Below are 115,343 nucleotides of genomic sequence, written 5' to 3'. Positions count from 1 at the left end.
CATGAAGTTAATGTTTTAATAGCTGATGAAGTTAAAGATTTTGTTGAAGCTGTTTTAAAAGTTTATAATAATCATCAATTGTGGTCTTTACTGTCTCAGAATTCTTTCAAGGTAATTAATGAATATAGTCCACAAGCAATGAAATTAATTTTAAGACAATTACTTGAATCTATTGACAGTGTTCGTTAATAACAAATATACCATAACATAGTAACTAATGAATAGTTCATTAAGTCAATTTCAGATTTATCCTTTAACTCAACCTAAAAATAGTTGGGTTGATAAATTTGCTCTAACAAACACCTTTACTTTCGGTTATTGTCCAGTATGCGGTCAATTAACTATATTCTTAAAATTTAATGAGAATCTAAGGGAATCTGGAACATGTAAAGTTTGTCATTCTACAAATCGAAATCGACAAATGGCAGTGCTACTTTTGGGTGTAATTCAAGAAGCTAAAGGACTTAAGTTTAAAAGCGTCAAGGAGTTGATTAAAAAAGCCAATATCCTAGAAGAATTAGCTGATTTTAAAATTTACAATACAGAGACAACGGGTTGTTTACATAATCTTTTAAAAGAATTACCTAATTATACCGCAAGTGAGTATTTAGGTACGGAATACACAAGCGGGGAAGTAATTAATGGTATCCTGCATCAAGATTTAACTAAAACTGCTTTTGCTGATTATTCATTTGATCTAGTGCTGAGTAGTGATGTATTTGAACATATTCCCGACCCCTATGAAGGTTTTCAGGAAATTTACCGTATCCTCAAATCAGGAGGTAGGCATATTTTCACCGTACCTTTTTATAGCGATCGGTATCGAGACGAAGTTAGAGCTAAATTACAAGAAGATGGTTCTATAAATCATATCCTACCGCCTGTTTATCATGGTGATCCTATACGAGCGGAAGGTATTTTGGTTTATGTAATTTTTTCCCTAGAGATGCTGATTAAATTAAGTGATTTGGGATACAATTCCCGGATGTATAATGTTAGAAATTCTTGGCAAGGAATTTTGGGGTATAATGCCATCGTTTTTGATACCGTCAAAACATAATTTAATTAAAATTTTAGGATAAATTATGAACTTTCTGAGTATTTGAATCATTATCAAGGGTAATAAGTTATTTTCTATTCAAACAAGCCATTTCCATTACGAGCATAGTAAGGTTGAGTTTAATTATAAGGACAGTTATATAACGTTAAGCAATTGAGGTACACCTAAGTCTTTTCTAGCAAAAGTAAAATAAGCAGCTTTAAAAATGAAAATTTTTGCTATTAGTCAAAAACTTAATAAACTCAATTACCTTTGGCGCAGACAAGGAACGCAAAGGCTCTTAATATATTTATATAAACGTATTAAATCTAGATTTAAAGAAAAAATATATTATCAAAAATGGATACGAAAAAATAAAATAACAGAGCAAAATATTAACATTGCTCAAAAACAAATTAACCAATGGGATTTACACCCAAAGTTTTCTGTAATTATGCCTGTCTATAACGTAGAGGCAGAATTGCTAGAAAAAGCAATTGAATCGGTGAGAAATCAAATTTATCCAGAATGGGAACTTTGTATTGCTGATGATGCATCTCCAAAAAGCCACATTCGCTCTATTCTGACTTACTATAGTCAACTTGATCCAAGAATCAAAGTTGTATTTAGAACAGAAAATGGTCATATTTCTGCTGCTAGTAATTCTGCTTTAGAATTAGCAGCAGGAGATTATATTGCACTTTTAGATCATGATGATGAGTTAGCGATTGATGCTTTATTTGAAAATGCCAAACTAATTAATTCTCATGCAGATGCAGATTTTATTTATAGTGATGAAGATAAAATAGATACTAAAGGCAACCGTTTCGCTCCATGTTTCAAACCAGACTGGTCGCCAGAATATTTTTATGCAACTATGTACACCTGTCATTTAGGTGTTTATCGAACTAGCATTATTAGGGAAATTGGCGGTTTCCGCAGCGAGTATGATGGCTCTCAAGATTATGACCTGGGATTGCGAGTTGTAGAAAAAACCAAAAATATTTATCATATTCCTAAAATTCTCTATCACTGGCGGACAATTCCAACTTCAGCTGCCTCTGGTTCTCAAGCCAAGCCTTGGGCTTATATTGCAGGTCAAAAAGCTTTGCAAGCTATGTTAGAACGTAGCTCATATCCAGGATGTGTAGAAGAAACAGCAAATCCAGGTATTTATAGAGTTAGGCGGGATATTATTGGGCAGCCTTTAATTAGTATCATTATTCCTAGTGCTGGCACAACTATAAATACTCGTAAAGGTTCTTTGTGTCTTTTAGAAAATTGCATACATAGTATCCAGCAGTTAAGTACCTACTGTAACTATGAAATTATAGTAGTTGATGGTTATGATATTCCCGAAGCAACTTTGCAGGCAATTTCAGCGCCTAATTTGCATCTAGTTCGCTGTGCAGAGCCGTTTAACTTTAGTGCGCGAATCAATAAAGGGGCAGCTAAAGCCAAAGGAGAATTTTTGCTGTTACTTAATGATGATACAGAAGTAATTACCCCAGACTGGCTGAAATCAATGTTAGAACTCGCACAACAGAAAGAAATTGGTGCAGTCGGTGCTAAACTTTTCTTTCCTAATGGGACAATACAACATGTAGGGGTAATAATTCTTGATGGCAACCCAATTCATGCATTCTATGGTTTTGAGGGCGAACACCCTGGTTATTTTTGTTCAAATATTGTCAACAGAAATTATTTGGCGGTAACTGGTGCTTGTCTAATGATGCGACAAGAACTGTTTCAGCAGTTAGGAGGGCTTGATGAAAATTTTCCCCTTAATTACAATGATGTAGATTTATGCTTAAAAGCTCATCATGCGGGATATCGTAATGTAGTAACACCATTAACCCAACTCATTCACTATGAATCTGCTAGTCGGCAGAAAGGGCTAAAACCAGGAGAATTGGAACAATTAAATCATAAGTGGAAAGAATATTTTCAAAAGTTGGGCAAAGATCCTTATTACAACTTTAATCTATCTTATTCAGCGGCGAATTTTGAATTGTGTTCCTAAATCGCATCGCTAGTTGGCTCAGTACGGTGTAGATAAGTTAACTGCAACAGTTCCACAGCAATTACACTCAAAAAACAATACTATTGCTTTCATACCATTACCGATTATGCAACGCCTAATCTAAACAAAACGTTTTACGCGGCTTACATTATCAAATCATACAACCACAAGGTAAATTAGTGCGTACAGTTGTTGGCAGTATCTTTGATGTTGCCGTAGATATCTGCAAAAGTTCCCCCACCTTTGGTCAATGGGTTGGTTACGAACTCAACGCTGAAAATAAACGCCAACTTTGGATATTACCAGGCTTTGCTCACGGCTTTGTTTTGCTTTCGGAAGTTGCGAAAGTTCTTTACAAAACTACAGATTACTATAATTCCCAAGGCGAACTGACAAACTCAGGTAAAATTTGAAGAGCAAAAGTTGCCGTTAAGAAGTCATCCGAATTTTCGAGATAAGTGCTTTCTGTCTTTACAAGTGCAAATTCCTGAAATAATTATGGAGGGGTTATATTTGCTAGCTGCTGATTTCGCTGTAGAATTAGCCCCGAACCAACAAGAGTAAACTACTGTGAATATCATCCCCACTGAAATCCCCGACATCCTCTTGATAGAACCTCAAATATTCCAAGACGATCGCGGTTTCTTTTTTGAATCCTACAATCACCAAAAATTTACCGAAAAAACAGGTATAAACTTAAACTTTGTCCAAGACAATCACTCCTTGTCTAAACAAAACGTTTTACGCGGCTTACATTATCAAATCATACAACCGCAAGGTAAATTAGTGCGTACAGTTGTTGGCAGTATCTTTGATGTTGCCGTTGATATCCGCAAAAGTTCCCTCACTTTTGGTCTATGGGTTGGTTACGAACTTAGCGCTGAAAATAAACGTCAACTTTGGATACCACCAGGCTTTGCTCATGGCTTTGTTGTGCTTTGCGAAGTTGCGGAAGTTCTCTACAAAACTACAGATTACTATAATTTTCAAGGCGATCGCTGTATTCTTTGGAACGATCCAGATTTAGCCATAGATTGGCATCTTGTTGCACCACCAATTTTATCAACTAAAGACCAAGCTGGGAAAGCGTTCAAAGATGCCGATTTGTTCCCATAAAAAGTGAGATGGTATGAATGAAATTTCTATTGTTTCATCTGGGCAACTTGCGTTGAATTAACCGCTTCGGAAGATAGATAAACGCCGATGGACGCAGATAAATTTGTACTTCATTAGACTGGGAAACGGTATAAAATACGGATAATAGCAAATAAGGCGATCGCTATGATTGATTGTGAGAAACAAGATCCCCGACTTCTCTTGTCAAGTCGGGGATCTGAGCCTTTGAATTATTACGTAGAAATTACACCGAAATCTTGTGTCCAGTAGTATCTGTGATTAATGTTACCCGTGTCGTTTGCCAGGTAATAGTAACCAATGCCGATTTCGCGATAGCTGGGATTAAGAATATTAGCGCGATGTCCAGGACTGTTGAGCCATCCTTGAACAACATCTTCAGGTGTAGCGTAGCCTGCTGCAATATTTTCCCCAAGTCGAGAAAATTGATAACCCGATGCAAGAGCGCGATCGCCGATTGAAGAACCGTTTGAACCTTTATGGTTAAAAAAGTCATGAAGTGCCATATCTTCACTATGGGCTTGAGCAGCGTTATTCAACTTACTATTCAAGGTTAAGGGAACCGCACCAGCTTGCAAACGTTGAGCATTCGTCAACTCCAAAACGCGATTTATAAAAGAATTGCCAGATGATGGCAAGTTGGAAGACTGAGGAGTGGCAGATGTAGATGTAATTGCAGCTGTAGCAGACAGGCTCAAATTGTAATTAGTGTCGCTTGAGTCCGCACCTTGGTAAACCCGGATGTAGTAATTACCAGCCTGTAAATTGCTGACATTCAACAATTCACTGGCATTACCAACATTACTTCCACGAGCTATTGCTTCCCCATTGCTATTGAGTAGCTCTATATCTGCATTATTTACCAGACCATTCACTGCTATTTTGAAGTTGCTGGTTTGACTAAAGTTGACGCGATAAAAGTCATTCTTGTCAGCATTGCCAACAGAGTCTCTAAAGGTAACTTGCTGAGAGTCTATAGCTATCTTGTGAGCGTCATTTATCGTATTACCGGCGCGATCGCTCTTGATATAGTCGCTGGCATTACGACCCTCCTGCAAGCCATTAGAAACAAAGTGTTGCAATGCTTGATAGTAGCTAAAATTTGCTAAATCTGAATTATTAGATTGATAAAAGTTTGCATTGAAAGTCTCTGCTGATGCACGTCCCTCATTTTTTCCATAAAGTGCAAAATGATTGAAAAGCTCCTGATTATTTAGATTTCTCGCCGCTAAATCGGAGTTAGCATTTCGATAGTAATTGATGTCAAATGTAAGTGAAAACTTGCGTCCTTCATTCAGTCCATAAGTTTCAAGGTGACTTAATGCACCCTCTCTGCTTCCTCCATAAGCTTGAGCTACATCAGGGTTATCAGCAACATAAAAATTTAGGTCTAACAACGGTGAAAATTTGCGTCCTTCAGCCACACCGTATTTTTGTAAATGTTCAAATGCTTGTTTGTTGCTGAAGCTAGCCAAATCACTATTGCTTGCACGATAAAAGTTTAGATCTACGAATGCAGAAAACGAACGGTTCTCATTCAGACCAAATTGTTGAAAATGTGATAATGCTTGGGCATCATTTAATCCACGCAAATCAGAATTTGCGGCGCGATAAAAATTCGCGTCGAACAAGTTTTGGGGCATAGGTAAGTTTGACTTATTAATGTCTACTTTTTCTTAGAGTTAGTATTCCCTATGCCATAGGACTTCTAACCCTAAAATGAAAAACTTTTAGGGTTATAAGCACAATTAAATTTTCTGGGAACACACGTAGGCATTGTATCAGAGTGACTACCCCAAAACTTGTATCTGTCATTAGAGAGAAATTCGCTTCTCCTGATATTAATGATTGCGCGATCGCCCAAAATCAGCGAAAAGTCTAAAATTTACCAAAAATTAGACTGAGTAAGCGATCGCTAAAAAAATTCACCAGTAGCAAATACTGATTTAATATGCACTTTATCATAAGTATAAATTATCACAATAATTTCTCTGGCAGTATAAAAATATAAGTCTTCAAAGCTCTCGAACTCTAAAAAACTTGTGCAATGGTATGGTTAGGATTAAGCTTTTAATGGGGTTTTGACCCAACCGCCAGATTTATAGCTAATAAAATGAGTCAATCAATTTTGCTGATCGGCAATAATGGTCAACTGGGCAAAGAACTAGAAACAATTCTCGCCCCTGGTGGTAATATAATTTCAGTTGCACGCCCCACCGTAGACCTTACCCAAGCGGATGTCCTCCGCAGCGTCATTGCTGTAAACCAACCAAAAATCATCATCAACGCTGCTGCTTACACCGCTGTTGATAAAGCCGAAAGCGAACCAGAACTAGCAAAAATTATCAATTCAACAGCACCTCTGATTATCGCTGAAGAAAGCCAAAAAGTAGGAGCTTTTTTAATTCATATTTCCACCGATTACGTCTTTGATGGGTCATCTTGCAGCCCTTACCAAGAAAGTAGCGCAACTAATCCTTTGAGTGTCTACGGTAAAACTAAACTTGCAGGAGAAGAAGCAATTCGCCATACTTGCAACGATTACCTGATTCTTCGCACTGCTTGGGTTTATGGAACATATGGCAAAAGTAACTTTGTCAAAACTATGCTACGATTGGGTGCCCAAAAAGAAGAAATCCGCGTTGTTGCCGATCAAATTGGTAGTCCCACTTGGGCAAAAGATATAGCGGGTGCGATCGCTTCTCTAATTGAAAATAGAATTACCACCAAAATTGCCGGCATTTATCACTACACAAACAGCGGTGTTGCTAGCTGGTATGACTTCGCCGTTGCTATCTTTGAAGAAGCTCAACAACTAGGCTTTCCCCTGAAAATCCAACGAGTTGTCCCCATCACCACTCCCGAATATCCCACACCAGCTTGTCGCCCTGCCTATTCCGTCCTTGCTTGTGAGAAAATATCCGCAGTTCTCGGAACTTATCCCCCCCATTGGCGACAAAGACTTCGGAAAATGTTAAAGGAGTTAGTTGATAGTTGATAGTTGATAGTTGTTCGTTGATAGTTGATATTTGTTCGTTGATAGTTGAACAAAAACTACTAATATCCACTATCCACTATCCACTATCCACTAATATCCACTATCCAATATCTACTATCCACTAACCACTAACTCCTAACCACTAACTCCTAACCCTTATGAAAGCACTAATTCTCTCTGGTGGTAAAGGTACACGCTTGCGTCCCCTTACTTACACCGGTGCAAAACAACTCGTACCAATTGCCAATAAACCAATTTTATGGTATGGCATCGAAGAAATGGTAACTGCTGGTATTACTGATATCGGCATCATCATCAGCCCAGAAACAGGGGCAGAAGTTCAGGCAAAAACAGGAAATGGAGAACGTTTCGGGGCTGATATCACGTACATCTTACAAAATAAGCCAGCAGGACTTGCTCATGCAGTGCAAGTCGCTCGTCCCTTCTTAGGAGATTCCCCGTTTGTCATGTACTTGGGGGATAATGTGATTCAACAAGGGGACTTGAGTTACTTTTTGAAGAAATTTATCCAACACCCCCAAGATGCCTTGATTCTGCTGCGTCCAGTTGCCAATCCTAGCGCTTTTGGGGTTGCAAAGGTAGATGAAACAGGGCGGGTGTTACAGTTGATTGAGAAACCGAAAATTCCCCCTTCTAATTTGGCATTAGTTGGAGTTTATTTCTTTTCTCATACGATTCATGAGGCGATCGCTAATATCCAACCTTCTACCAGAGGTGAACTAGAAATCACCGATGCTATTCAGTGCTTAATTGACCGGAACAAGCAAGTTATGGCTTGTCAACTTGAAGGCTGGTGGTTAGACACTGGGAAAAAAGATGACTTACTAGAAGCTAATCGAATCATTCTTGACACCTATCTGACAAAATCAATTTTAGGTATCGTGGATTCTGAAAGTCAGATTATTGGACGAGTGCAAATCGGTGAAAGGTCTAAAATAATTAATTGTACAATTCGCGGTCCAGTAGTGATTGGTAGCGATTGTTATTTAGAAAACTGCTTTATCGGTCCTTATAGTAGCATCGCCGATAATGTGACATTAATCGAGACTGATTTAGAACATAGTGTTCTTTTAGAAAATGCAAAAATAGTCGGTATTCATCAACGTATTATTGATAGTGTAATTGGGCAACGCGCACAGTTAACAATTGCACCGCGTCGTCCCAAAGCTTTGCGGTTTATGATAGGAGATGACTGTCACATCGAACTGACGTGATTTATTTTTTAACAGTTAATTATTACTCTACGAATCTTGTTGCTCAATTAATCAATTCTCTGTCTTGCACAAATACTCACTACCAAACAGTTATCATTAATAATTCACCTGAAGATGCTTCTATTCATAATCTTCAGAATGAATCTGTTCTGATTATTGATGCTGGAAGCAATATTGGTTTTGCGAATGGTTGCAACTTAGGGATTAAATGGATTTACACTCAGGATACTCAGGCGATTATTTGGATAATTAATCCAGATGCCTATCTGCCAGAAAAGACTTTAGATATTAACCGATTTTTCAAATTACATCCAGAAATTTCAATTCTCGGCACAATTATTCATACTCCCACAGGTGAAGTCTGGTTTGCAGGGGGTCGCTTTATTCGTGCAACTGGCTCAATTCTCACTCCAGATATGTTAAGAAATACAGATGCCGAGTATGTAGCTTGTGATTGGGTTTCTGGTTGTAGTTTAATCATCAATCTTGCTAACTTTCGCGAATGTCCCTTATTTGACCCTGCTTACTTTCTCTATTATGAAGATTTTGAATTTTGCAGCCGTTATGCCAATGAAGGTTATTTGATTGCAATAACAAACCAGTTTGGTGTATTGCATCAGCCTTCCTCAATTACTAATAGAAATGCTTTTCTGAAAACAAAACATAGTACATACAGTTATTTATTGACTTTAGAAAAACATACAAATAAGTTAGTTTATATTTTGAGATTAATTCGGTTAGTTTGTTATGCCATATTATTAATGTTTGTCAAACCTCAGATAGCATTGGGTAAACTTTACGGAATGTTAAATTATTGGCGGCGATAACATCTTGAAACTTTCTTTTATGAACGAGTTAAGTTTGAATAAATGAGCAATATAATAGTTAACTTATCGATTGTTTTTTCCAAACCCACAGGCATAAGTAACTATGCCACAAATCTTTTTCCCTATTTAAAAGCTCTTAACCCAACTTTATTAACGGCACAAAATTATCCTGAATTTAATTGCTATCCAGTACCAGATAATCTGACTCCGAGTCAAGGCACAAAAGGGCATTTAAATCGCTTAATTTGGACACAATTTGAACTGCCACAAATATATAAAAAGCTAAAATCTCAACTTTTATTTTCTCCTCTGCCGGAAGCACCTTTATTTTCTAACAGTCGATTTGTTGTGATGGTTCACGACTTTATCCCGTTGCGCTTTCCCAAACGCTTTTCACCTCTTTTACCATACCATCGCTACTATATTCCCCAAGTCGTTGCCCAAGCACAACACGTTATCTGCAATTCTCAGGCTACAGCAAACGACATTATTAAGTTTTGTCAAATTCCTGCGAGCAAAATTACGCCAATTCCCCTAGCACATGATGGTAATCATTTTCCTAGTTTTGACCTAACCCCCCTTCCCTACAAGGGAAGGGGGGAATTCTCTCCTCTCCTTGTAGGAGAGGGGATGGGGGAGAGGTCAAAAGATCGCTTCTACTATCTTTATATTGGGAGACACGACCCTTACAAGAACCTGCATAGACTAATTGCTGCTTTTGCTGCAATACCTAACTGCAAAGACTACGAACTATGGTTAGCAGGATCAACCGATGCGCGTTACACCCCAGCTTTACGATCGCAAGCAGAAGAATTAAACATAAGCGATCGCGTAAAATTCCTTGATTATGTATCTTACAGCGAATTGCCGAAAATAATTAATAGTGCGATCGCCCTCGTTTTCCCCAGTCTTTGGGAAGGATTTGGTTTCCCAGTCTTAGAAGCAATGGCTTGCGGTACTCCCGTCATCACCTCGAATCTCTCCTCATTACCAGAAGTCGCCGGTGATGCAGCGATTTTGATTAATCCCTACAACACCAGGGAAATTACAGAGGCAATGCACAAAATTGCTACTGATAGAGAATTGCGCGATCGCCTTTCTGCCCAAAGCATCAGCAGAGCAAAACAATTCAGTTGGGAAAAAACCGGACTTGCCACCGTCGAAGTATTGAAAAGATATCTTTGAACCTTCTTCCGTGCCGCATTCCTAGCCCATGATTACATAGGCGCGAGAGCAATACTGTCAAAAACTATGTCGTATAAGTCTACTATACGGTTCCGTAAGAATGAGATTGAGCAAAAATTTTTTCATTTCTATCTCAGGCATTGCATAAGTTGATTTTGCTTGCATTTAGTTAAAGAAGGAAAGAAAGCAAACAAGTCTGACTTAAACAATCAGATTTTTATCAATCAAAGGAAAAAAAAGATGCCTAATTTCATTAATGACCCTGTACTTGTTAGAGTACCAAACCAGTCTGTTGTGGCAATAAGAATTGAGAATGCAATAAACTTGACTCATATAACAGGAATGTTGCAAACCAACGATGGTTTTTTTCACATAACTAATAGAATAAACAATCCTAATGGGTTTGCCAGATTAGACAGTGGGGGTAGATGGACAATAGTAAGCGATCTAAAAGCAAAAAAAGATGTGGAAACCGCTTCTAATCTTTTAGAAAAGGCACTGTCTTTAAATCCAGTCAACTTCTATTACAAAAACCAGAATTTAGAGCAACTACCTCATAAACTTACAGGATTCATCGCACAGGAAGTTGAGGAAATATTTCCGCAATTCGTTGTAGGTACAGATACCAAGTCTGTAGATTATAACGGTCTAGTTTCAGTTGCAATAGGTGCTATCAAAGAAATGAAGCAGCATTACGATAAAAAGATAGCTAATTTGGAAATGCAATTAGAACAATTGAAAAAGGACATTAGAACTGTTGAGAAATAAAACATAAAATCCATGAAATTCTGTTTCCGCAAAAGTTTCTAGGAATTATACACCACTTTACTTTTTAAGTAAGGTGGTGTTTCTGCATTAGTGGGATAGGTTCTAAGGCGTTCTCACTGCCCCAGAGTAAATTAAACCCCGTTGCATATCCATTGTCAAAATCGCCCCATCGCGAATTACTTGCGTAGCTTTCTTCACACCAACAATCACCGGCACACCCAGACGCAAGCCAATCACCGCAGCGTGACTTGTTAGACCCTCGTCTTCAGTAATAATACCTGCGGCTTTTCTAATTGCTTCAACAAAATCGGCACTTGTGCGTGGGGCAACCAAAATATCTCCGTGATTAAAGTTACTTACATCCAAACCACTATTACCGACTCGTGCGCGACCGCTGACGGAACCTTGTCCGAGTCCAATTCCTTGACCTAGTATTGCCGTTACGACTTCAACTTTAATCAAATCGGTCGATCCAGAAACTCCTTGGAGAGTGCCGGCGGTCATTACCACCAAATCCCCTTCAAACAAAAGCTGATTTTCTTGAGCAACATTGATCGCAGCTTGAAAAGTCTGACCGGCGGAAGGTAATTCTAGTACCAACAGCGGTTTTACTCCCCACACCATCTGTAATTGCCGTGCCACATTGACGTGAGGAGTTACAGCCAAAATCGGTGTTTGCGGACGGAATTTGGAGACATTGCGAGCTGTTGCGCCGGTTTGCGTTAAAGTCATAATTGCTGCCGCTCCGAGTTGCTCGGCAATTTGCCCCACCGCTTGACTGATGGCGTTAGGAATCGATCGCCTGGTATCTTTAGAGAGACGATTACTTGATTCTCGCGCTTCTTCCTGCTCAATCCGCTCGGCAATTCGTGCCATAGTTGCTACAGCTTCCACAGCGTATTCACCCACCGCAGTTTCATTAGAAAGCATCACCGCATCCGTGCCATCTAAAATCGCGTTTGCTACATCCGACACCTCGGCGCGAGTTGGGCGGGGATTGTTCACCATACTGTCTAACATCTGGGTAGCGGTGATGATGGGAATTCCCATGCGATTTGCCGTCGCAATCAGGCGCTTTTGCAGGATAGGGACATCTTCTGCGGGTAATTCTACGCCCAAGTCCCCTCTAGCCACCATCACACCATCACACAAAGCCAGAACTGCTTCCATTTGTTCTATAGCTTCGTGCTTTTCAATTTTGGCAATTACTGGCACTTGCTTACCCATGCTAGAAATTAGCTCTTTAATTTCTATCATGTCCTGGGGATTGCGGACAAAGGAAAGTGCTACCCAGTCTACACCTTGGTCTAGACCGAACATCAGATCCTCGCGGTCTTTGTCAGTCATCGCTTTAATTGAAAGGTAAACTCCGGGAAAGTTTACACCCTTGCTGTTAGAAAGTTTACCAGCCACGGTGATGCGACAATGCAAATCGCCTTTTTCGCGGTTAATTTCCTCCACGACCATTTCCACTCGTCCATCGTCAAGAAGGATTTTTGCGCCAAGGGGGACTTCCTCTGCTAAATAATCGTAGGTGACGCAGCTTATATCTTGCGTGCCAATCACCGGACGATTTGTCAAAGTAAAGCGATCGCCTTTTGCCACAACTATAGATCCATTCTCAAACTTACCCAAACGAATTTTTGGTCCTTGCAAGTCTTGAAGAATACCCACAGGCTGATTTAGTTCAAAGGCAATTTGCCGAATTAAGCGAATACTGCGTTGATGATCGGCATGAGTACCGTGGGAAAAGTTTAGCCGCAGCGTCGTTGCACCAGCTTCAATAATAGCTTTGAGCATTTCTGGACTGCTGGTAGCAGGACCAATCGTAGCGACAATTTTTGTCCGGCGTAGAGAATCTCTTAGTTGCATATAAGCTGAATCTAGCGATCTATCCTGGGAGTCATACTAAGTTAACTTGATCTATATTTCAGTCGCTGCTATATCCAAGCAGTTTGGGAAGATGATAATGGGCATTGGGCAATGGGCAATGGGCAATGGGCATTGGGCAAAATTCCTCTCCCCCATCTCCCTCATCTCCCTCATCTCCCTCATCTCCCCATCTCCTCATCTTCCCCTAAAGGGTTTGTGAGAGAATCATATCCTTATTCAGTTACAGATATCGTAAAATGGGGATAAATCTTGCTACACAAAACTTTATCATTAATGAGTTTGTATCGTAGTAACTACAAAATTTGATTAACAAGGAGTTAAAAATGGTAACGTCGGAGGCACAGAAGCCACTGACAGTCCCACCGAAGGAATTTTTAGCACCTCCGGGTGATTTTAATCCCACGCTGCTAATGTTGCTAACGGCAGTGACAATGTTTGTTTTGTCTAACTTCGGTTACTGGTTGTGGCAATGGCAGCACTGGCTGTGCTTTAGTGTCAATACGATCGCTTTGCATATAGCCGGCACTGTAATTCACGATGCTTGTCATCAATCTGCCCATCGTAACCGGGTAATTAATGCCATTTTGGGACATGTCAGTGCCTTGATGCTCGTTTTTGCCTTTCCTGTGTTTACGCGGGTACATTTGCAGCATCATGCTCATGTGAACGATCCAGAAAACGACCCAGACCATTATGTTTCTACAGGGGGACCGCTGTGGTTGCTACCAGTCCGCTTTTTATACCATGAGGTATTTTTCTTTCAGCGGCAACTGTGGCGCAAAAATGAGCTTTTGGAATGGTTTCTCAGTCGGTTGTTTGTGGTAATAATTTTCTATATCTCAGTTCAATACCACTTTTTGGGTTACGTTCTCAACTTTTGGTTTATACCTTCAGCGGTAGTTGGGTTAGCACTGGGATTATTTTTTGATTATCTACCACATCGCCCTCATCAAGAGCGCGATCGCTGGAAAAATGCCAGAGTTTACCCCAACCGAATTCTCAATCTTTTAATTATGGGACAGAATTACCACCTAATTCATCATTTGTGGCCCTCTATTCCCTGGTATAATTACCAGCCAACATATTATATGATGAAACCCCTTTTGGATGAAAAAGGTTGTTATCAAACTTCCGGACTTTTACAAAAGAAAGACTTTTTCGAGTTCGTCTATGACATCTTTTTAGGTATTCACTTTCATCACAAAAAAGTAGAATAACAGCGTAGAGGCGTTCCGGCGGAACGTCTCTACTAAGATTTTAAGGACTGAAGTTTTGACTATGTTTAGGAGCGTTTGCTTAATAAAAGTTTATAATTAACTAGAGAAGTTAGGTCAAACTCCAGTCTGGACGCAAGTTAGCAGCGTGACGCAAATAGATATGGTGAATTGGCTCGGAGGGTGGCAGGTAAGCGTGAACTAAAAAACGGACGCAACGTTGCAAGCTACCCTCAACGTGCATTTGCTGCACATCTAACATTGCTACATTATCCCAACAAGGACGAGATCGTGCGATCGCCGCCGGAAAAATAACATCCAAATCCTGTGTCACTGAGAAAGTAACACTAATCATGTCTGTTGGATGTAGGTGATTCCGTTTTTCCAGTTCATCTAACAGTTCTATAACCGCTTCACGCATTGCCTCAACGGTATTTTCGGCAACAGTTGTTGCTCCGCGAATTGCCCGCATTCGCCACTCCACGCCAATTTCCTCCTTCATTAATCATTAATCATTAATCAAGAGTCATTAGTCAAGAGTCATTTGACCTTTGACAATTGACCTTTGACCATTTATGGTCGATACAACCACAAAGGCTGACCGCTGGTGGACATTTCAAATTCCATCCAATCAATCCTAGCCTTTAGTACTGACGAAACCTGAGCGCTTCCTGGTAGCAAGCGACTCAATAAGGGTTTAGGTTCTTCTAAGGTGTAAGTGAGTGTTTTTTCAGGGTCAAGACCAACTAGTTCTGCTGTCCAACGTCGCGCATCTTCTTCTGTTCCCAGTCGGTCAACAACACCCAACTCTAAAGCTTGCTGTCCGGTAAAAATTCGACCATCGGCGAAACTTCTTACAGTTTCTTCGGCTAAATTCCGTCCTTCGGCTACTGTTTGCACAAACTGTTGGTAACTTGTGTCAATTAACTCTTGCAGGATGTTTTCTTCTGGTTCAGTCAGTTCCCGGTCGAATGACAAAATATCTTTGTAGGGACCGGACTTGATGACCTTAAAGGAAACACCGATTTTTTCTAGCAAGCGTTCCAAGTTATTGCCGCGCAAAATTACACCGATACTACCCGTAATTGTACCAGGGTTAGCAACGATGTGTTCGGCTCCCACACCGATATAGACACCGCCAGAAGCGGAAATATTACCAAAACTAGCGACAATTTTGATTTTTTCACGCAAACGCTTTAGGGCGCTGTAGATTTCTTGGGAATCTCCTACTGTACCACCAGGACTGTCAATGCGTAGCAGCAATGCGGGAAACTTGCGTTCCTCTACAGTTTTTAGGGCTTCTAAAACACGTTTACGAGTAGCACTGGCGATCGCTCCGGTAATTTCAATCCGAGCAATTTGTTTACGAAACTTGGGCTTAAAGGGCCATACCATGAGCAGTCAAAAACCTCGTTATAAACTTAATATAAAATGCCCAGCGCTCATCTGACCCGATGAATTTATATAAATAACAACGAGCAAGCCGCAGTGCTATCGGCATTTTAATTGAATTTTTGTGATTCTGTGCGTATCTTTACCAAACGAGGGGGAAAGGGTAAAGGGGAAGGGGGAAGGGGGAAAGTCTTACCCATCAAGCTTAGGCAGCCTTGATGACAGCATTTTGGGTAGAGGCGTTACTTTTAAATTAATTTTTAAATAATAATTAAATTTTACCAATCCCTTTCCAGATAAGGACTAGCAGCTTTTTCAAGTTTTGTTTTATATATTTTTTAGAAGTTATACAATTTACCAACAAATAATGATGTTTGTCGCACTTAAGAATCGCTTCGCAAAATTTGATACCTATAGTAAACGTAAGTATCAAATAGCGCACCAACGAAACTACAAGTTAAACAAATTACAAATATTCCGCGTAAGGGAGTGCCACTGCCAAAGGTTGCAAGAAAACGGATAATGGCGAGTGCGATCGCATGACTCACATCTTGTACACCTGGAAAGTTACCAATGAGGGATAGAGAAAACAAACAAATGCCCACCAGAAACAAAGGAGCGACAAAACTAAAAATAATCGTCAGCAGCAGGGAGCGGAGAAAGTTAGTAAAAATAGTCATCTTCGGACAGGCTCCGTAAGTGAATCGGTAAAAGCTATATACCTGCATGTCACTTTCTACAATAAGTGCGATCGCCCTCCCACAGACAATATGTCAAAAATCTTAAGTTTTCATTAAAATAATTATCTACTAGTTTTACTAGATGGTAAGAGCATCGATAATACCTAAGTTTCCTAGAACCCTCGAAAAATAAAGCTTTCCATCAAAAATTGCCGCATTTAATTGCCTCACAAGCAACCTCAGACGCGCTTAATATTCTGAGAGGAGCTTTAAGCTAAGTTAATATTCCGCCCAAGTGGGGGAGATGATCCTTTATGACAACACCAACCACTAACCACCAACCACCAACCACTAACCACTATCCACCAACCACTAACTACAAATAACTGACTTTCGCTATTCTTAAGGCAGTTACTGAGTTAACTTGTAAACTTTGAGCAAGACTACATCCAAATTCAGCTTAGGAGTATGGAGTCAGCGATTGCTGGCGGCAATTCTTTTAGGTGGACAAGTATTAGTTCACCTAATTAGGGGCAAAATCCATCGGCGCAACACCTTAGAGCAAATGGCAGCGGTTGGACCCGATTCGCTCTTCATTGCTTTATTGACGGCTGTTTTTGTAGGTGCGGTGTTTACCATCCAGGTAGCGCGGGAGTTTATCAATTTTGGGGCAGGAAACGTCGTCGGCGGAGTGTTGGCGATCGCCTTAACAAGAGAACTCTCACCAGTGCTGACAGCGGTGATTTTGGCAGGACGAGTCGGTTCGGCATTTGCAGCGGAAATCGGCACTATGCGCGTCACAGAACAAATTGATGCCTTGCTAATGTTAAAAACCGATCCAATTGATTATCTAGTTATTCCCCGCGTAATTGCTTGCGGCTTCATGCTGCCAATTTTAACTATTTTGTCTTTAGTCACAGGTATGTTGGGAGGATTGATAATTGTCACGAATATATACAACCTCTCGGAAACGGCATTTTTAGACTCCGCTCGTAACTTTCTCGGCATTTGGGATATTTGTAGCGCTTTGATTAAAGCAGCTTGCTTTGGAGTTTTAATTGCCGTTATTGGTTGCAGTTGGGGGATGACGACAACCGGAGGAGCCAAAGGAGTGGGACAATCAACTACAACTGCGGTTGTTACCGCTTTGTTGATGATATTTGTGCTCAACTTCTTTCTTTCTTGGTTAATGTTTCAAGGAACCGGCAAGGGATTAGGTTGACACTCCCCCGTTTAGAAAACGGGGGCTTTACGCATCACGACTCGTAAAGGTTCTACGGGAGCATTAAGTAGTACGCGATTGTGTCTCCCCGCCCTAGAATATGAATAATATCTAGTAAATTAAAGCAGGATTTGAGACTGTGACCAGAACCTATGCTCAATACGCAGCATCATCCGTAGAACTTAAGCCTAGTTACAATATACCTGTAGTGTTGGTTATTGCTGCCATTCCTCTGATTTTTGTACAACCGATAGCCGCAGGTGCGATCGCCCTTTTTGGCTTGTTTCTCATGTTTCAAGCAGTAACTCTGCGTTTGCAATTTACCACCACAGACTTAGATGTTTATAGAGGTGAAAAATTAATTCGCCGCTTTCCTTACCAAGAATGGCAAAATTGGCGTATCTTCTGGAATGGGGTTCCTATATTGTTTTACTTTAAAGAAGTCAAAAGTATTCACTTTTTGCCGATTATATTTGACCCCAACACCCTAAAAACTTGTCTAGAAGAACGTTGTCCACGTATTTAGTTCTGATGTAAAGTCAAAAGTCAACAGTCAAAAGTCAAAAGTGCATTAACCATTGACTCTTAAATCATGACTGCGATCGCAAGTGATATCATGTCTGGTAAATTACTTACAATGTAAAGACGTTCCGCCGGAACGTCTCTACCAAGGTTGCGATGTTTTTATTACTGTTAATTAAACCGACATGATATGAATTGTAATATCACTCCTATCTATATATTGCACTATTGTTTATGAACCCTGAGGAATCTCAAACTCCAGAACCTATTAATGAGTCATTAATGGAAAAACAAGAACAAAATCCTGTAGTTGAACATCCAGAAAACTCACCTGTTGAGTTAGAGGGTGAAACACAAACACAAGAAAACTCAAATTTAGATTTGCCTACAAATCCGCAAGCGCAAAATCTGACTGTTGAACCAACAGAAAATTCATCCGCAGCAACCGCATTAGAGTCAGAAATAGAAGCCTCAAAAGATAATTCACTTGTAGAGTCAACAGCGCAACGAGTAGCAGAATTGCAGCGTACTGAACTAGCGCTCAAAGAAGAAATAGCTAACTTGCAAATTTCTTATAAAACTCTTCAAGCGCAAGTGAGTGATACCCAAATAACTATGGGAAAAGTAGTGCAAGAAGCCTTGACGCAATTAGAACAACGCAAACAAGCGCTACAAATTTCTGTAGAACAATTGGAAAGGCGTCAAGAACGCATTCGCAACGAAATGCGAACCACTTTTGCCGGTGCTTCTCAAGATTTGGCAATCCGGGTACAGGGTTTTAAAGATTATCTGACTGGTAGTTTACAAGATTTGGCATCAGCAGCAGAGCAGTTGCAATTAATGCCGACTGTTAGAGAACGAGAAAAAGTAAGTGTAAAAGAGGCTAAATCAGTAGATATTGAGCCAGGAACGCCTCAATTTGCCCAACAACAGTTTCAAGATACCACAAAGCAAATTCGCCGCTTAATTGACCAATACCGCACCAAACCAGATTATTATGGACCGGCTTGGCAACTGCGCCGTACTTTTGAGCCGGTACATGCCGAACGAGTTTCTAACTGGTTTTTCAGCCAAGGGGGACGCGGTGCTTTGCGAACGATGAATAGCCGATTGCAAAATATTCTGATTTCCTCAGCGGTGATTTCGATATTACACAAATTGTATGGCGATCGCCTCCGAACTTTGGTATTAGCAAATACACCAGAACGCTTAGGTGACTGGCGGCGCGGCTTGCAAGACTGTCTAGGAATCGGTCGCCCAGATTTCGGACCAGACAAAGGCATGGTATTATTTGAAACAGCGGAAGCGCTGGCGCAAAAAGCCGATCGCTTGACAAAAGCAAATCAACTACCCTTAATCATAATTGACGATTCTGAAGAGCAAATTAGTTTAGGCTTGTTACAATTTCCTCTTTGGTTAGCGTTTGCTCCTGACCCGAAAATGATGCGAAATTCTGATGATGACTATTAACAGTAGAGACGTTCCGTTGGAACGTCTCTAGGGAAATTAGTGGATAATAGTAATTTTTGACAACTACCAACTAACAAATAACAACTAACAACTAAAAACTAACAACTAACAAATATTGTTTATGGCTATTTGGTTGACTTTGTGCGGAGCGATTGTGATTGTAGCTTATCTGCTGGGTTCGTTTCCCACTGGTTACATCGCAGTCAAGCAGTTGAAAGGTATTGATATTCGCTCAGTTGGTTCTGGTTCAACTGGGGCAACTAATGTGTTAAGAACTTTAGGTAAAGTGCCAGGAGCGATTGTTTTACTGATTGATGCTTTCAAGGGAGTATTAGCGATCGCTCTGGCTTACTCATTATTTAATTATGCGCCTTTACAAAACTTTATCCCCCCAACGGTAGATGCGAATTTATGGCAACCGTGGATAGTAATTTTAGTTGGATTAGCAGGGATATTAGGACACAGTAAATCAATTTTTTTAGGGTTTACTGGTGGGAAGTCAGTTGCGATCAGTTTGGGTATTTTATTAGCGATGAATTGGCAGATTGGTTTGGCTACAGCGGGAGTATTTGCGGTTGTAATTGCGATATCGCGGATTGTGTCTTTGAGTTCGATTGTAGGTGCTGTAGCTGTTCCAATTTTCATGACACTTTTACATCAACCTTTGCCTTACATTTTGTTTAGTGTCGCGGGTGGATTGTATGTGATTTTGCGACACCGCGCTAATATTGAACGTTTGCTTGTTGGTACTGAACCAAAAATCGGGCAGAAGGTGCAAGTAGAAGCGGAAGAAAGTTTGAATTCGGCTGGGACAACTTAAATATTTTAACTTGAGAGGAATCATCTTATGGTTAAGGTAAGCATAGAAAAACAACTTACTTTAGAAGAATTTCTGGCGCTTCCTGAAGGTGATATAAACTATGAGTTTGTTGATGGTTATGCAGTAGCGAAGGTGTCACCAAAGTATTTTCATTCGACTTTGCAAGTAGCTTTAGGATTCCTTATTCGTGCTTGGTGCAAAGGTAAAGGTAGAGTAGTTTCAGAATGGGCTATTTTGTTAAAGCGTCGGGGTAAAGATTGGGCACCTTTACCCGATGTGACGTATATTTCTTATGAACGATTGCCCAAAAGTTGGAGACGTAATGAAGCTTGTCCAGCAATTCCGGAATTGGTAATTTAAATTATCTCTTCAGACCAAACAATGAAGGAATTTGAAGACAAAGCTAAGGATTATTTTGCGGCTGGAGTTTCACGAGTTTGGATTGTAGATCCGGATGCGATAAATATTAAAGTGTTTTTCTCGGCTGATTCAAGTCAAGTTTATACAGATACTATGCCGATTGTTGATGCGCTGCTTCCTGGTTTGGAGTTAACAGTTAGGCAAATATTTGAAGAGGCAGAGTTGATTTAATTTTTGGGTTGTTTCGCGTTGAGTCTACTTGGCTGGGAATGAATTCTGAGGCTAATATCTTAAAGTCGGCTTAAGAAGATTCTTGGATCAATTCCAAAACCGCCTCAGAATGAATTCTGAGGCTAATAGCTAAAGTCGGCTTAAGCCGACTAAAAGATTTTCGTCTTAGTACAATATTGCATAAATTCATGACGAAAATTTATCACAAAAACTCTGCGTCACTCTGCGTTTACCTCCGCGCTCCTCTGCGTTAAAAAACGCGCTCGTACTTATGTGATCGCTGTACTTAGTTTGATTTAGAAAAAATTGTGGGAATACTGAATGAAGGACATTTATAGCAAAAAAACACCTTCATGGCTTTGTGGCGACTTTACTATCATCTCATTTGGGCGACCAAAGAACGTCAGCCGTTAATTACTTGCGATCGCGAAACCCAACTTTATAGTTATATTATTGGCAAATCGGATGAACTGGGTAGCATTATCCATGCAATTGGTGGTGTAGAAAACCACATTCATTTAGTGGCTTCCATTCCTCCTAAACTTTCTATCTCTGATTTTGTCCAAAATATCAAAGGCAGTAGCGCTCATTATCTCAATCGTCTCTCTTCCTCACAAGATGGGTTTGGTTGGCAACGCGGATACGGTGTTTTTTCTTTAGGAAGTAAACAACTTGAGCAAGCTGTGGATTATGTTAAAAATCAGAAGGAACATCATTCAAATGGGACTACAATTTCATCTTTGGAACGGCACAATCATGAAGATGATAGTCCAAAACATACTAAATAAATGATGATATTTGAGCATAGTCAGCTTAAGCTGACTTCAGCTATGAGCCTCAGAATTCATTCTGAGGCGGACTTGTAGGTTTGAGCAATTCTCTCAATGGTCATTTCGCGTCTTCTTGTCTCAAAAGTTCTGTATATTCGTCTAATCCTTCTTCAGCTAGTTGCCTATCTTCTTCAGCAAATTCACTGTAGATAGCAGCTATCTGATTTTTGTCTATTTGCCAACTAGCATTTCGGTTGCGAAATTTAAGGAAAGCAATAAAATCACTAAGTTGTTTGAGTTGTTCTTCGTTTAGGTTTTCTATTTCTTGTCTAACCAACTCTTTTAGAGGCAGCATTTTAGGATATCCAAAGTCATTACTTCTTTCATTTATGATAAGCGATCGCACTCCTGTAACCTGCAATCTAGTAGATGCGATCGCCAAGCTTTGCGATAGTGTAAACGTCCAGTGGTATATTTTACCCAGAGCTTGTCAATAGTCTGGAGGTCAGTACAGGGAAAGTTATTCATGGCTTTTACATTCAGCCAGCCTTCTTGTTCTCTACCAGACGCCTTGAGCATGACAAGATGAGTTTCTTCATCCGCTTTTTTCCAATTCTCCGCTTTTAACAAATCCCGTAGATGTGTGTAGTCTACGTTTTTCTCAGAGGGGAGTTCTTCAGTTTCTTGTTTTGATGTTGTTGAGGTTGTGCAAGTAGATTCCTGTTGTTGTGGAAGTTTTTCTTCTTCTTCTGTTTGGGGTAATGGAGAAACTTGTAAACTTAACTGGTTTTTCCTCAAAAGTTGAGGAGTTAGATGTTCTGAAATACTTGCCATTTGAATAGCATTCCGACCAAATTTATAGGCAATTTCAACACTTTTTCCAGCTAACAAAGCATCGTAAAAACCTATAGCAAATTCAATCGCGGCTTTATCATCGATCGCCTGACTCATGCCAACCACGTAATCTATATGTTGAGCGATCGCTTTGGCTTGATGCTCAGAATAGCAAGCATTCAGCAATACACACTCCACCCGATCCGCGAACAATTCAAATAATCCAGCTAGCGCTTGTGGATCTACTAGTTTCTCTCTTCCTGTATCATCCTCAAAAATTAAACCCTCTTCTAAACCATGTCCAGAAAAATGGATAATATGTGGCTCATAATCCAAGATAGCTCGACGAATATCTCTATAGCGCACTCCTTCCGCAGACTCTATAATAAATCGTTCACGTTCTCTTGCTCGTCGTAACCCATCCTTAATTTCACGTATCTCCTCACCCAGACGCAGTGGTTTTGTACCCTTCGGATTTGCTGACAAAATCAAGATTTTTTTGACGATAATTCCACTGATCATGGGAGATATCTATTTTATATATAAAAATTAAGCCAGAAAATATTTCTTGTATTGTCTCAGTATATACTTATTCCGGAATTGTTATTTGCGGAGTATCATCAGTAGACATCGACCGAATTTAATTATGCGTTGCCCGAAACCCTTGTAGAGAACTAGCACTGCTACGTCTCTTCATTTTCACTCCTATGTCCAGTGACGATCCAGATTGTTTCTTTGTTCAGCATATACGTAAAAATTGCAAAATATTTCCGATGTAACTACATACTCCAAAGTCTGAATTTCGGGAAAAAAGCCATATTAAGCATTAATCACTAATTGACTGAGACGTTTAAGTATTCTGAAAACGTCATATAAATCATTTCCAGGGTTGCGAATTGCAAACAACTTTGATGTCGCATACTGTAGAATTTCGCCTTTAACTAATTTGATGAAAATGAAACTTCCACCTGTAGTAATCATACCAAAACAAGGTTTTTCAGGATGAGGATTTGCTAACATATAAGCGAGAATTTGCGCTAATCCTTCTTCAATCGAGTAAGATGCTCTTTTTGATTCAATCACCATCACCCAAAATTGGTCTTTTAAAATTAAAGTGTCAATTCTTCCTTTGATAATTACACCGTCATCTTCAGTGACAATATCAACAGATTCTTCTGATTTGACATAAAAAGGATTTAAGTAGAAGTCGGCGATAAACAAAATGGGGTCAAGTACCGCCATTCTGACGATATCTTCAAGCATTGGTGGGTAATTCAAAAGATTGATGAAACCTGCCTTTACTTTGTTTAAAAGCTGTTTATCTAAATCAGTTATTTCTGGGAGATTATCTTGCCACTCACGAAAGAATTGGTCATTTTCAACTAGCTGAATCCCAAATGTATCGATTAAGTACCGTAAGTTTATATCTTTTGCTTGGATTGTTTGCGTCATAGTATTAAGTTATTTGGGTGGGACGTTAAAATAAGAACGCGAATGGTTAACTTGGATACTGTAAGCGCTGTGGCTTTTATTGCTGAAGGCTCAGTTGTGCGCTATCTCTTGCGACAATACATAAAAGAGCAACAAATGGTCATGACTCAAACAGCTTTCAACGAGTTCACAGTTATTGTGCAACAAATTGGCGGAGTATTAGAACAGGCAAGAGCCATCAAATTTTTACAAAGAATCACTATTATTTACGATAATCCCTCAGTCAGAGCCTTAAGCCTTCAGCCGACGCGAAAGTTAGGAGTGAACGATATTATTATTTTAGGAACAGGCGATCGCTTGGGCATTATAACTATTACAGCCAATGCTAAAGCTGTCAGAGCAGCAAACGCTCAAGGTGTGGATTTTAATGTTTATATACATCCACCTTGTCCTTTAACAGGTAATTAATTATGCAAGTAAGTATTGCTCCTCATCTACAAAACACCTATCATTTGATTAAATGTGCCTTCCCCAATGGGATAGAATCACAAGTTTATTTGCCGCTTTTGGCACTACTTTATGATGAAATGTCCGATCGCAATTTAGCAGAAGTTGTGGCTTGTTACACTGGTAAAGATTATGGGGTTGTGTTGAATGATGTGTATCGGGTTAAGTCAACTGATATAGCGATCGCTGAAGCAATTACCAAGGTGAAACAGCGTCTCCTAGCTTGTGGTTACGAAGAATGGCTTGAGAAAGGGTGAGGAGGTATAGCGATCGCGTTTTATGTTGAGAATGCGATCGCCTGCTCAAAAATTGTGTTTCCGACCCGATTTTCAGCAATATTTTAAGTACTATTGCTTATTGACAAATGGTATCCGACCTTAACCTATCACCAATGGAGGAGCCACTCCGAGTGCAACTTTGTCGCTAAGTCACAGGCTTTTCATACAAGCGTAGGAGACTACTATTCACCATAGATGCTGCGTCAGAAGCAAGCCAAGCTGTAAATTCGCCAATATCATCAGCACTAATCCAGGTTGGTTGACTGCGCTCTTTGCTGGTGCGAGTTGTCACCCAGCTATGAACAATAACTTCATTAATCCGCACAGCACTACCCTTGTTTTCCTGCATCAACACTTGAGCTAGCATGAGCTGTCCAGCAGCAGGAATGCTCACAGGGCTGACATTGGGAATCGGTACTTCGGCTGCGGCTCCTCCAATCAAGGTGTAACTAGCACCATGATGTTCTTGAAGAACAGGTAGAAAGGTACGGGCGGCGATGAAGTGACTGGTTAAATTACTATCTAAATATTGTTGCCATTCTGTGATTGAGACTTCAGTCAGAGGTTTGTTACCAAACCACCAACCACCAAGGGATGCAACTACAGCATCAAGTTTACCAAATTGCTTGAGCAGTTGGTCGCGAATGCTCTCGGCACTATCAATTTGCCCAATTTCTCCCACAATCGGGATCAAGCGATCGCCATCAGCAAGTTCACCTAAATAAGTGCGTAATTCTTCGAGTTTTTCGGCTTGACGCGACGGTACAGCTACTATGGCACCTGCTTTGAGAAATGCCCTAACAATGCCTTCTCCCACATTGCCTGTACCACCAAGAATTAATGCAACTTTGTTCTCTAGTTTGCTCATAATTGCTCCCTCATTTGTTTTTTTACAAATCAAAAAACTTTGACTCTAGACTCCGTAGGTTATCACGCAGCTAGTACCCCTCCATCGACAGCAAGGGTATGTCCGTTGACAAAATCGGTAGCATCAGAACACAACCAGATTACAGCATTAGCAATGTCATCGGGTTTGCCCAAACGTCCGGCGGGAACAAAATTTTCAAAAGCTTTGGTATTACCGCCAGTTGCCTGACTGAGCATTTCCGTTTCAATTGGACCTGGTGCGATCGCGTTTATCCGAATTTTTTTGGAGGCATATTCTACTGCTGCGGCTTTTGTCAACATCACCACAGCAGTTTTAGAGGCATCGTAAATCGATAAGCCGGGTGCTAAAGGACGAAAACCATTGATGGAAGATGTATTGACAATTGCCCCACCATTGCCTTGAGCCAACATTTGGGTAATTTCGTGCTTCATACAGAGAAAAACTCCCTTGACATTGACTCCAAAAACCCGGTCATAAGTTTGCTCTGTTTGCTCTGCCAGTAAAGCATTTTCACCCAGCATACCCGCATTATTAAATGCGATATCAAGCCTACCAAACTTATTGACAACGGCGGCAATGGTTGATTCTATGTCTGCTTCTTGAGATACATCGGCTTTCACAAATAAACCTTCACTTCCCACCTCATGAATCAAGCTGACGGTTTCACTGCCTTCTTCTTCCCGCCGTCCGACTACAACAACTTTGGCACCAGCATGAGCAAAAGCGATCGCCGTAGTACGCCCAATCCCAGAAGTACCACCAGTGACAAGAGCAACTTTGTTTTCTAACGGTTTCATCCAAATCTCTCCATTTCGAGTAACTAAACCCGGATTTCTCACAAATAAAAAAAGGGATCACAAACTGCTAAAATCTATATCTAGAAAGCATTTGAGCAGTTATAAAGCATGACCCCAGTCATAACAGATCGTATACCAAAATAGTTCACTTTTGAACGAGAAAAATTACCCCCACTAATAGTTAATTTCCAGGGGTATAATGACTAAAAGTTCTGCTAGCTTGTGGTTACGAAGAGTGGCTTGAGGAAGAGTGAGGGAAATTTTGAGACAAATCGCGATCGCTTACTTCCAATAACTAAACTGCACCCGAACTCGCTACAATAGGAATTTGCAGTATTCTGCACTCTATAGATGAAGTTACCTATTGTTGCAATTATCGGACGCCCGAATGTGGGCAAATCCACTCTGGTCAATCGTTTGGCTGGACAACAGTCAGCGATTGTTCACGATGAACCAGGAGTGACACGCGATCGCACTTATCTACCAGCTTACTGGGGCGATCGCGAATATCTCGTAGTCGATACTGGTGGTTTAGTATTTAACGATCAAACGGAATTTTTACCACTGATTCTCCAACAAGCTACTTTGGCACTCTCAGAAGCAAGTGCCGCGATCTTTGTTGTTGATGGTCAAGGTGGATTAACATCAGCTGATGAGGAAATTGCTGAATGGTTACGTCACCAAAGTGTACCCGTTTTGGTTGCTGTAAATAAATGTGAATCCCCAGATCAAGGTTTAGTTCAAGCTTCGGAATTTTGGCAATTGGGATTAGGTGAACCGTTCGCGGTATCTGGTATTCATGGTAACGGTACAGGTGAATTACTCGACGAATTAATTAACCACCTACCAATTGTCGAAAATATACCGCTTAATAATGAAATAAATGTGGCAATTATCGGTCGTCCAAATGTCGGCAAATCAAGCTTATTAAATGCTTTCGTTGGCGAAGAAAGAGCGATTGTCAGTCCCATTTCTGGCACAACCCGCGATGCAATTGATACCGTCGTTGAACGCGATGGACAAACCTACCGCTTAATTGACACTGCGGGAATTAGAAAAAAGAAACACATTGAATACGGTACAGAATTCTTTAGCATCAACCGCGCATTTAAAGCGATTCGCCGCGCCGATGTGGTTCTATTAGTAATAGATGCTGTAGATGGAGTCACCGAGCAAGACCAAAAATTAGCTGGACGAATTATTGAAGAAGGTCGAGCTTGTATTGTTGTCGTTAATAAATGGGATCTTGTTGAAAAAGACTCTTACACCATCTACGATTACGAAAAAGTTCTACAACAAAACCTGCATTTTACCGATTGGGCAGAAACGATTTTTGTCAGTGCCGTTAAAGGACAGCGCGTAGAAAAGATTTTAGAATTGGTGAACACGGCAGCCGAATCGCATAAACGTCGCGTCAGCACATCGGTAATTAACGAAGTCTTGGAAGAAGCAGTTAGCTGGCATTCGCCCCCAGCGACACGCGGCGGACGCCAAGGTAAGATTTATTATGGCACACAAGTCACCAGCCAACCGCCAACAATAGCGCTGTTTGTCAATGAGGCAAAACGCTTTAATGAAAACTATCGGCGTTACATTGAGGGACAATTCCGGAAACAATTAGGATTTAAAGGCACGCCAATTCGTTTATTGTGGCGGAGTAAGAAAGTACGTGACATGGAAAGTGGTAATGTCAATCGGGCAACTCGCGTAAAATGAAGTAGAGACGCGACCGGTCGCGTCTGTTATAAATTGTGGAGTATTTTAAGAAAGCAACTCGAAATTCCTCCGCGATGTTCATCGCGTCTCTAGTCCTAAGTTTATAATGGATTTACTGCGATCGCTTCCACTTGGTCTTTATCTCGAACAACCGATAACTTGGCTGCATAAACTCGATCCGCGTGTCAAGTTTTTCTGGTTGATGAGTTTTTTAACTACCTATATATACTCTAAAAACGAGTGGCGGGTATCACTGGTATTAATTTTAATTGTCGCTACCCTCATAGCCAAAATTCCTGTGCGAGTATGGCAACAGCAAATGGGTTGGCTGTTAACAGTCTGCTTTCTTGTACTTTTAATTGCCGCTATCAGTCCGGATGGATTGGGTGTAAATTATCAACCGCGTCTTCCCACATCTGAAAGTTCACAATTAAACAAAGCGAACTCAGGACAAGTGGAAAGCTCAAAAAAACAAGTTAAGAATCCCAAGGAATATACCTACGTTCGTTTTGAAGCTGGAGCAGTTAAAGTAACTCGTCACTCTTTAGATTTGGCAATCAGCTTGAGTACAATGTTGTTTATTTTAATTTACAGCACCAACTTGTATCTGCTGACAACCGCACCTGAAGAAATTACTGCTGCTATAGAAAACTTAATGCAACCGCTACGACGATTGAAAGTACCTGTGACCGAATTGACTTTAACTTTAACTTTGTCGTTGCGGTTTATTCCCCTAGTTCTTGAAGAAGTGCAAAATTTAATTCGCTCTGTGATGACAAGAGCAATAAATTGGAAAAAGCTAGGATTCAAAGGAAGCGCTAAAGTTTGGCTCTTGGTAGCAGAAAGACTGTTAGAAAATTTGCTATTACGCGCAGAACAAATGGCTAGCGCAATGATGGTGCGCGGCTTTACTAGTCCTAGCGAACATCGCGTACAATGGCACGAATTACGGTTTCAAACTCGTGATTGGGTAGCGATCGCAACTTTAATTTTATTTTGGGGAGTGCGGCTAGCTGTAGGAAGTGAGGTTTCATAAACGGTACGATCAAGCCTTGGTATTGGCGATCGCTCCCTTTAGAAAAGTGAAATTTCAGGTGGATTTTTGGCAAATTTGCACCCGCAAGCGGCAGCAATTATGGCAGCATGGTTATAGGGTAGGGACTGTTATGTGCCTTGAAAAGAATAGCAATTGAGTGTAGCCATAACAATTGTTGTGCCTGAAAGGTACCACAGTGTTGCAAGGCGATCGCTACTTTTATTCTCCAAAAGCTCATAATTGAACTACATCAATCTCTTAATAAACAAGGAATCGACATCAAAAGTTGGTTGTATGCTCGCATTTTGAGCAAATATTGTGTCCAGATAAAGCTATTATCGTCTGGATGTTTGTATTTCATGGCGAGAAGATATATGTACTTGTACCTTCATTATTAAATGAACTCAGAAAACTCAGAAACTTACATAAATCATCCAACTTGGGGTTTGCTCTACAGAATCTGTATGGTTGATGAAAACCAAGAGATGTTTACTACACTGTACGCCCAACGCTTATTTTTTTTGGTGGGAACAGACGCTAAAGGAATCAAATTTCAGTCTATAGGACGTACCGAAGCTCGAATGATGCTCGAAAATCGTTTACGAACCCTACGGCGGGCTGGACACTCTCAGGAGTACGATCAACTTCAGGGTGTTTTTCAACGCACTTTCCAATGAGTAGTTCGATTGACGAACGTATTACCACAATTCGCTCCTCACTTCCTGATTCAGTTCGGTTGATTGCTGTCACCAAGCAAGTTTCTACCGAGGTAATGCGTTCTGCCTATGCCGCAGGTGTACGGGATTTTGCTGAGAGTCGTATTCAAGAAGCTACCAGCAAACAAGTTGAATTACAAGACTTAACAGGTATCACCTGGCACTTTATTGGACATTTGCAAAGCAATAAAGCTAAAAAAGCGGTTTCCCAATTCACCTGGATTCACTCTGTAGATAATTTACAACTGGCGCAGCGCCTAAATCAATTGGCGCAAGAGTTAGGGGTGAGTCCCCAAGTTTGTCTACAGGTGAAAATTCTTCTTGACCCCAACAAATCGGGTTGGAGTGCGCCACAATTATTAGCTGACTTACCAGCGCTCGATCAATGCAAAGATTTGGGAATTCAGGGTTTGATGACAATTCCTCCTGCTGGATTGGATGATTCAGAAATATTATCTGTATTTAATCGTACCCGCGAACTAGCGGAAGAAATACAAAGACAAAACTGGTCAAATATAAAAATGCAGCATCTTTCGATGGGGATGTCTGGCGACTATCACCTGGCAGTGCGGGGTGGTGCAACAATGGTAAGATTGGGAACGATCTTGTTTGGCGATCGCTAATAGTAAAATATTCACATCACCAGGGATTTGGGGCAGCATTACCTCTAAATACAGAATAGTTTTTTAACCAGGTGGTTTGTGTAGGCAACAAAAGATATATTATGAACAAAAGCAAAGAAAAATTAAAATATGGATAATAAAAAGTTTTTTTTGGACACCTATTAGTATATAATTTTGACTCATTATTGCACAAAGGCAAGGTCAACTGAAGGCTCAAGTATGAAGGAAAAAATACCTCATCCATAAACGGATGCGGCTTAAACTAAAAAAAAATTTTACATTGGCGTGCAGCTCGGACAATAATCGTACCAAATGACACATTCGGCACCCATCCTTTATACTAAAAGTCATGACCAGAGCCTGTAATAGATGCTACAAAGAGCGATAATATTGCATATCCGTCAGTTCTTTGTAGCAATGAAAGTTGAGTGAATCAACTTTTCTCACATCACTAAAGATGGTTAATTCTTGGAGCGTAAACAATGAACAATATATTTTCTAAGCTCAGAGACTTCGTTGGTCTGAATGAACAAGTCGAATACGAGTACTACGACGAAGAACCAGATAGACAAAATTACCAAAATACATATCAAGAACAAAACGTCACGACCGCAGCAGCACCAGAAGAGCAAAGCCAACAAAATCGACGTTGGCGCGAACCCATGTCTACAATGGAAGCTGATGTAACAACAGGTTCAAAGCCTATGAGTAATGTTATTGGGATGCCAGGAGCAATAAATGGGATTTCTGAAGTATTGGTGTTAGAACCACGCACCTTTGAGGAAATGCCCCAGGCAATTCAAGCATTGCGGGAACGGAAGTCCATAGTGTTAAATTTGACAATAATGGACCCGGATCAAGCACAACGCGCAGTAGATTTTGTCGCAGGTGGAACTTACGCACTTGATGGACATCAAGAGCGCATCGGTGAAAGTATATTTTTGTTTACGCCAAGCTGTGTACAAGTTAGCACTCATGGTGGCGTACTTCACGAAGTACCCCAACCACCAGTTCGTCCCGCACGTCCTACAGGTGCAACTCCTACTTGGGGAAATCAAGCCAATCGGATGGCACAATAAGATTAGTCCAAAGTCAACAGTCAAAAGTCCAGAGTATATAGTTTTTGACTATTGACTTTTGACTAATGACTCTTGACTATTAACGAATGACTATTAAATTTGGCTTAATTGGTGGTGGGGTAATGGGAGAAGCGCTGTTATCCCGCCTTATTGTTAGAGGTATTTACCAAGCATCAGAAGTCATAGTAAGTGAACCCCAACCTTCACGTCAGAGCTATTTAGAGCAGAAATATGCTGTGACGGTAACACCAGATAATCGCTTGGTTTTCACTTCGGCAACAGAAGTTGTATTTTTAGCAGTGAAACCGCAGGTATTCAGCGCGATCGCTCAAGAATTAGCAGATGTCATCGGTACAAATTCCGAAGTGCTGGTAATTTCTATCTTGGCAGGTGTACCCCTGGTTCAGCTAGAAGCCGGATTTCCCCAGTTACCAGTAATTAGGGCAATGCCAAATACCCCAGCAACTGTCGGAGCCGGAATTACCGCAATATGTTTAGGTGCATATACACGTGTCGAACATTATAAAAAAGCACAAGAACTGTTTGCCGCAGTCGGGGAAGTTGTCGAAGTTCCCGAAAATTTGCTCGATGCAGTAACAGGACTTTCTGGTAGTGGTCCGGGTTATGTAGCTTTGATGGTGGAAGCATTGGCAGATGGTGGAGTAGCCGCAGGTTTACCCAGAGCGATCGCCTATCAGTTAGCTCTCTCTACCGTATTGGGAACCGCAACACTGTTGCATGAAACCAAATTACACCCAGCAGAACTCAAAGACCGCGTTACCAGTCCTGGTGGTACAACAATTGCCGGTATTGCTCAACTAGAAAAAGCTGGTTTTCGTTCAGCTTTAATTGAAGCAGTCAAAGCAGCTACAGCGCGATCGCAAGAATTGGGGAAATGAGGGGACTGGGGACTGGGGACTGGGGACTGGGAACTAGGATTAAGGATTAGGATATTATGGGAGATAAAGATTTTGAGTCTTTAGAATTCTACAAAGATAGCCTCAAGCTACTTAAGGCAGCTTATCGGCTAGCAGATAGTTTGCCAGATTATGAACGCTTTAATCTGAGCGATCAATTGCGACGAGCAGCCTGTAGCATAGTACTTAATATAGCTGAAGGTTATGGACGTTATCACTACTTAGAGCGGTTGCGTTTTTTGTATATTGCTCGTGGTTCCTTGGCTGAAACCAAAAGTGCTTTCATCATTGCTGAGAATCTGGGGTATTGCACCATAGAGCAATTAAACTGGGTGAGTCAAATTAACGAGCATATTGAAAAGGCTCTTAATGGGTACTGTCGTTTCATTCGCTCTCAACAACAAGGTGTAAACGAGTATGGCGATCACTATATTCGGGAGCAAGGAATTAAAGAAAATTCAGTCCCCAATCCCCAGTCCCCAGTCCCTAGTCCCTAGCCTCTTAACAAAGTTGACAAAATAGCCGTTAATATAGTAAACAGACTGGTTGCAAATGTCCCATACGTGAATTATCCTGCGCTGTCTCCAGAACTTGACCCTCGTAAGATATTTCCCTTTGAGTTGGATCAATTTCAGAAGGATGCGATCGCCTCGCTGAACGCTGGAAGCTCCGTTGTTGTCTGTGCGCCCACCGGCAGCGGCAAAACTTTAATCGGGGAATACGCTATTTATCGCGCTTTATCGCGGGGTAAACGTGTATTTTACACGACACCTCTAAAAGCGCTCTCAAATCAAAAGTTACGTGATTTTCGCTCAAAATTCGGTTTTGATCTCGTCGGATTGTTAACTGGCGATATCTCTGTCAACAGAGATGCGCCAATTGTAGTCATGACTACAGAAATTTTCCGAAATATGCTCTATGGCACACCCATTGGGCAAGTCGGCACCTCATTAGTAGACGTTGAGGTGGTGGTGCTGGATGAGTGCCACTATATGAACGACCGTCAACGAGGCACAGTTTGGGAAGAATCGATTATTTATTGCCCCCGTGAAGTTCAACTCGTAGCCCTTTCCGCCACAGTTGCTAATAGTGACCAACTCACCGACTGGCTAAATCAAGTTCACGGTCCAACTGACCTGATTTACTCTGATTTTCGCCCAGTCCCCTTAGAATTTAACTTTGGCAATCCTAAGGGGCTGTTTCCCTTGTTGAACGAAAGCAATACTAAAATTAACCCCCGCTTGGTTAAGAGGGGAAAAAGCAGACCGCAAGACAGAGGTAGAAGTGGTAGACCAGAAGCTCCCAGCATAGATTACACCCTAAGCCAGCTACAGCAAAGGGATATGCTACCAGCAATTTACTTTATCTTCAGCCGTCGGGGATGTGATAAAGCCGTTGCTGAGGTGGGTGATTTGTGGCTGGTGAATAATGACGAGTCCCAAGTGTTGCGGCGGCAAATTGACGATTTTTTAACTCGCAATCCTGAAGCCGGACGTTCTGGACAAATTGCCCCTTTATACAGGGGAATTGCCGCACACCATGCGGGAATTTTACCAGCATGGAAAGCCTTGGTAGAAGAACTTTTTCAGCAAGGACTGATTAAAGTCGTCTTTGCTACCGAGACATTGGCAGCAGGAATTAATATGCCTGCCAGAACCACTGTGATTTCCACCCTTTCTAAGCGTACCGACAGCGGACACCGTTTGTTAAACGCTTCCGAATTTCTGCAAATGGCGGGAAGAGCCGGACGCAGGGGGATGGACAAACAAGGTTACGTGGTGACGTTGCAAACTCCCTTTGAAGGAGCCAAAGAAGCGGCGTATCTGGCAACATCTAAACCTGACCCTTTGGTGAGCCAATTTACACCAAGTTACGGCATGGTACTGAACTTACTGCAAACTCACACCTTAGAACAAGCTAAGGAACTAATTGAGCGCAGTTTTGGGCAGTACATGGCTACGTTACATTTAAGACCAGATTATCAGGAGATTGCGGAACTGCAAGCAGAATTGGCGCAACTTCAAGCGCAAATAGCGGCAGTAGATGAAAAAGAAATTGCTGTTTATGAGAAATTGCGCCAACGGCTAAAAGTAGAACGGCAAATTTTGAAAACCCTGCAAGAACAAGCTCAGTCAGATCGGCAAGAAGAATTGGGCATGATGTTGAGCTTTGCAGTGTCGGGGACGCTTTTAGGTTTGAAGGGGAAGAATATTCCCGTATCAACACCTGTAACAGCGGTGTTAGTGGGGAAAAGCCCAGGCTCTGGTCAAGCGCCTTACTTGGTATGCTTGGGGCAAGATAACCGCTGGTATGTGGCAACGACTGGGGATGTTGTGGATTTGTATGCGGAACTACCGCGAGTTGAAGTTGAGGCTGATTTGTTACCACCCCCGGAAATGCCTTTAAAACCAGGACAATCACGCAGGGGTAATGAAAAAACAGCAGCGATGGCGCACCTCATTCCCGATCCGAGCGAGTTTGTGCAACAACCACAAGAGGTAGCCGAACAACTTAGCCGTGTTAGTGCTGTGCAAGAGCAAATAGAAGTTCATCCTTTGCATCAAGCCGGCAATCTCCCAGCAATTTTTAAACGCAAAGCCCGCTGCGTCGAACTCGAAGCCGAAATTCAACTGATGCAGGAACAAGTTGAACAACAATCCCAACGTCATTGGGAAGAATTTGTCAACTTAATTGAAATTTTGCAGCACTTTAACGCATTGGTTAACTTAGTCCCAACTCAATTAGGGCAAATCGCCGCCGCTATGCGCGGAGAAAATGAATTGTGGTTGGGTTTAGCACTGGCTAGTGGAGAATTGGATAATTTAGATCCGCACCATTTAGCAGCAGCAGCTGCGGCTTTGGTAACAGAAACTCCGCGTCCAGATAGTAAGGTACACTTCGAGTTAAGTAATGAAATAGTAGAAGCACTAGGAAAATTGCGGGGAATTCGCCGCCAAATGTTTCAATTACAACGTCGGTATAGCGTAGCGCTGCCTATGTGGTTGGAATTTGAGTTAATTGCCATAATCGAACAATGGGCGCTGGGTATGCCGTGGACAGAACTGTGCGAACATACCACTTTAGATGAAGGTGATGTAGTCAGGTTGCTGCGCCGCACTTTAGATTTATTATCACAGATACCCCATGTCCCCTATTTGCCGGAATCGTTGCGCCGCAATGCTTCTCGCGCAATGCAGTTGATTGACAGGTTCCCAGTTAATGAGGAGGTTGAATAATTTGGGAATGGGGCAAGGGGCATTGGGCATGGGGCATTGGTAATAATTCTTTTCCTTTCCCCCTTTCCCTTTCCCAATTCGCAATTTAATACACTAAAGGTTGCCCACCTGTGAGAGTACGGAAGACATTCATGCAGTATGGACAGTCGCAACCAAATAAAGCGATCGCTTGATTGCTTTCTGCTTCCGAAAATTCCAACATCGCAACATTTTTATCAGATTGCTGTACTGAACTTACTTTAACTGGGGTTGTTGTCTGTGAAACCCGCGTACAAACAAAGTTTTTGTATCCAGCATGTGGATGACGTATACATGCTTGACCATCTTTCATACGCAGGACTGGTTCTGCGGCATGTGCCGGATTTACTACCCCAATGATGGACATCATAGATGCAAAAATCGTCGGGCTGGAAAGTAAACTAAGTATTAATTTTCGGTTCATAAGTTATCAGGGAACATCTTACTGAACGATTACGTTATCCGATTAACTGTTACAGGTCAAGAGAGTATTTATCGGGAATATTCAATATTTGTAATATTTTCTTAACAAAATAAAGATCCGTTTTGTGTATAAGAGTAAAAATGGATATAGATAACGATAATCATTAGCAAAAAACGTACCTGTGGTATCATGTCTGTTTAATTAACATGAATAAAAATAACGCAACTAGAATTATGAAATAAGTAAGTCGGTGATACCAATTCTTTGTGAAGCTGCATAGAATTCTACCCCACCCCCTAACCCCCTACCCCGCAAGCGGGGAGGGGGAACTAGTAGTCCATGTCATAAGTTTTGAGGGGTTTCAACTTAGCAAAATAATTGATTTTTAAGGCTTTGGAAATTTGATTACCCATCAGAATTAATGACATAGACTACTAGATTCTTATTCCCTCCCCGCTTGCGGGGAGGGTTAGGGTGGGGTTCTTTAATTATGCAACTTCATATTAAATTGGTATGAGAATAAACCTAACTATGTAACAGAATGTAAAATCGGCATAACCGCAAGCGAATTGCTTGTCTGCGACACGCTCCGCGAACATTTCACTTCTCTACGAGACGCTTCTCTGCGAGAGGCTTGTCTGCGACACGCTCCGCGAATGCCAACGCGAACGTTTCATTCGCTTCGGACATAGGGTGATTTATTTAAACTGTTCTACTTAATCTTATTTACACTCATCGTTTCTTTCTTCAATAAGCGCGAGTAGTTCTGATTCGATGGGTGTAGTTGAGAGAATATCGTGTTTCAAGTCGCCCCATTTTTTGCCCGATCGCATTTTATATAAAGCGACAATTTCCGGGATGCGTGAAGATACCAATACTCGCACCGGTTGAAGTTGATTTAAAAGCCTTGCATAGCGATATTGAGGAGATTGTTGCAATGCATCATCTAATTGTTGCGCGAGTTGTTGAGGATTTACATTCGTTTGGTCGAGTAACAAAATGTAATGTTGCGGCTCCTTGACGGGTACTAAACTTTTAAAGGATGTTCCTTGTAAAGGTAAAGAATCGAGAACTTGACGGACAAATTCAGAATGTAGTTTCTCCCCAACTAAATCGCTGATTTCTTGAGTCCGTCCGAGAAATTGTAAACAAGGTGTATTTAAATAGAAATGGGTAACGCGAATGCGATCGCCTATTCGATAACGATATAATCCGCCTTTTTGAGAAAGAATTATTTCATAAACTCCGTTTATTTGCAATTCATGCAAGCCGTAAATTTTGCCGGCTTCATCTTCAAACTCAAAAAATACTTCATTGAGCATTGGTACGCATCCCCGCGCTGGAATTAAAGGGATAGTTAGCGGTGCTTCGGTAGCGAGGAGTCCTTTACCCTGTACTAAAACGTTGGGAAACAATGAACGCAAAAATTCCGCACCATCCGCAGCGTTAGCGCTATCCCAACAAGAGATAAGTTTGAGTTCTCCCCAAAGTTGCGTCCAGGGAATCTCTGTATTGAGAAGCATTTGGTGACGTTGAGGTGAAAGGCGATCGCCTATTTCTAACAAAAGTCGTGTACGATTACTTTGAATATAATCTAGGATAACTTTGAGAAAACTTGGACTCCAAATAGAGATAATTTCTAACTTTTCTTCGACTAAAAGTGTCTGAGAAAGTTTATTTTTAAATTCTTCCGCATCACCAATACGATTTAGTCCGCGAGGTGAAATCAAAAAAGGACTGAGAACCCACCTTAACCATCCATCTAGATATTCTGAATCATTGTTTAATCCGATTTCATCTTGTTTTTCTCCCAACTGTGGGGAAATGCAAAAGTATATTTTACCTGTAGAAAAGTTTGCCCCATGTACAATTAAATCGTATGCCCAAACACAGAACATTTGATTAAAAGAACTCAGCAAAGATTTTGTGTAAGGAATTAGCTTTGCAGCACCGCGACTTCCGGAAGTTTTTTCATAAAAAAGGATTGATTCAGATGTTAGTAAAGGCTTTTTAGTTTCCTTTTGTTGCAAAATTAACTTTTCAATATCGTGATATGCAACTATGGGGATGCGATTCCAATCAGCGAGAGATTTGATATTTAAAGATTTGCCATATTCACTTTGAATAAGACGTTGAAAAATCTCCTTTTGTACTTTTTTCTGGGTTGCTTGGGGATTTTTCAGTGTATGATGAAATCGATTGGCAGCAGGAGTAAGAAGCTTTGCGAATAACTTGATAATGAAATGCATTTTAAGAGTTTTTACCGCAGATGAACGCAGATGGACGCAGATAAGATTAAGATATTATCCGCGTTTATTCGCGTTCATCTGCGGTTGTAATTATTTCCTTGTTTTCAACTAGCTTATTCGGATAAATATGAGTGAAGACAGGAACGTAAGTTCCATCTGCAATTGTAACTCCTGGTGCTATGTGATTCCAAGCTCCTAAAAAGACATTGTTACCAATTTTTACTTTTTTAACATATAGCAATAAATCTTGTTTTTTTGGTTTGATGATGTGAGAATAAATGCCGACACCGTTACCGAATACGACATTATCGCCGATTTCAATTAAAGCGCGATCGCTTATTTCTAACTGCGGTGTCCAATAAACATTTTTACCCACTTTTGCCCCCCACAACCGCAACCACAATGAGAATGCACCGGGGATAAGCCGCAATAGTGTTTCTAATGCGGGAAAGGCAATATATATTACTTGTATTTGGTGACTTCCCCACCAAGGTGAATAATTTTTACCGCCTAAATAGCTGATTCCTTCTTTTAAAGGATAAAAATATTCATGTATTTTATATATCAATAATGGAAATACGTATAAAGAAATCAAAAGCGCCATAATACTTAATATCCCTGGATAAAAGCAAATCCAAAGGATTGATGCTGCTGTCAAAAGTATTACTAAAGCAGGAAAAAAAGAGAAAATGGTGCTAAGGGGAGTCATGGAATTTTGAGAATAGCAGACGGTGAATAGTCCTGTATAGCCGAAACTTTAGTACTTTGTCTGGAACTGGTACACTACTGTTTGAAGAAACTATATAAGTGATACTTAGTGCCGGAGACAAGTTTCAGCTATTGAAACAAAACGCAATGAATGAGATTGCTGCCTCAATGTACACACAAGTCGGAAAAACCTCACCCTCGCTTTTAGCGTAGCTAAAATCTTTCCCTCTCCTTGCCAAGGAGAGGGATGTCCGGAACGGACAGGGTGAGGTTTTTCACTCCTTTTTCGCTAATTCGATGACTTGCGTGTACACCGTAGCCGCCACAGTCCGAGAGGCTTTGATTCTTGCTCCCCTTCCCTTGTAGGAAAGGGGTTGGGGGTTAGGTTTGTGAGAAAGTTGCACACGGCGTAAGATTATTGACTTAGATAAGGAAGTGAATGTCATTTGTTCAGCACATACACCTAAACACGACGCATTGCAAGACCAGTATGAATTGTTGTGCGAAAAGTTAACAAAATTGCGAAGGGATTGTGCGATCGCAGCCGATACCCTGATTCGCTTCCAATTAGACAAGCAAATTGAACAAACTGAAGCCGAAATTGATCACCTTGCAAACCAGCTTGATAACCTGGAAAGAGCTTCGTGCAGCGAACGACTATACAAGGCTCTATTGCAATTAGGATACCGCAAACAGGCGCAAAACTTCCGCAAATTTGCTGAGGCTGAATCAGTGGCAGCCTTCCTGATTCACGGTTGTACCCCAGATTACGGGCAACGTTGGTTATTGAATCGGTTAGTAATCAAGCACGTTCCCAAAAGCATTTCTGGGAAGACAGTGCGAATTGACCTTAACCGAATTGCTCGTAGAAGTGATGTAGCAGCTTTATGGCGCGAACTCAGTAATCGGGTTGGTTTGGGCAGACAAGGCACACCTGCTGAAATCGCTGAAAGAGTTTACCAATGGTGGCAAACTCAGAGTGTTTTACTTATTTTCTACGATGTGGATTTTCTGCCTGAACCGTATTTGCAAGAACTAATCCGTGATTTTTGGTTACCATTAGCGACAAAAGCGAGGGGTAATCTTGCCAACGCCAGTCAGTTTCAATTATTAATGTTTATGGTTGATTATGCAGGCTGTGCAGATGGTTGGAATATGCCTTTTGCAGAAAGGTTTGAAGCAACTTGGAAGCCGGATAATCCGGTTAAATTGCCTGTAATTGCGGAATTTTCCGAGCATGAACTGACTAACTGGTTAGAGCATGAAGCGGACGAACTACCGAGTAAACTAACAGATGAGGTGGGTGAAACAGTAGAGAAGATACTAGAAAACAGCGACAATGGCATTCCAGAACCCGTAATGGCAGAAATTTGTCGCTTGTCTGATTGTGACTGGTACGAACACGAGGAAAAATGGCTGAAGTTCTAGGCAAGCAAGTATTGGAATATACAGGCAAAGTGCAGCCCAAACTCGGAGAACGGGGAGCTAAGGGACAGCTTTTGTATCCCTATTTACCCAATCCGGAACTGGTGGAAGCGGTGAATCTGGCGATTTATTTGGAACGACCGTTACTGCTGAAGGGTGAACCGGGATGTGGTAAAACTCAATTAGCTAGTGCAGTTGCCTACGAATTAAGCTTGGATTTGAAAGCTTGGTACGTAAAATCCACAAGTCGGGCGCGGGATGGGTTGTATACTTACGATGCCGTGGGACGGTTGCGGGATGCCCAGCTTGCGGCTTCTAATCGCTTAACACCAGAACAAATGCAGCGCATCAATGACCCAACTGCCTACGTGCGTTTGGGACCATTGGGACAAGCATTTCAGCAGGACAATCCCACAGTGGTGCTGATTGACGAGATTGATAAAGCTGACATTGACTTTCCCAACGATTTGCTGCTGGAACTGGATGAGCGGCGGTTTATTGTTGAGGAAACGGGTCAGGAAGTTGAGGCAAAGGCAGCCCCAATCGTGATTATTACCAGCAATGATGAGAAAGATTTACCAGATGCCTTTTTGCGTCGGTGTTTGTTTCATTATGTGGAATTTCCTAGCAGTGAAACCCTCGTCCAAATTATCAATGCTTTATTTCCAACTACATCAAAGGAGTTAGTTACTCAAGCTATAACTCGCTTTTTGCAACTGCGGGAGGAAATGCGGAAAGACAAAGGGGAAGCAGGTAAGAAAGTTAGCACCAGCGAATTAATTGACTGGTTTCGTGTTTTGCGTCGCTATCCTCAAGATGAGGTGTTGGGGAAACTGGATGGAAAGTTGCCGTATGCGGGTGTATTGCTGAAAAGTTGGGAAGATCATGTACGGTATTTGAGGGGAAGCCGTGGATGAGAATGATTTGCACCACCCAGATCCCCGACTTCTTGAAGAAGTCGGGGATCTAAACCCCTGCGATTTGCCTCTACTGGAACTTTTCACCAAGCTGCGGGAAGCAGGCTTACCACTTGGCATTGACGAGTATCAGTTAGTTTTAAAGTCTTTGCAAGGTGGATTTGGGATTAGTGATAATGCTGCTTTGAAACGTCTGTGTCAAACTTTGTGGGTTAAATCTGCTGAGGAAAAGCTGATATTTGAGTATCAGTTTAAACAATTAATTGGTAGTGAGGCTATTTCGTTAACCCCTGAAACACAATTTGGACAGCATCAAAATAAAATATCTCAGATTGCTCGCTACGTGATTCTGGGGATTTTAGGTATTGGAATTGCCTTGAGTTTTAAACTCAGTTCCCACGAACAAACCCAGACAACACAGCAAAAACCAACACTGAGTCCAACCACAAATATTGGACAGGAAACAGCAAATCAAACAATAGTACAACCAACTGCAACACCATCGCCAAACACCAACACAAACCAGTCAAATTGGATTTTTGGCAGTTTGTTATCAGTCATCGTCTTGAGTGCTGGGTATATAACTTTCAGAACGGTAACTAAGCGGAAAACTGAACAGTCCCTAATTGAAAATACCTCCATTCCTCATTTGTCCCCAGAATTGACACAGATAATCGAAGATGAGGTACAAGTAGCTCAGGCAGTGCGGCAAGTTACAACTAGAAGTGAGGAAATTCCTCAGATTAGCTTTATCTTATCTACTGAGTATTTTCCTGTGACTGAGCGGCAAATGAAACAAATTTGGCGCTACTTACGCCGCCCGGTACGTGAGGGAGCCGCAACAGAATTAGATGTGGAAGCAACGGTCAACCAAATTGGATGCCAAGGTTTATTGCTCCATCCTGTATTAGTAGCACCTAGGGTGAACCGGGCGGAAATGCTGTTATTAATTGATCAAGATGGTTCAATGGTGCCTTTTCATGCATTATCCCGGCGGCTAGCAGAAACGGCGTTACGCGGTGGTCGTTTGGGTAATGCTGGTATTTACTACTTTCACAATTGCCCTATCGATTATCTCTACCGCGACCCCTATCATCAAGAAGCGGTGTTAGTCAGTGATATTGTTAATCATATTTGCTCTGAGCGTACAGCGGTATTAATTTTCAGTGATGCTGGCGCTGCTCGTGGTGGCTTGAATGAAGAACGCTACGATTTAACTAAAGAATTTCTTGGCAAGCTTAAACAGCGAGTGCGTTACATTGCTTGGCTAAATCCAATGCCAAAAAAGCGTTGGTTTGGTACAACAGCCTACGAAATAGCCCGTTTGGTTCCCATGTTTGAAGTTAGCCGCCGGGGTTTGCAAGATGCTATTGGTGTGCTGCGCGGACGTCCAACGAATTTTGATGGGCGAAAAATATGAGCAAAATCAAACCTCAAGTCGCCCAACGACGCATCGAGTCTTTTACAAAACGCTTTGGAGAGACGCATTTGTATTTGGCGTATCATGCGGCTTTTCCCTTAGCACTCACACCCGATTTGTTATATCGTCTGTGGGCGAACTTTCAGAGAGATATTCATGGTGAAGTGCTGAATATTCCTTGGATAGCAGTAGCAGATTTGCTGCTTTCAAACCTGTGCGATGAAGTTGGACATGAACTTTATGAGATAGATTTGGCAGTGCGAAATCAACTGTTGCGCCAATTAAAGGAGGATGAAAAATTCGGGCAACAGCGAATTCAAGAACTTTCAGATTTCATGCTCTATTATATACGACAGCAGCTGCACAGTAATGACCCTGATGTTAAGGATTTTGCCGAAGCTCAGAAGTGGACGGCTTTAGCATACACTCAACCTAGCGACGCTGCTCGTGAACTGGCATTGGTATTCTCAAAATTGGATGAGAAAGATACACCGGAACTGGTGCGAATGGCATCATTGACGGAAACAATGGCAGAGTCATTAGCTGATTTTCAACCGCTACTGATTTATGCCCGTGGCATGGGAAACTTTGCTCGTGGCAACTTGGAAGCTGCAACAAATCAACTTGCGAAAGTGCTGGAAGGAAAAAAGCAAGTAGAGGTTGCTGGAATTAGTTTACCTATACCCGAACAGATAAACTTATTAAATCTTCCACACCAGTCTAAGCAGTTACTCACTAACCCTAAAAACTGGCTGAAGAAAAGTAGACCTCAATCACTAATGTTTCTATCGGCGGCTATGTTGCTCTTCACAGTGGGAGCTGCTACTTGGTTCTTGGCTAGCAGTTTAGGACTAAAATTTGACAATCTTTTCACTTACATTCAGGAAAATGCTATTAATCCATCCCTACAAGACCGCATTAGTTTTGGTGAAAAAACTTTAATTGCAGGAGAAATTTCTCCAGCTAAAAAAGAAGGTGTAGAAGCGATCGCTGCCGGAAGTTATGAAAAAGCGATCGCCAATTTGACAACAGCTATTAAACAAAATCCTAACGACCCAGAAGCGCTGATATTCCTTAATAATGCCCGGATTGGCTCTGCAAAAAGCTACACCATAGTTACGTCTTTGCCCATTGGTAACAATCCAAATACTTCTTTAGAAATTTTACGTGGTATCGCTCAAGCTCAAAATGAAATAAATGCCTCTGGAGGTATAAAGGGAGTGAGGTTGAAGGTAGAAATTGCCAACGACGATGACAATCCAGAAATATCCAAGCAAATCGCGACAACGTTAGTCAAAAATTCCGAAATATTAGGTGTAATTGGTCCTACTACCAGCGATGCAACTTTAGCCGCAGGCACTGTTTATACTTCTGGAAAACTTGTAGCTATCACTCCCACGAGTACCTCAGTTAAGATTTCTAACTTTAGCCCTTACGTTTTTCGTACAGTTCCCAGTGATTTCATTGCTGCCAGAAGTTTAGCTAACTACATGGTGAACAAGTTGCAGAAAAAAAAAGCAGCGGTTTTTTTCAATTCCCAAAGTAATTACAGCCAGTCGCTTAAATCTGAGTTTGTCTCATCTGTGTCTTTAGAAGGTGGACAAGTCTCGAATGAATTTGACTTGTCCCAAGCAAATTTTAGTGCGGCTAGAAGTGTAGAACAAGCGACTAACCAAGGTGCAGAAGTGTTAATGTTAGCTTCTAACACTGAGACTCTCGACAAAGCGTTGCAAGTAATTCAGGTTCACGATAAACGGTTAGCTTTGCTGGGGGGAGATGATTTGTACACCTTCAAGACTTTAGAAGTAGGAAGACAACAAGCTGTTGGTCTAATAGTGGCAATTCCCGGGGTGAATTATACGTCAGACTTTACCATAAAGGCCAGGCAGCTTTGGGGTGGTGATGTAGGTTGGAGAACTGCCCTATCTTATGACGCTACACAAGCGTTGATTGCTGCTATAGAACTTAATCCGACACGCGAGGGGGTACAACAAGCACTTAGCTCATCTAACTTTTCTGCAATCGGTGCTTCTGGTGCGATTCGATTTTTAGCATCAGGCGATCGCAATGCTCCAGTTCAACTTGTAAAAATCGCTACTGGTAATCGTTCTCGTACAGGCTATGATTTTGTGCCAATACCATAATCTGTAATTAAAAATTAAAACTCAAAAACTCCCAAATTAAAAGGGTAAAAATAGCTTTTGGGTTAAGCTTAACTTCGTCTCCACACCCAACGAATCTGGTGCTTTGTCACATTCAAAATAAGTCCCGTGAATTTTATCCCACAGCTTGAAATTTGCTCCATAATTACCACAAATACCGCTGCTGGCGTGATGCCAAGCATGATTCTGTGGTAGAATCAGCAAAGGTGACAACCAGCGGTAAAGTAAAGATGTTGGTGTAGGTGCGATCGCACTATGTCTCCACAAATCTAAAGCCGAACTCAAGCTGACACCCGCAACATACCAGCTAGAATCTTGCAGGAGATAGATAAATAAAGCGTGAACCCACAAATAAATAATTAGAAAGCTTGTCCACAAAGTATTGCGAGAAGTTCCTAAAACATCCATTTGTGTAACAGTGTGATGGACTTGATGCACATACCACAGCCAACGGGTATGAAATAGACGATGATTCCAGTAGTATAGATAATCGACAAATATAAAGCTGAGACAAAATGCAACGATGGGGTGCAGATTTAGTGCAGCTTGAAAATTGGCAAGCAAATGCTGATAAAGTTGATAAATAACAGTTATTTGCAGGATGGGAATCAAAATTCCTTGAAAAAATAAATTAATTCCATCCACAAACCAGTCTTCACGGTTCTTTAAGCGATAAAAACTAAGTTTGTTATCACTCACCACAGTCAGCGTCAGCAAAATCACGAAGGCAAAAAAAACTAACATTTAAAAAAACAGTGTCACTTTACACCATTTTAAATTTTAATTTTACTTATAATAATTCTCAGGTTCTACCTGGGAATTACGAAGTGGCTTTATTTTGCCACTTCTTTTTATGAGTGTAGTTCATACCCAAAACTTGATTTCTACAGATTTTTCTGGTAAGTTTCTAGGATCTTCCCCTTGAGCAATTTTATTGCGGATAGACTCGACAAAGACGTGAATGGTATCTGCGGGGGTGTTGGCAAAATTGCTGCCGTATTTTTCAATTACTTGCCACTGGATGTTTAAAGCTGCGACATCTTGGCGGATAATATATTGAGCAGTCCATTTGACAAAATATCGCGCTAATTTGTTCCAAATGCCGTAATTAAAGGTTACATCGGTGTAAACTAAAGTTGAATCCGCAGCTTCGGGAATCGATTGGCTGGTGATGAAAAGCTTTCTGTGCGTTCCCATATCATACTCAACGCTGGTGATATTCGGCATGTGAAAGCTGTCGATATGACGAATTTCGTAACCTTGAGAGTTGAGGAAGCGTGTAAACCAACCGAGATTTGTTGTCTCGTTACGGTAGGATGCAAAAACTGAACCGTTGCGTCTTTGCACTGTCATTTCTAGCTGTGAAGCGCAAGGTTTGCGGAAGACTCCCGGATGAACCGATGCTGTGTGGGGAATATCGATGAAATTTTCCGCACAGTTGGTGACGTTGTTGCGAAAGCGGTTAATGACACGTACTGTTTCCCATCCTGGTTGTTTATAGCAAGGCATTTTGAAAGGCGCAAATTCTTGACTTGGCTTTTGCGTCGATCGCACATAAACATATCCATCTTGCTCTTTTGTGTCATAAGATAACACGCGACGAGCATCGCTAAGTTGGAAATTTTCACCTTCAGCAGGTACAGCTACAACTTTGCCGGTTTTGTCGTAAACCCAACCGTGGTAAGGACAGTGGATTTTGCCTGCACAGATTTTACCATGAGAAAGACGGCTGTTTCTGTGCATACAGCGATCGCGCAAAACAACCGCTTTCCCATCATCACCACGAAACACTACCAGCCATTCATCTAAAACTGTGCGTTGCAGTATCGTCTTCAATTTTAGTTGCTTGCTTTCACAAACAATATACCAAAAATCCTCAAATCTCACTTTTCCCCCACATAACTTTTTATTTCTATATCGTTTGTTAAATCTATCTGACAAGCAAGTCTTGCTTGTTTATTTCCCGGTGCAAATATCTCTAAAATTTCCTTTTCTTCCTCACTAGCAGGTGGAATATCACCTTCTACAATTACCAGACAAGTTCCACAAATTCCCGTCCGACAGCCAAATAAAACTGGAGAGTTTTGGATTGTGAGATGTTCAGAAAGTTTTTCATGACTTTCTAAACTAATTGCTTGATAATTGCTTTCGGTAAAATTGATAAAAAGTTTATTCATGAGAAATAAAACCGCAGATGAACGCAGATGAAAGCAGATTTTTTAATCTATTTTAATTTCTTTCTCTGCGTCTCTGCGACTATGCGTGAAAAAATATTATAATTCAAAACTTTTCTTTCGACCATACAGACGCTTCAAGTTTATTTACATACTGCATATATTTAACTAATGGTGCATCTATATTAAGAATTACCTGAGGATTGTAGCGAATATTGTCATAAATCATGCCATCTTCACCACGTAAAAAATAGTAAGCTAATTTAGTTAACAAAAGTAACATTCGCGTAATCACCCAACCAAATACACCTTTTCTTTCTTTCGCAACATAAATAGGTTGAATGCGCGTTCTACCCATTTCTACAGGGGTGTAAGCGTAAATCATGTGTAATGGTGGCACAATACGAACTTTTTTCATAATAGTTAAAAGCCCGATACAGCCATCTGCATATCTCATAGTATATTCATAATGTTCTCCGAGAATTTTTTGCCCAATTCGCTCTCTTATTGTCGTTTTAGGGAATTCACCGCTGAGGGTAAAATTAACAATTGTACCGGATTCATTTTGTTGTAAAGATAAATCCATTTTAATATTTAATTTATGTACGGTTTGCAGATGTTGAGCATCAATGCCATTCATCATGCATATGTGGTGATGACAGCTTCTTTCAAAAGCTTTGTCATGTATTGTCACGAGAGGTTTATCTTTAAGTTCATCAAATTCAACTACTTTATTTGGTGCTTCTTTATCTGGATAAACCCAAATAAAATCATATTTTTCATCTGTAGCATAAGATTGCAGTTTCGCTTTATCGGGAATTGTTGATTGACAAGGAATATCTTGACAGTTTCCCTCACCATCAAATGCCCAATGATGAAAAAAACAGCGGATGAAATTACCCTCAACTCGTCCAATTCCTAAATCAGTTCCTAAATGTGGGCAATAAGCATCTAATGCGCGAAGTTTTCCATCTTCTCCGCGAAAGATAACGATTTGTTGTCCACAAATATTTAAAGATTTTACTTGACTTTTTACTATTTCCTTACTTGGACAAGCAATATACCAGCCTTTAGCGATAATATCCCAATTATTGAAGATTTTCATCTTTATAATCGGTTGTGTGTTTTGATTTTGAAATTGATTCATTATAAGTTAATTAATTTTAAAAGACCTTGTAGTCAGCGCTACCCTACGGGAAAGCTTCGCTAACAGCGCTGAATTGATTCATTATAAGTTAATTAATCTGGAAAGGTTTTGTAGTTAGGGCTGAAGCGCTGAAGCGCTTACTACGAATTAAGATTTATTTGTAAAAGGAGGACGATGAAAAGGCTTTTTTTTGCGTTTCTAAATATTTAGGAATAGAATTTGATGCCATGAGGGACATTTGTTTATTACTTTGCCAAACGTAATTAAGTTTATCTAGGTAAACTTTATAAGATTCCATCGCTTCGGTGTGGGTTTGATAGCTGCGATGTAGTCCTTCTGATTCTTGGGTAAAACTAAGACGCATCATTTCTTTTGCTTCAATATCGCTCATACTAAAAGATGGCGATCGCAAGACTTGATAAATCGCTGAATATAATGCCGGATCGTACCAAAAAATGCCGTTGATTGCCGCACTAAAATGATAATGGTCTTTTTGACAACCACGCAAACCCAAATTAGCTACTAACTTCTCAAATGCTGTCGGTGGTTTCAAACACGAAATCACATCATGGGATATAATTGTCGAACTGTTAAAATGAAAGCTTTCATCCATGAAGTGATAGTAAGATATCTTTGCCGGGATGGGAGCGTTTTCTGGGTCGGGATGTTTCTGATAATAATTGCTTAATTTGTGCTGTACTAACTTTCCGTTGAGTGTTCGCACTCCTCGGACGGTGAAGTATTGACAAGCCAAGAAGGTATTATCTGATGATAGAAGTCCAAAGGTTTGCAATTGTAGCTTTTTCCACCAACTTTTCAAAGCGTTGGTGTCAGCGAAAATCATCGTTTCGCTAAATGGTCCCCGCATGGGATAGGAGAAAATTCGCTTACCAAATAATGCTGCTTCTACTTGGTTGGAAACTGTTTGAAAAGCGTGAATATGTGCGCGTTCTTGGGCAGATTCCAAGTCGAGCATATCACAAACTAGACGAAAATCTTCTTGGGCATAAAGTCCGGCAGCGCTAGTTTGATTAAAGAAGATTGTTGCAATTTCGGCGGAGATAATTTGCGAATAATAAGCTACCCAATAAAGTTGATTTAAGATAACTTTTTGACTTTGGCTTGCTTGTGACCATACTGGTGTACCGTAAAGTAAAGAAAATTCCTCTGGGTTCCAATAAACGTCTTTGCAATCTTCATATTTAAATGCGGCAGCAGCTTCGTCAAGTAGTTGCGTGTGGTCTTGTTGTTTGTTGCGTGTGTGGTTAATTTCTAGTTTGCGGTAGATTTTGGGATTTTGTAGAAGTGTGTTTTGTTTGGGTTCGTTGAGTCTTGTGTTCATGTTAAATTTAGTAGTAAGCGTTTCAGCGCTTATTACGAGTTTTTATACACATTTTTCTGGTGGGAAAGGGTGAAATGATTTTCGCTGGTCTAGTTGTTCAAGTATGCTTTCTGCATTGGAGTGACTCATAAGCGATCGCAATAATTTCAAACGACTACCACTGTGAGTTTCTGTATCCAATTCGGTAAAAATCTTTACTTTCTGTTGACGCGATAAATCACCTTTGACTTTCTCAATTGCAGTTATAACGCTTTGAGGTCCCACTTGCACCATCTGCAAAAAAGAATTATTCTCCTTGTCCCCTTGTCCCCTTGTCTCTCCCACTCTCCCTCTCCCCCTCTCCTCCTCTACTCAAAAGGGTTGAATCCAGCGGTTTTGTGTTCAATAGTTTAGTATTTTCGTTTATTCTATCTGAATCAACGAGGAACGCAGATTAAGCCTCAAAAGACGTAGCGATCGCATCCAAATTTTTGCCGGTTGCTCAAAGAATGTAAAAATATCACCGTACCCGATGTTAGTTTTTTGATGATGCAACCAATGTCTTTCCGGTGTAGTGATATATAAAACCTGACACAGCAAACTCAAAAACTTAGGAGTTTCCCAACCCAAGACACTTATGTGTCTCCACCATACATGAAACTGACCAAAAAGCAACCCACAAATAACGCCAACGGGAGAAAAAGTCCACAGAAATACTGCTAAGAGCAAATATGGCAAAGCCCCCAAAATACCATCTAAAAGAACCTGGAAATTGAAAGTTAAAATTGCGTAATGGCGAAAGTCTTTCTTCCAAGAGTGGTGCGTTTGCAAGTGAAGCCTACCAAAAACATGCTCAGGTATATGGTAGAAGAAGGTAGAAAAAAAATCGCCGAAAAACAGTAGTAGCCAACCAACCGCAATAGCCTCAAGCATTTGTACTCCTCACTCAGATTCCCTATTGTTATTCCTTCTTTAGATAAAAATATGGTTAGTTTAGCAATAATCCATTGCTTTGAGTCTGACTTTGGTACACTATCCTTTATTTTTGCATACATCTAAAAAACGACACAATTTAAGTAGTTTATCTGAAGTCTGCTGAACGAAGTAAGTCACTAAGAGTAAAATTTTAGTTAAAGTTTGTTAAAATTTAGGTTAATTTACCGAAATGCACCCTTATAGTCAACCATAAAAATAAATGCCCACAGGACTTACCCAAGGGTCAGAAAATGACGATTCAAGGTCTAAGTCTAAAAACTGAGGAACACTACTTTTTCCAAGGTAACTTAGTACCCATCTCAGTCAGCGCTGAGAAGACGAGATAGAGGACAAGTACACTAATACTAATAAGAAAAAGAACCAGGTCGTTATTCATTTTAATATAATATTCCTTTCAGGAATTGTGATTAGACACTCTTTAGTGGAAAACATGTAGAGACGTAGCACTTGGTAGTCTCTAGGGGTTCTGGATAACGCATAATTAATTTCCACATCGGTCGTCTATTATAATTTTGCACTGTAGAGACGTTTCAGAAATATCTCTGGGGGCAACTTAACGAATGATTAATGTTGATGAAATAAGCCTGCGGTCATTCTTTCTAAATTATTTTGGAGGTCTAACACAAGACATTTCATTAGTAGAAGGAGGGTCAGAAAAAATTGCTAAAGTGCTATATTCAGGGCTACCTTTGCCATATATTACTCGAAATGCATACAACTTGGTTTTGCCTTGTTTTTCAGTAACTACTGTTAAAAGTGTATTATTAGTATTAGGCAATCCGGCAATTTTCAGTTTGGGAATTCGTCTGAGTTGAATTACACTCGCAGCTGAATTTTTACAATCTCCTTGACTAACATTACGGTCTTGACCAAACTGCATACACATCGGACCATCAAAATCTATAGTGACCTGTGAAGGGTCGTTTAACCAAACTTTTTTAATTGTTTCTCCGGATTGAATAAAACTTAAGTTTGTTCCTTGTTGATACCAAATATCGATAATAGGTGTTGCTCCCCCTAAACCCTGTGCTTGGCAAGAAAACATCGAACGAAGAACGGCATTATTAGCTAAAACACGACCTGCAACTAATAAAATTGCAGTTGAAAAAATCAAGGTAGCCAGATGTAATAAATAAGATTTATCTGGAGTATTTCCTTGTGATGTCTCGTTTTTCATGGCTGCAAAAATTTAGATAGATAAATAGTTCAAGCAAATTCAATGCGGGCGTTGTTAAATGATATCATGTCATGCATTGAGAAAAATACCTTAACCCTCGTAGAGACGTTCCGCCGGATTACTAGAGACGTTCCGCCGGATTACTAGAGACGTTCCGCTGGATTACTAGAGACGTTCCGCCGGAACGTCTCTACCAGAGATTAGGTATTTCATGTTTGAATTGAAAAGTGCCGAAATTTTAATGCTTCATTCTCCAACTTCTAACTATTAAAACTGCGTTGTTTGATTTACATATATTTCAATTTCTTTGCCTGCGGGCATAAACCAAACGTTAGTGCGTTGTGCCTGTCTTTTAGAGATATTTTGTTGATTGCGTTGGGAAACTTGTTGAGCTATATTAGTCGCACCACCTTCCAAAACGCCCGCTAATATGTTGCGTCTGTTGTCGGTGGTTTGAAAACAATTATTATTAGTAACACTAGTCCCACTAGTAACAGTAGTATTAGGGACGCACTGGATTCTGGTATCAGGACGATTAAATATCTCTGCTGCTTTACCAACACCATTCAAGGCGAATACTCCTACATCCGTTAGCCCTGCGACAGACCCCCCTTGATTAGAATATTGGCTTGCGATGAGAGGTTTGCCTTGATTAGCGCGAACGGTTATTGCATTTGGCGGTAAGCTTTTTTCAGTGAAGTTGTTATTATTTGGGACAATAACTTTGACTACATCCAACTGTAGGAAGCCTTGGTCTGAAATAGAACGAACTTGAGCTAAAAATTCAGTCTTAGCAGGTAAAGCGATCGCACCATCCACAGATTTTAATGGCTCTTTCAAACGCACTACAAATACGTCTTTGCCGCTTTCGTCTTTTTTATTGCTATTGGTTGATCTAGTAGTTTCCCCAAATACAGCGGTCGCAAATACAGCTTTCGCTCTAGTTCCTACAGCCACGGATTTCGGAGTCTGCTGTTTTGTTTGGCTAACCGCAGGGGTTGACTCTTCTTCTGGTTCGTCGTCTGGCTTGGTATTTGCTGCCAACCGAGTATTATTTACAGGAGGTGTAGGAGTAGGTGTAGGAGTAGCTGCTTGAACACTATTCCCAGTCATAGTAACCATACCGTAGCTACCTAATTTTGCTAACTTTGCCCATTCCTGAAGCGGATCTGGTGTGGGTTTGGGAGTTACTGTAACTATTGGCTGGGTGTTTGCTGCAACTATCGGCAAAGGTGATGGTAAAATTTGAGAGTTAGCAGGCTTTTGTGGAATAGGCTTTTGTGGAATAGGCTTTTGTGGAACAGAGGGTGCTTTAACGACACGCTCAACAGTGACTATGCGAGGCACATAAACTGTTCGCACGGGTGTTGGTATCCTTTCCACTGGTATCCTCACTCTATTGACAGAAGTTGGTGGTTGTGAAACTGGTCGAGCTGCAACAGGTGTTGGTTTTTGAAGTCTGAGCTTTTGTTGTGCTGCTTTGACTGCTTCTGTTTGTTCAGTCAGGGCTAATTTAGTTTTTAAAGTCTCTAGTTCTGATTGTAGCTGCTGCGGGCGGGAATCGCTTATTGGTTGCGATCGCATAGAAACATTATTCTTTTTTGGCTGTTGCTTGCCAGTGTTCATTAGCTGCGACAAAAACACGCCAGCCACCAATACTATACCCAAAGTACCAGCACCCACCAAGCCTAACTTAGCAAAGGGGTTAGATGAGAGGGGTTCCTTAGTGCGAACTTCTTGAGGATCAGACAAAGGTTGTAACGCAGGAGTTGATTCTTCTACTGCTTCCTCGGTATTAGCAGATGAAGATTCTTCTACCAAGCCAACCAATCTTGCCATCCGTGATTCCCAATCTAAAGTGTCCAATTCGGGTGGACTATCTAGATTTTGTGGCAACTTTTCTGAAGGAATTGAATATCGAGTCATAAATTAATTTTTAATTTTAGAATTCAACAATGCCATTGTGGCAGGGGTTTTCACGGATGACTACATATAGCAGTTGTTCGAGACGCGAAGCGCGTTGGCAAAGCCTCTCGTAGAGAAGCCTCTCGCAGAGAAGGCGATTAGTTAAACAAAGGCAACTTTCACAATTCAGATAGGATTGCTATATAAATTGAACGTACAATTACTTAGTATAGTTTAATTTTGAATTTCATGAACATTTTTTATCTTGTATTTCACAGATATTATAAATTTTTAATCTCGCTTCGCCAAGGCGATAAGCCACCAAGTTCAAAGGTAACGGGGAGTTTGGTAGTGAAGCAGCTTGTTCATCAATTGCTCTCACTAAAATTATTTTATTAAAGGAAATTGATTTTCCCAATCTATCAGAATTTGTAAAAATTATTTGATTAGCAAACATTTCCACTTTCCACTTACCATTTTCTATTTTTGTAGGTTGAGAAATACTTTCTATAACCAATACATTTTCAGTTCCTTTACTTAAGTTTTCAGTGGGACTAATTTGTGATTGTAATTTTGGCTGCAATTCATTAGCTATCAGTTCAGAACTAACTTCCCAAACAGTTTTTGGCTGCTGTTGCTGCGACCAAGTAAGCATTAAGGTCATAGTTTCACCGACAAAGCGCCGAATTGTCTCTGGATGTCGCTCTAAATTCGGTTTGGGGTCTACTGTTATGGCATGTCCATCAGCAAGTTGCACTAAACTTTGAGGTGTTAATCGCATCTGTAACTGCTGCAACATAGACCAGTGGAAGAACAGTACGAGTAAAGTGAGCAGATGCAAACCAAATGTTGCGACGGCAAATAATGGTAAAATACTGCTTTTCTTATTTTCAGTTTTAAGTATCTGCATTAATATTTACCTCTAAAAAGTTATTTGATAAAACTATCAGTTGTTTGTCTATTACCGCATACATTTACATCTGGATTCTGGTTATTATATTCATCGATTAAACATAAATTCCGAATTTCGTAAATTTCTAGTTGATCGGCGCGGACGCTATAAATTGCTTTTTGCAGAACAGTGGTATTATCAAGTTGTGGATAAGCAAAAGAATCTACCGCACGGACAAGTAAATCTTTATTAAAACGAGTTACGATTGTTCTATTGTCAGCTTGTTTTTTTTGAATCAGGTCGGCTACCATCCCAACTCGCCATTTACCCAAACCAATTTTTTCAGGTGGATAAACTCGCTTAATAACTAACTCTCCAGAAATATTTTGACTGGGTTTATTATAAAAAACTTCTGGTGGTGTCATTTCCGCAATTGTGCTTAAGAAACCTTTGCGGAAATCTTCAGATAAAGCAAAACTGGCTATCCAACTTGTTGTACTAACTTTTCGGCTACCACCGCGTGAAGTTTGAATTGATATTCCTGCATCTGCTTGAGGTTGTGTAACTTGTTCAATAGATTCTGGTGGTAATTTTCCCGACCAATTAAACATTGATGTCATCGTTTTACTGACGAATTGACGAATTGCTTCGGGTTCTCTTTCGAGATCAGTAACATCTGCTGGTTTACCATCTATCAGTTGCACAAAGTTGGGAGCTTTTCTCACGCTGAGTTGGCGAATATTTATGCCTTGAAATATTAATAAAAATATAGCCGATAGATGCAAACTGAAAGTAGCGATCGCAAAAATTGTTAAAATACTTCCTGTTCGTTGTCTTTTCTCCAGTAAACGTACCATTTAGTCATCCCCCTTACTTGAGATTTATACCCTCTCCTTAACCCACGAAGCCGTATTGCTGATAGCACTAAAGACTGCAAATCCTCCCGCAGCAGCCACAAATAAAGATACAATCGGGGCTAAAATTCCTAGAAAAATTATAAACCACATTAAGTCTGGATCGGCATTGACATCCTGTCCTGGTCCATTAACAATAACTGTGGCAGTTAAGACAGCAATAATATTAAATGAAATCTTAGAAATTCCTATCGATAAAAACCCAGTCAGCCATGCAAAAATGGGTTTACCAGCTACAGGTAGTAAAGATGCACCCACAGCTAACGGTCCCAAAGCTGCTATCAGTAACATTGTCGCTTCTATCAAGTTTTGGAAAGCATATTGCAATGAAACTAAAAAGTTTTTGATACTAATTTGGACTGTAGAACCTAAGAAAGAATCAAATGAATTTTCCGAGACGCTAGCTGTATTATATGTAATATTATTTACTTTATTTTCTAGTCTATCTATCCAAGGTTTATCACCGTATAAATTTCTATATTCCACCCAGAGAGTGTCAGCTTTTTCCTTAGCTTTGACAAAGCATTGATTTTGTTGCTCACCAGTTAGTGACTGACAAGGACGCAATAAAGAACCGGCTATTTCTTCACCAATAGTCATATTTAGTGCTTGCTGATAAGTTTGATTTGCGTCTGCTGTTGTCACTACTTGCTGATTCACCGTATTCAGAAAATTCCTGACTCCTAATGTTAAATTGGACAATACAGTGCCATTTCCGGAATTGGTTAATAGTATGACTACTACAAAAGGCCAAATTAAAGCTGTTATTGGACGGGAAAAATCGCTGTTGATAGCATCTTGTAGCCACTGTACCATAAAAAACAGTAGGGTTCCTACGGCAAAAAATACACCTAAACTTGTCAGCGCTCCATATAAGTTATTAATAGTATCATTTTGTAATAAATCTACCCATTGTTGATCCCAACCTTCGGCAATACTTGTAGCAGTTGTGGCTCCATTGCCGAGAACATCATTTATACCGATTTGAATTAAAAAAGTTGGGGAAATATCTTTCATTTTTATAGCTTTCCTTTAAAAGGAAGTTAAGGCTCAATTAAATTATTTATGATAAGTGTAAATAAAGGTTTCTCGTAGTAAGGGCTACTCTACGGTAAAGCTCCGCTAACAGCCCTTATAAAGGAAGATTTGAGCGGTAAACCGCTCACTACGTAAGAATAGGTTCAAAAATCATGATTTTTAGTTGTTAAGTTTTCTGCCAAACAAATCTGCTTGGGAAGTGGTTCGCAAAAGTCGCGCTGCTTCTGCGGATGCGTCTACTCTTCTCGCACGATTTGTATCTTCCATTTGCTGAGAAAGACTTGCGAGATTTAAGTTAGTGTATTGCAAAGATTGATTCGTCTGTATTGTTTGACCAAGTGTTTCGGCTACAATTTTTACTTGTTCCCGTTGAATTTTAGTTTGTTCGTATTGTAAATTGGTTTGCTCGCGGATACCAAGCAATTGTCCTACTTGTCCTGCAACTGAAGCATTAGTCCCAAGTTGAACAATTTTATCTTGAATATCATTGAGAAAATTTTGTTGATTTTCGTCTAGATCCTCGTTAAATACGCCAATACTTTCCAATCTATTTTCGGTATCTTGTAGCTTTGTTTTTGACCTAATTTGACCATTGATACCGAGAATACCTGAGGCTGAACTACGAGTAATTAAACGATTTATTTCATTATTAACTGAAGTTGAACGTACCACAGGATTATTTTCAAACTTATCTGATATGGAGTTGAGAAATATATCAATACTAACTTTTTCTCCAGCATCAACAGGATTAGGTATATTCAATTCCCCTTTTGCGTTATCAATGGCATTTTGAGATTGAAATTCTACAGGTTTTAAACTGTCGTTTACATTATTTGATAAATAATTTTGTAAATCTGTAGAATATGATTGAAAATCTGTCCAAACTTTGCCTAGTTGTGCTGTGGCTGGTAGAACAATGAGGAATGATAGAGAAAGTGTCAAAAGGGCGATTTTTTTCATAGTTCTGAACCTGGAAAAAATATTTAGAGGAATTTAGTACTTTATTCTTTTAAGTAGTTCAACCATATTAAAGGCAAAACCTCTCCCTGACTTTGACTGGCGTCAAAGTCGTCCCTCCCCTACAAGGGCAGGGAAATGTACTCTCCCTTTTCTTGTAGGGGAGGGAAATGTACTCTCCCTCATAGAGTAAATGTACTCCCCCTTCCCTTGTAGGGAAGGGGGTTGGGGGGTTAGGTCTTTTTAAAATTGCCATGTTAACTACCACGTAATGAAGCCACTAACTGACGTGCAAAGGCAGAAATTGCTTGATATTTATCGCTGTATTCTCGCATTATTTTACTCCGTGCAGCTTGTTCATTGGGGTTGTTAGCAACTACTGCTAATTGTTCGTAACCTGGATAATAGCGACAAAAGGTATAAATACCGTTATTATCTAATAGCCATTGGCTATAAATGCCTTCTTTGCGAGGAAAGAAGCCTTCTGAAGCATTACGAGAAATAATTTCACGGGGATATTTTAATATTTGGATGAAACTATCGACGGCAACGGGTTGAATGCGTCCGATTAATCGTGTTGATAAGTTTTGTAAAATTTTCGATGCGGCTTTAGATTTGGCGATGGTATCGGGGTCTTGTGCTGATAAAATAACTCTAATTCCAGCTTTTGCACCATTGGCACAAATTCTGCCAACTAAGTCAGCAATTTGGTCAAATTCAAATAAAATTGGTGCTTCATCAATGAAGAATATGGAAGCTGGACTGCTGAGTGCGCGTCTTAATGCTGCTGAATAGGCACTTAAAGATAGGATTGCTGCATCTTCATTATCTGAGAGGTTTCTCAGAGCAAAAACCAAAAGTTGTGCATCAGTGGGAAAGCTAGATGGTGCAGAAATCGATTGTCCGACGCGACTAGAAAGCCAAAATCGCAACCGCAATTGAATTTGACTTAAGGCATCTTCAACTCTGCCACTTAGAGAATTAATTTGTAGATGTTCTGTTGTGCAGAAATAAAGAAAATCTCTTAATGTGGGGGTTTTCTGCCAAGCTGAAGTGCCAAATCCCCCTGCTATTGCGATTCGATATCGCTCTTTTATACCTTCATCAGCAAAGAATGCTGTTAAAGCCAAATTAAGAAGCGATCGCACGGTTTGAGATAACAGTGGATTTTCTGTAGATGAGCCTAAAACCATTGTCATTAAGGCTGATTCTAAAAAGGCAGTATAATCGAGCAGGCGATCGCGCTGTTGTTCTGGATCTAGCGATCGCAAATCTGGTTGCTCAAACAAGTTATTCGATTGTTTAGAAATATCAAAATATGCTCCACTGTCCTCCATAAACTCTGTATAGTCGGTGAAGGTAGATGTGCCATCTGGTTTGGGGAAATCTAACGCCACTACTGGAATACCATGTGCCAAAGCTTGAGTTAAAATTCCTGACACCAATACTGATTTACCAGCGCGAGTTGTCGCGAATAGCGCTAAATTTTTATGCTCGTTAAATAAATCTAAGTATACCGGTGTTCCTCCCTCCTCGGCAATCAATTCAAAACCTTGGCGATCGCCGACTTTAGTTAATACTAAAGGCATTAATCCGGGAACTTCACTGGTTAGATACAACTGCCGACGGTTGAAGGGTTTTGCTAACAATCCTTCCCAAACTATCGGTAAAGTTTGTAGCCAAATTTTCCAAGCATATTCTGTTTCTCTAATTACTCTTGCTGGACGTTGAAAACAGTTTTCAATATATCTTATTGCTTCGTCTAATTTACCCACAGTTGGACGATGTACAAAAATTGCTATCCCCGTATAAATAGGTACTGCACCTTCATATAATTGTTCTTGTGCTGCTACGGATTTTCTTAATTTTAATTGAGCGTTGACATCAATGGTTCGGCTTTTTTCTTGAGCCATTGTTGCTGTCACATTCGACTGCTTCAACACTCGTTGCAAAGTGTTTTTTACTATTGCTGGATTTGCGGCAGTTAACTCACAAAAAATCTCTGTATCAACAACCGTTTCTCTTGCTAACAATTCCCATAAATAGCGCAGTTGAGAAGATTTATTTTGCCAACCACCAGGTTTTTCTAAAAATGTTAATGCCCCAATATAATTATTTTTAACATGAACCCACGAGCGATCAGCACAAGGTACACTAGATTCCATCAGCAAAGTTGTACTGTGGACATTATCTATAAGTAATTTGGTACTAGCTAAATCTGAATGAGCTTCTTCGTGCAGTCCATTTTCATCTAAAGTCATTAATTGGGGAATATCTATCGGTGGGGTATCATTAAATCTTCTCCATATTTCTCCCCAAAGTTCTTCACTAGTCAAAGGCTTAACATCCAATGCCATTTGATTAGATAATATTTGTTCCCAGCGACAAAAACCTTGTTTGTAAGCATTGCTCACAATGGTTTCTATGCGCTGATTTTCCACTTCTGCCATATCACCTTTGAATTTCAACCACCACAATTCAGCTTTTGCCAAAAGCTTTTCTATGGAATCATCTGCATTGGTGGAGTTTGGTTCAACGGTATAAGTTACATAAATTTTGAGAAATTTCGGTTTGCGAATACCAGAAGCTGTAAGTTCTTTTGTTCTTGCTCTTTCCGCCATTAAGAGGTATTTTATATCTTTAGATGGCGTTTTTTTGATGATTGAGTTTAGTTCTTTTTGTCGTTTTTCATCGGAGCTAAAAGAACTCAAATGAAAGGTTATTCTCTCATTAGCTGGAATGTCTTTTAAACCCGATTCAATATTATTAAGAATTACATCTATTTGGTCTGTTCTTAAAGTAGTATGAATACCTCGACATTCAAAACCAAAAACAAAGCAAAATCTATTTTTTTGGCTTCCCTTTGTCAAAAGATAAGCACCTATATCACGTCCACCAAGTGAGATGCGTAACATTGTCGCTAGGTGTAAAGCATCTTCAAATGGTGTTAATCTCTCGCTACCTGCGATGCCGACGCTTTGTTTTCCGATTTTTTGCTTCATGGTTAACGAATAGTATGCTTTGATAACGAGCAAAGCCTCTAGTCCAAGCTGGAACACCAACAAATTTACTTAAAAATCGCCAACTCCTACCACCTGTTAATATCCACCAAGTTGCCATTCCCCAAATAGTAATTAGTATCGTCCACAACCATTTTTGAAAGTCATCCGGAAAAATTCCTCCAAAAATTCCATTGATGATAAAATAAGCAGCTAAGGCAATAACCGTCCAAGGAAGGACTTGATCGGCGGGAATTGGTCCTAATGAAGGTTGGCTTCCTAAAATTTGATTGACTGGACGAAAGTCTTTTTCTTTGTCTTGAGTCATGGAAAATTTCTTAGCTTTTTTTCATTTTAACTCAATAAATTATGGATTATTATTAGGATTGCCAATTACAAAGCCTGTGAGAACATCAGCAATTGTGACAGCGACAACTACTAATAAGGGAGTTCTGGCGATAGTTTGCCAATCTTCGTCTTTGCGAACTGCATTAATAACACCAATCAAAGAAACTGCTATGTAAAGTAGGTAAAGTGCTCGCAACACGTTGAATATTAAACTAACTGCTTGGGTACCATTGTTTGCTGTTGCATCTCCTGTTGTGGTGAGATTCTGTTTAAAGAAATCTTCGGCTCTCTTAAAAAATTGGGCTTGTGCGGGAACTGCAAAATAGTCTAACCAAAATAAACTCAGGACGATCGCTACTGCTAATATTTGTAACAATATGAGCGATCGCCTGGGTAGATGAACCTGCTGCCCAATTTGCTGTATAATTATTGTAATTAGACTACCCACAAGTAGACAAAAAAGCAGGATGGGGCTTTTGAGGCTGATAACGCTTAGAAGTACTGCACAAGCAATCAAAAATGGCACAGATTCAATCAGCCAAGAACACCAGTATTCGAGTGTTACTCTCAATTTAGGAGATATCTTCCTAGCACTACTAGTCAAAGTTTTGATAAAAACTATCTCATGAATACTTTGTCTGGACATGAATTTTAGTGTTACTTGTGACAAATATATTTTATACATTATAGAAGAAGTCGTATCAAAATTCGTTGTGCTAGGCATAACTGCCAATATTATAGTTAACTTATCCCATCCAGTGCCGCAGAACTTCTGTAAACCTGAAAAAATGCCTTTCAGGGTTGGAAAAATTAATCAAGCCAGAAAAAATATACATTAATCAAAGTTGATGTCAAGTATAATTTAGAGGCGATCGCCAAAAACCCTAAAAGACAACTACTAGCCTGTCAAGATAAAAATGACGGTTGTAGAGCAATACGGTTCAGTTAAGGATAATTGTAGGTTGGGTTGAACGAAGTGAAACCCAACAAACCCCCCGAAAATGTTGGGTTTCGTTCCTCAACCCAACCTACGCAGTTTAAAGTTTTTGACGCTAACACCAACCGTATTGGGTTGTAGAGACGTAGCAGTGCTACGTCTGTGAGCGGGTTGTGGATTTGTACACAACCATCAAAATAAAATTGACAGACTACTAGTACACCATCGCGTTTGCCCTGCCTCTCGTAGAGTAAGGGAACAGGGAACAGGGGAATGTGCAATACCCAATGCCCAATACCCAATGCCCACTATCAACCAACAACTTTGATATCACTGCGTTCTACATAATAAGAACCCAAAACAATAGCATCCATATGAGTTCTTAAAAAACACAGAATGGCTTCATTAGGAGTTCTAACGATGGGTTCATTTTCGTTAAGGGATGTGTTGAGAACAATGGGAATACCAGTGCGTTGAGCAAATGTATTTATCAAGTCCCAATAAAGAGGATTGGTACTGCGACTGACACTTTGTAAACGTCCTGTTCCATCAACATGGGTAACAGCAGGAATTAGCTCTCTTTTTTGAGAGCGAATTTTAAAGACTTTTTCCATGAACGGTGCCGGTTCATCGATTTCAAAGTATTCGCCGACTCTTTCTTCTAAAATGCTAGGAGCGAAGGGACGAAACTTTTCTCGGAATTTGATTTTCAGGTTGATAATATCTCGCATATCAGCACGACGTGGATCGGCTAAAAGTGAGCGATTACCTAAAGCTCTAGCTCCAAACTCCATCCTACCTTGAAACCAACCGATTACTTTACCTGCACACAAAGCATCGACAACATGATGTAAAAGTGCATCGCGCTCTAATTTTTTGGGTTGCAGATTGTGGTGTTGCAAAGCTAACAAACATTCTTCATCAGAAAATTCTGATCCCCAATAAGCATGATCTAGGACAAATTTTCTCGGTTGTTTTAGCATTTGATGCCAAACGTAAAAAGCTGCACCAAAGCATGTGCCGTTGTCAGCCGCACCTATGGGAGTGTAGACATTTTTAAAGGGGGTATTTTGAGTGATTTTGCCATTAGCGACAGAATTCATCGCTACACCACCCACCAAACAGAGATTTTCGCTCTTGTAGCGATCGCTTAAACGATTCAGCAGATGAAAGATAATTTCTTCAGTCACAGCTTGCACAGATGCAGCGATATTTTGATGCTTTGATGTCACTTCCGATTTCGGATCTCGCGCTGCACCGAGTAATTTTTCTAACTCTGGGCTGTGGAATGCTTGGACAGTTGGAGAACCACTTTCCCAATTCATTGCAATACCTTGAGTGTGGTGGTTAAAGTAGTCGAGATTTAATTCAAAGCTGTCTCCTTTGGGATATATAATTCGACGAAACGCTTCTAAGTATTCAGGTTCGCCATAGGGGGCTAATCCCATAACTTTATACTCATCACCGTAGGCAGGAAAGCCCAGGTATAAAGTAATAGCATTGTAAAGATAGCCGACGGAATGAGGGTAGTGAGTGCGAGAAAAATATTCTAATTCGTTACCGCGTCCAGCAGCCGAGAGAGTGCTGACAAAATCTCCCATGCCGTCGATTGAGAGAATTGCCGCTTCTTCAAAAGGAGAAACAAAAAAACCACTAGCTAAATGGGTGGTATGATGTTCTAAATTGTGGATTTTTGCGTGGATGTCTTCGCTTTGGCAGTGACAGACATCGGCTAATTCTTGCAGAAGACTCGCAGATTTGCTTTGCTTGTTAAATCGATCCAAAAGCGATCGCACAGAAGGACGATTTTGCAGGGTAAATAATAACTTGCGATTTAAGTTGGCTTTGGGATTGAAAGATACTGCAACATGAGCTAAATCTGCGGCACTAATACCACCCACTTTTAAACAATAGCGGATAGATTCTGCTGGAAATCCCGCCCAATGTTTAACTCGATTAAACCGTTCTTCTTCAACTGCGGCAACGAGTTCACCGTTTTGGATTAAGCAAGCTGAAGCATCGCCATGATAAGCGTTAATTCCGAGGATGTTCATGTTGGTTTTAATGTACTAATTAAAAGTGTTTTTCAGTTCGGCTCCGGTATAGCCTGTAAAAAGCCAGACCAAAGAGCGAATACAATCACGTAGGATGTGAGTTCGGGGTTCTGGTGCATTGATCGATGGAGCAGAGACAGCAGTAAATGTTATACCTTGGCTACCAAGAATGATGGTGGCGATCGCCTCTGCTCTGGGCATATGAAAGCTGGAAGTAATTAGAAACAAGTGTTGTATATTGTGTTGTTTGAAGTCATTCACTAGAGAGGTAAAGTTAGTGACTGTATCAACAGCACGACAATCAATATGCACGCGTGTCAGAGATATACCTGCGGTTTGAAAAGTTTTGTGTATCTCGTTTGGGCTTGAACCAGAAGATATCCAGATATCTAGGGATGGATACCACCGTGCTAGATCCGCAGTCAAACTTTCCCGCTCCGATCCACCACCTAAGATAAAGAAAGCTTGGGGTTGGGGAGCTTGGTAGGAGGCGATCGCTAATCGAATTGGAATGATACTCAGTAAAACAAGGATAAAACCTAGAAGAGCAAATATCCAATATTTCTTGGTCAGTAAATAAAATCCTTTCATCTAAGAGGATGGAAAGAAAAGTTTTGGGCGAATATAATTCGCTACTACACTGGCATTGTCCGGATGGTGCGCGGACTAATACAAACATCTTGGCTTTCCAACCCACGGAGGTGGGTTTTGTTTGTGTAGCCGCGAATTATATTCGCCAAGGCTTTAATTTTCGTGTAGCTGGTTTGTGCCCAGAATAAAGACCTTAAGTTTACGAAATTTCTTCCGGATCAATCCCCATAGCCCGAAGTCTTTCAGCTAATCTAACAGCTTTTTGTTCGGCTTGTTCAGCCCGTTGACGTTCTTGTTCTGTCCGTTGACGTTCTTGTTCAACTAACTCACTTCCCCAAAGTAATAAATTTCCAGATTTATCCCACCAGCGTAACCAATAACCCTCAAACTCTGCTTTTTTACCCATCCATGGTTATAGGGGGTATGGTATTTCGCGGCTGAACTTGCAAAGATGTCATGGTCAGAGGCGATCGCTAAAGGTATCCATTTCTTCTATGATAATGTGCTTCCAATTCATATTTTATTCAACAATCATCCATAAATTTTCTGCTTATTTGTGAATTGACTTTTGCTCAAGGATAGCTTGATAAGCGGTGCTTAAATTTTGAGCGATCGCACTCCAAGAATATCGGCTATTCACCAGATGTTGACCATTTTCACCTAACTGTTGTCTAAGGAGTGGAGATTTGAGTAATTGAGCGATCGCCAAAGCTAAAGTATCCTCTTCTCCCTCCACAATTAGTCCAGCTTTCGATAAAGCAATTTCTGGAGCTATTTGCACACCAGGAGTGACGATTACTGGCAATCCCACTGCCATAGCTTCTGCGACTGCAATACCAAAGTTTTCGGAAAAGGATGGCAAAACAAAAATATCAGACCCTTGGAGGAGCAATTGTTTATCCTCTCCTGTGACGAAACCAGCAAATGAAGTTTGAGAAGTTAAACCGCAGTTTGCTATTAAATTTTTCAGATCATCAACATAGTCTGGCTCTCCTGCACCAGCTAAAATTAGATGGAAATTGTCATTTTGAGCAGCGAGTTGTTTAAGCGATCGCACCAGCAAATCGGGACGCTTTTTGTAATGGAGACGAGAGAGAAACAGCACCACCGGTATCTCACTCCCAATTCCATAAACATAGTGAAGCTTCTGTTTAGCTTCTGGTAAATAAATTGGCTGATTCACTCCTAAAGGTAAGGTAATCGTAGGAGTCTTAATGCCAAATTTGCGGACATCTTCGGCTTCACTAGCTGACGTGGAATGTATAGCAGCAGCACGATTCAAATTATGTCGCTCAATCAAAAGTGTATATATTTGTTTTTTGAGACGACTTTGGGCTAAAGCCCAAGGCTCTAATTGTCCCATCGTTCGGATTGTGTAGGGAATACCTTGCCATCTCGCAATTGTCCCGGCACAGCTAGAACCATAGGAAAATAGATAGTGAATATCCAATAAGTCGTAATCTTTGATATGCTGCCAAAGCCAACGAGTCAGTGCTTCCGAGAAAATAAATTCCTTCATTCGATGAGAATATCGGGGCAGAAACCATACAGGAACTTGCTGATATTCGACACGTTCATTGAGGGGTACATCTAACACTAATTTATCTGAACCATTATCATTAGTCGTGGCAATTTCAGTGTCAACACCACATTCACGCAAAGCTTTAACTAAATTCAAAACTACTTCGGTTGGTCCCCCTAAAGTTGGACTAACTGAAGGGATAACATGTAAAATTTTCACCTGGAATTCATTAAGCTAGCTAGGGTTTGTTTGAACTTTTCAAAACCGAAGGTATCTATTACTTTCCGCCGAAGAATTTCAGGCTGATACAAGATGGGATGGGGATAAGTGCCTTTTAAAATTTGGATCAAAGATTGAGCGATCGCTTCCACATCATCCGGGTTGACTAAAACACCTAATTCTCCCCCGCAAAGAGCATCAATTGCTCCATCTTGATTGCCTCCCAGCACCGGTTTGCCACAGGCTAATGCTTCTAAATATACAATCCCAAAGCCTTCCCCTTTACTGGGCATGGCAAAGACATTACAAAGATTGTAGTAGTCACAAAGTTCATTGTCAGGTATAAATCCTGCTAAAGTAACGCAATCTTCCAAACCCAGTTGAGTAATTAGTTGCTCAATTCGGGGGCGATCATCGCCTTTGCCAACTATTATGTAATGAACATCTGGAAGCTGACGCCTAATTTTAGGTAAAGCTTGAATAATTTTATCATAACCTTTGTAGCCATCAGCACTTGCTAATCTAGCCACGGTTAAAATAATTGGCTGTTCAGGTTTTAGTCCGTATCGCTCTAATAAATATTTCGGTTTATCTGCAATTTTGAAGCTACTGCCATCAAATGTATTAGGTAAAATCGAGATTTTACTAGGATCTAAGTTCTGTTCTTTCAGCAGGCGATCGCGTGTGTAATTACTCACTGCTAGAATGCGATCGGCATGAAATAAAGCAGTTTTGAGGGTAGGATTTGTAATATTCCAAGCATCAACACCGTGAGCAACAGTCCAATAAGGTATACCTTTGAAGCGTTTTAGTAAATAGGCAACGACCGTAAAATTCAAATGAGAAGTGATAATCAGATTAGGGGTTTGCCAAATACCACATTTGAAAATTTGAGTAGCAAAGGCAAGCGTCCTTAACTTTATATACCACTTACCTGCAAAGTGAAATCGGGTGTTATTTATAGAAGAGACATTTGATAAGCAGCGAGTATCGTGTTTGAGAAAAACATCATATTCTGTATGAGGATACAAACTTTGTAACGCTTCGAGCAAGAAAGCTGAATAGACCTGTACACCACCTTTAAATTCAAAAATATTAGGAAACCAGATGTGTAAATGCTTATATTTTTTATATTTGCGATTATTTTTGATGTTTCTATCCTGATTTAACAAATAATCGGAGTCAACATTTATCTTCATCATACGAGATATTCACATAATTTTAACTTGATTCAAAGATTTTTCGCCAATGACTTGCTGATAAATTTCAATATATTGACTAATCATTGTTTCAACTTGAAATCTTTGGCAATTAACAAATCCTTTTACTTTATATTCTTCTAATATAGGAAAATAGTCAATAATTTTTTCTGCGGCTTTTTCAGGTTTATCCGGTTCTATATATATAGCTGCTTCTCCTCCTAAATCATTCATCGGAGGACGGTTTGATGTAAACACGGGACAACCACAAGCTTGAGCTTCTATAATTGGCCAGCCAAACCCTTCATAAAGGGAAGGAAATAGTAAGGCAGTAGCAGAAGAATATAGCGATCGTAAATTTTCATTATCAACATTCACTAACTCTATAACTTTTTGAGTCATATTATGCATGTTAATAAACTGCCACATTTCCGCTGTTATGGGTTTACCAGCCATGACTAAATAAAAATTGGGCTGTTTTAGTTTCAGCATTAACTGATAAAAAATTTCTAAAACTCCCAAACGATTTTTGTACCAAAAATTTCCCCCAACATGAAGAATAAATTGGCAATTTTGAGGAACTCCTAAAACTTCTAAACGTTCCTTAGCTTCTATAGTTGTCATTGGGGTATAGGGATAGTTTAACCCCATAGGAATACAAGATACAGCACTTTTAGAAAGAGAACTAAGACGTAATACATCGCTTCTAGTTTGTTCGGAAACGCACACAACTTTTTCAGCTTGATTTAGCCCCTTCATCATCATTTGCTGCAATTGTTTCCCAGTCCATCCAGTTTTATATTGAGGAAACTCTCCCAAACCAGAACGAACGGCTAATAAATCATGACAAGTTACAACATGAGGTACGTTTCTCAAATATTTTATGTAAAGTGCATTCCCTTGATCGCATATATGAACTACGTCTGCCCAAGATAATGCTTGACGCAATTGTGATGGAAAGAGAATTAATTTATCAATATAGCCTAACCATTTTTTTAATAACTCCGAAGATAAACCAAGTCTCCCAAAATACGGTATTGGACGAATAATACGCACTTGATGACCAAATTTAGTTAAATAAATTTCCAGCATAGAAGCAAACCTATCCATGCTTTGTATGGCATCTGGCTGATAATTACCTATCAATAAAATTTTCATTTATTGCTATGAGTCTGGCTTATTTATAATTATTTTGATTTGAGATACCATAAAATTCGCTTTGCATTAATAATTACTTGAGCAGGTAATAAAGAATTTACTAGATATTTGAAAAAAGCTTCTATTGTTTGAGGTAATAACCTCTTTTGTAGTGCTAAAATATCTTGAGGTTTCAAAGTAGCAACTGAAGAGTTAGGGAAAGCCGGATAAGTTCTTGGAAAACCAAATCCGAGATAGTCCATTACCTCTGGAGTTAAATTATCAAGATATTCAGTATTAACTAGATTTTTTTCACCATGTCCTACATATTCACTACCAACTTGATCTACTTGAAAAAGTAAAGTAGTTCTGTTGTAATTATCATCCTGAAAAGGTTCAGCCCGATGAATACCGTGGATATCACAAATTATCAAGCTTCCCTTTTTCATGGGGAATGAAAGTACATCTTTTTTATAATTTTTTTCGATAAAAGCATCACTTAAGTAAATTTCATGGTCATATTTACTAGACCATTTGTGAGAATTATTAAGATATTGAAATGCATTCGTTGTCACATCGGAAAAATAAAATAAAAATAATAGACCCGGCATATTATGCTTGGCAACTAATTGCTTACCACTCTGCAAGTTATTGTCTGTATGCCAAGGCATGTGAGCTTTTTGATTAACTTGATAAACTCGATGATTTGTTAATTTATAGTTATCATCAAAATATTCCTTGCAAATATCTAAAATTTTTCTTGATGTAATGATATCATATGTTTTTTTAGAACTAGCTAAACAGTGAGTTAAAAATTTGATGTTTTGGGCAATAACTACACCAACATCATTATTATTTACTAAAATATAATTAAAATCTATTTCTTGAAGTAATCGATCAATATACTGTTCTTCCAATGCTCCTTCAAAAACGAAATATCCTTTACTTTTCAGGTCATTAACTATTTGACTAGTATTTGTGTTTAGAAAATCTAACTTAAACACCTATTAATCTCTCCATATTGAAAAATCAAAACACACAGTTAGCATATGAATTCATACATAAATTATTTAACTTACAATCCATAAAAGTTAAAAATATACCAAACAATGACATTCAATAAATTATACCCTATCAGCCAAAATTAACATAATTTCAACTTCATAAATGTTTAGACTTACCTCCCAATAACAATCTAAACATTAAATATAAACCAAAAGAAATATTAACTGCTGCTCCAATCATCAGAGAAAAATTAGACTCTTGGTAAATTAGAGGAAATAAGATTGTAGCTCCGATCACTACTTCTAGTGAATTCATTCTAGAAGCATTAAGTTTTTGATCAAGAAAGGCTAGAAGCAATCCTACTAGTGGCATTCCTATCAGCACACCTAAAGAGCCAAAGTTGGCATACATTTCTACAATCCAGGGAAGGTTCCATGCGGTAGTATAGTCGTTATTTCCTAGATACTTATAACGTCTACCAAACTCATTTGCTATCTGTTCTGTAGGTTTATCAGTCCACAACGCACGAGGAATATAAGTCGTCAATAAATTTGAGTAAGTTGTGCCACCCCAATAAGGGACTATAGTTGGTGTGTCATCAACTATATTTGAAAATAAGAGAATATGTGCCGATCGCTCTGTAGCGGAAACTTTCTGGGGGTCTTTTTTTTTGTATTCAGCATCAAGGTTAGAGTATTGCTTAATAACAAGTTCTGTGAATAATTGAACCTTTTCAATAGGATTCGAGTTAGAATATGCTCCACCCCATGTTAAAGCACGAAATTCGTATTTGACTGGATTGAAAATTATATAAAATAGAATTGAAAGACTAATCAATCCAACTGGAAAGCGTTTACGCTCATACCAAATAACTATAGTCATGAATAGACCTAGGGTCATAATTTGAGCTAAAGCGCCAGTCGCAAGACGATAAATTAGTTCTATTGGCAGACATACACCTAAAAATGCCCATGTTTGAACAGATGGTAGTCGGCTACGCGACCAAAGAATATAAAGTATCCCAAAAGCTAAATATCCAATTGGCTCTAATAACTGGTTTAAAACGGAAATTGTTCTCAAGAATGGAATAAATAAACCAGCTAAGTGTAACAGAAGTAGTTGCCAGACAATAGTTAATAGTTTATTTTGTGAATATACTCCTGATAGCTGAATGGGAGAGGTTTTCTGCCAGAAAGAGGATTTAAAAACATAATAGGAAATATTCATCCCAACTAAACCTAGAAATACTAAAATTAAAGCTTCATTAGTGACATTTGCCAAAGAGAAGCGCTGTATAACAGCAAATTCTAGTTCTTTAGAAAAGATAGGTAAACCAAAGCTAGTGACGTAAAAAATACCCACTAGTGGAAAAAAAGGTATTGGTGGTCGTTTGCGGTCTGATAAGTACTGTATACTTGGCAAAAAACCTACCCAAATTATCGACAATGCGATAAGTGCTTTATCGATAGAGATTTGTTCTGGACGATGCTCGAACAGATAAATACTAGCTGCAATTAAAATAAAGATGAGAAATAGGCGTAATCTTCTAAAATAACGTTCTTGTTTTATTTTCGCTTTAATAAGAGCAATTTGTTCGTAATTTAGCGACTGATTATTACTTTCAGTTTCGTCATAATAATTATACACAGTGTTTAATAACCTAAAATTTTTCTATCTGGAATTAACTAAGTCTTTAATTTTTCCCAATAGAGGAGAAAAAGCAGATTCATAATTATACCTTTCTTCAAAAGCCTGTCGAGCGGCTAAACACATTTCTTTGTATTTGCTAAAGTCACTCAAAATATCCTGAACAGCAGATGCAATAGATTGAGCATCGTCTGGATCTGCAAAACGAACCCAACTCTCATTAGCAAGATATTCTTGGTAATTTGGAAAATTACTAACAATCACTGGGACTCCACAAGCCGCATACTCATATATTTTGTTGCAAGCTGTGACGCAAGCTACGCGATCAAAGCTAATATTTTTATAGAGGGCAAAACCTATTGTTGCTAACAATGTAGGAGCTTGTAAATCTTTATAAGGTATGGTTCCTAAATAAGAAAAATGGTTTGACATCTTCAGATGTTCCACCCAATTCGCAAGTTTTTTAGCATTATCAGTGTTAAGAAAACCAACAAATTTAATATTTACATTTTTGTTTAACAGTGAAGCAGCAGTTACAATTTCCTGCATAGCACTGGCATCTGAAATCGATCCTCTGTAGAATAACGTGATAAACTCCCAGCGCTTCTTGATTACCATAACCCAATTTTGTGGAAGGTTGAAAACACTTTTTAACGGAAAGTTAGGAACAATTATTGGCTCTTTTTTAAGATTAGTTACTTTCTGACAAAATACTGCCCTATCTTTATCAGGAAATACAATAACCACAGCTTTATTTATCCAGATTCGTTCTGCTCTGTGAGTCCATCCAGATAAAGAAGATAAAGGAGCCAGGTGTTCGCTAGTTTCATGGCTTTGGTATACTAGGGGAACTCTTTGAGGAAGGGATATTTGGCAAAGATAAGCTATAGTGTAGGCAAAAGTATCATAAGCATAGATAAGAGATACGTCTTTTAAAAGATGGCGTGCTTGACCAATAAAATTAATATATTCCCAAAATTTAGCTTTTGCTGATGCTTGCTCTCGTTCTCGTACTGTTGTATATTTTCCCAGTCGGTAGATTTTAACATTAGAAGGATATTCGCGATCGGGAAGTTCTTGATTACGACCGATCAAAACCACATCAAAGTGTTCTGATAATAAATGAATAGCGTTAACTGTTGGAGGATAGTGGTCAGGATTAGCATAGATTATCATTCCGATAATTTTTTTACCCATTTTTATACCTTATTTTAAAATTAGTAAATTCTTCATTCACAGAACTAGATAAGAATTAACTATCTTTTCACCATACTCATCCCAAGACAGAGACTTACGTGCTTGTTCTAAGGCATTTCTTGCCATCTGCTCTCGCTTATCTGGGTTTTCGTAGAAGAAAAGTACTTTTTCTTTCAAAGTTTCTACATCCCTAATTGGTACGCAAAAACCATCAATTCCATCCCTAACAATATCCTCCCCACCTGTATTAGTGGTATGAATTATAGGTAAACCACACGCCATTGCTTGGGGTTGAACCATTGCCAAACCTTCTTCAATTGATGCTAGACAAAATACTGAACATTGGGAGTAGAACCATCGCAGTTGATTTTGAGGTTGCTTACCTTTGTAGATAATGCGATCGCTTTGATATTTGACTAAAAAAGGTTCTATTTCTGGAGCTATTGGACCCACAAGCCATAACTCAGCTTCGGGTAAGTTTAACTCATAAAAGGCTTGCAATAAATACTGTACACCTTTACGCAGTGAAAGCGCCCCGCAGTGTATAACCCGAAAAATATTATCTTCTTTGGAAACTGGATAAAACTCTGCTAGAGAAGTTCCATAGGGAACATGAATTAGTTTATTTTCTGGTATTCCTTGTTCTAAAAAAGTACGCTTGACAAACAGGCTGGGAATAGCAATTCGGTCAGCAACATCATAAGATTTTATTTCTCTTTCGTATACTCCAAGATGAGTTTCAGTAAATTTTATTCCCCATTTTTCATGTTCTTCTTTGAGAATTTCTGTTTGATAATGCATATGACTACTACCGCGCTCGATTACTGTTTTAGCACCTAGTTCTTTAGCCTTATGCAGAGACCAAAAATTATATCCTGACCAACCTACAAATAAATCAAACCCAGATGATAAGCTATTTGCTACTGAGCGGTCAAATTGCTCTACAAACCATAGTTGTAGGTTGCGATCGCCTCTTAGCCAAACTGGTAATCTATACCAGCTGCGAGATAGAGCTTCCAAATGCCATATAGAATGAATAAACTGTCTATCAATACCAAACTTAGTAATGGCAAAATTTGGATAGGTAGAGATTAAACTATGTAAATAACCTCTTTTTTCCAATTGTTGGGCTAAGTTAAAGGCATGAAAACGCCCAAAAACAGAGACGATAACTTTCATTCTTAGTAATTCAACCTGTTCAGGACACTTTTTCCGCCATCACAATAACAACTTCTTGTTGACTTTTATCTACTGCTATTTCTGGAAACGTATCCCATGAATTATAAAAACCTCGAATTTTAAACCCATACTTCAAGAGATTTGTTTCAAAAAATTTGCTTGAAAAACCTAAAGGATGAACTGCTCCCATAATAGATAAAGATTGTTTGCCAAATTCTTCATAGTCAAAGTTAGGTACTTCAATCAAAAGCAGACCTTTAATACAAAGAAGCGAAGAAATATCTTTAAATATAGTTGACAGGTCAATAAAATGCTCTAGAGTATGTGCTGTGTAAACAACATCAAACACTCTGCCCTTAAGCTTGTTAATATTTTCAACAATATCTACTCCTAAATTCTGGATTCCAAACAAACGTCGTGATTCGCTAAGTTCCACACCAGTTGCGTCAAAGCCATGCTGTTGTGCTTGATATAAAAAATATCCCCAAGACGACCCTATTTCTAGCATCTTACTTCCTGGAGAAAGCAACTTAATTGCTTGAAGCCGATCGCCAAAGTATTTGTCCGATGCCTGAAAATAATTATCTTTTAGTAAAGTCAACTCATCATTACTTGGAATCTGAGTAGTAGAACCTTCCGCTGCGTATAAACGGTCATACAGCTTAGATGTTAGCAAAGGCTGATAAATTGGGCTGGTGAAGCAGAGTTGGCAAGAATGACATTGTTGAATTTTTATCGAAAAATATTTACTGGCTATGGGCTGAAAATTCTTAGAGTTGCAATGAGGGCAAAACTCTTGTTTTTTGAATAATGACTGTGCCAAAAATTCTAATCTTGGTAAAAGATTGCTCATTTATATTTCCTGAAAATACAGTAAAATTTGTGAATAGAGTTGATTTGTCTATGATTTTTAGGTATCGATATCCTAAAAAATGATTGTTTCAGTTGTCAAGACAAAACTTAGCTTAAAAACATTAATATCATACTTTTATTTTAATCAAATTTAAGTCTTGATGAAGATTGAAAATTTCTGTGACTCTATTATTGATAGTTTGCTTTAACGCCTTCTTATAACCAGTCTCAGCAATAGATTCAATTAAAGCCGTATTTTGTAACAGATATTCTACTTTTTGCCTCAATTCATCAGGACTAGAAAAATATACAGCTTCTTTATCTTCTGCAAATAAATTCACTAACACTTGACTCCGTTCACTCAACATCAGTGTTGCTGTAGCAGGAATCTCAAATGTTCTGATATTGTGTCCCTCTTCATTCTGCGGACGCAAAATATTTAAACCCATTTTGGCAGAACCTAAAACTTCCGGAATTTCTGTATAACTGCACATTCCTTGGCATCGATTTTTTAATGCAGGTTCTTTACAATGAGTATTCCAGTAATTAGACCCCCAAAGTCCTAAACGGTAATCAGCGATCGCCTTTAAATATTGCTCTCGCTTTCGGCTAGCATCCCAATTACCAATAAACGCCACATCATATACTGGATTAGTCTGCTTTTTAGGAAAGTGATATTCAACATCGCTACAAAAGGGATGAAAAAAAGCTTTTTTTACGCCATTGCCAATTAAGCGTTCAACTAGTTCTTGGCTCCAGATAAAAGCTGCATCCCACAAGGGAAATCCCCGTTGTACCCAGGAATTAGTATGAGTATGATGTGTATCTACGGGATTGTCAGTAAAAAAGACAAAAACTAGACCATGTTGCTGCAAAGCCAGAATACTATCAGGATTAATTAAACGAGGTGAAATAACTAAAGTTAAATCAGGCTGAAACTGATTTGCTATGTCTAATAATTTCTGATTTGCTAATTTTGCCAGGGGTTGCCATGCTAACCGCCAAGCTACTTTATCCCACAATGAAGGAGAATATAAACTGGATGCAGCTGCTTTCCAGGTGAAATGTTGCACTTCACAACCAAAGGCAGAAAATCCTCGTCCGTAAACTTCTTCGGTACGCCCTATTTCTAGTGTGTCTCCAACTATCAAGACTTTTTTCATTTAAGCTTTACCTGCAAATAATTTAAGGCTTGTTTAAGTTCCTGCAAATCTTCTTGATAGCTCCACTTTTGGATCTGTTTAAAGCTGTATTCTCCGGCTGAATCGCGATGGTAAATTGCCCAGCGAATTGCAAGAGCCAAAGCTGCAATATCTCCTACACGAAAAGTTCGTCCATTTTGCCCCTCTTTCACCAAGTCAGGCACGCAGCCGACGCGATCGCTCACAACTACCGCTTTTCCCGCATTCATCACTTCATTGATTGCCAATCCCCAAGGCTCAAAATCTGATGGTAAGACAAATACATCACACAAATCATAAACAGCAGGCATTTGCGACTGATTGCGAAAACCCAAAAAGCGAATGGATTGCCAGTTTGTTTCTTTAGCTTCGGCTTCCAAAGTTGCACGCAAAACTCCATCTCCCACAAACAATAGGTAGGGGTCTGGCTCTTGGACACCATCGGATGAGAGCAATCGATAAGCTGCGAGTAAATCCTGGGGACGCTTGACATTAATCAGCTTGGCAGCATAGAGAATAATCGGTCTACCTGGATCTAAATTGAGCGATCGCCGCAGTTCCTCACGTTTGCTACTAGCTAGCATTGCTTGCTTTTGAAAGTAATCATTATCAACAGCATAAGGCACGCAAAATAGCTGTTTATCCTCAACTCCATACCTCTTGTAAAACTGACGATTAAAAGTCCCAATGTAGAGAAAACCAGCTATCTTCTTAAAAAGCCAGCCTAAAAAAACTTTTTTTGCAATTTTTTTCAGCGGATTAGTTGGTTCACTTATACCGTTAGACTCTCCCCGAATCAACACTGGAATATCCAATTTATTAGCTGCCAGCACTGCTTGTATACTACACAGCCAAGACCACCCATGCACCCAAACTGCATCAAATTTTCCTTGTTTTAACTGTTTATAAATATCCTTACCAAGAGATTGTTGCAAGACACTTTGCTGTTTCTTACTCCCCCAGCAGTCTAAAAAATGATAATCGTAACCCTGTGTTAATGGCACATCCCATTCAATTAATCGCCCAAATCCCGCATCCTGATAAGCCTTCAAGGAAAAGTCACTGTAGAAAAACACTTTTAGATCAATTTCTGGATCTGCGGCAATCAGCCGCAATAAAGGAGCCTGATACTGAATCGGATGAGAAACAAAATAAGCTAAACGTAGCATTAGTTATGTTTTTAATTCAACGTATTATTACTATTTACTCAAATTAGCTAGCTTTAAAATTTCCCATACACGGCTCTCCCAACTCCAATTTTGTGCTAATCTTTCTCTCTTTTTTAAAGCCGATTGAAAATAAATATAACGATTTTCCCATAGCTCTTCCCAAAATAACTGTAATTTTTTCTGACTTTGGGTATAGTTAATTGGAATTACTAAATTTGAACCAAATATTTTTTCAAATTCCGGTTCTTTAGGAGCTTGACCAAGAATGACTGTGCCGCTAGCAGCAGCTTCAAACCATCTACAAGTAATTGGACTAAATGTCAGAACCCTTTTGGGATTAGTTAGCTCTACAGCCCAGGAGAAGGTAAAAAAACTGTGTGCCAGATGCCATGCATATTGTCTGTAATTTTCGCACGGATCTAGTTGCGGTTGTAGACCAGTTGTTGTAGTGTATTCATAATACTTATCAGTTTGTAAACAATAATCTTTGATACTGTTATGAATATTTTCTAGCCGACGACCATAGGCAGAAAAACTAATTAATTTTTCTTCTTTGGCAACTGGTTTAAACCTATCAAGCTTCACCCCTTGAGGTACAGCATACCATTTGTGTTGTGTTTGTTCCTCCAAAAAAGGAAGCGCTCCATGAAAGGAAGTGATGGCAAGATCCCATTTTGCTGACTGTAAAACCCGACGAATTGAAGGTAGTTGTGCCTCAAAAGTATCAAATATGTAAAGGATTTTAACTCCAACATGTCGATCCCAATTTTTGAATAAATCGAGAGAGAAGTTTTCGGGACCCATGAGTATCACCCAAAGAACATCTGCTTTTAAGTCACACTCAACTTTGGGAATAAATTTTCGGAAATTACCATATCGAGTTCCATGTCCAATACGACCCTCAATAAACGTTGGTAATTTTCGCTTTGGCATTATTACAGGATGTCCACTCGTAACCCGAATTATTTCCTCTTCAAAATCTCGAAGCATTCCATATTCAAAACCGTTGAGAGCTGGGTCAGTAAGTACAATATGCTTTAAGTTCATTATCCTTGTTAGTCAGGCATCAAATACGAATAATTTACTTAAGCACTAGCTTGATTTTGCCAATTGGCAATTTCTTGCAAAGCTTGCCTAATACCTTTTTGCATTGCTGCATAAAAACGGCATCTTCTTGCACCATATCGCAGACGTAAATATAGCAAATATATCTTTGATGATTTCATATTTAGCTGAGGTGGCAGTTTTCCTCGGAGATACTCTAAAATAATTTTTGAGTAATGTATTCCTTCTGTTAAACGCACTAAATAATCTTCTTCAAGACGACTGGATGGTATCAAGTGAGTTAACTTCAAAGATGTAAATTCTCCCGTACCGAAGCCCATATCGCAGGCTGTATATGCTAAATCAAAGTCTCCACAGGATATTAGCTGCTTACCCTTGCGATCCAAATCTACCCGTCTGGGATCATTACAAACTAGTTCCAGATACTTCTGGGCAACATCCTTACGAACACAAAGTCCTGCCCCACAAGGAGTTGTTTGGTATTCATGTATCAAATTCGACCATTTATCTTGATAAAATTCTCGACAAGCTAGAGATTGTAAGAAATTTTTTAAATCTGGCTTTATCCATTCTGGAGGTTCCGCTTCCAATTCAGCTATTACTTGTCCACCCCAAGCACCGATGATTGAGAAATCTTTGCTGATTTTTAAAGCAGCTGCTAAATAATCTGGGTCTAAAACGTTGTCATCATCAACAAAGACTAAAGTTTCAGCTACTGCCTCTTTAATTCCTCGTAGTCGAGCAGGAGTTAAACCTAACTGTTCTTCTCTAATATGGCGAGATTTAGGATGCCAGGTTAAATCAATTTCGTCAGAAAGAGGTTGAGCGCTGGCATTATCAATCAGTAGTAGTTCCCATAAATCTGTTGGCAAAGTTTGTTTCTTCAGTGCTTGTAATACTCTTTCAAGATAATCACGTCTAGGGTTATGGGTGCAGATAATAATGCTGATGGTTGTTTTCATCTAAACCTCCAGGAGACCCCGACCAAAACTGTACTCAGTTTGATGGTGGGAGGATGTCCGGGTTGATTTTTCAACAGTCTTTGAGTGCTTTTGTGCGTAAGCACAAACAGCGAGAAGACTAGTTGAAAAATCAACAAATCTTTTATTGCCCATACGAATAACCATCCTTTGCATGAATGCGCTTACAAAACTTGTGCGATATTCCTTGAACTAATCCGGTTTTAGCAGAAATATTGAAACTACCTGATGAACGAATAGCCACTTTTCCAACATAATTGCCAATCTTTTTACCAGTGGTAACAATAGCTCTAACAATGTCCCCTGTCTGGAAGCCAAAATGTATTTTCTTTCTAGGTACGTGTCGATTTGGAAACCCGAATTTATCGGTTCTACATGATTGTCTAGAACCATGCCCATTAGCTGCAATTAACAACGGTTTGATACCTTTAATATTAAGGCTCGGTGTTGATTTGCCAACACAAGCGGCATCAATCCAGTGAGTCTTTTCTAGCTGTTGCTGGCTTCTGTTGAACTTTGTTAAACCGCCAGAGCCAGTCTCTACTGGCAATCCAGTTGTTTTTAAAACTTTTAACAACGCAAATCTAGTTGTGTTAACTGCGGCAGCATCAGATAGCGGTCTTTTTACTTGTTTCAAGATTTTCTCTAACTTTGAAGGGTCTTTTTTGAGAAAGTCTTTGATATCTTTAGTGCCTTTTTTGGTGTTACATTTTTCGCAACTTAAAGCAAGATTATTTATTGAGTTAGAGCCTCCTTTAGCTCTTGGGTGAATGTGTTCTATTTGAAGTGGAACATCTTTGACTCCACAATAAGCACACTGCCTGTCCCACTTTTCTAACAAAAATTCTCTGGTTTCATAACCAACGAGTGTACCTTGCTGGTATTCTTTTCCCTGAATATCTGGATTACGCATTAATTGCATATCAAAGCGTACCAACTCTTGACTAATAGCCCGAATTGGTGCAAGTTTACATAACTTACCAACCCAAGTCTTGATATTCTCAACACGACTTTGTAAGCTCGGTGCTAACAAGCCTTTTAGACGTGTTCTGTTTAGGAATCTAGGTTGTCTGTAACGAGATTTTCTAGCACGTCTATTGCGTCTTAATTGTCGTCTAGATGTTAAAGCTTCCCTAATTGCAAAGCCGCGATGCTTTAATTCTGCTGCAAATACAACTCCCCCTGTAGTATCGTTGACCAATGCAATTCCAGTTGTTTTAGCACCTGGATCAAGCTTTAATCGTAGTGGTGTTACTGCTGAATCTGGGTATGATTCTTTGAAAATAATGGTAAACGGAAAACCTCGATAGACTGCTGCTTTTTTGTTTCTCAATAATTGCCTTGCTTGGGCTGGATGAACAGGATCTAATGGACGTTTACTTTGGTCAACGACAAATATTTTGGACACGAAGTCCCTCCTTTCGGGTAAAGTTAGCCTGGACAATGATTTAAAGGCTTTTTACGTCAACGACACTAGCTTCAAACCCAATATGCTTGTTTAATCGTTAACCTTAGAGCTACAAACTGGCTGCGTATTCGTAGGTAAGATGACCTAAAAATCGGAGTACACGAGGTACTTAGTCGGGTAAACTTTGGGCTTTCAAAGCCCCCACCATATTGCTCTTAGCAATTGGTGGTGGGTAGTTTACTAGATATCTTTGATTTTTTTCTCGCTGGAATTGCTATTAGTATGATTTTTAACCCATTGAATGTAATCATCAGATACTACTATAAAATTATTTTCTAGTAAATAGTTCACATTTTTGAATAGACAAGCAGTGCCTTGTTTTATATTAATATCGGGATCGTGTTGCAATTTTTCCAAATACATTTTATATTCATGATTTGCTGATTGTAAGTATCTTTTTGTTTCTACGGCTTCTTTAACCTTTTGATAAAAAATGCTTGTAAATGGATAGTGTAGAAGGACACCTGTAAAATCAGCTATACGGGCATTTTTAACATGATGACAGTATACAAAAGTACGAATTTTACTGTCAACAAAAACTAAGGCTGCTTTTGTTAAGCCATTGTTAGTGTCAAACAATGTTTTACGAATACCACCCCAATGTAAATTAATATTTTTGTTTAACAATTCTCCAAAGGGATACGTTTCTTTTTCAATATTATAAATGTCGTAGTATATATATCTCTCTTTAAGAGAATCATTTATTTTGCTTGTCAAACTAGCTAGACTAATATCTGAGAATAAATCCAACATTTGTAAAACAACAGCAGTATATTTATTCTTATTAAGATAATTTAAGAGATCGCTTAAGTTAATCAAATCAGAAAAAGGGTAGTCAAAAAGTTCGTCAATATCTGAAAAAAGATTCCATTTATTTTTAGAAAAACGATATACTAAATACCTCTTCATTACAGTTTCATATTTTTTATAAGGACATTGGGTTTTAATAATTGTAATATTTTCATATTGTGAGGCAATATTAATACTGTTGTCAGTTGAATCATTAAACAGAAAAACGATGTGTTTAACTCCTAATTGGAAATAATGCTCGATAAATGACTTGATATACAGTTCTCCATTGCTAACAACACAAAGCACTATCAATTCGTTTTTTTCATAATTTATTTTTTTCAACCCATAAATGTGTTTGATACTATTTTGTAAAATTATGGGGCGTATATAATATTCTTGAATGTATATATGAATCTGTATAAGTTTATAATAAATTAAACGTAGCTTTTCCAAAATCCATTGATTTATAGCAGATTTGAAAATACTAAAAGCTGACATAATTACCTTCAAATGATTGTTTTTGATTATGAAAGCAGACTCCGCTTTCATCGAATACAAGAGACGTAGCACTGCTACGTCTCTAAAAGGAGAGGGGTTTTATATATGTACTTCATTTACCTCAAATCTGCTGTATGTTGCGTCATTGTGACCTAAGGAAGAAATCTCAAAATATTTGAGAAAAACTACAGTTCTCAAAGTAGATGAGGTTTAATCTACATGGTTAGGCGTACATTTTTCAAAACCCATCGCTTTCCAGTAAATTTGAATAGGCGAAAAAGTAACATGATTACTTTGAATGAATAGTTACACTTCAAGGCTTCTCGAATTTGAGCAGTTGCGGCTGATGTGTTGCCTTCAGTTAAGTATTGGGGAACGACAAACTGAAGAGTGTAAAGCGCCCAATTTTCTCTAGCTTTGTTGGCTACTTGGCTAGCTTTTGAAGTGGGAAGATATGATTGAAAAATATTTATAGCTCTACGTGCATCTCTAAGATTTTCAGCAGTACACATATTACGTCCAGTGTTAGATGCTGAATGTTTTCGATAAATTGCTAATGGCTCAATTTCATACCAAATTGGAAAGTTGGCAGCAATCCTTACCCACATTTCCCAATCCTCAGTCCAAGATAATCGACTGTCAAACCCTCCAAGGACTTCATATACTTTTCGTCGCACTACAATTGATGGGGTTTGAATGTGTTGAAAGCTTGCAATGCGCTCCAAAAAATTAGTCAAAACTCCACTTTCAGGCTGTTCTAATTGGGAAATAGTTTGCCAAGAGCCATACTCGTCCATGATCCTGTGGCGGCAAAAGGCAGCACCAATGTCGGGGTTATCCTCAAAAGCTGGTTGCATTTTGCGATAAAAGCCATCTTGCACACAATCATCACCATGCAACTGATGAATTAACTTACCCCGCGATCGCTTTAAGCAAGTTTCAAAATTTTTCGTATGACCGACATTATATGGTTGCCGATAAAATCCAACACGTCCCTGACCGAGTTCTTCAACGACTGCTTGGGGATCGTCTTTGGTAGAACAATCGTCAATTACCTCAATTTGCATCACTTCAAAACCAGGATCTTGAGCTAACACACTCTTCAAGGTTTCGCGCAAATATTTGGCACAATTATAGGTAGGAATCATTACAGACCAAAGAGGACTTGGTGTTCCTTCTGGAACTGGTGGAATCGTAGCCCGATAAGGATGTTGTTCGCTCATTATAATTAGCGTCTCAAGCTTGCTAAGAAGAGATTAAAAAGATATCTCAGTAGACCACTGAGCCTTAGTTAAAATTTTGCAGTGATTGGGAAGACCAGGATTACCTGTACCAAAAAAATCACCTCCCTCTACAGTTACAGATGCTGCATCTTCAATCCAATCCAGTAATTCTTGATCTGCATGTGATAAATATATTGACACTCGATAAAAGCTGTTAACTAAAGGTAAGTTGTTGATTCCGCAAATAATATATCCTTTTTCTGGGTCTATAGTTAGATTACTATTTGTAAAATTACTTCTTAGTAAGAGAACTCGAATACCTTTTTCATCAAAGAAATCCAGGCTGACTACAACATTATTGATACGTTCTTTTGTATAATTTAAATAACCTATTTCAAAGTAATAATCTTTCCCTGATTGTAAGGTATTTTCTTCTCTACCTTCCTGATTTAACACTCTAAAACTAGCAGATTTTATATTTCCAGAGCCACTACGATCTTTTCTTTCAATTAAAGGCAATTGAGCAACGTTATAAGATTTATCCAGATAAACCCTGATCGCTTCTTCCGCGTCACTATCTATGTATAAAGTGCCAGATTCCAACAAAATACCGCGAGTGCATAAGTAGCTCACCGTACTCATGTTGTGACTGACAAACAAAACTGTACGTCCTTCTTTACCAACCTCTTCCATTTTCCCCAGGCACTTTTGCTGAAAGCGGATATCTCCCACTGCCAGTACTTCATCTACAATTAAAATTTCTGGTTCTAGATGAGCAGCGACTGCAAAGGCAAGACGCACGTACATTCCAGAGGAATAGCGTTTAACTGGTGTATCTAAAAACTTCTCTACTTCTGCAAAAGCGACAATTTCATCAAACTTCTTGACTATCTCAGCTTTGCCCATGCCCAAAATAGCACCGTTGAGAAAAATATTTTCCCGTCCAGTTAATTCCCCATGAAAACCTGTTCCTACTTCCAACAGACTGGCTACTCGTCCAGAAATGGAAATTCTTCCAGTGGTTGGTTCGGTAATACGGCTCAATATTTTTAATAAAGTTGATTTGCCTGCACCATTACGACCAATAATACCAACGCGATCGCCTTGCTTGATTTCAAAAGAAATATCTTTGAGTGCCCAAAAATCTTCAGATGTTGGTGAGGGGTGTTTATATGTAGAAAAATTCAGTAGTTTGTCACCGAGAGATTTAGCTTTATAAACCAAAGCATCTCTTAAAGTTGAATGTTTCTCTTGCTGTTGATGACCAATAGTATATTTTTTGCTTAGGTTTTCAACCCGAATTACAGTATCTGACACGCTCTCTATCCTTGTCTGAAATTACACTAACGCCCTTGTCTGCTCACCTGTGCAAAAATACCATATATGCTTATTTAGCAATAATTATAAGCTAAGTAGTATTTTAGTAATTTGGGTTGCTGCATCGCCATTTCCATAAAGTTTAGGGCATTCAGATGGTCGCGTGAAGTTGGCAATTGATTCACTTAAAGTTTCCGGTTGTACCAGTTGATTCCAGCCGATATCTACAGTCTCTTTCCACTCAGTTTCATTTCGCAGGGTAAAGCAGGGACGTCCAAAAATATAAGCCTCTTTTTGTATACCTCCAGAATCGGTAATTATACAACGGCAGGCACTTAAGAGTGCTAGCATATCAAGATAACTAACTGGTGGGATCGCTACAATTGAGTCAGTAGCTAGATAATGACTCAATTCCATCTTGGAAATTTGAGCCTGGGTTCGAGGATGGATGGGAAAAACAACCGGAAGATCCAGTTTCGTGAAACTGTCGAGGATATAACTCAGACGGTTGCGATCGTCTGTGTTGCTGGGTCGGTGAACAGTAGCAAGGTAAAATTCATTCAGGCTCAACTGATGCCTTGCGAGAATATCAGATGTTTGTTTTGCTTTAGCCTGATACTGCAAAATAGCATCCATCATTACGTCTCCAACTAAGTGGACTCCTTGAGAAATCCCTTCGTTTTCCAGACATTGAACTGCCAGATTTGTCGGAGCAAAAAGAAGTTGTGCAAGATGATCGGTTACAACCCGATTAACTTCTTCAGGCATTTGCCGATTAAAGCTTCGCAGTCCAGCTTCTATATGCGCTATTGGTATATGCAGTTTTGCAGCAACCAAAGCACCTGCTAATGTTGAATTTGTATCTCCGTAAACGCACATCCAATCAGGTTTATCGTCGAGCAATTCCTCTATTTTCTCCATCATTCTACCTGTCATTGCCCCATGATTCAAGCTATGAATATTTAAGTGATATTGGGGCTGAGGCAAGTCTAAATCTTGAAAAAATATATCGGACATTAACGAATCAAAGTGCTGTCCTGTATGAATAATAATTTCATTTATTCCAGCACGTTTAAAAGCAGAACTGACTACAGATGCTTTAATAAATTGTGGTCTAGCACCCAATATAGTAACGATTTTCATAAGTCATTTTTAGTATAGTTGTAATATTGCCTAACTTTGGGTTTTTTCTCTTGAAACATTTGCCGGACGATCAGCTGACTAATATACTTTAAGTGACTCCAAATAACTCTAGCTACGCGTAACTTCGACTGTCCAAACATCCGACTGCTTAACTCGGCTGGATACTCGACAACCTTATATCCGCGCAACATCGCTTCAGCTAAAATCTCTACAAGACCCAGAAATCCTGGATAAGTAATTGGTATTGTCTCCAGAACTTCACGACGATACGCTCTAAACATACTTGTATAGGTATAGAGCTTTTGTGGCAATACAAGTCTGTAAAGTGGTGACAAACCTTTACTGAGGAACAAACGCCAAGCCGGAACATTTTTTACATGACCTTTGGGATGGTATGGAGATGCCGTGACAATATCAACATCAGCGCGCATCAAATCTAGAACTTCAATTAACTGTTGGGGATCGTAAGTGCAATCACTATCGATTGTGCAAACAATATTATTTACAGAGTACATTAATCCTGTTTGTATGGCTGCGGAGAGACCTTTGTTTTTTGGATGGCGGATTATTTGAGCAATTTGTCCAAAATATTGCTCTAACTTTAAAAAAGTATCGTCTGTACTACCATCGTCAACTAAAATAAGTTCGACTGCCCTAACTAAGCGCAGCTTTGTTAATACTGGCATTAGTTTTTTCTTTAAGGACTCAATTCCTTCAGACTCATTAAAGCAGGGAACTATAATGCTTATCGATTGCCTATTTTCGGTTTTTTCCAACTCTAAAGGTTGTGAATACATATTTTTGCCTCCTAATAGCAAGTTGCGGTCAAATATAGCGAACGTTTAGCATTTTCAAAAACCAAGATCCCCGACTTCTCTAAGAAGTCGGGGATCTGAAAAAGGTCAATTTTCACAAATGAAATAGGATTGCTAAAGATTTGAGCGGTTTACCGCTCACTACGATATTTTACGTTTAATTTTGCCCACTTACTTATGCACGAGCAAAGGCGATCTTATCAGCTGGGAATTTTCTCAGCAGTTTCATTTCTCCACTTTTCAAATCGACACTAAATAGAGAATTGATTTTCTCAAAGGTGGGGTTAGCAAGGGCAAATACTTGACCGGATTTAGCAACCGCTAGGCTGAGTAAATCATTTTCCAAAGGTTTATTGTTATATTTCAATTCCAACAGTGTGATAATTTTTCCTCTACCACTAACGATCGCCTTATTTTCTAAGTCCAACTGTACGAGAGTTGTGGAGCCTTGCGAACTGAGAGCGGTTGCATAAATTGTACCATCTGGACTTAGGGTAAGGTTACTGAGTCGCAGGTTTCCTGGCAGTAAAGGTAGATCGTTACTAGAATTTAATTTGGCGGAGTTGAAGTCAAAATTTACCAAATCAAAAGGCGGAGTGCCTTCATTGAGGCTAACTACACCGATAAAGCTGTTTTCTTTGATTGCTACTAGACTTTCAAGGGTGCCATTTATTCTTCTGAATCCTGATACTCTTAGAGCTCTTTGAGGTCTAGCAGAGTTCCTATCAATAAGTATGATGCGATTAAAATTACCTGTCCTTGTGGATGCAACAGAGACAATAACGAATGAACCACCGGCTAAGGGAGTGAGAGCAGTTAAACGCTCGCTAGGCTCGGTATATAAGGCTTTATTCGCAGTCTCAACAAGCGTATCCCGGTTATTAACACTTATACCCGGAAGTTGAGTTAGCACATCTTTACCGCTCACTAAGTCGGAACTAATTAGGGTTAGTGCTGGTGTAATGTTGACATCAATGAGTTCTGTGATCTTATTAATGCCGATGTTGATAATGTCAGCGCTACTGGGAAAACTCACCCCATAAATAGTTGATTCTGCTTGCTGTGCAACGGTCTTACCTGCGAAGTTGGCGATCGCACTGAAGGCAGCACTGGCGATCGCTATCTGCCCAAATCTTCGTCGTCTGATTCTTAAATTCATTTTCTATCCACTCCTGTGCTGTAGCACTAATTTGCATGAAGGAAGAGGGGTAAAGGGTAAAGGGGAAGGGGGGAAGGAAAGAAATTTTTCGGTACTTTTCCCCCTTTACCCCTCTTGGTCAATTTATAGGACTCATATTTGATTTTTCAAAAGATACGTAGGGTTCGGCTGATTGGGGTGTGGATTTTCCTTCCCCAATAGGGTCTGCTATCGTTAGCGCTTCTGGTATCTTTTCAAAAATCAAACCGGATTGCTATAGGTGTCATATTCTTAAGGGACAATTATCCCTGCTCCTGGAGTCTGAGGTTTAGCTCCCATATCTGCAAAGACGTTGACGGCAATTTGTTTGGCGCGGTTATCTTCTTTGGGTGTGGTGACGCGATCGCTATCTAATCCCCACATCCACTGATTGGAGCCGGTGGAAAATACTTTGGCATTACCAACCGTGTAGCGGACTGCATGAGATACTTGTGTATTAGTACCAGGGGGCAGATCCTCATCCAAAGTAGTTGGGCTAACTGGCGACTGAGCCAGAATCACCAAACCATTTGGACTCGCACCATTGTTGACAATCGAATCCCACTCAAAGCCGATCAGCTGAGTCAATTTGCTACCGTTGGTGAGATTGGTGTTGGCAAAGTAGGAGTCTGAACTATTGGCAATTACAAAATCGTAGCCACTGTAACTATTGGTGCTGCCGTTCGGATCGCCCCAAGTGTAATATAGGTCATTGCGATCGCCTGTGTACATAACTCCGAGCAATGCGTTTTCCGGTCGGTTGTTCTGGGTACTTCTCCACTTGTTTGTCGGCGCAACCGGATCAGTAGTATCTTTGTAACACGCCATGACTCGGTTGGTTTGTCCTCCATTTGAATTCTCAAAGCGCACCCGCCAGTACGCTGTATTGGATGAGAAAAATGCCAAGCTGACTCCAGAATCGCGGGCTTGTTCAACAGCATTGCGTTGTTCTAGCGACCAGTACTCGTCATGACCAACCGATAAAAATACTTTGCGCCCCTGTAATATTTGCGAGTTGGTCTGAAAGTCCATATTTGTAATGTAAGAAACGTCATAACCTTGGGACTCCAACCAACGCACCATATTGCGTTCCCAAAGAGTCATGAGGTTGTAGTGATGCCATTCAAAGGTGGTCATTGACAGGGGGCGATCGCTAGAAACTTTGTATCCTCTTTGCCCGCCGATACTGTTATATCCGTAGGTACTGTAACCACCAGTGTTATTGTATGCAAAGTAAGTAGTAAAGCTGCTTTGGAAGACAATATCTGAGTTTCTGCTGTCATCCCGCACAACAAACCACACCTGTGACTGCTTACCTGTTGACTGTTGTGTTAATTTGGCAATATACAGCCCGGTCGTCCAGTCATTGCCGACAGCAACTGTATAGGAAGTTGACCAGTTCGTAGCTTCATATAACTTGGTAGCTGAGTCTGTAAGTGTCAAGGCAGGTTGGGTGATTCCACTGAGCGATCCGCTGCTAACTATTAGTCGTCCTCCATTACCTTGGTAGTAACCCAAGCGGTAGATATCGATTGTAAATTGTCCAGCCTGTGCCAGGGAAACCTTGATTGGCAGCGAACCGCCTTTATTGACGCTAGTTGCTGTGGCATAGCCGACAATTTCGTTACTAGTAGACTGGTTGGTGATTTTCCAGTTTGTAGTACCCGCTTTTTTGTTTTCTAGATAAATAGGATTGGGGTTCACTGGTTCCGCTAAGGCACTGAAAATAACCGTGCCAATGTTGGAAGCTGTTGCACTCACGGTATTATTTGTTGCAGGAGTTGTTCCCAAGGTCAGCACCGTGCTTGCCTTACCGTTGGCATCAGTTAGGACACTGCTAGGTGAAACAGTTCCTCCGCCATTAGTAACTGTAAAGTTGACTGTAACTCCCACTTGTGGATTGCCAGAACCATCTTTAACTTCGACAACCAATGGGTTGGGTAGCGCAGTTCCGATTGCTCCCTGTTGGTTATCACCACCGACTTTGGTAATACTCGCGAGGACTTCCGCTGCGAATGCAACATCGCGGAAATAGTTGGCAGTCATGAAAAAATTGGTTGGGAAACCATTCGGGTTGCCATACAACCCATTTTGACCGTCAGCAACTGAACTTAAATCTCCATTGACTACTGAGTTTGCTAAACCATAAAAGCCTATGGCGAAATAAGTGTTGGCTGTGTTAACGCTGACTACGTAGGTAGTATTAGCTTGAATGACTAGTGGTGTACTCAAAGCTTGTTCTTGCCAACCTGAGGCTGTCTCGTTGGTATATGTGCAACTTGCTAAGAGAACACCGTTTGCCGTCCAGATTTTGCCAACATGGCTGCCACTCTCGCTCACCGCTTTCCAAAAGCGAATTGCGACAATTTGACCATTCTTGGCACTTCGGAACTTCATTCCCAATTCATATTCCACACCGTCGGTAGCATTTGAGTTGCTTGGCGTTTGATTTGTAAAAACGGTTTGATTTGGCATATCACATAAAGTCAATAGTACAAAAATTTAATTTTCAATAGAAAGATTTTCAGTTTTTTTGCGAAATTTTTGGATAAATATTGAACTAAAAGTAATGTATCAGTTGGTTTTCTTCTATTCATCTAAACCTCCAGGAGACCCCCACCAAAACTGTACTCAGTTTGGTGGCAGGAGGAATGGAGGGGGAATTGCGAAACGTTCCTTGAATGCCTTTGAGCGAATGCGAAAACAATGAGAGGAACAGTTGATTAATTCCCAATTTCTTGGATTTAAATTGCATACGAATAACCATCTTTTGCATGAATACGCTTACAAAATTTGTGAGATATTCCTTGAATCAATCCGTTCTTGGTTGAAATATTGAAACTACCTGACGAACGTATAGCTACTTTTCCAACATACTGACCTACTTTTTTACCAGTGGTGACAACAGATGAAACAATGTCGCCAGTCTCAAAGCCAAAATGTATTTTCTTTCTAGGTACGTGTCTATTTGGAAAACCGAATTTGTCGGTTCTACATGATTGCCTAGACCCGTGACCGTTAGCTGTGATTAACAATGGTTTAATGCCTTTAATCATCAATACTGGCGTTGACTTACCGACACATGCCGCATCGAACCAGTGAGTTTTTTCGAGCATTTGTTGACTGCGATTAAATTTAGTTAAACCACCAGAACCAGTTTCTACTGGTAGTACAGTTGATTTTAAGGTTTGAAGCAATGCCCATCTAGTTGTATTTACTGCTGCTGCATCTGCCAATGGTTTTTTAGCTTGTGCCAAAATTTTTGTTAGCTTAGATGGATCTTTTTTGAGAAAATCCTTGATATCCTTAGTTCCTTTCTTGGTGTTACATTTTTCGCAACTTAGGGTGAGATTTGATATAGAATTACTGCCGCCTTTTGCTCTGGGATGAATATGTTCAACCTGAAAAGGAACGTCTTTAACTCCGCAATAAGCGCATTGTCTGCCCCATTTCTCAAGTAAATATTCTCTCGTTTCGTAGCCTTGCAAAGTGCCTTGCTGATACTCCTCACCCTGAATGTTTGGGTTAGACATTAGTTGCATATCAAACCTGACTAATTCCTGGCTGATTGCTGTGATTGGTGCAAATCGACGTAACTTATCAACAAGCGTTTTGATATTATCAACCCGACTTTGCAAGCTAGGTGCTAACCATCCCTCTGGGCGGGTGCGGTTTAAGAACCTGGGTTTCCTATAACGAGTTTTTCTAGCGCGTCTACTCCGTCTTAACTGCCGTCTAGAGGTCAAAGCGTTATGAATTGAAAAGCCTCTATGCTTCAACTCAGCCGCAAATACAACTTCTCCACTTGCATCGTTAACTAACGCAATTCCGGTGTGTTTTGCACCAGGGTCAATCTTCAATCGCAGTGACGATACCGGGGAGTCAGGACGCGACTCTTTCAGGATAATGGTAAACGGAAACTGTCTAAATACTGCTGCTTTTTTGTTTCTTAATAACTGTCTAGCCTGTGCAGAGTGAATCGGGTCTAACGGTCGCTTGTTTTGGTCGATAACAAATATTTTGGACATAAGTCCCTCCTTTCGGGTAAAGTTAGCCTGGACAATGATTTAAAGGCTTTTTACGCTAACAGCACGCGATCTAACCCATTACACCTGTTTAACTGTTAACCTCAGAGCTACAAACTGGCTGCGTATTCGTAGGTGAGATGACCTGAAAATCGTAGTACGCAAAATACTTAGTCGGGTAAACTCTGGGCTTTAAAGCCCCCACCATATTGCTCTTAGCAATTGGTGGTGGGTAGTTTACTTGTGAAGTTTATATTCAATAAATACCAAGATTGTTTAAGACATAACTTGGTTATATTGCTAATACATGCAATTATTTGATAAATAATTAAAACACATACATGACCTACCTCTCTGTGTTGCTCAAACAAACTTGACAATACAAACATCTCATTAATTTATTTTTTTACAACCAGCTATTTGCTGTGTATTTTTGTCCCAATCAAAGAGATAAGAAAAAATATGATATATCCTGCTGACTCTGGCGTGCCAATTGTTAAAAAGCATCAGAACAGAAATGTTATACAAGGCGAACCGTGGTTATTTGTTGTACTAGTTTGTTTTATCCTGCTGGCGTTTGTCAGTTGGGGCAAATTAGCACATCCGATATTTGATACCGGGCAAGAAGCCGAAATAACCGCTCGTCTGCTGGCGGGTGAATTAATATACCGCGACCTGCAAAATTATTACGGACCTCTCCCTTACTACATGAATGCTTTTGCGCTGCTGTTGTTTGGGCATCAGTTAGAAGTTTTTTACGCAGTTGGTTTGGTCTTGGGGTTGGCAGTAACCTTACTGGCTTATCAATTGGCTCTTCGGCTGACCAATAAGCCTTGGGCAGCACTCTGCACAATCTGCGTGTTGATATACTGTGCTTTCGTTCCAGGAGGGTTGTTTAATCTGATTGTTCCTTATAGTTACGGTACCCTCTATGGGACGATGTTCTGCTTGCTGGCTTTTACTGCTGTTGACCGCTACGGGCATACTGGCAAAACCAGATGGCTGGTAACAGCTGCGATCGCCTGTGGATTAGCAGGACTTTCCAAACAGGAATACGGAGTATCTGGGCTGGTGGGTGTATTGGTTGGTGCAAGTCTGTGCTCTCCCAGAAATCTTAAGGTCGGCGTAGGACGTAGCATCCTGATAATTTTTGTAGTCAGTATCTGCGTGTTAATACCACTCACTTTCCTTGCCCACCAAGTTACCTGGGAGACCCTACAAACTTCAATGGTGCCAGTTTCTAAGTCTCAGATTCTTACCAAAAGTGGAGTTCTGGATGCTTCCGCTGGTAAAACCCTGGATATCTGGAGAAATACTTTCAACATTTTTATAGCTACTTCAATGGTGATTTGGGTAGCACTGGCAGTTGCTGGGTGGCTTTCTAGACGCGAATGGATACGGAATAAGCGATACAAGATACTAGTTGAAGCAATTGTCAGTATCGCTTTCTCTTTATTAGGTTTGGTTTTGTTGCGAATCAACATTTGGGAGAATGCTTCTAAAATTGGTTTAGTTGCTTTGCTAGTAGTTTGCGTTGCTTCTATAGCTACTCGCTGGCTTTCTAGACGCGAGTCGATACCCAGTTCTCGATGGGTGAGGTTTGCAGTCAAGTGGCTTGTGGTTCTATGTTTTGGATTTTTATGGTTTTTAATAGCGCGTCGGTTGGCTTGCTGCTCTGATGTTATTTTCCACCCTTTGGGGAATATGGCTTGGCTTTTACCGTTATTGGTGGCATGGTTTGTTTTGAGTTGGCGGGAGTTAATTCAGCACCGACATGCACCTCTAATGTATGCCTTGCTCGCTTTCTCTATGTTGCTCAACGCTCGCTTTTTGTTCTATATCGGTTTTTATGGAATTTATGCTGTAACAGCATTAATACTGTTTTTCACGTTTTTATACAATTTGGCTGAAAAAACTGATTTGCCAATCTGGAGGTTTTTATTGATTTGCTTGCTGATTGGTGGTGGTATGAACTTGGTGGAGTTAGGACAGTATCGCTATGCAGTGCGATCGCCTCAAGGAACTATTTACACTAAATATGCTGACCTTGCTGTTGCCTTCAACCAAACTATTAAATATATCAACGCTTCTAAAGCCAAATCTGTACTGCTAGTACCCGCAGGAGCCAGTTTAAATTTTCTTACCCGAACTCACTCACCCAGTCAAGAAACTATCTTTCTTCCAGGGATTGTTCCTACTCCAGATGCAGAGCGGGAGTTTATCGATCGCATGAAAAATAAACCTCCTGAACTCATAGTCTACGTAGATGTTCCTTTTTGGTGGCTTCAACCAGGCTATCAAACTTACGCCGAGTTCAACCCCCTGATTGACCAATGGATTACCAAAGAACATCAGTTGGTTTACTCATCACCTCAAATTCTAGGTTTTGGAAATGGCAAAGAGTGGACGATAAATATCTATGCCAGTAAATGATCAATTAGACATCTGGTAGAAAATACGTAGAGAGGTTCCACTGGAACGTCTTTCCACTGGCACTAATCGCGCTTGCGTCCTAAAACTGTACCCAACGCACCTACTGTCAACAAACCCAACGCCAAACCTGGTTCTGGAACAGAATTAGTTGGCTCTTGATAATCCGAGTCTGCGCGGAATACCCCAGTTCTACCATCTGCAAGTTTGGCATAGAAGGCAAACTGGTTCTTATCGTTTAACCCGCGATTGGAAAAATAAAGGTCTGTTACTGTCGAGCCAAACAGAGAATCACCCAAAGCAATGACTTTATCAGTTACCGGGTTTACTCCAGTGTAAATACCCAAACCCCCTCCCTTGAGGACACCTTTAAAAGCTACAGTACCCTGATTGTTAATTGCAGGGTTCTCGAAGAAGTCAAAAACACTGCTGTTGTCAGCTATTTTGGTCAGAGTTTGACCGTCACTAGTATAAATGCCTTCACCTGCTAAATTTTTCAGAACACCCTTAAAGGCTACTGTGCCTGCATTGTTAATGGCGGGGTTGAACAAAAAGTCAAACTCTCCATTAGTGTCAGCAATGGTGGTCGTATTTCCATTATTAACTGTGTATATACCACGACCCGTTGCTTTCAGTTCGGCTGTGAAAGCGACGGTGCCTGTGTTATTAATTGCGATTCCCTCAAAACGGCTATAGGGATTGGTGTCACTGCTATCGGCGATAGTGGTGTTGATTCCGTCGTAATTAGTTAAGACGGCACGAATTCCCTGATCTAAGATTTGCGAGAAGGCTACAATACCTTTACTATTTATGGCGAGATCGCCTAAACCAGCAGCAACTCTGCTGTTGGCAATGGGAACAGTGTTTTCACTAGTATAAATGCCAACAGTTCCTTCATCCAAAACAGCTTTAAAGGCGACAAGACCTGTATCAGCGATCGCCGGGGGAAAAAATGAGCTAAACTGACCGCTCCTGTCAGCAATCAGACTCGTGTTCTCCCCACTACCAATGTAGATGCCACTTCCCCCCGCATCTAGATCGGCAGAGAAGGTAATAGTGCCGTCGTTGTTGATCGCAGGGAAGAAACCGAACTTACTAAAAAGGTCGTTGCTGTCAGCGATTTTAGTGTAAGTCAAAGCAAAGCCCTCACTCGTAACTAGCAAGCTCAGAGCAAGACCAACTGCGGTAGCCAATGAGAATCGTTTTATTGCAATCATAGACCATTGCGACTCCTTAAATCTACAAATTGTTAATTTTGCCCCCCATTCATCAGTATGATCTCAGAAGCGATCGCTTTTTCCCAACGCTTCTCAATCATTTACACACAAGCTCTAATAGTGCGATGCCATGCAATAGTTTTAGACAGTCCTTCTTCTAAACTTACTTGTGCCTTAACACCAAGAATTTGTTCGCAAAGAGTGCTATCAGGAACACGCCGCATCACATCTTCGTATTTTTTACCTGTAAAAGATTCATAGGGAACAAATTTTACCTTAAGTTCTCCAGGAGTGTTGCTCAGGCGTTTGATAGTTTTAGCTAAATCAAGAATGGTAATTTCGCGATCGCTGCCAATATTGAAAATTTCGCCATTAGCTTCTGGTTTAATCGTCGCAGCATAAATACCTGCTACAGTATCGCTCACATAAGTAAAACTGCGGGTTTGCAGTCCATCACCATGAATGGAAATTTCACCATCGTTTAATATTTGTTCAATAAAAACTGATTGCGGTCCACCCCACCAAGATAAGTGATGGCGCGGTCCGTAGGAACCAAAAAATCGGAGGATAACTACTGGAAAACCATAGCTTTCTTGGTAAGCAAAGGCTAAGTGTTCGTCAAATAGTTTGGATACTGCATAACTCCAACGAGCTACTTTAGATGAGCCAATAACTGAGTTGCTGTCTTCCCTAAAAGGAAGTTTTGGGTTGCGTCCATATACGTCGGAAGTAGAAGCCAATACGCATTTACAATTCAGTGTTCTTGCTAATTCTAAAACGTTTTCTGTACCTTGATAGTTAATTTTGAGCGTATCAATAGCTTTGCCGTAACGAGGAATTTTGAAAGCAGCAAGATGAACGATACAATCAATATCATTTTCTAAGTTTTCAAATGTGCTTTTTTCCGTTACATCTTTTTGGAGAAATTGAAAGGCTTTGTTGGTTAAATTTTCGGCGATATTTTCCAATTTTCCCATTGAAAGGTTATCTATACCAATCACCTCATGACCAGATGCCAATAGCTTGTCTAGCAAGTGTGAGCCAAGGAAACCAGCAACTCCTGTAACCAAAATTTTTTGAGCCATAACCCTGTAACTTTATTTTTATAAAATTCTAGTTCAAAGCGAAATTTACGATAGCAAAACTAAATTATGTTTGCACAACCAGAACGATTCCACCTACAATAATGCCTATTCCGAACCACTGGCTAAATACAACCTTTTCTTGAAGAAAATAATGAGATGCCAATGGCACAAAAGCGTAGGTTAGTCCTAAGAATGGATACGCTTGATTTAGAGGAACAGCCCGCAGTACTAATAGCCACATAACAGTCATGACTGTATAGCAGATAAACCAAATCCAGAAATAGAGAGAAAATAAGATATTTAGCACTGACATGGTTTTCTTATCAGAACTAGATCCTTTTAATGCATATTTCAACGATAGTTGAGCAATGGTTCCCAGTACAACCACTAGCATTAATATAAGCCAATAATTTAGGCTCATTTTTACTTCCTTAAAAATCAGTTATTTAGCTTTTCCAAATTAACGATTAAATCTTGATTTTGCCTTGGTAAAGCACTAAATGCGCTTGTGGTTTTTAACCGGAATCACGACAAAAAGAATACCTATAAAAACTAAAACAACTCCGATAATTCTCAGCGGTGTTAGCTTTTCATCAAAAAAGTAGTATGAGCCTAAAAGTATGCCGACGTAGTTTAAGCTAGTCAGGGGATAGGCTATACTCAATTTCCAAAATCGAAGTGCGAGTATCCAATTTACTACTCCAATACTATAAACACTCAGAGCAAGCATCAATTGCAGAAGAAATAACCAGGTAAAAAGTTCCTGAGCATGATTACTCATCGTCTTTTTCATCAGCAATTGTCCGGTAGTTCCGAACAGAATACTTGCTAACAACGTTATATAGGCAATTAATCTCAGACGTGGATTTGACGCTTCGGATATCATCGCAAATTAGAAGACAAGTAAATATCAAAGAATGCTTGACTTACAGACTCAACAACTACTTTTTGTGCTGATGTAGTCAATTCGGGAAACATCGGTAAAGATAAAACTTCATCGCTCAATTGTTCACTGATTGGTAGTGAATCAAGGGGATAATTCAAGTTAGAGTGTACTTGTTGTAAGTGGAGAGGGATAGGATAGTATACCATTGAGCCTATTCCTTTTTCTTTGAGGAATTTCTGCACGTTACCGCGTTGTTTATCTAAAACTCTGATGGTAAATTGATTCCATACTGAATTTCCTGACTGCACAGTTGTAGGTAAGACAATGCCTTTAACATTAGCGAGTTGATTAATGTAATAATTTGCAATTTCAGCCCTCGCAGAATTCCATCGATCCAAATACTGTAGCTTGACTAAAAGAACTGCTGCCTGTATGGTATCTAAGCGACTATTGAGTCCTAATTCTTCATGCTGATATTTAACTTTACCCCCATGCCTACGTAAATACTCAACTCGCTCTGCAATTACTTTATCAGAAGTAGCGATCGCCCCACCATCCCCAAAGCATCCTAAGTTCTTGGTAGGGAAGAAGCTAAAACAACCAACGTCTCCAATTGTCCCGACTTTTTGACCTTCCCAAACAGCACCGGTTGCTTGAGCGCAATCTTCAATCACTTTTAAATTATACTTGCGGGCAATTTCCATAATTGCCGTCATATTGCAAGGGCGACCGTACAAATGCACTGGTAAAATAGCTTTGGTGCGCTCTGTAATTTTGGACTCAATTAACTCAGTGTCGATATTGTAGGTATTTAAATCAACATCGACAAAGACAGGAGTCGCTCCCACTATACCAATTGCTTCTGTGGTGGCAATAAATGTGAAAGGTGTCGTTATCACCTCATCACCAGCACCAATCCTCAAAGCTCTCAGAGCTAAATGTAGCGCATCTGTGCCAGAGTTACAGGAAATTACTTGATCGCAACTCAAATATTGAGCAAACTCTAATTCAAACTCTTTGACTTGCGGACCCATAATGTAGCGTCCACCAGCCATGACTGCACAGATATTTTTTTCTATCTGGGCTGCTATACTTTGATATTGACAAGTTGCATCGAATGGGGGAATATTCACAATCGTCATTCCATCCTTTTAATTTGATTTTCACCGCAATATTCGTAGGTGCGATCGCAAGCTTTACAAATAGTAGTTTTTTCAAATTCATCTAACTTTGCACCGCACTCACACATCCAACCAACTTGCTTTGCTGGATTTCCATAAACTAGCGCATAATCGGCAATATCTTTTGTCACAGTTGAACCAGCACCAATAAATGCATAACGTCCAATTGTATGACCACAAACTATTGTCGCGTTCGCACCAATTGTCGCTCCTTGTTTAACCAAAGTTACTAAATAATCATTAATTGTATTGCGAGGAAAAGCCGAACGCGGTGTATTAATATTGGTAAAAACACAACTAGGACCGCAAAAAACATCGTCTTCTAAAATTACACCCGCATAGAGAGAGACGTTATTTTGTATTTTCACATTTCGCCCAATTTTTACCTCAGAAGCAACAAATACATTTTGTCCTATTTTACATTTATCACCAATCACCACATCTTTCATAATGTGGCTAAAGTGCCAGATTTGACTTTCCGTACCAATAGTACATGGCAAATCAACATAAGCTGATTCATGCACAAAATAATCTAAATTTTTTGCCGTCGAAGCACTATCTGTTGACAACTTGAACCTCCTTTAAGTAAACAGCTTTTCCTGAAGATTCTACCGATTCTTGAGCAGACTGTAAAACAGTCAAAACATCAATTCCATTTTGAACGCTGGTTAGAGGAGTCTGTCTGCTTTCTACACAACTAAGAAAATGTTGGCATTCTAGGGTAAGTGGTGATTCTGCCTCAATAGGAATGACAATTTTTGAATTTAATTTGAGTACGGGAATGTTATCTTCTAATTCAGCTTGCTGGTCATAAAATGTCAGCTTGGCATCAACAGAAACATCATCAAAGACTAATGTACCCGAATCTCCAACTACTACAAGTCGCTGTTCTTTAAAAGGATGCAACCAACTGACAAAAATATGAGCTTTGATTTGCTCAAACTCTAGATTCACAAGGCAAAAGTCTTCAACTTTGCCTAAGTTAGCACTACCTACAGCTTGTACAGATATAGGTAATTTACCAACGAATCCGAGTATTGAACATATATCATGAGGAGCAAAGCTCCAAAGCACATTTTCTTCAGTTCTAACTTTACCAAAACTTAAGCGATTGGAATAAAGATATCGCAGTTTTCCAATTTTTCCTTCAGCTACAAGAGCGCGAAGTTTAACTAAAGCTGGGTGATACTCTAGTAAATGTCCAACCATGAGAATGCCAACACTTTTAAAAGCAGCAGCTTCTATCAAAAGTGCATCTTCTAACGTCAAAGCCAAAGGTTTTTCAACAAACACATCTTTACCGGCAGCTAATGCTTGCACTGCCAAACTTGCATGAGTTGGTGCTGGGGTAGCGATTACTACTGCTTTTACATCTGACATTGCTAATACTTTGGCAATGTCAGAAACTGCCTCAACATCAAATTTTGTTTTTAAGTCTTCTAAAGTTTGCTGGCTGGAATCACAAATTATCCGCAGTACACCTAATTGAGCAAATTCTCTAACTAAATTCTTACCCCAGTATCCACAGCCTATTACTGCTACATGTTTATCACGGTGAGGTATCATAAATAATTCCAAATCCCAATATTAAAAGAAAGCAGATTATTTAACATTCAAGCAACAACCGTATTTTCTGTTTTTAAACCTTTGGTTGCTAAGACGTTGCGGGTATCAACAATTAAGGATGAATATTCGGCTACCAAATCATAGTCTACATTATCATGATCGGTGGTAATAATGACAGCATCAAACTTCTGCAAATTTTCTTTGGTTAAAGATGCAGATTTTAAGTTAATTTCTGGATAATGACGATGATTGCAGCATGTCAGAGCATAAGGATCGTGATATTCTATATGCGCTCCTTGCATTTGTAAAAGCTGAATTATTTTTAAAGAAGGACTTTCACGCTGGTCGTCAATATTTTTCTTATAAGCTACTCCTAAAATGAGAATTCGGGAGTTTTTCAAAGGTTTGCCGTGATTATTCAGTGCTGCAACTAACTTATCGACTACATAGTTCGGCATTAAAGTGTTAACTTCACCTGCCAATTCAATAAATCGTAAAGAAACATCATATTCTCTAGCTTTCCATGTTAAATAAAATGGATCTATGGGAATACAATGTCCACCCCATCCAGGACCTGGATAAAAAGCATGAAAACCAAAGGGTTTGGTTTTTGCGGCTTCAATCACTTCCCAGATATCTATATCCATTTTTTGAAACAAAATCTTTAATTCATTTACCAAAGCAATGTTAACTGCGCGGTAAATATTTTCGAGAATTTTAGTTGCTTCTGCTGCTTGTGTTGATGATACTGGAACAGTTTTAATAATTATTTGATTGTAGAGAGTTTGAGCTAAATCGCGGCAGAGAGTTGTGATTCCACCTACTACTTTGGGGACATTAACTAAAGAGTAATTTTCATTAGCCGGATCTTCGCGTTCTGGAGAGTAAGCAAGGGAAAAATCTTCACCTACTATAAACCCGCTCTGAGTAAGTATTGGTAGTACGACTTCTTTGGTTGTACCTGGGTAAGTTGTACTTTCTAAAATAATCAACTGTCCTATTTTTAAGGAACGAGCGATCGCATAAGTTGTATCGACAACATAACTTAAATCAGGCTCTCTATGTATATTTAGAGGAGTCGGAACACAAATGACGATCGCATCAACTTCCCCCAAACGACTCATATCGCTGGTGACATTAATTAAGTGATTTTTTAAATCTTTTGAAGGAATATGTTTTATATATGATTGCCCAGCTTGAATTTGATTAACTTTCTGCTGATCGACATCAAATCCTACTACTGAAAAACCTTTTTTAGCAAAAGCTGTTAAAATTGGCAATCCAACATATCCCAAACCAATAATTCCAATTTTGGCTTCTTTCTTTTCGATTTTATCTTTGAGTTCTTTTAAAAGCATCTTGATTTATTCCAAAAAACGATTTTCAACTCACTTATACCAATTATTTGTGAAGTTGCATAGAATTTTACCCCACCCCTTAATCCCCTCCCCGCTTGCGGGGAGGGTTAGGGTGGGGTTCTTTATTATGCAACTTCATATTAAATTGGTATTAGCGAGCAAACTAAGTTTACTCGCTGAATCAATTTGAAGTTTTACTATTTAATTGGGACTTAAATTACGTCGGCAAATGTCCGTTCCATTTTGCGAAAATACCAAATGCCAGTTATCAGTAATAAAGCAACTAATCCTACAGATAGCATGAATCCAGGCATGTAAAGTTTTGACTCCCCACCTAAAATTGCCCAGCGAAAGCCATCAATTACTCCTACCATTGGATTTAGAGAATACAGTAAACGCCATTGCTCTGGAACCAGGTTGCTGCTAAATCCTACGGGAGATATATATAAGCCAAACTGCACAATAAATGGCACAATATACCGAAAATCTCGGTATTCCACATTTAAGGCTGCTAGCCACAAACCGACTCCGATTGATGCGGCAAAGGCAATGCCGGTAAATAATGGTAGTGTCACTATTCGCCAGGTGGGAATATAGTTATACCAAGCCATCAGCCCTAACAGAATCATGCCGGAAACCATGAAGTCTACAAAGCTGACAATTACTGCACTGATGGGTACAATCAAACGCGGAAAGTAAACTTTAGAAATCAAGTTGGCATTGCTAATTAAACTGTTGCTGCACTCACTTAACGCGGTGGAAAAAAACTGCCACGGTAACATAGCGGCAAATACCAAAATCGGATAAGGTACTCCCTCTGACGGTAATTTTGCAATATTTCCAAAGACCACGGTGAATACCACCATCGTCAAAAATGGTCGGATCAATGCCCAAGCCATGCCGATCGCAGTTTGTTTATAACGCACCAAAATGTCACGCCAAGCAAGAAAATAGAATAGCTCCCGATAGCGCCACAAATCTTTCCAGTATTGCTTTTCGGCGCGTCCAGCTTCAATTACCAATTCCTGCTTAAAGCCAATCTCTTGATTACTCATAAATTGATGCTTAACTGACAAAGTTGAAATCTTTGATGGTGTTACAGCCAAGTAGCCGTGAATGCCTGCGAGTAAACTCTCCCACAGAAGGGTTTCCCTGAGGATCGACTACTCCTGCTACCTGTTGCCAAAGCTCTCGTGGCGCCGCTGAAAGTTCATAGGTGCGATCGCCAGACTTACGAACGTGGTACCATTTTGTCGCTTGGCACTGCTCGCACCAGAAAGCTTCTAACCATTCTCCATCTATAGGAACTGTGGTTTGGGACGCTACCAGCATCAATGCATTTCGCCGGCTCATACCCCGTTGCTGCAATTGCCCTGGTTGATCGGCAAACAACTGATATTTTTGACTCATGCTATCGAGATAGCAACTATGAACTGGACAATATATAGCTCGTCGTTTTGAACGTTTCCGATTTCGATCACACCTTCTCTGCAATTTCGACCTCCCAATATCAATAAAAAAATACCAAAGGAAGGTTACGTTGGAGAGACTGAGATCAAATAGACCATCGAAGCCCAACTCCTAATTCATAACTTATTATTCAATTTTCGTTTTTAATGCCTTATCTGTTTCCAGTGTCGGTCTTAATTGAGAATAATCTCAAGAAAGTCAATCATTATTTGTTAAACACTAAATAATCTTGCCTCCGTTTGCTCAAACCTTTTTATTTTCTCTATATATGTAATATCTTACACCATGTTATCGAATATTTTTTCATCTTAATCAAATTAAACGTAAAAAAAGAATAAACTAATTTGAAAGTTCACAAAAACTTTTATATAGCAAGAACAAATTAGCCCAAGCAAGCAATTGCAAGTGCTGTTAATATGTGTTGATAAGTTTTATTAAACTTTAAGTACTTATCATATTTAATGCTTAAATATGTAAGTTTTTAGCCATAATCTATTGAATTTTTCAGTTAATTTGAGCCAGATAATGAGGCTCAAATTAAAAGTAGATGTTTACATTTCAGTGGATTTTTGCGCGATTTTTGCTCAAGTAAGCACTAAGAATGACAAGTCCTAAGAACATAAGTATTACTAATCTTATTTTTGATGGTAAATACTTTGTCAAGACGTGGTAAGTTCTATTGCCTGGACTGAAGAGAATATTTAGATTAGGTAACAATAAAAGCGCAAATATTTATGTTCCTAAGCTGAATATCTATTCTGATTGCAAGCCGACATCTTATTTTTCCGGCAAAATATCCGCATAGGACTTACTCTGTAAGGTTTTGAGACATTGATCTCACATCCTCAGACAATACCACTCTTGCCAAAACATCAAGGTATTGTTTAGAGATAATTTTAGGTGTGAAATGCGATCGCAAATATTGACGTCCGGCTTTACCCATGCGTTCTCCTAGTTGGCGATCGCGACTGAGCAAGCGAATAAATTGAGCTAGACCATTGCCGTCTCCATTCTCAAATGTGCCACCACAGTCGGCTTCAGCAATGAGTTGTCTGAGGTATGAATACTGCGAACAAATGACTGCGATCGGTCTTCCCGACGCTAAAGCTGAGTAAAGCTTGCTTGGGGTGACTAAATTTTCCGTACACTCATCTACACTCACAAGCGACAGATCGCAAGCTGTTAGTGAGTAGGGCAATACCTGCTTGTCTTGATAGGGTAGAAACATAAAATTGCTCAACCCTAATTGATTCACTTGGGAAATCAACTCATCACGTTTTGCTCCACCACCAATACAGACGAACTGAATTGGCTCATCTTGCAGTTGCTTTGCCGCTTCTAGGATAGTATCCATGTCATGACACCGACCCAGATTACCGGAGTAAAGCACGGTAAATTTTTTCACTAGGTTGTACTTCCAAGCAAACCAGTTTTCTTGCTTGGCAATTGGCACAATCGAGTCGGGGTCTGCCCAACTGTGAATCACAGAAATCTTATCGGCTATCTGCGAACAATTCGCCGCCACTTGTAGTTTCATTGCTGGACTCAGAACGATGATTGCCTTAGCGTTTCGCCAAATTTTTTTATTCAGGGCTTGCCATAATCGCGCTAGCCAGTGATGCTTGGGAATTACTCCCAGAGCGATCGCTATATCAGGATAAAGGTCATAGAGGATGCAAACATAAGGAATTCTAAAAAAGACATAACCCAGATATCCCACAAGTGGCAAAAATGGGGGAGCTGTTGTCACTAACAACACATTGTTGCGATGTCTTGCCCTAAATACATGCAGCGCTGCTCGCAAGGTATACAAAATACCATTGACAGCTTTGCCGCGAATTCGCCCGGGCCAAAGTTGAGCAGTGCGCGATCGCTGAATTCGCACTCGACCTATTCGTTCAACTGCTGGAGCGTTAGGAGTCCGAAACGCATATCCGGGCTGACTTGTAAAAACCTCAATGTTTATCCCAAGAGACCCTAAATGTCTCACAAGTTCCTCAATCAATTGTCCTGTAGCCGCATAGTCTGGCGGAAAAAACTGAGTAATTACAGACAATTTGATGGACTCTTTACTTTTTAGAGAATGCTGATTCTTATTTTCTAACCCAGAAGAGAGCGATTGAAATAACATATTAATCCATTCATTAAGTTTCATCGCCTACATCCTAATGTTCTTTAAAACGCCACTGTAATGCTCAAGCCAAGCCATTAATTGACATGAAAAATTTACCCGGCTTTATAAAACCGTACAATTGCTTGACTGCGATGTACGAGTGTTAATTAGCGGGTCAAATCCGAAGACTGACAGAAGGTAACGGCAAGCCGACCTAGTAGTGGAACCGATTAATACGAAGCTAAACTCATTTGAGTTGGGCAATGTGTTAGTCTGTGCAAAATTTTCCTGAAATTCAGGGACGTATCTGCAAGTTCTCTAGCCTATTTATAGAAAGCCAGATGTCATTACAGTTGATAATACGTGCTTTTTTTAGACAGAACAACAAATGACTAAAAAAGTATGTTCGCGTTGCATCTGGTGACAGCAGAAGTATGAAATCTAAGGGATGAAAAAACTTGTCCTTAATTCTTCTCCCCCATAGAATCGCTTCTCTAAGGAAACGCACTCGCGTTTGCAAACAGAGAAAAAAGCATAGAAGCCCCTCAACTTATTGATCGAAAATAAAAATTTATTCCTATTTTCAATCCTCATCAATTTCTTAATGGGGTTTACTTTATCCTTGTCGATTCCGGGACACGCTCCCCGAAGGCGAACATCCTTCATCCTTTAAATGACATCAGTCTTCAAGTTATTTTTACTATTACATGTAATTTTGGTTTAGAATTTGGTGTTCTTTTTTTCTTTACATGTAATTTATTAACTAGAATACCATGTTTGAAATTTACTTATGTACTTCATCATAAATTTATATAACTATGATTTTTTTTTATACTATCTTAATAAAGATACTAATTCTGTAAGTATAAAACATTAATTTATTTGTAATAAAACTACAATTACTAAGTATTTATTCTGAAAAATCTGAATAGATTTATTGGCTAAAATACAACTATAATCTTGATTTTTAATCATTTAATCTCCTATAGCAATTATCGTTAGCACAAAAATTAATTAGTATAAAACATAGCTTTATGTTTGATAATTAGCCTAATAAATTATTTTAAGAACTGTAAATATGCGTAATAACTTGATACGTGTAATAGCTTGACTTAAAAAATTATGTCTTTTGCCTAATAGCTAAATCTAAAAATTCTTCAAAAACCTCGCCAAAAAGTTCGAGAAAATGGATCAAGTCGAGCTAAGAGCGAATCATAAAAATAAATTATAGAAGCGTGTTTTAGGGTTTATTAGTCATGCGGACGCAAAGAGCGTTCCTTACTACCCTTGGATCTGAGTCTGACGGCGGACGATTTATTTACGCACTAAAGTACTGTGGAGCGAAGAGCGTTAACAATTACAAATAAAATATATTAATTCATGTCATAATAAGTTATAGTCGCTATTACATAAGGATTAAGATAAGTCTTGTCAGGCATCAGGTTGCAATAACCTTCTGCCATAGTGCTTGCATTACTAATATTGCTGTTGTGGTTAAATTCTTATTCCTGTAAACTTTTATAAAAATCTTATTTGACTTGTTAGCAAGTATTTATAAATGATGGAGAATAATTCTTCTCAACTCTCAAGTCATGACCAAAATAGGAACTTTAGCTCTCCATTTCTCCAGGCTCAACCTTTTACGGAGTTGGAAGGACTAGAGAATGATTGGAATTTTCGTGATTTTCTGGGTATTTTACGGCGGCGATCGCTTATCATTGCAGGGGTAGCCACTCTTGTGATGGCAATTTTTGTCAGCTTGGCACTAAAACAAAAACCAGAATATGAAGGCAATTTTCGGCTATTAGTGGAACCTGTTAATGACGACAGCAAAGTGGTGGATGTTGTCAAAGACGCTAACCTAGCCAAGTTTAGTCTAGATTACGAAAGTCAAATTCAAGTCCTCAAGAGTCCTGAACTGATGGGGGACATTGTTAAGCAGTTGCAACACTCCTATCCAGAAATAGATTATGATTCTGTTCTAAATTCTCTGACTATTATTCGCTTAGGTACAACCAAGATTATAGAAGTTCGTTATCGAAGTAACGATCCAAATAAAACTAAAGTAGTACTAAATCAAATTGCTAGAGATTACTTAAATTACAGCCTGGAAAAGCGGCAAACCAAGTTGCGTCAGGGGATTCAGTTTGTTGAAAAACAACTGCCATTCTTACAGAAACGAGTTGATGAAATTCAAAAAAGTTTGCAAATTTTCCGGCAAAAATACGACTTTATTGACCCAGACTCCCAAGCACAGCAAATCGCAAACCAAGTCAACATCTTATCTGGGCAACGACTATTACTAAATCAGCAATTAGCACAAGCTCGTGCTAATTTAGCTGGCTTACAAGCACAAGACGGAGAACTGGCAGCTTTGAATAATGCTACTGTGTATCAACAGTTAATTGTTCAGATCAGCCAATTGGAAACTCAGATTGCTGCGGAGTCAGCTCGTTTCCAAGAAGATAGCCCAAGCATCCGAACATTAAAGGATAAACGAGACAACCTGCTGCCTTTGCTACAAAAAGAAGGACGACGCTTTTTGGATGTAAAAGTTGCAGAAGTAGCGACTCAAGTTCAAACTTTAGAAGTACAGAGCCAAGAACTTGCCAAAGCTGAACAGAAACTCGAACAAAGACGCAAGCAATTGCCAGTTTTGGCACGGCAATATACCGAAATGCAGCGAGGATTGCAGGTTGCAACTGAAAGCTTGAATCGTTTTCTGACTACCCGCGAAACACTGCAAATTCAGGTGGCACAGACAGAACTACCTTGGCAGCTAATTCAAGCCCCAAGTAAACCTGAAAGTGCTGTATCTTCGGATATCAGACGTAGTTTAATTACAGGATTTTTTGGGAGTCTAGCCATAGGAATTGGCATCGCTATACTAATTGAAAAGCTAGACAATACCTATCATACCGCCCCTGCCTTGAAGGAGAAAATCAAACTACCGTTGTTAGGAATTATTCCATTTGAAAAGCAACTCCAAAATGGTCAAAATCGCACAACCAAACAAGACATTTCCATTGTAAGAGTAACAGATTCCTTGCGTGAGGGTGTTCCTGGGTTAGCCGTAATACCCGACCAGGACTATAGCAATTATTCCCGAAAATTTTTGGAAGCTTTGCGAGTACTTTGTACGAATATTCAACTGCTCAGTTCCGATCGCCCAATTCGTTCGATAATTATTAGTTCAGCGATGTCTGGTGACGGTAAGTCTACAGTTGCATTTCATTTAGCTCAAATAGCTACAGCGATGGGGCAACGAGTATTACTTGTAGATGCCGATCTGCGCCAGCCCACGATTCACACTTTATCAAATTTAAATAATCTTTGGGGATTGAGTAATTTAATTTCGACAAATTTGCCAGTGGGGGAGGTGATTCGGAAAGTACCTTCAATGAACAAATTATCTGTAATTACTTCGGGACCCATACCACCAGATCCTACCAAGTTGCTCTCGTCGCAAAAGATGAAGCGACTGATGGAAGAATTTCACAATAGATTTGATTTGGTGATATATGACGCTCCTGTATTAGTTGGACTAGCTGATGCTAGCCTGATAGCACCCCACACTAATGGAATTTTGCTTGTGGTCAGGATGGACAAAACAGATAGTTCTGTTCTCAAGCGAGCTTTGGATAACTTGAAACTTTCCCGAATGGGTGTTTTAGGCGCCGTTGGTAATGCTCAGAAAAATAATTAATACCGGGACTGGGGACTGGGGACTGGGGACTGGGGACTGGGGAAAAGGCAGCGAGTTTTCTTTAAAACCTGGTTGGGGTCTGAATCCTATAAGCAAGTTTTCCCAGTCCCTAAATAGACCCTATCACAAAAGAGTTTATCTTTAAGCTCAAGTCTGAATCCTATAAGCAAGTTTTCCCAGTCCCTAATCCCCAGTCCCCAGTCCCTTTTTCAATTTTTTTGCAATCCTGTTGACTCTCTAGCCGAGTGGAGAGTTCACAATGGAATCAGCAAATTAGATGAAGAAAGTTATGCAACTCCTGTCTTTGAGAAATAGGTTTTTGGCGTTAACCTTAAGTGCGATCGCTTCGACTTCACTTGCAGCTTGTTCCCAGCAAAAACAAGCCGAAACACCAAACGCTACTGCTACCAATGCTAGCGACAAGCAGCAGATGCACGGAAATGCCATGAATCACAGCATGGCGATGGATTTGGGTCCAAGCGATGCTAACTACAATTTGCGCTTCATTGACGGTATGAAACCCCACCATCAAGGAGCCATTTCTATGGCTCAGGAAGCACAGCAAAAATCAAAACGTCCGGAAATCAAAAAGCTAGCAGACGAAATCATCAAAGCGCAAAACCAAGAAATTACTCAGATGAAGCAGTGGAGAACAACTTGGTATCCCAAGGCTGGTGATAAACCAATGGCTTATGATGCTCAAATGGGTCATATGATGGAGATGTCATCTGACCAAAAGAAAGGCATGATGATGAACATGGATTTGGGTGCGGCTGATAAAGATTTTGACTTGCGCTTTATCAATGCGATGATTCCTCACCATGAAGGTGCTGTAACAATGGCACAAGATGCTTTGAAAAAGTCTCAACGTCCGGAGATTAAGAAATTAGCCGAAAATATTATCACTTCCCAAAATGCAGAAATTAATCAAATGAAGCAATGGCGAAAAAGTTGGTACAACAAGTAAGCTTGATTTCATCCTGATTTCATTTCTCAATGCCAGACTGGGAGGAAGCAGATCCTCTAGAGATGTTCATTTCTAGTTGAATGGTGAGACTTGAATAAGTTTAGCCAAGTTTTGTGGAGCAGATAAGCGCAATTCCAACGCTTACGGAGTATCGCGCTCCACATAACGTATGAAACCCAGTACTCAAGGATTATTCGCGATGCCTAATCTGCGTTCCCAAAGAGCGATCGCACAACCAACGCAAGTAAAAATGGCTAATTGGAGTTTGAGGAGGTGCTGCGTTAGCGAGTGTAGCTTTTGTAGCTGGGAGATTTTCGTTGAGTAGAAGCAGAAAAGAACTTGATGATGTTACTTTACCAGGACTTACGCATTTTAACGATAAACTGTCATTTGTGAGTGTAGCGATCTTCGGAACGAAGAATCTCCGAGATACTTCTATAATCCTTCGGAGACGCTTCCCGAACGAGAGGCTTCAGAAACGCGAACGCTACACTTCGTTTCGCTCAGTATGACATTTTCGACTTTGCGTAAGTCCTATTTACAGCGTATCTATTGAGTCAATAGCGATCGCTCGCGTAGCAGTGGTGGTTCTGGATTAGGTTTAGCGATCGCAAGAACACACCAAGGCAACTTTAACGTACAAAGCGAATTAGGTAAAGGTAGCACTTTTACCGTTCAATTACCCACATTTTGTATTTCATTTTGTAGTATAAAATTAATTAATACAAAAATCTGGAATCTCATTCATTTTGCTGCTGATGCTCCCTAACTGCTTGACTTAACAAGTAGCCTCCAAGATTTGCTAAAGGTCGTTCCTCACGGGAGCAGCCCAATCTCAAAGGTAAACGAATGATTAATCTTGTTTATAGCTTTCCGCCTCTTCTATCAAATCTGTTGAGTTCAAGGTCAGACTCAAAAATCTCAATTTATTACTTGTGCGTTTTGCAATAAAAAAATACAGCGATCGACAATTCATGTAGAATTATTTTTAGTATCATAGTTTATAGAAGCGCAAAACCGCTGTTTGTAATTTACCTTTGCGATTTTTGACAAGCAAAAATATTAAATTTAGATAAATATGTCCGGTTAGTTAGTCCAACTCAAAATATTTGCGATATCGTGAATAACGTTTCGCTCTAAGAGACGGTGAATATTTCCAGCCAACAAAGCTGAATTTCTTGACTCAGTATGGCGCCGGTTAATTTCCTCTATCGACTGTGCTGACTGGACTTGCCCAACGAGCGTCAAGCGCTGAAATTGACAGGTTTTTCGGTTGTAGAACGCCAAATGCTTACTGATGTGGAGACCTGTCCACTAGGTAGGAAGGCAGGTGACGCTCGTTCCTCGCTACCGCTGCTAGTCGGCAGTCTTGGAAACCTGAAGAGTTGTGCTTGACTCGCCGCATTGGCTCAAAAATATACATCGCGGTCGGGCAGTCCGTGAATGCTTGTGGAGGGTAAATTCATTAGAATCCCTAATGGATCTTGAATCCGCGTGTATTTATAGCGGGGAGTGTCAATAGCCGTCCTCACCTGTGCGATATCTGCGCTTTTCCAGGACGACTAATTTTTTTGCTCGGTGTCTACAACAACTGAGGAAGGGGTATTTGAGTCTTGAGGTGGTGATTACCGTACAAAACCGAAATTATCACAACGCAAGTAGAGTTAGTTATGGTAGAGTTAAGAAGTTAAGACTGGCTTTGCCAAAGTACAACTCTACGCATAGGCAAAAATCCCGCAAGGGAAAGCAGTTTTGATTAAGAATTTACCATACAAAATCTGAATTCATTCGAGGCTATGACTCAGCAGCAAGTAATTCACCCGATGGTGAAATTGCAGCGTAACGTGCAATCACTCGTAGAATCTAAAATTATCAAGCCAACCGATAGCATTTGGAAAATCGCGTTGCTTTACGGCAATGAATGGCAGTACTGGAAACAGGAACTGTTAGATTTTGGCTTTACTATGCAAGACCCAATTGGCGATTTGTTAGCAGTAGAAGCTTGGGACGAAGAGTCAGACTAAGGACATTCGTGAGAGGGGGACAAGGAGACAAGGAAGAATTTGCTTCCTTATTTATCCCCACTCCTGCCCTCCCCCAGTCCTGCGCTCCCCCACTCCGTCTATTGGCAAGTAGCTAATGCAGCGGCGAGTTCTTTCGCTGTTTGGTAGCGATCGCGTGGCAGTGGTTCTGTAACGCGGTCAACAACCTCTTTTAATTTCGGAGTAAAAGTGGGAACGCTTGCCAAATCAAATCGGAAATTTCGACCCCGCTGGCGGTAAAACTTAAAAGGATTTTCGCCTGTTAGTAAAAAAATTAGGGTAGGTCCAATCGCGTACAAATCGGATTGTGTCAAGGGTTGTCCTCGCTCTTGTTCGGGAGCGCAATAACCTTCTGCGCCAATGCGAGTGCCCGGTGCGGTGCCAATTTCTTTCACAGCGCCAAAATCCAGCACCACTATCTGATTATTAGAACTTCGCACCATCAGGTTAGCGGGTTTAATATCGCGGTGAATCAGTGGTGGATCTTGCCTGTGGAGATAATCTAATATGTCACAAGTTTGGATCATCCAAGCGATCGCACGATTCGGCGTGACAGGTCCAGTGCTGTAAACTAATTTTTCTAAATCTTGACCGTGGACTAATTCCATTGCCAAATATTTTTTACCGCTATCCACAAAAAAGTCATAATACTTAGGAATTCCTGGATGACTCAGGGATTTTAGAGTATACGCCTCCCGTTCAAATAATTCTTGAGCCTTGGCTATTTTCGCCATATCAGCATTCATTTGCTTCAACACCAGCAATTGGGGGTATCCAGCAATCCAACCCGCTGCATCCCAAGCGAGATAGGTAGTCCCCATACCTCCCTGTCCGAGCGTCCGCAACACCTGATAGTAGCGAATTACTTTCTGTACTGTCAGCGGTTGACCGCAGTGGACACAAAATAGATTGTTAGGAGAATTACCTTCGTGGTTGCAAGTTGAGCGTGAAATTGCCGGAATTTTCGCACTCAATATTTCTGGGAAACTCTTAGCAGTTGCTTTGATTTCGCCAACTTCTTTTCCCGCTAATTTAGGAGCGGGTGATTTTATTGGCTGAATTTCAAATTTGAGTAGCGGTCCGCCCTGTGCTAATTGCAACAGGGAATTATCTGGCAGCAAACTCTGTGTCACCAAGACACTATTGAGGAAAGTGCCATTTGTGCCTTGACTGATTATCTGCCAAGAACCACCATTGTTGCCAGAATTGATTTGCTTGAGTTCTAGATGATACCGAGAAACTAAATTATCAGTTAAAACAACGTGATTATCTGCCGCTCGACCAATCCGAATTACGGAGTAGTCTTCAAAGCACCACTGCTTGAGCGGCGTTTTTTGTTGCGCTTCTAAGAGGGTCAGAGTAACCACAATATATTGTTGATTGGTATTTGTTAGTTGGTAGTTGGTAGTTGATAGTTGTTGGTTATTAGTTGGTAGTTATTAGTTGTTGGTTAACAGTCAACATTTATCAACTATCCACGCTCCAACCAACCACTATCCCCTAACCACCAACCCTTAACCATTCTTTTGACCTTCGACGTAGGGACGAACTTTTGCTCGGATGAGTACAGCAGTAATGTTGTCATGACCATTGTGTTGATTTGCTAAATCAATTAACTCTCTGACTCCGCGTTCTAAGTTAGCACCATAACTTAGCAGCGGTTCTAAATGAGTAGAAAAATAAGTTTCTAGTAAATCATTATCTGATAAACCGTCGGAAGCGAGGATGAAGAGTGTATCTTCATTGATCTCGAAAAATTGTACATCGGGATGGATCAAGTTTTCGTCTCGTGGACCGAGAGCTTGAGTAAGTTGATAAGCATCTGGGCGAGTGTAAGCTAAACTTGGTTCTACTCCACGAGCAATTTCCCGTTGACCGACTTCGTGATCTACCGTTATTTGTTTGAGTTTCTCCTTGCGACTCAGCTTATACAAGCGACTATCTCCCACATGAGCAACTGCTGCTTGAGTGTCTTGGATTAAAAGCATTACCAAGGTAGTGCCCATGCGACCGACACCAGAACGGGCATCTTGTTGATTAACATCGTAAATTGCCTGATTTGCTAAAAGTACTGCCTCAGCGATGCTGTCTTCACTTGGGAGTTGGTTAGAAAACCAATGTTTTTGGAAGTATTGCCGCAAGGTGGTAACTGCCAACTCACTTGCGACTTCACCACCAGCGTGTCCACCCATTCCATCGCAGAGAATATATAAACCACGCGCTTGTAAAGCTCGGTTTTTGGGCAATTCTAATTTGTTAACTTTGGTTTCAACACCAAAAAAGTCTTCATTGTGTTGGCGTTGACGCCCAACATCGGTGCGTCCTGCATCTTCTAGGCTGATTAACTGCATCGGCAGTATCATTGTTGGCGTATCATCGCCTCTACCAGCAGTAATTTCTGTGTCGTCTAATTGGAGGATAGTCGGCGATGGAGTATCTTCTTTTAGTGTTGGGTCAGTTGGGGTTGTGGGTGGTTGCAGTTCTGCGGCGATCGCCTCCAAACGCGATCGTAATTGAGCTATCGTTTCAATCTGATCTGACTCAATCTCGCCCAACATCTGGATAACAGAGCCAGATTGAGTGCGTTGCGACTGTCTAAATAATGCCTGCCAAATGCGCCCCAAAACTTTGATTGTCAAAGGTTGCGCTTCGGCATTTTCTGGCAAATCAGCAGAATTATTTCTATGTTTTTCTACGTATAACTCTTGTAGTGCCAGCGTTTGGTCTTCATCCAAGCGCAAATTCGATAACTCCAACAAACTTTGACGACAATTTAATGGTTCTAATAGCGCCCAGAGTTGGGTCATCTGATAAAACCAATGTAAAATTTGTAACGAACTTGTTGTATCATCTTGCCATAATTTGAGTAAATACTGCCAATGCGATCGGTTCTCAATCAGTACCACCTGTATCTGGTTTTCCTGCCATGCATCGTGAATCGGTGGTATTTCTGGGTGAGATCCTGGTTGCAAAGCAATATAAGGTTTAGCGAGGCTAGGAATTCTGGATGCTTCAGTTGATGACAAAATCAAACTGTTTTGCTGATTTTTTAGTATTGCCAGTAGCGGTGACACTTGATATGGTTGGCAGTCTAAAACTCTTAGGCAGACCTTAGTCTGAGCGGCAACTTCCGATAGTGCTGGTAGCGGATCTAACAGTTGATAGCGCTTTTGGGAGTCTAAATAAGAGCCAACCTGGAGATCGGAGGAAGCGATTAAGGGAGAAGGTAAAAGTGAGACAACGGCAGAATCATCTTCTAAGTTTTTTATTTTTTGATCTAAAGCTTCACTTTCCTTAACTTCCTCAACAAAAGTCTCTTCCTTGGCAATAATTGCCCACCAAATTGTGCCGCATTCCGCACCGCAGTTCTGACATCGTTCTGCATTGACTGCCACAGCGCTACTGCATTTGGGACAGACCTTTTGGGTCAAGGACGTGCCACAGTTTTGACAGAACTTGTTGGTATTAGAGTTTTCAAATTTACACTGGGGGCAAATCAGCATTATGGAAGTTCCTTAATTCCCGTTCCTGGCGTGCTTCTAACCACTACAATCCATGCATTACCACAAATGTCGGCTGCTTATAGTAGACCGACAATATTTTGTCGTTTCAACAGTGAATTTTTGTGACAGTATTAATTCTTACGCATATTTTCTAAAAATGTGAACCATAGACTTACCTATCCTTCAGAATAACTTGCCATTAAAAGTTAGCGATCGCCCATATTTAAACACATATCTTGATTGTTTGGGGAGTGCGGGACAAGGGGACAAGGGGACAAGGGGGACAAGGGGACAAGGGGACAAGGGGACAAGGGGACAAGGGGACAAGGGGACAAGGAGACAAATTCTTCTTTCCCCCCCTCTCCCCATCCCCCTCTCTCCCCATCCCCCCCTC

The 115,343-nt window shown here is 40.0% G+C and carries 101 protein-coding genes and 5 pseudogenes (1 of these 106 cut by a window edge); 39 read left to right on the top strand and 67 right to left on the bottom strand.

What is annotated here, in order from left to right:
* The 5 genes and pseudogenes from TOL9009_RS0116785 to rfbC (TOL9009_RS0116765) form a co-directional block, all read left to right on the top strand.
* On the top strand, window positions 1-189 hold the 3' end of the coding sequence (locus TOL9009_RS0116785) for a glycosyltransferase (RefSeq protein ID WP_199341318.1). The gene continues 2,049 nt to the left of window position 1, outside the view; the window shows 189 of its 2,238 coding nt (coding positions 2,050-2,238); its start codon lies off the left edge, out of view; its stop codon occupies window positions 187-189.
* 28 nt (window positions 190-217) lie between these two features.
* Window positions 218-1,060, top strand: a complete 843-nt coding sequence (locus TOL9009_RS39485) for a class I SAM-dependent methyltransferase (protein WP_051502931.1) — start codon at window positions 218-220, stop codon at window positions 1,058-1,060.
* 205 nt (window positions 1,061-1,265) lie between these two features.
* Window positions 1,266-3,062, top strand: a complete 1,797-nt coding sequence (locus TOL9009_RS0116775) for a glycosyltransferase family 2 protein (protein WP_038296394.1) — start codon at window positions 1,266-1,268, stop codon at window positions 3,060-3,062.
* Window positions 3,063-3,181: 119 nt separating this feature from the next.
* A pseudogene (gene rfbC, locus TOL9009_RS39480) lies at window positions 3,182-3,451 on the top strand (dTDP-4-dehydrorhamnose 3,5-epimerase); the annotation flags it as partial.
* Window positions 3,452-3,632: 181 nt separating this feature from the next.
* The gene (gene rfbC / locus TOL9009_RS0116765; protein ID WP_029633815.1) at window positions 3,633-4,178 is read left to right on the top strand and encodes a dTDP-4-dehydrorhamnose 3,5-epimerase; all 546 of its coding nucleotides are present in this window, start codon (window positions 3,633-3,635) and stop codon (window positions 4,176-4,178) included.
* Between the two features lie 233 nt (window positions 4,179-4,411).
* On the opposite strand, the gene TOL9009_RS43580 is transcribed toward rfbC (TOL9009_RS0116765), so the two are convergent.
* Complete coding sequence (locus TOL9009_RS43580; RefSeq protein ID WP_029633814.1) at window positions 4,412-5,839, bottom strand: CAP domain-containing protein; 1,428 nt, start codon at window positions 5,837-5,839, stop codon at window positions 4,412-4,414.
* Between the two features lie 470 nt (window positions 5,840-6,309).
* Here TOL9009_RS43580 and rfbD point away from each other — a divergent pair, with 470 nt between their 5' ends.
* From rfbD to TOL9009_RS0116735, 5 genes are all read left to right on the top strand, one after another.
* Window positions 6,310-7,194, top strand: a complete 885-nt coding sequence (gene rfbD, locus TOL9009_RS0116755; protein WP_029633813.1) for a dTDP-4-dehydrorhamnose reductase — start codon at window positions 6,310-6,312, stop codon at window positions 7,192-7,194.
* A gap of 158 nt (window positions 7,195-7,352) precedes the next feature.
* Window positions 7,353-8,429, top strand: coding sequence for a glucose-1-phosphate thymidylyltransferase (locus TOL9009_RS0116750; protein WP_029633812.1), 1,077 nt, complete (start codon window positions 7,353-7,355; stop codon window positions 8,427-8,429).
* Window positions 8,426-9,256, top strand: coding sequence for a glycosyltransferase family 2 protein (locus TOL9009_RS0116745; RefSeq protein WP_029633811.1), 831 nt, complete (start codon window positions 8,426-8,428; stop codon window positions 9,254-9,256). Before TOL9009_RS0116750 ends, TOL9009_RS0116745 begins: the two co-directional genes overlap by 4 nt.
* 42 nt (window positions 9,257-9,298) lie before the next feature.
* Complete coding sequence (locus tag TOL9009_RS0116740; protein ID WP_029633810.1) at window positions 9,299-10,441, top strand: glycosyltransferase family 4 protein; 1,143 nt, start codon at window positions 9,299-9,301, stop codon at window positions 10,439-10,441.
* A 240-nt stretch (window positions 10,442-10,681) separates the two neighbouring features.
* Window positions 10,682-11,209, top strand: coding sequence for a tail fiber domain-containing protein (locus TOL9009_RS0116735; RefSeq protein ID WP_144238258.1), 528 nt, complete (start codon window positions 10,682-10,684; stop codon window positions 11,207-11,209).
* Window positions 11,210-11,311: 102 nt separating this feature from the next.
* On the opposite strand, the gene pyk is transcribed toward TOL9009_RS0116735, so the two are convergent.
* Window positions 11,312-13,081 (bottom strand): pyruvate kinase, encoded by a 1,770-nt coding sequence (gene pyk, locus TOL9009_RS0116730; RefSeq protein ID WP_029633808.1) that lies wholly within the window; start codon window positions 13,079-13,081, stop codon window positions 11,312-11,314.
* Window positions 13,082-13,425: 344 nt separating this feature from the next.
* On the opposite strand from pyk, the gene crtR reads away from it, so the two are divergent.
* Window positions 13,426-14,319: a beta-carotene hydroxylase gene (gene crtR / locus TOL9009_RS0116720; RefSeq protein WP_029633807.1), complete on the top strand. Its 894-nt coding sequence runs from the start codon at window positions 13,426-13,428 to the stop codon at window positions 14,317-14,319.
* Window positions 14,320-14,428: 109 nt separating this feature from the next.
* Here crtR and aroH read toward each other — a convergent pair whose 3' ends face one another.
* The 3 genes from aroH to TOL9009_RS0116705 form a co-directional block, all read right to left on the bottom strand.
* On the bottom strand, window positions 14,429-14,818 hold the full coding sequence (gene aroH, locus TOL9009_RS0116715) for a chorismate mutase (RefSeq protein WP_242055251.1): 390 nt from the start codon (window positions 14,816-14,818) through the stop codon (window positions 14,429-14,431).
* 71 nt (window positions 14,819-14,889) lie between these two features.
* On the bottom strand, window positions 14,890-15,711 hold the full coding sequence (gene sppA, locus TOL9009_RS0116710; RefSeq protein ID WP_029633805.1) for a signal peptide peptidase SppA: 822 nt from the start codon (window positions 15,709-15,711) through the stop codon (window positions 14,890-14,892).
* Window positions 15,712-16,091: 380 nt separating this feature from the next.
* Window positions 16,092-16,388 carry a hypothetical protein gene (locus TOL9009_RS0116705; RefSeq protein WP_029633804.1) on the bottom strand — a complete coding sequence of 99 codons (297 nt, stop codon included), beginning with the start codon at window positions 16,386-16,388 and terminating at the stop codon, window positions 16,092-16,094.
* 433 nt (window positions 16,389-16,821) lie between these two features.
* On the opposite strand from TOL9009_RS0116705, the gene TOL9009_RS0116700 reads away from it, so the two are divergent.
* The 6 genes and pseudogenes from TOL9009_RS0116700 to tnpA all read left to right on the top strand — a co-directional run bounded on the left by TOL9009_RS0116700 (window position 16,822) and on the right by tnpA (window position 21,801).
* Window positions 16,822-17,610, top strand: coding sequence for an MlaE family lipid ABC transporter permease subunit (locus tag TOL9009_RS0116700; RefSeq protein WP_029633803.1), 789 nt, complete (start codon window positions 16,822-16,824; stop codon window positions 17,608-17,610).
* 139 nt (window positions 17,611-17,749) lie between these two features.
* Window positions 17,750-18,136, top strand: coding sequence for a DUF3119 family protein (locus TOL9009_RS0116695; protein ID WP_029633802.1), 387 nt, complete (start codon window positions 17,750-17,752; stop codon window positions 18,134-18,136).
* A gap of 230 nt (window positions 18,137-18,366) precedes the next feature.
* Window positions 18,367-19,602, top strand: a complete 1,236-nt coding sequence (locus tag TOL9009_RS0116690; protein WP_029633801.1) for a DUF3086 domain-containing protein — start codon at window positions 18,367-18,369, stop codon at window positions 19,600-19,602.
* Between the two features lie 121 nt (window positions 19,603-19,723).
* Window positions 19,724-20,422, top strand: a complete 699-nt coding sequence (gene plsY, locus TOL9009_RS0116685) for a glycerol-3-phosphate 1-O-acyltransferase PlsY (protein WP_029633800.1) — start codon at window positions 19,724-19,726, stop codon at window positions 20,420-20,422.
* A gap of 27 nt (window positions 20,423-20,449) precedes the next feature.
* Window positions 20,450-21,013: pseudogene (locus TOL9009_RS39470) on the top strand (Uma2 family endonuclease).
* 353 nt (window positions 21,014-21,366) lie between these two features.
* A complete protein-coding gene (gene tnpA, locus TOL9009_RS0116675; protein ID WP_029633799.1) occupies window positions 21,367-21,801 on the top strand; it encodes an IS200/IS605 family transposase in 435 nt (144 codons plus the stop codon).
* Window positions 21,802-21,901: 100 nt separating this feature from the next.
* Here tnpA and TOL9009_RS0116670 read toward each other — a convergent pair whose 3' ends face one another.
* From TOL9009_RS0116670 to TOL9009_RS0116660, 3 genes are all read right to left on the bottom strand, one after another.
* A complete protein-coding gene (locus TOL9009_RS0116670; protein WP_029633798.1) occupies window positions 21,902-22,138 on the bottom strand; it encodes a hypothetical protein in 237 nt (78 codons plus the stop codon).
* Window positions 22,139-22,170: 32 nt separating this feature from the next.
* The gene (locus TOL9009_RS47390) at window positions 22,171-23,139 is read right to left on the bottom strand and encodes a GUN4 domain-containing protein (RefSeq protein WP_186227580.1); all 969 of its coding nucleotides are present in this window, start codon (window positions 23,137-23,139) and stop codon (window positions 22,171-22,173) included.
* A gap of 297 nt (window positions 23,140-23,436) precedes the next feature.
* Window positions 23,437-24,069 (bottom strand): hypothetical protein, encoded by a 633-nt coding sequence (locus tag TOL9009_RS0116660; RefSeq protein ID WP_029633797.1) that lies wholly within the window; start codon window positions 24,067-24,069, stop codon window positions 23,437-23,439.
* Between the two features lie 42 nt (window positions 24,070-24,111).
* On the opposite strand from TOL9009_RS0116660, the gene TOL9009_RS0116655 reads away from it, so the two are divergent.
* Window positions 24,112-24,516 (top strand): DUF1308 domain-containing protein, encoded by a 405-nt coding sequence (locus tag TOL9009_RS0116655; RefSeq protein ID WP_029633796.1) that lies wholly within the window; start codon window positions 24,112-24,114, stop codon window positions 24,514-24,516.
* A 2-nt stretch (window positions 24,517-24,518) separates the two neighbouring features.
* Entirely contained in the window at window positions 24,519-24,812 is a 294-nt protein-coding gene (locus tag TOL9009_RS0116650; RefSeq protein WP_029633795.1) for a DUF3349 domain-containing protein, read from the top strand.
* 166 nt (window positions 24,813-24,978) lie between these two features.
* Here the strand turns inward: TOL9009_RS0116650 and TOL9009_RS0116645 are convergent, their stop codons facing one another.
* Both TOL9009_RS0116645 and TOL9009_RS0116640 read right to left on the bottom strand, forming a co-directional pair.
* A complete protein-coding gene (locus TOL9009_RS0116645) occupies window positions 24,979-25,701 on the bottom strand; it encodes an SDR family NAD(P)-dependent oxidoreductase (protein WP_029633794.1) in 723 nt (240 codons plus the stop codon).
* A gap of 62 nt (window positions 25,702-25,763) precedes the next feature.
* Window positions 25,764-26,519 (bottom strand): glucose 1-dehydrogenase, encoded by a 756-nt coding sequence (locus TOL9009_RS0116640; RefSeq protein ID WP_029633793.1) that lies wholly within the window; start codon window positions 26,517-26,519, stop codon window positions 25,764-25,766.
* Between the two features lie 351 nt (window positions 26,520-26,870).
* Here TOL9009_RS0116640 and der point away from each other — a divergent pair, with 351 nt between their 5' ends.
* From der to TOL9009_RS0116600, 8 genes are all read left to right on the top strand, one after another.
* Window positions 26,871-28,235 carry a ribosome biogenesis GTPase Der gene (gene der / locus TOL9009_RS0116635; protein WP_029633792.1) on the top strand — a complete coding sequence of 455 codons (1,365 nt, stop codon included), beginning with the start codon at window positions 26,871-26,873 and terminating at the stop codon, window positions 28,233-28,235.
* 106 nt (window positions 28,236-28,341) lie between these two features.
* A complete protein-coding gene (locus TOL9009_RS0116630; RefSeq protein WP_029633791.1) occupies window positions 28,342-29,271 on the top strand; it encodes an energy-coupling factor transporter transmembrane component T family protein in 930 nt (309 codons plus the stop codon).
* A gap of 398 nt (window positions 29,272-29,669) precedes the next feature.
* The gene (gene pipX / locus TOL9009_RS0116625) at window positions 29,670-29,948 is read left to right on the top strand and encodes a transcriptional coactivator PipX (RefSeq protein WP_029633790.1); all 279 of its coding nucleotides are present in this window, start codon (window positions 29,670-29,672) and stop codon (window positions 29,946-29,948) included.
* Window positions 29,945-30,610 (top strand): YggS family pyridoxal phosphate-dependent enzyme, encoded by a 666-nt coding sequence (locus TOL9009_RS0116620; RefSeq protein ID WP_029633789.1) that lies wholly within the window; start codon window positions 29,945-29,947, stop codon window positions 30,608-30,610. The genes pipX and TOL9009_RS0116620 overlap by 4 nt, the downstream gene beginning before the upstream one ends.
* Window positions 30,611-31,092: 482 nt before the next feature.
* Complete coding sequence (locus TOL9009_RS0116615; protein WP_029633788.1) at window positions 31,093-31,689, top strand: cell division protein SepF; 597 nt, start codon at window positions 31,093-31,095, stop codon at window positions 31,687-31,689.
* Window positions 31,690-31,775: 86 nt separating this feature from the next.
* On the top strand, window positions 31,776-32,588 hold the full coding sequence (proC, locus tag TOL9009_RS0116610; protein WP_029633787.1) for a pyrroline-5-carboxylate reductase: 813 nt from the start codon (window positions 31,776-31,778) through the stop codon (window positions 32,586-32,588).
* A gap of 56 nt (window positions 32,589-32,644) precedes the next feature.
* Complete coding sequence (locus tag TOL9009_RS39460; protein ID WP_051502929.1) at window positions 32,645-33,103, top strand: four helix bundle protein; 459 nt, start codon at window positions 32,645-32,647, stop codon at window positions 33,101-33,103.
* Between the two features lie 66 nt (window positions 33,104-33,169).
* A complete protein-coding gene (locus tag TOL9009_RS0116600; protein ID WP_029633786.1) occupies window positions 33,170-35,842 on the top strand; it encodes a DEAD/DEAH box helicase in 2,673 nt (890 codons plus the stop codon).
* An 85-nt stretch (window positions 35,843-35,927) separates the two neighbouring features.
* On the opposite strand, the gene TOL9009_RS0116595 is transcribed toward TOL9009_RS0116600, so the two are convergent.
* From TOL9009_RS0116595 to TOL9009_RS39455, 3 genes are all read right to left on the bottom strand, one after another.
* Complete coding sequence (locus tag TOL9009_RS0116595; protein ID WP_029633785.1) at window positions 35,928-36,284, bottom strand: hypothetical protein; 357 nt, start codon at window positions 36,282-36,284, stop codon at window positions 35,928-35,930.
* Between the two features lie 722 nt (window positions 36,285-37,006).
* On the bottom strand, window positions 37,007-38,533 hold the full coding sequence (locus TOL9009_RS0116585; protein WP_029633784.1) for a GH3 family domain-containing protein: 1,527 nt from the start codon (window positions 38,531-38,533) through the stop codon (window positions 37,007-37,009).
* 64 nt (window positions 38,534-38,597) lie between these two features.
* Window positions 38,598-39,137 (bottom strand): LbetaH domain-containing protein, encoded by a 540-nt coding sequence (locus TOL9009_RS39455; protein ID WP_313770064.1) that lies wholly within the window; start codon window positions 39,135-39,137, stop codon window positions 38,598-38,600.
* Window positions 39,138-39,676: 539 nt separating this feature from the next.
* Here TOL9009_RS39455 and TOL9009_RS0116575 point away from each other — a divergent pair.
* The 4 genes from TOL9009_RS0116575 to TOL9009_RS50195 are packed head-to-tail and all read left to right on the top strand — an operon-like array spanning window position 39,677 to window position 45,147.
* Window positions 39,677-40,669: a hypothetical protein gene (locus TOL9009_RS0116575; RefSeq protein WP_029633783.1), complete on the top strand. Its 993-nt coding sequence runs from the start codon at window positions 39,677-39,679 to the stop codon at window positions 40,667-40,669.
* Window positions 40,654-41,583: an AAA family ATPase gene (locus tag TOL9009_RS0116570; protein WP_029633782.1), complete on the top strand. Its 930-nt coding sequence runs from the start codon at window positions 40,654-40,656 to the stop codon at window positions 41,581-41,583. The genes TOL9009_RS0116575 and TOL9009_RS0116570 overlap by 16 nt, the downstream gene beginning before the upstream one ends.
* The gene (locus TOL9009_RS0116565) at window positions 41,576-43,003 is read left to right on the top strand and encodes a hypothetical protein (protein ID WP_260675909.1); all 1,428 of its coding nucleotides are present in this window, start codon (window positions 41,576-41,578) and stop codon (window positions 43,001-43,003) included. Before TOL9009_RS0116570 ends, TOL9009_RS0116565 begins: the two co-directional genes overlap by 8 nt.
* Window positions 43,000-45,147, top strand: a complete 2,148-nt coding sequence (locus tag TOL9009_RS50195; protein ID WP_313770063.1) for an ABC transporter substrate-binding protein — start codon at window positions 43,000-43,002, stop codon at window positions 45,145-45,147. The genes TOL9009_RS0116565 and TOL9009_RS50195 overlap by 4 nt, the downstream gene beginning before the upstream one ends.
* A gap of 36 nt (window positions 45,148-45,183) precedes the next feature.
* On the opposite strand, the gene TOL9009_RS0116555 is transcribed toward TOL9009_RS50195, so the two are convergent.
* From TOL9009_RS0116555 to TOL9009_RS0116465, 19 genes are all read right to left on the bottom strand, one after another.
* The gene (locus tag TOL9009_RS0116555; RefSeq protein WP_029633779.1) at window positions 45,184-45,909 is read right to left on the bottom strand and encodes a sterol desaturase family protein; all 726 of its coding nucleotides are present in this window, start codon (window positions 45,907-45,909) and stop codon (window positions 45,184-45,186) included.
* A 120-nt stretch (window positions 45,910-46,029) separates the two neighbouring features.
* Window positions 46,030-47,052, bottom strand: a complete 1,023-nt coding sequence (locus tag TOL9009_RS0116550; protein ID WP_029633778.1) for an aromatic ring-hydroxylating dioxygenase subunit alpha — start codon at window positions 47,050-47,052, stop codon at window positions 46,030-46,032.
* On the bottom strand, window positions 47,049-47,342 hold the full coding sequence (locus TOL9009_RS0116545; protein ID WP_029633777.1) for a 2Fe-2S iron-sulfur cluster binding domain-containing protein: 294 nt from the start codon (window positions 47,340-47,342) through the stop codon (window positions 47,049-47,051). Before TOL9009_RS0116545 ends, TOL9009_RS0116550 begins: the two co-directional genes overlap by 4 nt.
* Before the next feature lie 103 nt (window positions 47,343-47,445).
* A complete protein-coding gene (locus TOL9009_RS0116540) occupies window positions 47,446-48,486 on the bottom strand; it encodes an aromatic ring-hydroxylating oxygenase subunit alpha (RefSeq protein ID WP_029633776.1) in 1,041 nt (346 codons plus the stop codon).
* Between the two features lie 154 nt (window positions 48,487-48,640).
* Window positions 48,641-49,828 (bottom strand): hypothetical protein, encoded by a 1,188-nt coding sequence (locus tag TOL9009_RS0116535; protein ID WP_029633775.1) that lies wholly within the window; start codon window positions 49,826-49,828, stop codon window positions 48,641-48,643.
* 42 nt (window positions 49,829-49,870) lie between these two features.
* Window positions 49,871-50,152, bottom strand: a complete 282-nt coding sequence (locus TOL9009_RS0116530; protein ID WP_029633774.1) for a hypothetical protein — start codon at window positions 50,150-50,152, stop codon at window positions 49,871-49,873.
* A gap of 78 nt (window positions 50,153-50,230) precedes the next feature.
* Window positions 50,231-50,740, bottom strand: a complete 510-nt coding sequence (locus TOL9009_RS0116525) for a sterol desaturase family protein (protein ID WP_029633773.1) — start codon at window positions 50,738-50,740, stop codon at window positions 50,231-50,233.
* A 667-nt stretch (window positions 50,741-51,407) separates the two neighbouring features.
* Entirely contained in the window at window positions 51,408-51,980 is a 573-nt protein-coding gene (locus TOL9009_RS0116520) for a hypothetical protein (RefSeq protein WP_029633772.1), read from the bottom strand.
* A gap of 267 nt (window positions 51,981-52,247) precedes the next feature.
* Window positions 52,248-53,906: a TrbI/VirB10 family protein gene (locus TOL9009_RS0116515; protein WP_029633771.1), complete on the bottom strand. Its 1,659-nt coding sequence runs from the start codon at window positions 53,904-53,906 to the stop codon at window positions 52,248-52,250.
* Window positions 53,907-54,132: 226 nt separating this feature from the next.
* A complete protein-coding gene (locus tag TOL9009_RS0116510; RefSeq protein ID WP_029633770.1) occupies window positions 54,133-54,795 on the bottom strand; it encodes a hypothetical protein in 663 nt (220 codons plus the stop codon).
* Window positions 54,796-54,815: 20 nt separating this feature from the next.
* On the bottom strand, window positions 54,816-55,634 hold the full coding sequence (locus tag TOL9009_RS0116505; protein ID WP_029633769.1) for a hypothetical protein: 819 nt from the start codon (window positions 55,632-55,634) through the stop codon (window positions 54,816-54,818).
* Window positions 55,635-55,658: 24 nt separating this feature from the next.
* Window positions 55,659-56,708, bottom strand: coding sequence for a hypothetical protein (locus TOL9009_RS0116500; protein ID WP_038296390.1), 1,050 nt, complete (start codon window positions 56,706-56,708; stop codon window positions 55,659-55,661).
* A gap of 180 nt (window positions 56,709-56,888) precedes the next feature.
* Entirely contained in the window at window positions 56,889-57,689 is an 801-nt protein-coding gene (locus tag TOL9009_RS0116495; RefSeq protein ID WP_029633767.1) for a hypothetical protein, read from the bottom strand.
* A gap of 254 nt (window positions 57,690-57,943) precedes the next feature.
* Window positions 57,944-60,688, bottom strand: coding sequence for a hypothetical protein (locus TOL9009_RS0116490; protein ID WP_029633766.1), 2,745 nt, complete (start codon window positions 60,686-60,688; stop codon window positions 57,944-57,946).
* Complete coding sequence (locus TOL9009_RS0116485) at window positions 60,645-61,013, bottom strand: hypothetical protein (RefSeq protein ID WP_029633765.1); 369 nt, start codon at window positions 61,011-61,013, stop codon at window positions 60,645-60,647. Before TOL9009_RS0116485 ends, TOL9009_RS0116490 begins: the two co-directional genes overlap by 44 nt.
* Window positions 61,014-61,052: 39 nt before the next feature.
* A complete protein-coding gene (locus tag TOL9009_RS0116480; RefSeq protein ID WP_029633764.1) occupies window positions 61,053-61,679 on the bottom strand; it encodes a hypothetical protein in 627 nt (208 codons plus the stop codon).
* 299 nt (window positions 61,680-61,978) lie between these two features.
* Entirely contained in the window at window positions 61,979-62,272 is a 294-nt protein-coding gene (locus tag TOL9009_RS45740) for a hypothetical protein (RefSeq protein WP_144238256.1), read from the bottom strand.
* A gap of 9 nt (window positions 62,273-62,281) precedes the next feature.
* Window positions 62,282-64,024 (bottom strand): carbamoyltransferase family protein, encoded by a 1,743-nt coding sequence (locus TOL9009_RS0116470; RefSeq protein WP_029633762.1) that lies wholly within the window; start codon window positions 64,022-64,024, stop codon window positions 62,282-62,284.
* A gap of 15 nt (window positions 64,025-64,039) precedes the next feature.
* Complete coding sequence (locus TOL9009_RS0116465; RefSeq protein ID WP_029633761.1) at window positions 64,040-64,615, bottom strand: YdcF family protein; 576 nt, start codon at window positions 64,613-64,615, stop codon at window positions 64,040-64,042.
* An 8-nt stretch (window positions 64,616-64,623) separates the two neighbouring features.
* Between TOL9009_RS0116465 and TOL9009_RS0116460 the strand changes: the two genes are divergently transcribed.
* Window positions 64,624-64,803 (top strand): hypothetical protein, encoded by a 180-nt coding sequence (locus TOL9009_RS0116460; protein ID WP_029633760.1) that lies wholly within the window; start codon window positions 64,624-64,626, stop codon window positions 64,801-64,803.
* A gap of 11 nt (window positions 64,804-64,814) precedes the next feature.
* On the opposite strand, the pseudogene TOL9009_RS0116455 reads toward TOL9009_RS0116460, so the two are convergent.
* The 22 genes and pseudogenes from TOL9009_RS0116455 to iscB (TOL9009_RS0116350) all read right to left on the bottom strand — a co-directional run.
* Window positions 64,815-64,997, bottom strand: a pseudogene (locus tag TOL9009_RS0116455) (Uma2 family endonuclease); the annotation flags it as partial.
* 168 nt (window positions 64,998-65,165) lie between these two features.
* Window positions 65,166-66,356, bottom strand: a complete 1,191-nt coding sequence (locus TOL9009_RS0116450; RefSeq protein WP_029633758.1) for a glycosyltransferase — start codon at window positions 66,354-66,356, stop codon at window positions 65,166-65,168.
* On the bottom strand, window positions 66,353-67,555 hold the full coding sequence (locus tag TOL9009_RS0116445) for a glycosyltransferase (protein WP_084763229.1): 1,203 nt from the start codon (window positions 67,553-67,555) through the stop codon (window positions 66,353-66,355). Before TOL9009_RS0116445 ends, TOL9009_RS0116450 begins: the two co-directional genes overlap by 4 nt.
* A 12-nt stretch (window positions 67,556-67,567) precedes the next feature.
* Entirely contained in the window at window positions 67,568-68,713 is a 1,146-nt protein-coding gene (locus TOL9009_RS0116440; protein WP_029633756.1) for a glycosyltransferase family 4 protein, read from the bottom strand.
* 29 nt (window positions 68,714-68,742) lie between these two features.
* Complete coding sequence (locus TOL9009_RS0116435; protein ID WP_029633755.1) at window positions 68,743-69,696, bottom strand: phytanoyl-CoA dioxygenase family protein; 954 nt, start codon at window positions 69,694-69,696, stop codon at window positions 68,743-68,745.
* A gap of 157 nt (window positions 69,697-69,853) precedes the next feature.
* Window positions 69,854-71,344, bottom strand: coding sequence for a hypothetical protein (locus TOL9009_RS0116430; RefSeq protein ID WP_029633754.1), 1,491 nt, complete (start codon window positions 71,342-71,344; stop codon window positions 69,854-69,856).
* A gap of 24 nt (window positions 71,345-71,368) precedes the next feature.
* Entirely contained in the window at window positions 71,369-72,541 is a 1,173-nt protein-coding gene (locus TOL9009_RS0116425; RefSeq protein ID WP_029633753.1) for a glycosyltransferase, read from the bottom strand.
* A 36-nt stretch (window positions 72,542-72,577) separates the two neighbouring features.
* The gene (locus TOL9009_RS0116420) at window positions 72,578-73,720 is read right to left on the bottom strand and encodes a glycosyltransferase family 4 protein (RefSeq protein WP_029633752.1); all 1,143 of its coding nucleotides are present in this window, start codon (window positions 73,718-73,720) and stop codon (window positions 72,578-72,580) included.
* A gap of 19 nt (window positions 73,721-73,739) precedes the next feature.
* A complete protein-coding gene (locus tag TOL9009_RS0116415) occupies window positions 73,740-74,573 on the bottom strand; it encodes a class I SAM-dependent methyltransferase (RefSeq protein ID WP_029633751.1) in 834 nt (277 codons plus the stop codon).
* Between the two features lie 127 nt (window positions 74,574-74,700).
* Entirely contained in the window at window positions 74,701-75,735 is a 1,035-nt protein-coding gene (locus TOL9009_RS0116410) for a CgeB family protein (protein WP_029633750.1), read from the bottom strand.
* The gene (locus TOL9009_RS0116405) at window positions 75,732-76,922 is read right to left on the bottom strand and encodes a glycosyltransferase family 4 protein (RefSeq protein WP_029633749.1); all 1,191 of its coding nucleotides are present in this window, start codon (window positions 76,920-76,922) and stop codon (window positions 75,732-75,734) included. The genes TOL9009_RS0116410 and TOL9009_RS0116405 overlap by 4 nt, the downstream gene beginning before the upstream one ends.
* A gap of 30 nt (window positions 76,923-76,952) precedes the next feature.
* On the bottom strand, window positions 76,953-77,969 hold the full coding sequence (locus TOL9009_RS0116400; protein WP_038296389.1) for a glycosyltransferase: 1,017 nt from the start codon (window positions 77,967-77,969) through the stop codon (window positions 76,953-76,955).
* Between the two features lie 38 nt (window positions 77,970-78,007).
* On the bottom strand, window positions 78,008-78,949 hold the full coding sequence (locus tag TOL9009_RS0116395) for a glycosyltransferase (RefSeq protein WP_029633747.1): 942 nt from the start codon (window positions 78,947-78,949) through the stop codon (window positions 78,008-78,010).
* Window positions 78,950-79,091: 142 nt separating this feature from the next.
* Window positions 79,092-80,375 (bottom strand): RNA-guided endonuclease IscB, encoded by a 1,284-nt coding sequence (gene iscB, locus TOL9009_RS0116390; protein WP_029633746.1) that lies wholly within the window; start codon window positions 80,373-80,375, stop codon window positions 79,092-79,094.
* 240 nt (window positions 80,376-80,615) lie between these two features.
* Window positions 80,616-81,725, bottom strand: coding sequence for a glycosyltransferase family 2 protein (locus TOL9009_RS0116385; protein WP_186227579.1), 1,110 nt, complete (start codon window positions 81,723-81,725; stop codon window positions 80,616-80,618).
* A 215-nt stretch (window positions 81,726-81,940) separates the two neighbouring features.
* Window positions 81,941-82,948, bottom strand: coding sequence for a glycosyltransferase family 2 protein (locus tag TOL9009_RS39450; protein WP_144238255.1), 1,008 nt, complete (start codon window positions 82,946-82,948; stop codon window positions 81,941-81,943).
* A 33-nt stretch (window positions 82,949-82,981) separates the two neighbouring features.
* Window positions 82,982-84,265 carry an ABC transporter ATP-binding protein gene (locus TOL9009_RS0116375; protein WP_029633744.1) on the bottom strand — a complete coding sequence of 428 codons (1,284 nt, stop codon included), beginning with the start codon at window positions 84,263-84,265 and terminating at the stop codon, window positions 82,982-82,984.
* A gap of 84 nt (window positions 84,266-84,349) precedes the next feature.
* Complete coding sequence (gene wecB, locus TOL9009_RS0116370; protein WP_029633743.1) at window positions 84,350-85,408, bottom strand: non-hydrolyzing UDP-N-acetylglucosamine 2-epimerase; 1,059 nt, start codon at window positions 85,406-85,408, stop codon at window positions 84,350-84,352.
* Window positions 85,405-86,205, bottom strand: a complete 801-nt coding sequence (locus TOL9009_RS0116365; RefSeq protein ID WP_029633742.1) for a glycosyltransferase family 2 protein — start codon at window positions 86,203-86,205, stop codon at window positions 85,405-85,407. Before TOL9009_RS0116365 ends, wecB begins: the two co-directional genes overlap by 4 nt.
* 193 nt (window positions 86,206-86,398) lie before the next feature.
* Window positions 86,399-87,382, bottom strand: a complete 984-nt coding sequence (locus TOL9009_RS0116360; protein ID WP_029633741.1) for a hypothetical protein — start codon at window positions 87,380-87,382, stop codon at window positions 86,399-86,401.
* Between the two features lie 270 nt (window positions 87,383-87,652).
* Window positions 87,653-89,875, bottom strand: coding sequence for a N,N-dimethylformamidase beta subunit family domain-containing protein (locus tag TOL9009_RS0116355; RefSeq protein ID WP_029633740.1), 2,223 nt, complete (start codon window positions 89,873-89,875; stop codon window positions 87,653-87,655).
* Window positions 89,876-90,144: 269 nt separating this feature from the next.
* Window positions 90,145-91,428, bottom strand: coding sequence for an RNA-guided endonuclease IscB (gene iscB, locus TOL9009_RS0116350; RefSeq protein ID WP_029633739.1), 1,284 nt, complete (start codon window positions 91,426-91,428; stop codon window positions 90,145-90,147).
* 459 nt (window positions 91,429-91,887) lie between these two features.
* Between iscB (TOL9009_RS0116350) and TOL9009_RS0116345 the strand changes: the two genes are divergently transcribed.
* Window positions 91,888-93,858: an ArnT family glycosyltransferase gene (locus TOL9009_RS0116345; RefSeq protein ID WP_029633738.1), complete on the top strand. Its 1,971-nt coding sequence runs from the start codon at window positions 91,888-91,890 to the stop codon at window positions 93,856-93,858.
* A 62-nt stretch (window positions 93,859-93,920) separates the two neighbouring features.
* On the opposite strand, the gene TOL9009_RS0116340 is transcribed toward TOL9009_RS0116345, so the two are convergent.
* The 11 genes from TOL9009_RS0116340 to TOL9009_RS0116290 all read right to left on the bottom strand — a co-directional run bounded on the left by TOL9009_RS0116340 (window position 93,921) and on the right by TOL9009_RS0116290 (window position 104,773).
* Window positions 93,921-95,072: a DUF7453 family protein gene (locus tag TOL9009_RS0116340; RefSeq protein ID WP_029633737.1), complete on the bottom strand. Its 1,152-nt coding sequence runs from the start codon at window positions 95,070-95,072 to the stop codon at window positions 93,921-93,923.
* A gap of 101 nt (window positions 95,073-95,173) precedes the next feature.
* Complete coding sequence (locus TOL9009_RS0116335; protein WP_029633736.1) at window positions 95,174-96,157, bottom strand: NAD-dependent epimerase/dehydratase family protein; 984 nt, start codon at window positions 96,155-96,157, stop codon at window positions 95,174-95,176.
* A 64-nt stretch (window positions 96,158-96,221) separates the two neighbouring features.
* On the bottom strand, window positions 96,222-96,578 hold the full coding sequence (locus TOL9009_RS0116330) for an EamA family transporter (RefSeq protein WP_029633735.1): 357 nt from the start codon (window positions 96,576-96,578) through the stop codon (window positions 96,222-96,224).
* Window positions 96,579-96,653: 75 nt separating this feature from the next.
* The gene (locus TOL9009_RS0116325) at window positions 96,654-97,043 is read right to left on the bottom strand and encodes a DMT family transporter (protein ID WP_029633734.1); all 390 of its coding nucleotides are present in this window, start codon (window positions 97,041-97,043) and stop codon (window positions 96,654-96,656) included.
* Window positions 97,040-98,185: a DegT/DnrJ/EryC1/StrS family aminotransferase gene (locus tag TOL9009_RS39445; RefSeq protein ID WP_038296388.1), complete on the bottom strand. Its 1,146-nt coding sequence runs from the start codon at window positions 98,183-98,185 to the stop codon at window positions 97,040-97,042. Before TOL9009_RS39445 ends, TOL9009_RS0116325 begins: the two co-directional genes overlap by 4 nt.
* Window positions 98,182-98,793, bottom strand: a complete 612-nt coding sequence (locus TOL9009_RS0116315; protein WP_029633733.1) for an acyltransferase — start codon at window positions 98,791-98,793, stop codon at window positions 98,182-98,184. The genes TOL9009_RS39445 and TOL9009_RS0116315 overlap by 4 nt, the downstream gene beginning before the upstream one ends.
* Window positions 98,780-99,790: a Gfo/Idh/MocA family protein gene (locus TOL9009_RS0116310; protein ID WP_029633732.1), complete on the bottom strand. Its 1,011-nt coding sequence runs from the start codon at window positions 99,788-99,790 to the stop codon at window positions 98,780-98,782. Before TOL9009_RS0116310 ends, TOL9009_RS0116315 begins: the two co-directional genes overlap by 14 nt.
* A 47-nt stretch (window positions 99,791-99,837) precedes the next feature.
* Window positions 99,838-101,148 (bottom strand): nucleotide sugar dehydrogenase, encoded by a 1,311-nt coding sequence (locus TOL9009_RS0116305; RefSeq protein ID WP_038296387.1) that lies wholly within the window; start codon window positions 101,146-101,148, stop codon window positions 99,838-99,840.
* Window positions 101,149-101,360: 212 nt separating this feature from the next.
* The gene (locus TOL9009_RS0116300; RefSeq protein WP_029633730.1) at window positions 101,361-102,203 is read right to left on the bottom strand and encodes an ABC transporter permease; all 843 of its coding nucleotides are present in this window, start codon (window positions 102,201-102,203) and stop codon (window positions 101,361-101,363) included.
* A gap of 10 nt (window positions 102,204-102,213) precedes the next feature.
* On the bottom strand, window positions 102,214-102,642 hold the full coding sequence (locus TOL9009_RS0116295; protein ID WP_029633729.1) for a hypothetical protein: 429 nt from the start codon (window positions 102,640-102,642) through the stop codon (window positions 102,214-102,216).
* 784 nt (window positions 102,643-103,426) lie between these two features.
* Window positions 103,427-104,773: a glycosyltransferase family 4 protein gene (locus TOL9009_RS0116290; RefSeq protein ID WP_029633728.1), complete on the bottom strand. Its 1,347-nt coding sequence runs from the start codon at window positions 104,771-104,773 to the stop codon at window positions 103,427-103,429.
* Window positions 104,774-106,292: 1,519 nt separating this feature from the next.
* Between TOL9009_RS0116290 and TOL9009_RS0116280 the strand changes: the two genes are divergently transcribed.
* From TOL9009_RS0116280 to TOL9009_RS0116265, 5 genes and pseudogenes are all read left to right on the top strand, one after another.
* On the top strand, window positions 106,293-108,437 hold the full coding sequence (locus tag TOL9009_RS0116280; RefSeq protein WP_029633727.1) for a GumC family protein: 2,145 nt from the start codon (window positions 106,293-106,295) through the stop codon (window positions 108,435-108,437).
* Window positions 108,438-108,726: 289 nt separating this feature from the next.
* Entirely contained in the window at window positions 108,727-109,404 is a 678-nt protein-coding gene (locus TOL9009_RS0116270) for a DUF305 domain-containing protein (protein ID WP_029633726.1), read from the top strand.
* A 199-nt stretch (window positions 109,405-109,603) separates the two neighbouring features.
* On the top strand, window positions 109,604-109,729 hold the full coding sequence (locus tag TOL9009_RS49415; RefSeq protein WP_260675908.1) for a hypothetical protein: 126 nt from the start codon (window positions 109,604-109,606) through the stop codon (window positions 109,727-109,729).
* A gap of 231 nt (window positions 109,730-109,960) precedes the next feature.
* Window positions 109,961-110,173 (top strand): annotated as a pseudogene (locus TOL9009_RS50190) (ATP-binding protein); the annotation flags it as partial.
* A gap of 1,027 nt (window positions 110,174-111,200) precedes the next feature.
* The gene (locus TOL9009_RS0116265) at window positions 111,201-111,428 is read left to right on the top strand and encodes a DUF4327 family protein (protein ID WP_029633725.1); all 228 of its coding nucleotides are present in this window, start codon (window positions 111,201-111,203) and stop codon (window positions 111,426-111,428) included.
* A 98-nt stretch (window positions 111,429-111,526) separates the two neighbouring features.
* On the opposite strand, the gene TOL9009_RS0116260 is transcribed toward TOL9009_RS0116265, so the two are convergent.
* Together TOL9009_RS0116260 and TOL9009_RS0116255 are read right to left on the bottom strand one after the other, a co-directional pair.
* Window positions 111,527-112,813, bottom strand: coding sequence for an FHA domain-containing serine/threonine-protein kinase (locus TOL9009_RS0116260; protein ID WP_029633724.1), 1,287 nt, complete (start codon window positions 112,811-112,813; stop codon window positions 111,527-111,529).
* Between the two features lie 147 nt (window positions 112,814-112,960).
* Window positions 112,961-114,949 (bottom strand): serine/threonine phosphatase, encoded by a 1,989-nt coding sequence (locus TOL9009_RS0116255; protein WP_029633723.1) that lies wholly within the window; start codon window positions 114,947-114,949, stop codon window positions 112,961-112,963.
* Window positions 114,950-115,142: 193 nt separating this feature from the next.
* On the opposite strand from TOL9009_RS0116255, the pseudogene TOL9009_RS48440 reads away from it, so the two are divergent.
* Window positions 115,143-115,343 (top strand): annotated as a pseudogene (locus TOL9009_RS48440) (hypothetical protein); the annotation flags it as partial.

The sequence above is a fragment of the [Scytonema hofmanni] UTEX 2349 genome, from assembly GCF_000582685.1.
Taxonomy (GTDB): domain Bacteria; phylum Cyanobacteriota; class Cyanobacteriia; order Cyanobacteriales; family Nostocaceae; genus Hassallia; species Hassallia hofmanni.
The sequence above is the reverse complement of the archived record's forward strand: the minus strand, read 5'-3'. Positions and strand labels throughout refer to the sequence as shown.

Bases quoted from the DNA above. Each gene is read 5' to 3' on its own strand.
- TOL9009_RS0116485 (WP_029633765.1), bottom strand. From the start codon at position 61,013: ATGACTCAAGACAAAGAAAAAGACTTTCGTCCAGTCAATCAAATTTTA.
- TOL9009_RS0116255 (WP_029633723.1), bottom strand. From the start codon at position 114,949: ATGCTGATTTGCCCCCAGTGTAAATTTGAAAACTCTAATACCAACAAG.
- TOL9009_RS0116515 (WP_029633771.1), bottom strand. From the start codon at position 53,906: ATGACTCGATATTCAATTCCTTCAGAAAAGTTGCCACAAAATCTAGAT.
- TOL9009_RS0116490 (WP_029633766.1), bottom strand. From the start codon at position 60,688: ATGAAGCAAAAAATCGGAAAACAAAGCGTCGGCATCGCAGGTAGCGAG.
- TOL9009_RS0116540 (WP_029633776.1), bottom strand. From the start codon at position 48,486: ATGAATCAATTTCAAAATCAAAACACACAACCGATTATAAAGATGAAA.
- TOL9009_RS0116495 (WP_029633767.1), bottom strand. From the start codon at position 57,689: ATGAAAAAAATCGCCCTTTTGACACTTTCTCTATCATTCCTCATTGTT.
- TOL9009_RS39450 (WP_144238255.1), bottom strand. From the start codon at position 82,948: ATGAGCGAACAACATCCTTATCGGGCTACGATTCCACCAGTTCCAGAA.
- TOL9009_RS0116410 (WP_029633750.1), bottom strand. From the start codon at position 75,735: ATGAAAAAAGTCTTGATAGTTGGAGACACACTAGAAATAGGGCGTACC.
- rfbD (WP_029633813.1), top strand. From the start codon at position 6,310: ATGAGTCAATCAATTTTGCTGATCGGCAATAATGGTCAACTGGGCAAA.
- TOL9009_RS0116265 (WP_029633725.1), top strand. From the start codon at position 111,201: ATGACTCAGCAGCAAGTAATTCACCCGATGGTGAAATTGCAGCGTAAC.
- pyk (WP_029633808.1), bottom strand. From the start codon at position 13,081: ATGCAACTAAGAGATTCTCTACGCCGGACAAAAATTGTCGCTACGATT.
- TOL9009_RS0116300 (WP_029633730.1), bottom strand. From the start codon at position 102,203: ATGAGTAATCAAGAGATTGGCTTTAAGCAGGAATTGGTAATTGAAGCT.
- TOL9009_RS0116615 (WP_029633788.1), top strand. From the start codon at position 31,093: ATGAACAATATATTTTCTAAGCTCAGAGACTTCGTTGGTCTGAATGAA.
- TOL9009_RS0116355 (WP_029633740.1), bottom strand. From the start codon at position 89,875: ATGCCAAATCAAACCGTTTTTACAAATCAAACGCCAAGCAACTCAAAT.
- TOL9009_RS0116340 (WP_029633737.1), bottom strand. From the start codon at position 95,072: ATGATTGCAATAAAACGATTCTCATTGGCTACCGCAGTTGGTCTTGCT.
- TOL9009_RS0116445 (WP_084763229.1), bottom strand. From the start codon at position 67,555: ATGAAGATAAATGTTGACTCCGATTATTTGTTAAATCAGGATAGAAAC.
- pipX (WP_029633790.1), top strand. From the start codon at position 29,670: ATGAACTCAGAAAACTCAGAAACTTACATAAATCATCCAACTTGGGGT.
- aroH (WP_242055251.1), bottom strand. From the start codon at position 14,818: ATGAAGGAGGAAATTGGCGTGGAGTGGCGAATGCGGGCAATTCGCGGA.
- TOL9009_RS0116620 (WP_029633789.1), top strand. From the start codon at position 29,945: ATGAGTAGTTCGATTGACGAACGTATTACCACAATTCGCTCCTCACTT.
- TOL9009_RS39460 (WP_051502929.1), top strand. From the start codon at position 32,645: ATGGGAGATAAAGATTTTGAGTCTTTAGAATTCTACAAAGATAGCCTC.
- sppA (WP_029633805.1), bottom strand. From the start codon at position 15,711: ATGGTATGGCCCTTTAAGCCCAAGTTTCGTAAACAAATTGCTCGGATT.
- crtR (WP_029633807.1), top strand. From the start codon at position 13,426: ATGGTAACGTCGGAGGCACAGAAGCCACTGACAGTCCCACCGAAGGAA.
- TOL9009_RS39455 (WP_313770064.1), bottom strand. From the start codon at position 39,137: ATGGCGCTTTTGATTTCTTTATACGTATTTCCATTATTGATATATAAA.
- TOL9009_RS0116535 (WP_029633775.1), bottom strand. From the start codon at position 49,828: ATGAACACAAGACTCAACGAACCCAAACAAAACACACTTCTACAAAAT.
- TOL9009_RS0116310 (WP_029633732.1), bottom strand. From the start codon at position 99,790: ATGATACCTCACCGTGATAAACATGTAGCAGTAATAGGCTGTGGATAC.
- TOL9009_RS0116395 (WP_029633747.1), bottom strand. From the start codon at position 78,949: ATGAAAACAACCATCAGCATTATTATCTGCACCCATAACCCTAGACGT.
- TOL9009_RS0116660 (WP_029633797.1), bottom strand. From the start codon at position 24,069: ATGACGCAAACAATCCAAGCAAAAGATATAAACTTACGGTACTTAATC.
- TOL9009_RS0116505 (WP_029633769.1), bottom strand. From the start codon at position 55,634: ATGGTACGTTTACTGGAGAAAAGACAACGAACAGGAAGTATTTTAACA.
- TOL9009_RS0116400 (WP_038296389.1), bottom strand. From the start codon at position 77,969: ATGAACTTAAAGCATATTGTACTTACTGACCCAGCTCTCAACGGTTTT.
- TOL9009_RS0116645 (WP_029633794.1), bottom strand. From the start codon at position 25,701: ATGAGCAAACTAGAGAACAAAGTTGCATTAATTCTTGGTGGTACAGGC.
- TOL9009_RS0116360 (WP_029633741.1), bottom strand. From the start codon at position 87,382: ATGAATTTAAGAATCAGACGACGAAGATTTGGGCAGATAGCGATCGCC.
- TOL9009_RS0116555 (WP_029633779.1), bottom strand. From the start codon at position 45,909: ATGTTAGTTTTTTTTGCCTTCGTGATTTTGCTGACGCTGACTGTGGTG.
- TOL9009_RS0116415 (WP_029633751.1), bottom strand. From the start codon at position 74,573: ATGAGCAATCTTTTACCAAGATTAGAATTTTTGGCACAGTCATTATTC.
- TOL9009_RS0116345 (WP_029633738.1), top strand. From the start codon at position 91,888: ATGATATATCCTGCTGACTCTGGCGTGCCAATTGTTAAAAAGCATCAG.
- TOL9009_RS0116775 (WP_038296394.1), top strand. From the start codon at position 1,266: ATGAAAATTTTTGCTATTAGTCAAAAACTTAATAAACTCAATTACCTT.
- TOL9009_RS0116365 (WP_029633742.1), bottom strand. From the start codon at position 86,205: ATGTATTCACAACCTTTAGAGTTGGAAAAAACCGAAAATAGGCAATCG.
- TOL9009_RS0116650 (WP_029633795.1), top strand. From the start codon at position 24,519: ATGCAAGTAAGTATTGCTCCTCATCTACAAAACACCTATCATTTGATT.
- TOL9009_RS0116525 (WP_029633773.1), bottom strand. From the start codon at position 50,740: ATGCTTGAGGCTATTGCGGTTGGTTGGCTACTACTGTTTTTCGGCGAT.
- TOL9009_RS0116595 (WP_029633785.1), bottom strand. From the start codon at position 36,284: ATGAACCGAAAATTAATACTTAGTTTACTTTCCAGCCCGACGATTTTT.
- der (WP_029633792.1), top strand. From the start codon at position 26,871: ATGAAGTTACCTATTGTTGCAATTATCGGACGCCCGAATGTGGGCAAA.
- TOL9009_RS0116520 (WP_029633772.1), bottom strand. From the start codon at position 51,980: ATGAAAAACGAGACATCACAAGGAAATACTCCAGATAAATCTTATTTA.
- TOL9009_RS0116280 (WP_029633727.1), top strand. From the start codon at position 106,293: ATGGAGAATAATTCTTCTCAACTCTCAAGTCATGACCAAAATAGGAAC.
- TOL9009_RS0116670 (WP_029633798.1), bottom strand. From the start codon at position 22,138: ATGCTGCCTCTAAAAGAGTTGGTTAGACAAGAAATAGAAAACCTAAAC.
- TOL9009_RS0116470 (WP_029633762.1), bottom strand. From the start codon at position 64,024: ATGAACATCCTCGGAATTAACGCTTATCATGGCGATGCTTCAGCTTGC.
- TOL9009_RS0116480 (WP_029633764.1), bottom strand. From the start codon at position 61,679: ATGTCCAGACAAAGTATTCATGAGATAGTTTTTATCAAAACTTTGACT.
- TOL9009_RS0116460 (WP_029633760.1), top strand. From the start codon at position 64,624: ATGGAAAGAAAAGTTTTGGGCGAATATAATTCGCTACTACACTGGCAT.
- TOL9009_RS0116440 (WP_029633756.1), bottom strand. From the start codon at position 68,713: ATGAAAATTTTATTGATAGGTAATTATCAGCCAGATGCCATACAAAGC.
- TOL9009_RS43580 (WP_029633814.1), bottom strand. From the start codon at position 5,839: ATGCCCCAAAACTTGTTCGACGCGAATTTTTATCGCGCCGCAAATTCT.
- iscB (WP_029633739.1), bottom strand. From the start codon at position 91,428: ATGTCCAAAATATTTGTTATCGACCAAAACAAGCGACCGTTAGACCCG.
- TOL9009_RS0116405 (WP_029633749.1), bottom strand. From the start codon at position 76,922: ATGCTACGTTTAGCTTATTTTGTTTCTCATCCGATTCAGTATCAGGCT.
- TOL9009_RS0116420 (WP_029633752.1), bottom strand. From the start codon at position 73,720: ATGAAAGTTATCGTCTCTGTTTTTGGGCGTTTTCATGCCTTTAACTTA.
- TOL9009_RS0116585 (WP_029633784.1), bottom strand. From the start codon at position 38,533: ATGCATTTCATTATCAAGTTATTCGCAAAGCTTCTTACTCCTGCTGCC.
- TOL9009_RS0116385 (WP_186227579.1), bottom strand. From the start codon at position 81,725: ATGTCAGCTTTTAGTATTTTCAAATCTGCTATAAATCAATGGATTTTG.
- TOL9009_RS0116740 (WP_029633810.1), top strand. From the start codon at position 9,299: ATGAGCAATATAATAGTTAACTTATCGATTGTTTTTTCCAAACCCACA.
- TOL9009_RS39445 (WP_038296388.1), bottom strand. From the start codon at position 98,185: ATGACGATTGTGAATATTCCCCCATTCGATGCAACTTGTCAATATCAA.
- TOL9009_RS0116330 (WP_029633735.1), bottom strand. From the start codon at position 96,578: ATGAGCCTAAATTATTGGCTTATATTAATGCTAGTGGTTGTACTGGGA.
- TOL9009_RS0116465 (WP_029633761.1), bottom strand. From the start codon at position 64,615: ATGAAAGGATTTTATTTACTGACCAAGAAATATTGGATATTTGCTCTT.
- TOL9009_RS0116305 (WP_038296387.1), bottom strand. From the start codon at position 101,148: ATGCTTTTAAAAGAACTCAAAGATAAAATCGAAAAGAAAGAAGCCAAA.
- proC (WP_029633787.1), top strand. From the start codon at position 31,776: ATGACTATTAAATTTGGCTTAATTGGTGGTGGGGTAATGGGAGAAGCG.
- TOL9009_RS0116690 (WP_029633801.1), top strand. From the start codon at position 18,367: ATGAACCCTGAGGAATCTCAAACTCCAGAACCTATTAATGAGTCATTA.
- TOL9009_RS0116335 (WP_029633736.1), bottom strand. From the start codon at position 96,157: ATGGCTCAAAAAATTTTGGTTACAGGAGTTGCTGGTTTCCTTGGCTCA.
- TOL9009_RS0116750 (WP_029633812.1), top strand. From the start codon at position 7,353: ATGAAAGCACTAATTCTCTCTGGTGGTAAAGGTACACGCTTGCGTCCC.
- plsY (WP_029633800.1), top strand. From the start codon at position 19,724: ATGGCTATTTGGTTGACTTTGTGCGGAGCGATTGTGATTGTAGCTTAT.
- TOL9009_RS0116570 (WP_029633782.1), top strand. From the start codon at position 40,654: ATGGCTGAAGTTCTAGGCAAGCAAGTATTGGAATATACAGGCAAAGTG.
- TOL9009_RS0116735 (WP_144238258.1), top strand. From the start codon at position 10,682: ATGCCTAATTTCATTAATGACCCTGTACTTGTTAGAGTACCAAACCAG.
- TOL9009_RS49415 (WP_260675908.1), top strand. From the start codon at position 109,604: ATGCCTAATCTGCGTTCCCAAAGAGCGATCGCACAACCAACGCAAGTA.
- TOL9009_RS0116500 (WP_038296390.1), bottom strand. From the start codon at position 56,708: ATGAAAGATATTTCCCCAACTTTTTTAATTCAAATCGGTATAAATGAT.
- TOL9009_RS0116705 (WP_029633804.1), bottom strand. From the start codon at position 16,388: ATGACTATTTTTACTAACTTTCTCCGCTCCCTGCTGCTGACGATTATT.
- TOL9009_RS0116325 (WP_029633734.1), bottom strand. From the start codon at position 97,043: ATGATATCCGAAGCGTCAAATCCACGTCTGAGATTAATTGCCTATATA.
- wecB (WP_029633743.1), bottom strand. From the start codon at position 85,408: ATGAAAATCGTTACTATATTGGGTGCTAGACCACAATTTATTAAAGCA.
- TOL9009_RS0116545 (WP_029633777.1), bottom strand. From the start codon at position 47,342: ATGAATAAACTTTTTATCAATTTTACCGAAAGCAATTATCAAGCAATT.
- TOL9009_RS0116630 (WP_029633791.1), top strand. From the start codon at position 28,342: ATGGATTTACTGCGATCGCTTCCACTTGGTCTTTATCTCGAACAACCG.
- TOL9009_RS0116640 (WP_029633793.1), bottom strand. From the start codon at position 26,519: ATGAAACCGTTAGAAAACAAAGTTGCTCTTGTCACTGGTGGTACTTCT.
- TOL9009_RS0116655 (WP_029633796.1), top strand. From the start codon at position 24,112: ATGGTTAACTTGGATACTGTAAGCGCTGTGGCTTTTATTGCTGAAGGC.
- TOL9009_RS0116425 (WP_029633753.1), bottom strand. From the start codon at position 72,541: ATGGGTAAAAAAATTATCGGAATGATAATCTATGCTAATCCTGACCAC.
- TOL9009_RS0116270 (WP_029633726.1), top strand. From the start codon at position 108,727: ATGCAACTCCTGTCTTTGAGAAATAGGTTTTTGGCGTTAACCTTAAGT.
- TOL9009_RS0116290 (WP_029633728.1), bottom strand. From the start codon at position 104,773: ATGAAACTTAATGAATGGATTAATATGTTATTTCAATCGCTCTCTTCT.
- TOL9009_RS47390 (WP_186227580.1), bottom strand. From the start codon at position 23,139: ATGATCAGTGGAATTATCGTCAAAAAAATCTTGATTTTGTCAGCAAAT.
- TOL9009_RS39485 (WP_051502931.1), top strand. From the start codon at position 218: ATGAATAGTTCATTAAGTCAATTTCAGATTTATCCTTTAACTCAACCT.
- TOL9009_RS50195 (WP_313770063.1), top strand. From the start codon at position 43,000: ATGAGCAAAATCAAACCTCAAGTCGCCCAACGACGCATCGAGTCTTTT.
- TOL9009_RS0116510 (WP_029633770.1), bottom strand. From the start codon at position 54,795: ATGCAGATACTTAAAACTGAAAATAAGAAAAGCAGTATTTTACCATTA.
- tnpA (WP_029633799.1), top strand. From the start codon at position 21,367: ATGGCTTTGTGGCGACTTTACTATCATCTCATTTGGGCGACCAAAGAA.